The 115,343-nt window shown below is 56.3% G+C and carries 105 protein-coding genes, 2 tRNA genes and 1 riboswitch (1 of these 108 running past the window's edge); of the genes, 68 read left to right on the top strand and 39 right to left on the bottom strand.

The features are described 5' to 3' along the window. Nucleotides 1-1,072, top strand: the 3' portion of a protein-coding gene (locus tag M8010_RS08295; RefSeq protein ID WP_250090341.1) for a hypothetical protein. Its footprint begins 338 nt before the window's first position; 1,072 of the gene's 1,410 nt are visible here — the last part of the coding sequence; its start codon lies beyond the left edge, outside the window; its stop codon occupies nt 1,070-1,072. Beyond that, entirely contained in the window at nt 1,044-1,421 is a 378-nt protein-coding gene (locus M8010_RS08290; RefSeq protein ID WP_250090339.1) for a hypothetical protein, read from the top strand. The genes M8010_RS08295 and M8010_RS08290 overlap by 29 nt, the downstream gene beginning before the upstream one ends. Before the next feature lie 60 nt (nt 1,422-1,481). Here the strand turns inward: M8010_RS08290 and M8010_RS19955 are convergent, their stop codons facing one another. After that, the gene (locus tag M8010_RS19955; protein ID WP_284048039.1) at nt 1,482-2,078 is read right to left on the bottom strand and encodes a cold-shock protein; all 597 of its coding nucleotides are present in this window, start codon (nt 2,076-2,078) and stop codon (nt 1,482-1,484) included. A 184-nt stretch (nt 2,079-2,262) separates the two neighbouring features. Here M8010_RS19955 and M8010_RS08280 point away from each other — a divergent pair, with 184 nt between their 5' ends. Further along, complete coding sequence (locus M8010_RS08280; RefSeq protein WP_250090338.1) at nt 2,263-2,481, top strand: SlyX family protein; 219 nt, start codon at nt 2,263-2,265, stop codon at nt 2,479-2,481. Nucleotides 2,482-2,499: 18 nt separating this feature from the next. Here the strand turns inward: M8010_RS08280 and dapE are convergent, their stop codons facing one another. From dapE to map, 6 genes are read right to left on the bottom strand one after another with little or no spacing between them, the layout of a single operon-like run. Next, entirely contained in the window at nt 2,500-3,648 is a 1,149-nt protein-coding gene (gene dapE, locus M8010_RS08275; protein WP_250090337.1) for a succinyl-diaminopimelate desuccinylase, read from the bottom strand. Beyond that, nucleotides 3,635-4,663, bottom strand: coding sequence for a 2,3,4,5-tetrahydropyridine-2,6-dicarboxylate N-succinyltransferase (dapD, locus tag M8010_RS08270; RefSeq protein ID WP_250090335.1), 1,029 nt, complete (start codon nt 4,661-4,663; stop codon nt 3,635-3,637). Before dapD ends, dapE begins: the two co-directional genes overlap by 14 nt. 24 nt (nt 4,664-4,687) lie before the next feature. Beyond that, a complete protein-coding gene (locus tag M8010_RS08265) occupies nt 4,688-5,032 on the bottom strand; it encodes an ArsC family reductase (protein ID WP_250090334.1) in 345 nt (114 codons plus the stop codon). Further along, complete coding sequence (gene dapC, locus M8010_RS08260; RefSeq protein WP_250090332.1) at nt 5,029-6,231, bottom strand: succinyldiaminopimelate transaminase; 1,203 nt, start codon at nt 6,229-6,231, stop codon at nt 5,029-5,031. Before dapC ends, M8010_RS08265 begins: the two co-directional genes overlap by 4 nt. After that, nucleotides 6,228-8,873, bottom strand: coding sequence for a [protein-PII] uridylyltransferase (locus M8010_RS08255; RefSeq protein WP_250090329.1), 2,646 nt, complete (start codon nt 8,871-8,873; stop codon nt 6,228-6,230). The genes dapC and M8010_RS08255 overlap by 4 nt, the downstream gene beginning before the upstream one ends. Then, a complete protein-coding gene (gene map, locus M8010_RS08250; RefSeq protein WP_250090328.1) occupies nt 8,874-9,644 on the bottom strand; it encodes a type I methionyl aminopeptidase in 771 nt (256 codons plus the stop codon). Nucleotides 9,645-9,929: 285 nt separating this feature from the next. On the opposite strand from map, the gene rpsB reads away from it, so the two are divergent. The 16 genes from rpsB to M8010_RS08170 all read left to right on the top strand — a co-directional run bounded on the left by rpsB (nt 9,930) and on the right by M8010_RS08170 (nt 24,602). Further along, nucleotides 9,930-10,682, top strand: a complete 753-nt coding sequence (rpsB, locus tag M8010_RS08245; protein ID WP_250090327.1) for a 30S ribosomal protein S2 — start codon at nt 9,930-9,932, stop codon at nt 10,680-10,682. A gap of 95 nt (nt 10,683-10,777) precedes the next feature. Continuing rightward, nucleotides 10,778-11,647 carry a translation elongation factor Ts gene (gene tsf, locus M8010_RS08240; RefSeq protein WP_250090325.1) on the top strand — a complete coding sequence of 290 codons (870 nt, stop codon included), beginning with the start codon at nt 10,778-10,780 and terminating at the stop codon, nt 11,645-11,647. Between the two features lie 185 nt (nt 11,648-11,832). Beyond that, nucleotides 11,833-12,561, top strand: a complete 729-nt coding sequence (gene pyrH / locus M8010_RS08235; RefSeq protein WP_250090323.1) for a UMP kinase — start codon at nt 11,833-11,835, stop codon at nt 12,559-12,561. A gap of 30 nt (nt 12,562-12,591) precedes the next feature. Then, a complete protein-coding gene (gene frr, locus M8010_RS08230) occupies nt 12,592-13,149 on the top strand; it encodes a ribosome recycling factor (RefSeq protein ID WP_250090322.1) in 558 nt (185 codons plus the stop codon). A gap of 75 nt (nt 13,150-13,224) precedes the next feature. Continuing rightward, nucleotides 13,225-13,995, top strand: coding sequence for a polyprenyl diphosphate synthase (uppS, locus tag M8010_RS08225; protein WP_250090320.1), 771 nt, complete (start codon nt 13,225-13,227; stop codon nt 13,993-13,995). A gap of 22 nt (nt 13,996-14,017) precedes the next feature. Continuing rightward, entirely contained in the window at nt 14,018-14,875 is an 858-nt protein-coding gene (locus M8010_RS08220; RefSeq protein ID WP_250091135.1) for a phosphatidate cytidylyltransferase, read from the top strand. Then, nucleotides 14,869-16,062: a 1-deoxy-D-xylulose-5-phosphate reductoisomerase gene (ispC, locus tag M8010_RS08215; protein WP_250090318.1), complete on the top strand. Its 1,194-nt coding sequence runs from the start codon at nt 14,869-14,871 to the stop codon at nt 16,060-16,062. Before M8010_RS08220 ends, ispC begins: the two co-directional genes overlap by 7 nt. A 48-nt stretch (nt 16,063-16,110) precedes the next feature. Beyond that, entirely contained in the window at nt 16,111-17,460 is a 1,350-nt protein-coding gene (rseP, locus tag M8010_RS08210) for an RIP metalloprotease RseP (RefSeq protein WP_250090317.1), read from the top strand. A 43-nt stretch (nt 17,461-17,503) separates the two neighbouring features. Beyond that, nucleotides 17,504-19,822, top strand: a complete 2,319-nt coding sequence (bamA, locus tag M8010_RS08205; RefSeq protein WP_250090315.1) for an outer membrane protein assembly factor BamA — start codon at nt 17,504-17,506, stop codon at nt 19,820-19,822. A gap of 22 nt (nt 19,823-19,844) precedes the next feature. Then, complete coding sequence (locus M8010_RS08200; RefSeq protein ID WP_250090313.1) at nt 19,845-20,342, top strand: OmpH/Skp family outer membrane protein; 498 nt, start codon at nt 19,845-19,847, stop codon at nt 20,340-20,342. Between the two features lie 2 nt (nt 20,343-20,344). Beyond that, on the top strand, nt 20,345-21,370 hold the full coding sequence (lpxD, locus tag M8010_RS08195) for a UDP-3-O-(3-hydroxymyristoyl)glucosamine N-acyltransferase (RefSeq protein ID WP_250090312.1): 1,026 nt from the start codon (nt 20,345-20,347) through the stop codon (nt 21,368-21,370). A gap of 10 nt (nt 21,371-21,380) precedes the next feature. Continuing rightward, complete coding sequence (fabZ, locus tag M8010_RS08190) at nt 21,381-21,818, top strand: 3-hydroxyacyl-ACP dehydratase FabZ (protein ID WP_250091133.1); 438 nt, start codon at nt 21,381-21,383, stop codon at nt 21,816-21,818. Further along, entirely contained in the window at nt 21,818-22,609 is a 792-nt protein-coding gene (lpxA, locus tag M8010_RS08185) for an acyl-ACP--UDP-N-acetylglucosamine O-acyltransferase (protein WP_250090310.1), read from the top strand. The genes fabZ and lpxA overlap by 1 nt, the downstream gene beginning before the upstream one ends. Before the next feature lie 19 nt (nt 22,610-22,628). Then, nucleotides 22,629-23,813: a lipid-A-disaccharide synthase gene (lpxB, locus tag M8010_RS08180; protein ID WP_250090308.1), complete on the top strand. Its 1,185-nt coding sequence runs from the start codon at nt 22,629-22,631 to the stop codon at nt 23,811-23,813. Continuing rightward, complete coding sequence (rnhB, locus tag M8010_RS08175) at nt 23,810-24,487, top strand: ribonuclease HII (RefSeq protein WP_250090306.1); 678 nt, start codon at nt 23,810-23,812, stop codon at nt 24,485-24,487. Before lpxB ends, rnhB begins: the two co-directional genes overlap by 4 nt. A 38-nt stretch (nt 24,488-24,525) precedes the next feature. Further along, nucleotides 24,526-24,602: transfer RNA gene (locus M8010_RS08170), tRNA-Met, on the top strand. A gap of 415 nt (nt 24,603-25,017) precedes the next feature. Here M8010_RS08170 and M8010_RS08165 read toward each other — a convergent pair. Next, nucleotides 25,018-25,887: a LysR family transcriptional regulator gene (locus tag M8010_RS08165; RefSeq protein WP_250090304.1), complete on the bottom strand. Its 870-nt coding sequence runs from the start codon at nt 25,885-25,887 to the stop codon at nt 25,018-25,020. A 93-nt stretch (nt 25,888-25,980) separates the two neighbouring features. Between M8010_RS08165 and M8010_RS08160 the strand changes: the two genes are divergently transcribed. The 7 genes from M8010_RS08160 to M8010_RS08130 all read left to right on the top strand — a co-directional run bounded on the left by M8010_RS08160 (nt 25,981) and on the right by M8010_RS08130 (nt 31,296). Beyond that, nucleotides 25,981-26,481: a lactoylglutathione lyase family protein gene (locus M8010_RS08160; RefSeq protein WP_250090302.1), complete on the top strand. Its 501-nt coding sequence runs from the start codon at nt 25,981-25,983 to the stop codon at nt 26,479-26,481. Between the two features lie 478 nt (nt 26,482-26,959). Beyond that, complete coding sequence (locus M8010_RS08155) at nt 26,960-27,424, top strand: hypothetical protein (protein ID WP_250090300.1); 465 nt, start codon at nt 26,960-26,962, stop codon at nt 27,422-27,424. 110 nt (nt 27,425-27,534) lie between these two features. Then, nucleotides 27,535-28,515: a hypothetical protein gene (locus tag M8010_RS08150; protein WP_250090298.1), complete on the top strand. Its 981-nt coding sequence runs from the start codon at nt 27,535-27,537 to the stop codon at nt 28,513-28,515. Next, nucleotides 28,512-29,003 carry a hypothetical protein gene (locus M8010_RS08145; RefSeq protein ID WP_250090296.1) on the top strand — a complete coding sequence of 164 codons (492 nt, stop codon included), beginning with the start codon at nt 28,512-28,514 and terminating at the stop codon, nt 29,001-29,003. Before M8010_RS08150 ends, M8010_RS08145 begins: the two co-directional genes overlap by 4 nt. Before the next feature lie 827 nt (nt 29,004-29,830). Next, nucleotides 29,831-30,394, top strand: a complete 564-nt coding sequence (locus tag M8010_RS08140; protein WP_250090294.1) for a hypothetical protein — start codon at nt 29,831-29,833, stop codon at nt 30,392-30,394. A 38-nt stretch (nt 30,395-30,432) separates the two neighbouring features. Next, the gene (locus M8010_RS08135; protein WP_250090292.1) at nt 30,433-30,891 is read left to right on the top strand and encodes a hypothetical protein; all 459 of its coding nucleotides are present in this window, start codon (nt 30,433-30,435) and stop codon (nt 30,889-30,891) included. Nucleotides 30,892-30,906: 15 nt separating this feature from the next. Further along, complete coding sequence (locus M8010_RS08130) at nt 30,907-31,296, top strand: hypothetical protein (protein WP_250090290.1); 390 nt, start codon at nt 30,907-30,909, stop codon at nt 31,294-31,296. A 315-nt stretch (nt 31,297-31,611) separates the two neighbouring features. On the opposite strand, the gene M8010_RS20115 is transcribed toward M8010_RS08130, so the two are convergent. Beyond that, a complete protein-coding gene (locus tag M8010_RS20115) occupies nt 31,612-31,830 on the bottom strand; it encodes a helix-turn-helix domain-containing protein (RefSeq protein WP_502846206.1) in 219 nt (72 codons plus the stop codon). Beyond that, a complete protein-coding gene (locus tag M8010_RS08120; protein WP_250090289.1) occupies nt 31,820-32,662 on the bottom strand; it encodes a DNA-3-methyladenine glycosylase family protein in 843 nt (280 codons plus the stop codon). The genes M8010_RS20115 and M8010_RS08120 overlap by 11 nt, the downstream gene beginning before the upstream one ends. 94 nt (nt 32,663-32,756) lie before the next feature. Between M8010_RS08120 and M8010_RS08115 the strand changes: the two genes are divergently transcribed. The 11 genes from M8010_RS08115 (at nt 32,757) to M8010_RS08065 (ending at nt 46,121) form a co-directional block, all read left to right on the top strand. Then, complete coding sequence (locus tag M8010_RS08115) at nt 32,757-33,140, top strand: gamma-glutamylcyclotransferase family protein (protein ID WP_250090287.1); 384 nt, start codon at nt 32,757-32,759, stop codon at nt 33,138-33,140. A gap of 312 nt (nt 33,141-33,452) precedes the next feature. Continuing rightward, entirely contained in the window at nt 33,453-34,391 is a 939-nt protein-coding gene (locus M8010_RS08110) for a fatty acid desaturase family protein (protein WP_250090285.1), read from the top strand. Beyond that, nucleotides 34,388-34,702: a non-heme iron oxygenase ferredoxin subunit gene (locus M8010_RS08105; RefSeq protein WP_250090283.1), complete on the top strand. Its 315-nt coding sequence runs from the start codon at nt 34,388-34,390 to the stop codon at nt 34,700-34,702. The genes M8010_RS08110 and M8010_RS08105 overlap by 4 nt, the downstream gene beginning before the upstream one ends. Before the next feature lie 230 nt (nt 34,703-34,932). Next, nucleotides 34,933-35,427 (top strand): universal stress protein, encoded by a 495-nt coding sequence (locus M8010_RS08100; protein ID WP_250090281.1) that lies wholly within the window; start codon nt 34,933-34,935, stop codon nt 35,425-35,427. Between the two features lie 54 nt (nt 35,428-35,481). Beyond that, nucleotides 35,482-37,113: a GMC family oxidoreductase gene (locus M8010_RS08095; protein WP_250090280.1), complete on the top strand. Its 1,632-nt coding sequence runs from the start codon at nt 35,482-35,484 to the stop codon at nt 37,111-37,113. Between the two features lie 407 nt (nt 37,114-37,520). Continuing rightward, on the top strand, nt 37,521-38,738 hold the full coding sequence (locus tag M8010_RS08090; RefSeq protein WP_250090279.1) for a polyhydroxyalkanoate depolymerase: 1,218 nt from the start codon (nt 37,521-37,523) through the stop codon (nt 38,736-38,738). A 103-nt stretch (nt 38,739-38,841) separates the two neighbouring features. Continuing rightward, on the top strand, nt 38,842-40,761 hold the full coding sequence (locus tag M8010_RS08085) for a PHA/PHB synthase family protein (protein WP_250090277.1): 1,920 nt from the start codon (nt 38,842-38,844) through the stop codon (nt 40,759-40,761). An 87-nt stretch (nt 40,762-40,848) separates the two neighbouring features. Then, nucleotides 40,849-41,598 carry a CLCA_X family protein gene (locus tag M8010_RS08080; protein ID WP_250090276.1) on the top strand — a complete coding sequence of 250 codons (750 nt, stop codon included), beginning with the start codon at nt 40,849-40,851 and terminating at the stop codon, nt 41,596-41,598. Nucleotides 41,599-41,636: 38 nt separating this feature from the next. Beyond that, nucleotides 41,637-42,758 (top strand): metallophosphoesterase family protein, encoded by a 1,122-nt coding sequence (locus tag M8010_RS08075; protein ID WP_250090275.1) that lies wholly within the window; start codon nt 41,637-41,639, stop codon nt 42,756-42,758. Then, nucleotides 42,755-45,406, top strand: coding sequence for an AAA family ATPase (locus M8010_RS08070; RefSeq protein WP_250090273.1), 2,652 nt, complete (start codon nt 42,755-42,757; stop codon nt 45,404-45,406). The genes M8010_RS08075 and M8010_RS08070 overlap by 4 nt, the downstream gene beginning before the upstream one ends. A 283-nt stretch (nt 45,407-45,689) precedes the next feature. Next, entirely contained in the window at nt 45,690-46,121 is a 432-nt protein-coding gene (locus M8010_RS08065) for a PAS domain-containing protein (RefSeq protein WP_250090272.1), read from the top strand. Nucleotides 46,122-46,137: 16 nt separating this feature from the next. Here M8010_RS08065 and M8010_RS08060 read toward each other — a convergent pair whose 3' ends face one another. Both M8010_RS08060 and M8010_RS08055 read right to left on the bottom strand, forming a co-directional pair. Beyond that, a complete protein-coding gene (locus M8010_RS08060; RefSeq protein WP_250090270.1) occupies nt 46,138-47,067 on the bottom strand; it encodes a TerB family tellurite resistance protein in 930 nt (309 codons plus the stop codon). Between the two features lie 68 nt (nt 47,068-47,135). Continuing rightward, on the bottom strand, nt 47,136-47,324 hold the full coding sequence (locus tag M8010_RS08055; RefSeq protein WP_250090269.1) for a YgaP family membrane protein: 189 nt from the start codon (nt 47,322-47,324) through the stop codon (nt 47,136-47,138). 126 nt (nt 47,325-47,450) lie between these two features. Between M8010_RS08055 and M8010_RS08050 the strand changes: the two genes are divergently transcribed. Together M8010_RS08050 and M8010_RS08045 are read left to right on the top strand one after the other, a co-directional pair. Continuing rightward, nucleotides 47,451-48,071: a Crp/Fnr family transcriptional regulator gene (locus M8010_RS08050; protein WP_250090268.1), complete on the top strand. Its 621-nt coding sequence runs from the start codon at nt 47,451-47,453 to the stop codon at nt 48,069-48,071. A gap of 210 nt (nt 48,072-48,281) precedes the next feature. Beyond that, nucleotides 48,282-48,692, top strand: coding sequence for a fibronectin type III domain-containing protein (locus M8010_RS08045; RefSeq protein WP_250090266.1), 411 nt, complete (start codon nt 48,282-48,284; stop codon nt 48,690-48,692). On the opposite strand, the gene M8010_RS08040 is transcribed toward M8010_RS08045, so the two are convergent. The 4 genes from M8010_RS08040 to M8010_RS08025 all read right to left on the bottom strand — a co-directional run bounded on the left by M8010_RS08040 (nt 48,676) and on the right by M8010_RS08025 (nt 55,882). Beyond that, nucleotides 48,676-51,252 (bottom strand): CHASE2 domain-containing protein, encoded by a 2,577-nt coding sequence (locus M8010_RS08040; protein ID WP_250090265.1) that lies wholly within the window; start codon nt 51,250-51,252, stop codon nt 48,676-48,678. The two genes, M8010_RS08045 and M8010_RS08040, sit on opposite strands and share 17 nt — an antisense overlap. Before the next feature lie 33 nt (nt 51,253-51,285). Then, nucleotides 51,286-52,923 carry a FecR domain-containing protein gene (locus M8010_RS08035; protein WP_250090264.1) on the bottom strand — a complete coding sequence of 546 codons (1,638 nt, stop codon included), beginning with the start codon at nt 52,921-52,923 and terminating at the stop codon, nt 51,286-51,288. 1 nt (nt 52,924) lies between these two features. Continuing rightward, complete coding sequence (locus tag M8010_RS08030) at nt 52,925-53,650, bottom strand: response regulator transcription factor (protein WP_250090261.1); 726 nt, start codon at nt 53,648-53,650, stop codon at nt 52,925-52,927. Nucleotides 53,651-53,716: 66 nt separating this feature from the next. After that, a complete protein-coding gene (locus tag M8010_RS08025; RefSeq protein WP_250090260.1) occupies nt 53,717-55,882 on the bottom strand; it encodes a DNA topoisomerase III in 2,166 nt (721 codons plus the stop codon). Nucleotides 55,883-56,005: 123 nt separating this feature from the next. On the opposite strand from M8010_RS08025, the gene M8010_RS08020 reads away from it, so the two are divergent. Both M8010_RS08020 and M8010_RS08015 read left to right on the top strand, forming a co-directional pair. After that, complete coding sequence (locus M8010_RS08020; protein WP_250090258.1) at nt 56,006-56,350, top strand: BolA family protein; 345 nt, start codon at nt 56,006-56,008, stop codon at nt 56,348-56,350. Next, the gene (locus M8010_RS08015) at nt 56,347-56,970 is read left to right on the top strand and encodes an L-threonylcarbamoyladenylate synthase (protein WP_250090257.1); all 624 of its coding nucleotides are present in this window, start codon (nt 56,347-56,349) and stop codon (nt 56,968-56,970) included. The genes M8010_RS08020 and M8010_RS08015 overlap by 4 nt, the downstream gene beginning before the upstream one ends. A gap of 5 nt (nt 56,971-56,975) precedes the next feature. Here M8010_RS08015 and M8010_RS08010 read toward each other — a convergent pair whose 3' ends face one another. Further along, nucleotides 56,976-57,629, bottom strand: a complete 654-nt coding sequence (locus M8010_RS08010; protein WP_250090255.1) for a hypothetical protein — start codon at nt 57,627-57,629, stop codon at nt 56,976-56,978. Nucleotides 57,630-57,826: 197 nt separating this feature from the next. Between M8010_RS08010 and M8010_RS08005 the strand changes: the two genes are divergently transcribed. From M8010_RS08005 to M8010_RS07990, 4 genes are all read left to right on the top strand, one after another. Continuing rightward, nucleotides 57,827-59,440, top strand: coding sequence for a methyl-accepting chemotaxis protein (locus tag M8010_RS08005; protein ID WP_250090253.1), 1,614 nt, complete (start codon nt 57,827-57,829; stop codon nt 59,438-59,440). A 57-nt stretch (nt 59,441-59,497) separates the two neighbouring features. After that, nucleotides 59,498-59,800 carry a monooxygenase gene (locus M8010_RS08000; protein WP_250090251.1) on the top strand — a complete coding sequence of 101 codons (303 nt, stop codon included), beginning with the start codon at nt 59,498-59,500 and terminating at the stop codon, nt 59,798-59,800. A 158-nt stretch (nt 59,801-59,958) separates the two neighbouring features. Next, nucleotides 59,959-60,279, top strand: a complete 321-nt coding sequence (locus M8010_RS07995) for a nucleotide pyrophosphohydrolase (protein ID WP_250090249.1) — start codon at nt 59,959-59,961, stop codon at nt 60,277-60,279. After that, a complete protein-coding gene (locus tag M8010_RS07990; RefSeq protein WP_250090248.1) occupies nt 60,276-62,474 on the top strand; it encodes a DNA/RNA helicase domain-containing protein in 2,199 nt (732 codons plus the stop codon). The genes M8010_RS07995 and M8010_RS07990 overlap by 4 nt, the downstream gene beginning before the upstream one ends. Before the next feature lie 134 nt (nt 62,475-62,608). Here M8010_RS07990 and M8010_RS07985 read toward each other — a convergent pair whose 3' ends face one another. Then, nucleotides 62,609-63,487: a patatin-like phospholipase family protein gene (locus M8010_RS07985; protein ID WP_250090246.1), complete on the bottom strand. Its 879-nt coding sequence runs from the start codon at nt 63,485-63,487 to the stop codon at nt 62,609-62,611. 45 nt (nt 63,488-63,532) lie between these two features. On the opposite strand from M8010_RS07985, the gene M8010_RS07980 reads away from it, so the two are divergent. Beyond that, nucleotides 63,533-64,345 (top strand): TonB-dependent receptor, encoded by an 813-nt coding sequence (locus M8010_RS07980; RefSeq protein ID WP_250090244.1) that lies wholly within the window; start codon nt 63,533-63,535, stop codon nt 64,343-64,345. Nucleotides 64,346-64,365: 20 nt separating this feature from the next. On the opposite strand, the gene M8010_RS07975 is transcribed toward M8010_RS07980, so the two are convergent. Beyond that, nucleotides 64,366-64,442 (bottom strand) — tRNA-Arg (locus tag M8010_RS07975). A gap of 87 nt (nt 64,443-64,529) precedes the next feature. Here M8010_RS07975 and M8010_RS07970 point away from each other — a divergent pair. Beyond that, a complete protein-coding gene (locus M8010_RS07970) occupies nt 64,530-65,237 on the top strand; it encodes a TIGR04283 family arsenosugar biosynthesis glycosyltransferase (protein ID WP_250090243.1) in 708 nt (235 codons plus the stop codon). Then, complete coding sequence (locus tag M8010_RS07965) at nt 65,224-65,862, top strand: TIGR04282 family arsenosugar biosynthesis glycosyltransferase (protein WP_250090241.1); 639 nt, start codon at nt 65,224-65,226, stop codon at nt 65,860-65,862. The genes M8010_RS07970 and M8010_RS07965 overlap by 14 nt, the downstream gene beginning before the upstream one ends. Nucleotides 65,863-65,868: 6 nt before the next feature. Here the strand turns inward: M8010_RS07965 and M8010_RS07960 are convergent, their stop codons facing one another. Together M8010_RS07960 and M8010_RS07955 are read right to left on the bottom strand one after the other, a co-directional pair. Next, nucleotides 65,869-68,721 carry an insulinase family protein gene (locus M8010_RS07960; RefSeq protein WP_250090240.1) on the bottom strand — a complete coding sequence of 951 codons (2,853 nt, stop codon included), beginning with the start codon at nt 68,719-68,721 and terminating at the stop codon, nt 65,869-65,871. A 25-nt stretch (nt 68,722-68,746) separates the two neighbouring features. Beyond that, nucleotides 68,747-69,046 (bottom strand): hypothetical protein, encoded by a 300-nt coding sequence (locus M8010_RS07955; protein WP_250090238.1) that lies wholly within the window; start codon nt 69,044-69,046, stop codon nt 68,747-68,749. Between the two features lie 377 nt (nt 69,047-69,423). Between M8010_RS07955 and M8010_RS07950 the strand changes: the two genes are divergently transcribed. Beyond that, nucleotides 69,424-71,409 carry an SDR family oxidoreductase gene (locus M8010_RS07950; RefSeq protein ID WP_250090236.1) on the top strand — a complete coding sequence of 662 codons (1,986 nt, stop codon included), beginning with the start codon at nt 69,424-69,426 and terminating at the stop codon, nt 71,407-71,409. A 55-nt stretch (nt 71,410-71,464) separates the two neighbouring features. Here the strand turns inward: M8010_RS07950 and rnt are convergent, their stop codons facing one another. Both rnt and pyrC read right to left on the bottom strand, forming a co-directional pair. Then, entirely contained in the window at nt 71,465-72,121 is a 657-nt protein-coding gene (gene rnt, locus M8010_RS07945; protein WP_250090234.1) for a ribonuclease T, read from the bottom strand. A 58-nt stretch (nt 72,122-72,179) separates the two neighbouring features. Beyond that, on the bottom strand, nt 72,180-73,217 hold the full coding sequence (gene pyrC / locus M8010_RS07940; protein ID WP_250090232.1) for a dihydroorotase: 1,038 nt from the start codon (nt 73,215-73,217) through the stop codon (nt 72,180-72,182). A gap of 234 nt (nt 73,218-73,451) precedes the next feature. Here pyrC and M8010_RS07935 point away from each other — a divergent pair, with 234 nt between their 5' ends. Beyond that, entirely contained in the window at nt 73,452-74,300 is an 849-nt protein-coding gene (locus M8010_RS07935) for a flagellar protein MotY (protein ID WP_250091131.1), read from the top strand. 13 nt (nt 74,301-74,313) lie between these two features. On the opposite strand, the gene M8010_RS07930 is transcribed toward M8010_RS07935, so the two are convergent. Continuing rightward, nucleotides 74,314-75,240, bottom strand: a complete 927-nt coding sequence (locus M8010_RS07930; protein ID WP_250090230.1) for a histone deacetylase family protein — start codon at nt 75,238-75,240, stop codon at nt 74,314-74,316. A gap of 172 nt (nt 75,241-75,412) precedes the next feature. Between M8010_RS07930 and M8010_RS07925 the strand changes: the two genes are divergently transcribed. Next, nucleotides 75,413-78,157, top strand: coding sequence for a bifunctional acetate--CoA ligase family protein/GNAT family N-acetyltransferase (locus M8010_RS07925; protein ID WP_250090229.1), 2,745 nt, complete (start codon nt 75,413-75,415; stop codon nt 78,155-78,157). Between the two features lie 10 nt (nt 78,158-78,167). Here the strand turns inward: M8010_RS07925 and rdgC are convergent, their stop codons facing one another. From rdgC to M8010_RS07885, 8 genes are all read right to left on the bottom strand, one after another. Further along, complete coding sequence (gene rdgC / locus M8010_RS07920) at nt 78,168-79,097, bottom strand: recombination-associated protein RdgC (RefSeq protein WP_250090226.1); 930 nt, start codon at nt 79,095-79,097, stop codon at nt 78,168-78,170. A gap of 61 nt (nt 79,098-79,158) precedes the next feature. Beyond that, entirely contained in the window at nt 79,159-79,359 is a 201-nt protein-coding gene (locus M8010_RS07915) for a DUF2788 domain-containing protein (protein ID WP_250090224.1), read from the bottom strand. 17 nt (nt 79,360-79,376) lie between these two features. Then, nucleotides 79,377-80,147 (bottom strand): peroxide stress protein YaaA, encoded by a 771-nt coding sequence (gene yaaA, locus M8010_RS07910; RefSeq protein ID WP_250090221.1) that lies wholly within the window; start codon nt 80,145-80,147, stop codon nt 79,377-79,379. A 12-nt stretch (nt 80,148-80,159) separates the two neighbouring features. Then, nucleotides 80,160-80,393, bottom strand: a complete 234-nt coding sequence (locus tag M8010_RS07905; protein ID WP_250090220.1) for a glutaredoxin family protein — start codon at nt 80,391-80,393, stop codon at nt 80,160-80,162. After that, nucleotides 80,394-81,143 carry a YciK family oxidoreductase gene (locus M8010_RS07900; protein WP_250090218.1) on the bottom strand — a complete coding sequence of 250 codons (750 nt, stop codon included), beginning with the start codon at nt 81,141-81,143 and terminating at the stop codon, nt 80,394-80,396. Nucleotides 81,144-81,164: 21 nt separating this feature from the next. Beyond that, nucleotides 81,165-81,824 carry an HAD-IA family hydrolase gene (locus M8010_RS07895; RefSeq protein WP_250090216.1) on the bottom strand — a complete coding sequence of 220 codons (660 nt, stop codon included), beginning with the start codon at nt 81,822-81,824 and terminating at the stop codon, nt 81,165-81,167. Further along, the gene (ubiG, locus tag M8010_RS07890; RefSeq protein WP_250090214.1) at nt 81,821-82,549 is read right to left on the bottom strand and encodes a bifunctional 2-polyprenyl-6-hydroxyphenol methylase/3-demethylubiquinol 3-O-methyltransferase UbiG; all 729 of its coding nucleotides are present in this window, start codon (nt 82,547-82,549) and stop codon (nt 81,821-81,823) included. Before ubiG ends, M8010_RS07895 begins: the two co-directional genes overlap by 4 nt. A 40-nt stretch (nt 82,550-82,589) precedes the next feature. Continuing rightward, nucleotides 82,590-83,930 (bottom strand): TRZ/ATZ family hydrolase, encoded by a 1,341-nt coding sequence (locus tag M8010_RS07885; protein WP_250090212.1) that lies wholly within the window; start codon nt 83,928-83,930, stop codon nt 82,590-82,592. A gap of 159 nt (nt 83,931-84,089) precedes the next feature. Here M8010_RS07885 and mtnA point away from each other — a divergent pair, with 159 nt between their 5' ends. After that, nucleotides 84,090-85,154 (top strand): S-methyl-5-thioribose-1-phosphate isomerase, encoded by a 1,065-nt coding sequence (gene mtnA / locus M8010_RS07880; RefSeq protein ID WP_250090210.1) that lies wholly within the window; start codon nt 84,090-84,092, stop codon nt 85,152-85,154. Here the strand turns inward: mtnA and M8010_RS07875 are convergent. The 5 genes from M8010_RS07875 to M8010_RS07855 all read right to left on the bottom strand — a co-directional run bounded on the left by M8010_RS07875 (nt 85,143) and on the right by M8010_RS07855 (nt 94,304). Continuing rightward, nucleotides 85,143-85,865, bottom strand: a complete 723-nt coding sequence (locus tag M8010_RS07875; RefSeq protein ID WP_250090209.1) for a helix-turn-helix domain-containing protein — start codon at nt 85,863-85,865, stop codon at nt 85,143-85,145. The two genes, mtnA and M8010_RS07875, sit on opposite strands and share 12 nt — an antisense overlap. A gap of 34 nt (nt 85,866-85,899) precedes the next feature. After that, the gene (locus M8010_RS07870; protein WP_250090207.1) at nt 85,900-88,074 is read right to left on the bottom strand and encodes a carboxy terminal-processing peptidase; all 2,175 of its coding nucleotides are present in this window, start codon (nt 88,072-88,074) and stop codon (nt 85,900-85,902) included. Nucleotides 88,075-88,309: 235 nt separating this feature from the next. Beyond that, nucleotides 88,310-90,460 (bottom strand): 3-hydroxyacyl-CoA dehydrogenase NAD-binding domain-containing protein, encoded by a 2,151-nt coding sequence (locus M8010_RS07865; protein ID WP_250090204.1) that lies wholly within the window; start codon nt 90,458-90,460, stop codon nt 88,310-88,312. 32 nt (nt 90,461-90,492) lie between these two features. After that, nucleotides 90,493-91,701: an acetyl-CoA C-acetyltransferase gene (locus M8010_RS07860; RefSeq protein ID WP_250090203.1), complete on the bottom strand. Its 1,209-nt coding sequence runs from the start codon at nt 91,699-91,701 to the stop codon at nt 90,493-90,495. Between the two features lie 131 nt (nt 91,702-91,832). Continuing rightward, a complete protein-coding gene (locus tag M8010_RS07855) occupies nt 91,833-94,304 on the bottom strand; it encodes a DUF349 domain-containing protein (protein ID WP_250090201.1) in 2,472 nt (823 codons plus the stop codon). Between the two features lie 182 nt (nt 94,305-94,486). On the opposite strand from M8010_RS07855, the gene M8010_RS07850 reads away from it, so the two are divergent. Next, nucleotides 94,487-94,954 carry a regulatory protein RecX gene (locus tag M8010_RS07850; protein ID WP_250090200.1) on the top strand — a complete coding sequence of 156 codons (468 nt, stop codon included), beginning with the start codon at nt 94,487-94,489 and terminating at the stop codon, nt 94,952-94,954. Here M8010_RS07850 and mltF read toward each other — a convergent pair. Further along, nucleotides 94,949-96,412, bottom strand: coding sequence for a membrane-bound lytic murein transglycosylase MltF (gene mltF, locus M8010_RS07845; RefSeq protein ID WP_250091129.1), 1,464 nt, complete (start codon nt 96,410-96,412; stop codon nt 94,949-94,951). The genes M8010_RS07850 and mltF overlap by 6 nt on opposite strands. A gap of 302 nt (nt 96,413-96,714) precedes the next feature. Here mltF and purL point away from each other — a divergent pair, with 302 nt between their 5' ends. After that, nucleotides 96,715-100,623: a phosphoribosylformylglycinamidine synthase gene (purL, locus tag M8010_RS07840; RefSeq protein ID WP_250090198.1), complete on the top strand. Its 3,909-nt coding sequence runs from the start codon at nt 96,715-96,717 to the stop codon at nt 100,621-100,623. A 464-nt stretch (nt 100,624-101,087) separates the two neighbouring features. After that, nucleotides 101,088-101,399, top strand: a complete 312-nt coding sequence (locus M8010_RS07835; protein ID WP_250090197.1) for a YqfO family protein — start codon at nt 101,088-101,090, stop codon at nt 101,397-101,399. Nucleotides 101,400-101,402: 3 nt separating this feature from the next. Here M8010_RS07835 and M8010_RS07830 read toward each other — a convergent pair whose 3' ends face one another. Further along, nucleotides 101,403-101,954 (bottom strand): NUDIX hydrolase, encoded by a 552-nt coding sequence (locus M8010_RS07830; RefSeq protein WP_250090195.1) that lies wholly within the window; start codon nt 101,952-101,954, stop codon nt 101,403-101,405. 98 nt (nt 101,955-102,052) lie between these two features. Between M8010_RS07830 and M8010_RS07825 the strand changes: the two genes are divergently transcribed. The 13 genes from M8010_RS07825 (at nt 102,053) to purT (ending at nt 115,178) form a co-directional block, all read left to right on the top strand. Beyond that, nucleotides 102,053-102,640, top strand: a complete 588-nt coding sequence (locus M8010_RS07825) for an NUDIX hydrolase (protein ID WP_250090194.1) — start codon at nt 102,053-102,055, stop codon at nt 102,638-102,640. Between the two features lie 238 nt (nt 102,641-102,878). Beyond that, complete coding sequence (locus M8010_RS07820; RefSeq protein WP_250090192.1) at nt 102,879-103,571, top strand: GntR family transcriptional regulator; 693 nt, start codon at nt 102,879-102,881, stop codon at nt 103,569-103,571. Nucleotides 103,572-103,586: 15 nt separating this feature from the next. Further along, nucleotides 103,587-104,012, top strand: coding sequence for a cobalamin B12-binding domain-containing protein (locus tag M8010_RS07815; protein ID WP_250090191.1), 426 nt, complete (start codon nt 103,587-103,589; stop codon nt 104,010-104,012). A gap of 60 nt (nt 104,013-104,072) precedes the next feature. Continuing rightward, nucleotides 104,073-105,494 carry a phenylacetate--CoA ligase family protein gene (locus tag M8010_RS07810; RefSeq protein ID WP_250090190.1) on the top strand — a complete coding sequence of 474 codons (1,422 nt, stop codon included), beginning with the start codon at nt 104,073-104,075 and terminating at the stop codon, nt 105,492-105,494. Next, nucleotides 105,495-106,475, top strand: coding sequence for a methylmalonyl Co-A mutase-associated GTPase MeaB (gene meaB, locus M8010_RS07805; protein WP_250090189.1), 981 nt, complete (start codon nt 105,495-105,497; stop codon nt 106,473-106,475). Next, nucleotides 106,462-108,159, top strand: coding sequence for a methylmalonyl-CoA mutase family protein (locus M8010_RS07800; protein ID WP_250090187.1), 1,698 nt, complete (start codon nt 106,462-106,464; stop codon nt 108,157-108,159). The genes meaB and M8010_RS07800 overlap by 14 nt, the downstream gene beginning before the upstream one ends. A 41-nt stretch (nt 108,160-108,200) precedes the next feature. Then, nucleotides 108,201-108,761: a cob(I)yrinic acid a,c-diamide adenosyltransferase gene (locus M8010_RS07795; protein WP_250090186.1), complete on the top strand. Its 561-nt coding sequence runs from the start codon at nt 108,201-108,203 to the stop codon at nt 108,759-108,761. A 90-nt stretch (nt 108,762-108,851) separates the two neighbouring features. Then, nucleotides 108,852-109,053: riboswitch (cobalamin riboswitch) on the top strand. Nucleotides 109,054-109,209: 156 nt separating this feature from the next. Beyond that, nucleotides 109,210-111,018, top strand: a complete 1,809-nt coding sequence (locus tag M8010_RS07790; RefSeq protein ID WP_250090184.1) for a TonB-dependent receptor domain-containing protein — start codon at nt 109,210-109,212, stop codon at nt 111,016-111,018. A 92-nt stretch (nt 111,019-111,110) separates the two neighbouring features. Further along, nucleotides 111,111-111,941, top strand: a complete 831-nt coding sequence (locus tag M8010_RS07785) for a cobalamin-binding protein (protein WP_250090182.1) — start codon at nt 111,111-111,113, stop codon at nt 111,939-111,941. A gap of 40 nt (nt 111,942-111,981) precedes the next feature. After that, complete coding sequence (locus M8010_RS07780) at nt 111,982-112,896, top strand: FecCD family ABC transporter permease (protein ID WP_284048051.1); 915 nt, start codon at nt 111,982-111,984, stop codon at nt 112,894-112,896. Continuing rightward, nucleotides 112,896-113,669 (top strand): ABC transporter ATP-binding protein, encoded by a 774-nt coding sequence (locus tag M8010_RS07775; RefSeq protein ID WP_250090179.1) that lies wholly within the window; start codon nt 112,896-112,898, stop codon nt 113,667-113,669. Before M8010_RS07780 ends, M8010_RS07775 begins: the two co-directional genes overlap by 1 nt. Nucleotides 113,670-113,763: 94 nt before the next feature. After that, nucleotides 113,764-113,952 carry a DUF1289 domain-containing protein gene (locus M8010_RS07770; protein WP_250090177.1) on the top strand — a complete coding sequence of 63 codons (189 nt, stop codon included), beginning with the start codon at nt 113,764-113,766 and terminating at the stop codon, nt 113,950-113,952. Between the two features lie 35 nt (nt 113,953-113,987). Continuing rightward, nucleotides 113,988-115,178, top strand: a complete 1,191-nt coding sequence (gene purT / locus M8010_RS07765) for a formate-dependent phosphoribosylglycinamide formyltransferase (RefSeq protein ID WP_250090175.1) — start codon at nt 113,988-113,990, stop codon at nt 115,176-115,178. Nucleotides 115,179-115,343 lie beyond the last annotated feature (165 nt).

Genomic DNA, 115,343 nt, shown 5'->3' with positions numbered 1-115,343 from the left:
CGCAGAGCGTTTGCAGGACAAAGCCTATGTTGCAGTTCTGGAGCTGGTGAGCCGCTGGCCTGCCGATAATGAGAGTCTGCGCGAAGTTGCCGCTACCGCCGTGCCCGGAGATGCGCCGGTGGTCATCACCGATCTCGAATGGCTGGGGTTGGCGGAGGATGTGGCGATTACCCTTGCTTCGGTTTCCGGCGCCCTGGTGTGGATCAGGGGTACAAGAGGCAGCGGTAAGACCAGTTGGTTGCAGGCGTTGCTTCCGTTTCTGGAGTCGGGGTTTGTCAGGCTCGATCTTCGCAACGAGGTGGAAGTGATGGCCAGTGATAGCCCGTCGATGCCCAGCAGTGGTCTAGATCGGAGAGCCTGCCCGGCGCTGATCCTGGACAACATTTCCCCGGCTGACCTGGCTTCGATGATGTCATCCGAGCATAGCCTGGCCAGAAGGCTGGTATCCGGCTACCCGGGCCCCATTATCATGCTGGGGCCGGATTCATCGGCGGTTGGCGAAGCCATTGAGGAACTGAAACGTGCCCTGGGGCGGGATTTTGAAATTTTTGATATGCCTGGCACCAGCCCGGGGCAGAAAACAGCTATTCTCACCGCTCATCAACCTGCCATAGAGCGCCACTGGAACATCGAATTATCCCAGGCGCTTGTACGTTACGCCGCGGCAAGCAGGAGCCGCCTGGTGGGTACTCCTGGCGGTATGCTGCAGTGGGTGGAAAGGGCTGCCGCCAGGCTGAACCTGTTCGCCGAGCGAGGATCCGTCGAGGGATTGGCGCTGGCGGGAACAACGGATACGCTCAGGCGCCAGGCCCTTGTGGCAATGGCCAGACAGCAACCCCTGGAAGATCTGGAGCAGTCCCTTGAAAGCGTTGCCATTGAGCGGGCCGCGGCAGAGGTGGCTTGGCACGAACGCAAGGCCGAGGGAACCCTTCGCACCCTGAAGGTGGAAGACCTCCGTTATGAACTGGAACGCTGGGTTGCAGCGCGCCCCGGCCCGGTTCACTATGTTGTCCATTGTGATCAATCGGTAGGAGAAACAGAGGGTGCGGGATCTCGAAATATATATTCGTGACCTTGAGTCGGCGGCGGTATCAGCCTGGCTGGCCAACCATCTTGATGAAATTCAGTTGGCGGATGATTCACTGGGCGATAAGGCGGTGAAAGGTACGGCCGGATATCGAGGGCACAGAGTGCGGGTCAGCCTGTATCCGGGAGCCGGTGGCAAGCGCTTTACCTCACTGATTCTGGAGGGGGAGGACCTACCCTGGGATTCGGACCTGGATTGTGCCCGCAGCGCGTGGCGTGCCATGGACACCGAGATTCGTTGCAGCCCGGGTGACTGGAAGGAGGGGGAGCCAGTAGAGGATGAGCGCTGGTGGCGGCTGGATCAGCGGGGCGAGCATTTGGCCGTCTGGAACTGACGAAACAAAAAAGGGGCAGCCAATGGCTACCCCTTTTTCGACGTATGGAGCCTTAGCGAATCAGTCGTCGCTCAGTATAGACACGTTGTCTGCCTGAAGGCCCTTGTCCGCTTCCACCACACTGAACCGGACCAACTGGCCCTGGCGCAGCACCCGGCGGCCGCGGCCACGAATGGCACGGAAGTGAACGAAGACCTCATCGCCGCTGTCGCGAACGATAAAACCGAAACCTTTCTTGACGTTGAACCACTTCACAGTACCCTCTTCATTGCCTTCAGGGGTTGTGTCGTCAAAATCATCCTCGTCGTCATAATCCGGCTCGGCCTGCTTGCGTGGTGCTGCCTTGTGCGGTTCTGCCTTGCGTGGTGCAGCGTCGGAGCGAGGGGTTTGCTGCCTGACTTCCGATGGCTTCTTGGCGGCCAGCGCCACGGTTATAAAACCTGCCAGGCCGAAAAGAACAACAGCAATGATGTAAGCCGCAATGCCCTGGGCGCTGCCCAATACGAACGGGGTATTGGTTGCCAGCTCACTGGTGCGGGACTGTGACAGGATCTGGAAGAGCTCCGGGGTGAAAGTCACCAACAGAAAGCCGAGGATAAACGGTGATGGAATGGCGACCAGGAGAGCAAGAACGATCGCTTTTGCTGGGTTTTGCATGGACTGAAGTTTCTCCATTAATCAAACGCTAACGATAAAGAGCCGGATATCGGGTAAAATCGGGTCTCCGGCCGGTGAAAACCGCCAGGGTTCCGAGGGCATAAAACAGCCTTGCGAATCCCCTGGTGGGCAAAAGCGGCATGATACCAGATAACGGGGAGCGCTGACCAAGCGGCAGGAGTATATGAGCGAGAAAGATTTACAAGCGAGGCTGGACGAGCTGGAAACCCGGCTGGCATTCCAAGACGACACCATCAATACCCTGCATGAGCAACTGGCCCGTCAGGAACTGGATATCCGGGAACTCTGGGAAGCGAAGAAACAATTGAACATACAATTGAAGGAAGTGTCGTCGTCAAACATCAGAAAAGAGGAGGACGAAACGCCTCCTCCCCACTACTGACTATTTGTTGCTGATTATCTAAGCCAACAACTCGACAAGAATCTGCTCGTAGATTTCCGACAGCGTATCCAGGTCCGCCGCCTTCACGCATTCATTAACCTTGTGGATGGTTGCGTTGATGGGGCCGAGTTCCAGAACCTGCGCGCCAGTAGGAGCGATGAAGCGCCCGTCCGAAGTGCCGCCGGAAGTGGACAGTTCGGTGTCCCTGCCGGTGACAGATCGGATCGCGCTCTGCGCAGCAGAAACCAGCGCGCCCCGGTCGGTCAGGAAAGGGCGGCCACTCAGGTGCCATTGCAGGTCGTAGTTCAGTTGGTGGCGGTCCAGAATCGCGACAACCCGCTCTTCCAGGCTTTCTGCGGTATTTTCCGTGCAGTAGCGGAAGTTGAAGTGCACGAGGCATTCACCCGGGATGATGTTACTGCCGGTACCGGCTTCAATTTTGGTGATCTGGAAGGTGGTCGGCGGGAAAAAGTCATTACCGTTGTCCCAGAATTCCCTGGCCAAAGCGTCCAGCGCCGGAGCGACAGTATGCACAGGGTTTTGCGCCAGATGCGGATAGGCCACATGGCCCTGGGTACCGTGCACCGTCAGGTAGCCGTGGAGTGAACCGCGGCGGCCATTCTTGATCACGTCGCCCACTTCACTGGTGCTGGAAGGCTCGCCGATCAGACACCAGTCGATCTTTTCCTTCCGGGCTTCCAGGGTTTCCACCACTTTCACGGTGCCGTGCTGGGCCGGGCCTTCCTCGTCACTGGTGATCAGCAGCGCGATGGAGCCCCGGTGGTTCGGGTACTTGTTCACGAAACGCTCACAGGCCGTCACGAAGGCTGCCAGGCTGCCTTTCATGTCCGCAGCGCCCCGCCCATGTAGGTAACCATCGTCAATCACCGCATCGAACGGCGGATGGCGCCAGTTTTTCTCCGGGCCTGTGGGCACAACGTCCGTATGGCCGGCAAACGCCAGCAAAGGGCCGTCCGATCCTCTGCGGGCCCAGAGATTGTCAGTGTCGCCAAACCGCAGGTTCTCGCCCCGGAATCCCAGGGCGGAAAGCCGCGACATCATCAGATCCTGGCAGCCGGCGTCGTCCGGGGTAATGGACGGCCGTTGGATCAGGTCAACGGCCAGGCCCAGGGTCGGGGAAAGGTCGGGAGAATTAGTTGTTGGCATGCAGCTCTTCATTCAGCTCAATAGCGGTCTTGTTGGTTTTGCACTCGACCGCGCCGGTCTGGCTGTTGCGGCGGAACAGAAGGTCCGGTTTGTTGGCCAGGTCCCGGGCCTTGATCACTTCCACCAGCTCGTTATTGTCGTCCAGAAGGGCGACCTTGGTGCCGGCGGTGATGTACAGGCCGGCTTCTACTTTGCAACGGTCGCCAAGGGGAATGCCGATGCCTGCATTGGCGCCGATCAGGCAGTTTTCGCCCACGGAAATAATGATGTTGCCACCACCGGAAAGGGTGCCCATGGTGGAGCAGCCGCCGCCCAGGTCAGAGCCCTTGCCGATCATTACACCTGCGGAAATGCGCCCTTCGATCATGCTGGTGCCTTCGGTACCGGCATTGAAGTTGATAAAGCCTTCATGCATTACTGTGGTGCCTTCACCCACATAGGCGCCCAGGCGAACACGCGCGGTGTCGGCGATGCGCACGCCCTTGGGCACTACGTAGTCGGTCATCTGCGGGAACTTGTCCACGGACTTCACTTCCAGTGTGCGGCCTTCAATGCGTGCCTTGAGCTGGCGCTCTGGCAGTTCATTGAGATCAACGGCACCTTCGCTGGTCCAGGCCAGATTGGGCAGCAATCCGAAGATGCCATCCAGTTTCAGCTCATGGGGTCTGGCCTGGCGGCTGGAGATCAGGTGCAGTTTGAGGTAGACCTCAGGGGTGCTGGAGGCGGTGTCGTCGGTATCCAGCAGGGTAACCACAACCGGGCGTCGGCTTTCAGCGGCTTTGCCCGCCAGTGCTGCCTGCTCCATTTGACCAAGCTGGCGCAGGCCTTCGGACAGCTTTTTGAGCTGGTCCGGTGTGACGGCCATTGCGTGATTGCCGTCCTGGTATTCCAGTACATTGCGAGCCACTTCGATGAGGCCGTTATCGGGGGTGATGACCGGCTGCTGGTAAAAGACTTCCAGCCACTCGCCCTGTTTGTTCTGGGTGCCGATACCAATTCCGAATGCAAAACTCATTGATGTGCTCCTGGTTCTCAGTGTTCAGTGTTTGAATCGTTCAGCCCATTCATCGGCGTTGAATCCAACGCTGACCGTGTCGCCGTGCTCAACCACGGGCCGCTTGATGATGGACGGGTTGTCGAGCATCAGGCCATGGGCGGATTGGGCGCTAATATTATCACGAACCTCGTCCGGAAGTTTGCGCCAGGTGGTGCCACGGCGATTCAGCAGCACTTCCCAGCCTGCTGACCGCTCCCATTGCCCGAGGCGGTCGGCATCCAGGCCGTCCTTTTTGAAGTCGTGGAATTCGTAGTCGATACCGGCGTCGTCCAGCCACTTGCGGGCTTTCTTGACGGTGTCGCAGTTCCTGATGCCGCACAGCTTCATGTCTTGATCGCCTTTACGAAGGTCACGATACGATTTGCCGCTTCCACGCACTCCTCAACGGGCGCGACCAACGCCATCCGCACCCGGTTCTCGCCGGGGTTGTGGCCGTCCACCGTGCGGGAGAGGTAGCGCCCCGGCAGAACATGCACATTCTGCTGGGCCGACAGCTCCCGCGCGAAGGTTTCATCGTCCATGGGGCTTTCCGGCCAGAGGTAGAAGCCGGCATCGGGAAAGTCCACGTTCATTACTTCCCGCAGAATCGGCACCACCGCTTCGAACTTGGCCCGGTAGGCGGCCCGGTTCTCGCGCACATGGTCTTCGTCGCCCCAGGCGGCGATGCTTGCCAGCTGGTTATGGATGGGCATGGCGCAGCCGTGATAGGTGCGGTACTTGAGATAGCCTTTGAGGATATCAGCGTCGCCGGCTACGAAACCGGAGCGCAGCCCCGGCAGATTGCTGCGCTTGGACAGGCTGTGAAAGACAATACAGCGGGCGAAATCGTTGCGGCCGATGGCAGCGCAGGTCTGTAGAAGCCCTTCCGGTGGCCGGCTTTCATCGGGGTAGAGTTCGGAATAGCACTCGTCGGACGCGACGATGAAATCGTGCTGGTCGGCAAGTTCAATGATCTGTGTCAGGGTATCCCGGGGCATCACCGAGCCACTGGGGTTGCCCGGTGAACACAGGAACAGTACCTGGCAGTCTTTCCACACTGAATCGGGCACCCGGTCAAAGTCCGGTATGAAGTTGTTGCTGGCGTCGCATGCCAGGTAATGAGGGATTGCGCCAGCAAGGAATGCTGCCCCTTCGTAGACCTGGTAAAAGGGATTCGGGCTCACCACAGTGGCGGGGCGGCTGGCATCCACCACCGACTGTACCAGTGAGAAGATACCCTCCCGGGTGCCGTTGACCGGAACAATATGGTGCTCCGGTGTCAGCGTGCCTGGTGCCAGCTGAAAACGTCGAGTGGCCCAGTTCGCGATGGCCTGGCGCAGTTCATCCGTGCCTTTGGTGGTGGGGTAGTTGGCGAGCTTGTCCAGGTTGTCTGCAATTACCTGTTTTACGAATTCCGGCGACGGGTGCTTAGGCTCGCCGATTCCAAGGGAAATCGGTGTCAGGTCCTGGGGAACGGTTATACCAGCCTTCAGTTTCGTCAGTTTCTCGAACGGATAGGGGTGGAGTCTGTCCAGGTCCGGGTTCATTGGGTGTCGTCCAACATTTGGCAAAGGTCCTGCTGAAGAGCCAGACAAACAGCCGGGTCACGGATCTGCTCGCCATGCTCGTCGGTTACAAAGAAGACGTCTTCCACGCGTTCGCCCAGAGTGGCTATCTTGGCGTTGGTTAGGCGTACGCGATGTTCCAGCAGCACCTGCCCGACCCGTGCCAGTAACCCCGGGCGGTCAGGCGTAACAACTTCTATTATGGTGCGCTGGTTGACTGTGTCGTTGGAAAACGTCACCTCGGTGGGGAAGGCAAAGTGCTTGAGCTGCCTGGGAGTGCGCCGATGGATGATGTCAGGATAGTCTTCAGGGTCGTCCAGTTCCTCAATCAGGCGGCTACGCACCCGGTCCTTCCTGGCCGGATCAATGCCCAGTGGTTTGCCTTTTTCGTCCAGCACGATATAGGAGCTGATGGAGAAGGGGCCTTCGCTGGAGCTGATGCGGGCATCAACGATGTTGAGGTTGAGCTGCTCCAGGACCGCCGTGGTTGCCGCGAAGAGATCGACACGATCGCTCATGTAAATGATGATCTGGGAATAGCCGTCCGTCGGGCCGCCACGGGTGTCGCGAATCAGCACCAGTGGGTCCGGATCGTCTCCATGGCGGATGATGGCTGCGGTCTGCCAGGCGATATCCACCGTGGAATCCTGCAGGAAGTAGTCTTCGTCCAGGGTGTCCCAGATGCCGTCGATCTGTTCGTCGGTCATGTTCTGGGCGTGGAGGATTTCCCGCGCTTCAGACTGGGTGGCCCGTACCCATTCATGGCGGTCTACCGGCGTTTCCGAGCCCCGCCTGAGTGCCCGCTTGGTCTCAATATAAAGCTGGCGCAGGAGCGATGCCCGCCAGGTATTCCACAATTTTGGGTTGGTGGCGCTGATATCGCATACCGTCAGCACGTAGAGGTAGTCGAGATGAACCTGGCTGGGTACCGAGCGCGCGAACCCGTGGATAATGTCCGGGTCGGAGATATCTTTACGCTGCGCCGTCATGGACATCAGCAGGTGGTTCTCCACCAGCCAGGAAACCAGTTGTGTGTCCCGTTCGCTCAGGTGGTGGCGTCCACAGAACTCCTCGGCATCAATGGCACCGAGTTCCGAATGGTCACCACCGCGACCCTTGGCTACGTCGTGGTAGAGACCGGCTATGTACAGTGTCTCCAGTTTCGGTAAGCGGTGAATCAGCCGTGATGCCAGGGGGTATTCATCACGGGCTTCGGCACTGTCCAGACGCACCATGTTGCGAATCACCCGCATGGTGTGCGCGTCTACCGTGTAAATGTGGAACAGGTCGTGCTGCATCTGGCCGATGATCTGGCCGAACTCGGGCAGGTAGCGGCCCAGCACGTTGTACTTTTTCATCGCAGAGAGGGTCTGGTCCAGAGCGTGCGGAGTCCGCAGCAATTCCATGAACAGGGAGGTAACCGCCAGGTCCGAACGGAAGGCATCGTCAATCAGGTGCCGGTGCGCCCGCAGGGAGCGGATGGTGGTGGCCCTGATGCCCTTGATTTCGGGATGCTGAGCCATCAGCACGAAAATTTCCATGATGGCGTAGGGGGCGTAGGCGAACACCTGGTTGTTGACCGCCTCGATATAGTAGTTGCGAATCTGGAACCGCTTGTTCAGGGGCAGGATGTCATCGTCGTTGCCCGATCCCAGGATGGCCTCGTCATAATACTGCAGAATGACATCGGCCAGCTCGGCCAGGGCCAGTACCGTGCGGTAATAGGATTGCATCATCAGCTCGACACCGAGCCGATTGCCTTCATCCTTGTAACCCAGCATCTCGGCCAGCGAACGTTGATGATCAAACAGCAGGCGGTTTTCGTTGCGGTCAGCAATCAGTTGCAGGCCATATCTCAGCCGCCACAGGAAGGTTTCTCCTTGTAGCAGGATCTGGTGTTCTTCCTCGGTCAGGATGCTGAAGCGGGTCAGGTCGGCAATGTTCTGAAGACCGAAGTGCCGCTTGGTAATCCAGCCAATGGTCTGTATATCCCGCAAGGCGCCCGGAGAGCCTTTTACGTTGGGCTCCAGGTTGTATTCGGTGTCTCCGTATTTCGCATGCCGGCGAATCTGTTCTTCCCGTTTGGCAATGAAATAGTCGCGGTCGGAACTGATAGCGTCGGAATACACCTGATGGCTGAGTTCATCGCGCAATTCATCCGGGCCGGCAATGGTGCGGGTTTCCAGCAGGTTGGTCAGTATGGTGACGTCTTCCCGGGCCGCGCTCAGGCTCTCTTCAATGCTGCGAACGCTATGGCCGATGTCGAGCTTCAGATCCCACAGCAGTGTTATGAACGCACCCAGATCTTCCTGGCAGCCTTCTTCTATTCCATTGCAAGTCAGAATCAGCAAATCGATATCGGAATGGGGATGAAGTTCGCCCCGGCCGTAACCGCCGACAGCAATCAGGGAAATGTCCCGGGAAGTGGCGAAGGCGTAGCGGTTCCAGATCAAAGCCAGAACCGTATCCAGAGTGCTGGACCTGGAGTGCACCAGGGCGCGAACATCGGCGCCCTGGCGGAACGCTTCCGCATCAGCGTTGTAGCGTTCCTTCAGCAACTGCCGGGCTGCCCGGATGGGAGAGGCGTCATTGCTGATGCTGGCTTCAAGTTCGCTGAAGTCCACCTAGAATGACTCTTCCGTACGTTTGGTAAGCACTTCGTGGCCGTCCGCTGTTACCAGGATGGTGTGCTCCCATTGTGCTGAGAGTTTGTGGTCCTTGGTGACAACCGTCCAGCCATCCGGTAAGAGTTTGGTTTGGTACTTGCCCTGATTGATCATCGGTTCGATGGTAAAGGTCATGCCTTCCTTCAGCTCCATACCGGTTCCCGGCTTACCGTAATGCATTACCTGTGGGTCTTCATGGAAGACCTGGCCGATGCCATGACCGCAGTATTCCCGCACCACCGAATATCGATGTTTTTCGGCATGCTGCTGGATAACATGGCCGATATCTCCGAGCCGGGTGCCCGGTTTCACCAGCTCTATGCCCTTATATAGGCATTCCTGGGTGATCTGGATCAGGCGCTCGGAGCCAGGCTTGGGTTTGCCCACGATAAACATCTTGCTGGTGTCGCCGTGCCAGCCATCTTTAATCACGGTGACATCGATATTCAGAATGTCGCCATCCTTTAGAACTTTTTTATCGGAAGGAATGCCGTGACAGACAACATGGTTCACGGAAGTGCAGACCGATTTCGGAAAACCCTTGTAGTTCAGTGGCGCCGGAATGGTCTTCTGCTCGTTCACCATATAGCTGTGGCAGATGTTGTCCAGCTCTTCGGTGGTCACGCCCGGTTTGACATGTTCACCAATCATTTCGAGAACTTCGGACGCCAGGCGGCCGGCGACACGCATCTTCTCGATTTCTTCCGGAGTCTTAATCGATACCTGCATTGGGTTTCCCGTCAATTTGGATCAAACAGGCATTTTAAGGGGGAGTGTGGCCGGGTACAAGGAAGAGGCGGGTGCGGGGCCATTATCCTGGCGACAAATTAATGGAATCCGGCCGCCGATTTATGGTATAAACGCGCCCGCTGGAATCAAATCCGGCAAATTCGCACACACGTCGGCACGTTGTCCCAGGGTGCCTGCTTCTGTTGCCCCTATAGCAAGCAACGGATTCAGGTTGGGTCAATCGGACGTGTGGAGGACTAACCCGAAGCTAAAAAGGTAAATATCATGGCTCAGGTAAATATGCGTGACCTGCTGAAGGCAGGCGCTCACTTCGGTCACCAGACCCGTTACTGGAACCCGAAAATGTCGAAGTTCATCTTCGGCGCCCGTAACAAGATTCATATCATCAACCTTGAGCAGACTGTTCCTGCCATGAACGACGCGTTGAACTTCGTTCATAACCTCGCAGGTAACAGGAACAAGATCCTGTTCGTTGGCACCAAGCGTGCAGCGGCCAAGATCATCAAGGAAGAAGCACTCCGCGCCAACCAGCCTTACGTGAACCATCGCTGGCTCGGCGGCATGCTGACCAACTACAAGACCATCCGCCAGTCGATTCGTCGCTATCGTGACCTTGAAGCACAGAGCCAGGACGGTACCTTCGACAAGCTGACCAAGAAAGAAGCTCTTGACCGCACCCGCGAAATGGACCGTCTTGAGCGTTCCATCGGTGGTATCAAGGACATGGGCGGCCTGCCGGACGCCATGTTCGTGATCGACGTGGACCACGAGCGTATCGCTATCAAGGAAGCCAACAAGCTGGGCATTCCTGTTATTGGTGTTGTTGACACCAACAGTGATCCGGATGGCGTTGATTACGTTATCCCGGGCAACGACGATGCCATCCGCGCGATCCAGATCTACGTGCAGGCCGTTGCTGACACCTGCCTTGAAGCATCCCAGGCTGGTGCTGCCGGCGCTGACGAGTTTGTTGAAGTCAGCGAAGGCGCGGAAGGTGCTGCTCCCGCCGCGGAGTAATACGTTCTTCGCAAACGGGTTGTAGGGTGTGTCCGTGGTTTACTGCCGGGCACACCGGTACAGAATTTGGATTGGAACAGTTAAGAGGAATGAACATGGCTGCAATTACTGCCGCAATGGTCAAGGAGCTGCGTGAGCGCACCGGCCTTGGCATGATGGAGTGCAAGAAGGCACTGGTAGAGGCTGACGGAAGCGTTGACGCTGCGATTGAAGGGCTGCGCAAGTCTTCAGGCTTGAAGGCTGCCAAGAAAGCGGGCCGTACCGCCGCTGAAGGTGTTTCCCTGATCAAGGTGTCCGACGACAACACAGTCGCCTACATCCTGGAAGTGAACTCCGAGACTGACTTCGTTGCCCGTGATGACAACTTCATCAACTTTGCCAATGACGTTCTGAATGTTGCCTTCGAAAATGGCAAGACAGACGTTGCGGATCTGATGGAAGGCGACCTGGAAGCCAAGCGTGAGGCGCTGGTCCAGAAAATCGGTGAAAACATCACCGTTCGTCGCATCGTACGCGTAGAAGGTCCGGTTGTCGGCGCTTACGTTCACAGCACCAACAAGATTGCATCGGTTGTGGCCCTTACCGCTGGTGACCCTGAAGTTGCACGGGACGTTGCCATGCACGTTGCCGCTGTTAACCCGCGGGTAGGCAAGCCGGAAGATATGCCGGCCGATGAGCTCGAGAAAGAAAAAGACGTCATCAAGGCCCAGCCGGATATGGAAGGCAAGCCTGCTGAAATCGTCGAGAAGATGATGGGCGGCCGTATCAAGAAGTTCCTGGCGGAGAACAGCCTGGTTGAGCAACCGTTCGTCAAGAATCCTGACCAGACTGTTGGTCAGCTGATCAAGGACAACGGCGCCGATCTGGCCAGCTTTGTTCGTCTGGAAGTCGGCGAAGGTATCGAGAAGGAAGAAGTGGACTTCGCTGCCGAGGTCGCTGCTGCAGCGGGCACTGGCAAGTCCTGATCCTTCTGACAGGTGCTGAAGCGCAGGCTGACGCACCGTTCTAGTCTGCCACGTTAGCTGGAGTAGTCCGGCTCTCGTGGCGGGCTTGTATCTGAGATACCCCTTTTGTTGAGGAGTATGTCAAATACAAGCCTGAAAAGCTTGTCCTGCCAGACATCAAGCCAGACACAAAGAAGGGGATCCTCATGCCGAAGTCGTCCAATACCCAGCCCAGATACAAACGTGTTCTGCTCAAGCTCAGTGGTGAAGCCCTGGTGGGGGACCATGGATTTGGTATCGACCCCAAAGTGCTTGATCGTATGGCGCTGGATATTGGCTCACTGATTGGTATTGGTGTTCAGGTGGGACTGGTGATCGGCGGTGGTAACCTGTTCCGTGGTGCCGCGCTTAATGCTGCCGGGATGGACAGGGTTACCGGTGATCACATGGGGATGCTGGCAACGGTGATGAACGGGCTGGCCATGCGGGATGCCCTTGAGCGCTCCAACATTCGCACCCGGGTTATGTCTGCCATCCCCATGAGTGGTATTGTTGAGCATTACGACCGTCGCCGCGCCGTTCGTGACCTGAAAGACGGCGACGTGGTGATCTTTTGTGCGGGCACGGGGAATCCGTTTTTCACAACCGATTCAGCGGCTTGTCTTCGTGGTATCGAGATTGAAGCCGACGCCGTATTGAAAGCGACCAAGGTTGATGGTGTTTATTCCGCGGACCCTTATAAAGATCCGACGGCAGAAAAGTACGAATACCTCACTTACGATGAAGTGCTGGACAAGAAACTGGGTGTGATGGACCTGACCGCCATCTGTCTTGCCCGGGATCATGGTATGCCTCTGCGGGTCTTCGATATGAATCGGGCCGGCGCACTGACCCGGATTGTAACCGGGGAATCGGAAGGCACACTGATCGAGTAATTTTTGAACAACGAATCCGAGGATGCTGCAGTGATTGACGATATTAAAGCTGATGCCGAAAAGAAGATGAAGAAAAGTCTTGAGTCCCTGAACTCGGCTTTTAACAAGATCCGTACCGGTCGCGCCCATCCCTCCATTCTGGACAGCGTAACGGTTGACTATTACGGCCAGGAGACACCTCTGAGGCAGGTGGCGAGCGTGAACGTGGAAGACAACCGCACGCTGTCCGTTTCCCCCTGGGAAAAGCCGCTGCTGGGAAAGATTGAAAAAGCCATCATGATGTCAGACTTGGGGCTGAATCCGTCAAACAACGGCGAAGTTATTCGTATTCCCATGCCGATGCTGACCGAGGAAACACGCAAGGAAATGGTCAAGCAGGCCAAGGCCGATGCGGAGCACGGTAAGGTTTCTATTCGTAGCGCCCGCCGGGATGCCAACAGCACACTGAAAGAGTTGTTGAAGGAAAAGGAAATCAACGAAGACGAAGAGCGTTATGGCGAAGAAGAAATCCAGAAACTGACCGACCGCTACATCGCAGAGATCGAGAAGCAGTTAAAGGCCAAGGAAGAGGATCTGATGGCTGTCTGAACAGTTGGTCAATTTCAGCAACGTGATCAGTCAGTGCCGGCGGCTATGCCGGATGTTGCCTGAGCAGGGGATTGCATGACGGAAAGTGTATCCGCAGAGATTCCGGTAACGGCTGGCAGCCAACCCCGGCATGTGGCCATTATCATGGATGGAAACAATCGTTGGGCCAAAGCCCGGCGGTTAAAGGGTGTCGCCGGCCACAAGGCAGGTGTGAAAGCGGTCAGATCGGTGGTGGAAACCTGCGCCCGGGAAGGAGTGGAGGTACTGACGCTTTTCGCGTTCTCCAGTGAAAACTGGCGCCGTCCTGAAGACGAAGTCTCTGCCTTGATGCGCCTGTTCCTGTTCGCTCTGGAGCGGGAAGTAAAGAAGCTTCACCGCAATGATATCTGCCTGCGTATCATTGGTGACCGCACCGCATTCAGCGCCAATCTCCAGGAACACATGCACCGGGCTGAAGAGCTCACCCGCGACAACACCCGCATGACCCTCGTGATAGCCGCAAACTACGGTGGCCACTGGGATATTACCCAGGCCAGCCGTAAAGTGGCTGAGAAAGTACGCACTGGGGAGCTGGCGCCTTCGGATATCACCGACGACCTGATACAGCAAAATCTCTCCATTGGCGACCTGCCCATGCCGGACCTGATGATCAGGACGGCAGGTGAGCAACGCATCAGCAATTTCATGCTTTGGCATCTGGCCTATACCGAGTTGTACTTTTCTCCCGTGTATTGGCCGGATTTCCGTGAACAGGAAATGGGCCAGGCCCTGCAGGCGTATGCTGGCCGGAAACGACGGTTTGGTCAGACTGATGACCAGATCGCCGGCGTTTCGTCGAAACAATAACGACAAGATAGCGAACGATACCGTGCTTAAAACCCGTATTATTACTGCGCTCGTACTGGCACCTTTGGCCATTGGCGGCATTTTCTTCCTGCCGCCCCTGGGCTTTGCCCTGTTCACCGGTGCCATCGTCACCATTGGTGCCTGGGAGTGGGCAAATATGTCCGGCATGGTGGCCCCGGCGGCCCGTGTTGCCTATGCGTTGGTGGTCGCCGGAGTGCTCTACGGTCTTTGGGTACTTGTTGGCCCGTTGAATGTGCCGGCCGTATCGGTACTCTGGCTGGCGGTTTTCTGGTGGGTTTTGTGTTTTTTGCTGGTGCGAAGCTATCCCGACGGTTCCGAACGGTGGGGCAGTGTACCGGCCAGGGCCATCATGGGGCTTCTGGTGCTGGTTCCAGCCTGGGTCGGGCTCAACCATATCCGCACCGGCGGCTTCCAGTTCGGTGACAGCGAGAACAATCTGCTGGTGATTCTCTATGTCTTCTGTGTGGTGTGGGTAGCCGATATTGGCGCCTACTTCGCCGGGCGTGCATTCGGCAAGGCCAAGCTTGCGCCCCGAGTCAGCCCTGGCAAGTCCTGGGCTGGAGTCTGGGGCGGATTGGTAGCGGTTGCTGTGTTCGCGCTCATTATCGCCACGCTGGCCTCCGCAACAGCGTTACAGTCACTTCTGCTGGTAATCGCCAGCCTGGTTACCGGAGCCGTTTCTGTGCTGGGTGATTTGCTGGAAAGCATGCTCAAGCGTTTCCGTGGCATCAAGGACAGCAGCCAACTTTTACCCGGCCATGGTGGCATAATGGACAGAATCGACAGCCTGACTGCTGCAATTCCCGTATTCGCCCTGATTATTACGATGCTTGGTTGGCTTACGGCCGGGCAATGGTGACCTCTATGAAGCGATCGATAACGATATTGGGCGCAACAGGATCCATAGGCCTGAATACGCTGGATGTTATCCGGCGGCACCCGGATCGTTTTTCAGTACATGCGCTCACTGCCAGCACCAGTGTCGAGAGTATGGCTGAGCTGTGCCATGAGTTTCGCCCACGCTACGCTGTTATGGCAGATCAGGAAGCCGCCCAGACATTAACCGAGGCGCTTTCCAGCCTGTCATCGGTGACGGTTCTGAGTGGAACGGAGGCGCTGGGTCAAGTGGCGGCAGATGTCGAAGCAGACACCGTAATGGCCGCCATTGTTGGCGCCGCCGGCCTTCCACCTACTCTGGCTGCCGTGCGGGCTGGCAAGCGAGTGCTGCTGGCCAACAAAGAAGCGCTGGTGATGTCGGGCAAGCTGTTCATGGACGCCGTTGCTGAATCCGGCGCTGAAGTGTTGCCAATCGACAGTGAGCACAATGCGATTTTTCAGTGCATGCCCCCCGACAAGATTCGTGATACGGGCGGCGCAGGCATCACCCGCATTTTGTTGACGGCTTCAGGCGGCCCCTTTCGTACCCATTCTGCCGAGGCCCTTCGCCATGTGCTACCTGTGGAAGCTTGTGCCCATCCTAACTGGTCAATGGGCCAGAAGATCTCAGTGGACTCCGCAACACTGATGAACAAAGGGCTGGAAATGATTGAGGCCTGCTGGTTGTTCAATACCACGCCAGAAATGATCGAAGTGCACGTGCATCCGGAAAGCATCATTCACTCTATGGTGGAATACGCTGATGGCTCCGTGCTTGCCCAGCTTGGCAGTCCTGACATGCGAACTCCGATAGCCAATGGCCTGGCCTGGCCTGAGCGAATCGATGCCGGCGTGGCACCGCTGGACCTTTTCCGTATCGGCCAGTTTAATTTCGAAAAGCCGGATCTTGAGCGCTTTCCCTGCCTCCGGATTGCTGCCGAGGCCTTTCAGCAGGGTGGAACCGCGCCAGCTGTACTCAATGCGGCGAATGAAGAGGCAGTTGCAGCCTTTCTTGCGGGTAAAGTGGGTTTCGCGGATATTCCCTCTATCATTGAGCGAACTCTGGCTGTTATCGAGGTGGTTCCAGCCGACAGCTTTAATACCATCTTTGCCAAGGATGCCGAAGCCCGCTCCTCAGCCCGGGAACAGATTCTCGGGCTGGCTGTCTGATTCAGGCGGGCTCGGCTGGCGGGCTGATCAAACTCAACAGAGAACACTATGCAGATAGTTGAAACCATACTGGCGTTGGTACTGACGCTTGGCATTCTGGTAACCCTTCATGAGTTCGGTCACTTCTGGGTGGCGCGGCGCTGTGGGGTGAAGGTACTGCGTTTTTCGGTGGGTTTTGGCAAGCCGTTGTATTCCTGGTACGACCGCCACGGCACTGAATTTGCGGTTGCCGCTATCCCGCTTGGTGGCTATGTAAAGATGCTGGACGAGCGGGAAGGGCCGGTGCCTGAAGACCAGAAGCATCTGGCTTTCAACTCCAAGCCACCGTCAAAACGTATTGCCATTGCTGCGGCCGGACCGATTGCCAACTTCCTGTTTGCCATTTTTGCGTACTGGCTGTTGAGTGTTGTCGGTTTCACTACGGTTGCGCCCATCGTTGGAGAGGTCAACCAGGGCAGCGTTGCTGACCGCCTGGGGCTCGCCTCCGGCATGGAGATCCATGAGGTCGACGGTCACCGGGTAACGTCCTGGCGTGATGTGAACATGCGCCTGCTGGAGCGCACCGGTGAGTTCGGTGAGATAGCGATTGATGTTTCCCGGGATGGCAGCCGGGGCACGCTGACCGGCTCTCTGGATGGTTGGCGCCTCAACGATGAGAACCCCAATCCCCTGGGTGAGTTCGGCGTCACTCCCTGGCGCCCGGATGTACCGCCGGTACTGGGAGAAATTGTCACCGGCGGAAGGGCTGATGCCGCAGGCCTTCAATCCGGCGACCGGGTGGTTGCTGTTGATGGCGCACCGGTGTCTGACTGGTTCGAGCTGGTTTCGTTTATTCGTGAGGCTCCCGAAACGCCACTGGAACTCACAGTCGAGCGCGACGGCCGCACGCAGCAGATTGTTGTAACACCCGCGGAAAATAAAGCTGATGATGGAACAGTCACCGGGCTTGTAGGGGCCGGCGTCAGTGAGGTTTCCTGGCCCGATGAAGTGCTGCGGGATGTCAGCTTCGGCCCTCTGGCGGCGATTCCCAACGCCATGTCCGAAACCTGGGGCGACACGCGGCTGACTCTGGTCGCCATCAAAAAAATGGTGACCGGGCTGCTATCTCCCACTAACCTTAGCGGCCCGATTACCATTGCAAGGATAGCCGAAGCCAGTGTAAGTTCCGGTTTCGAAGATTTTGTACGCTTTCTTGCTTACCTCAGTGTCAGCCTTGGAGTGCTGAATCTGCTACCAGTACCGGTTCTGGATGGTGGGCATATTGTTTATTACACCATCGAAGCCATTCGCAAAAAGCCGCTTTCCGAACAGGCCCAGGCGTTTGGATTACGTATTGGTATGGCAATGATCCTCACATTAATGGTGTTTGCACTTTACAACGACCTGATGCGGTTGTGAGAATTGCGAACTCCTTACGCGCATCAACAGGCGAAATTATTGAATGAGACGTTCTTTTCTGGGTTTAGCTGTAGGCTTGGCAATCGCCACTTCCGCCATGAAACCGGCTCTGGCTGATGAATTCACCGTATCCGACATTGAGGTAGAGGGCCTTCAGCGGGTGTCTGCAGGAACGGTATTCTCTGCGTTTCCCGTATCCATCGGTGAGCCTGTTGATGAGGTTGAGCTGGCCACCTCCATCAAAGACCTTTTCCGCACCGGGCTGTTTACCGATATTGAAGCCAGCCGGGACGGGAGTGTGCTGATTCTGACCGTCAAAGAGCGGCCATCGATTACCTCCATCGACATTGAAGGTAACAAGAACATAGAAACCAACATGCTGATGGATGCGTTGTCCGGAGCCGGCCTGCAGGAAGGTCAGGTGTTTCGTCGCGCCACCCTTGAGCGACTGGAGCTGGAAATCCTCCGGTCTTACATCAGTCAGGGGCGCTACAATGCACGCGTAAAAGCAACTGCTGAAGATCTTCCTCGCAACCGCGTTGCTATCCGCCTCGATATCAATGAAGGCTCGGTAGCAGCGATCCAGCACCTCAATATCGTAGGCAACGAGGCTTTCGACGACGAAACCCTGCTGGGCCTCTTCGAGCTCGAAACCACCAGCTGGTGGAACTCCATCACCAATTCCGACAAATACGCTCGCGAGCGTCTGAGTGGTGATCTGGAGTCCCTGCGCTCTTACTATCTTGACCGTGGCTATATCGATTTCAACGTTGAATCCAGTCAGGTATCCATCTCACCTGACAAGAAGCAGGTGTTCATCGCCATCTCGCTGAATGAAGGCCCCCAGTACACGGTTTCCGACGTCAATCTTCGGGGCGAGCTTATCGTTGACGAGGAGGAGCTGCGAGAGCTTATCCCCATTGAAGAGGGTGATGTCTTTTCCCGTTCCCGCATGACGGCGATTTCCGAGTCGCTGTCGAGGCGTCTCGGCCGCGAAGGTTATGCCTTTGCGAACGTGAATGCCGTGCCAGAGCCGGGTGAGAATGACACCGCATCGGTCACGTTCTTTGTGGAACCCGGCAAACGCGCGTATGTCAGGCGCATTAATTTCGACGGCAACGTTTCCACCAGAGACGACGTACTGCGCCAGGAAATGACCCAGATGGAAGGCGGTGTGGCTTCCACCGACAGAATCGAGTTCTCGAAAACCCGCCTCGAGCGACTGGGCTTCTTTGAAACGGTAGACGTCGAGACGGTGCCGGTTCCCGGCACCGACGACATGGTCGATGTGAACTATTCGGTGACAGAGCAGGCCACGGGCAGCCTGTCTGCCTCGGTGGGCTTCTCCCAGGCTTCCGGCGTTATTCTCGGCGCCAACGTGTCCGAGAACAACTTCTTCGGCAGCGGTAAGCGGGTATCCTTCGGCGTCAACGTCAGTGACTCCATCAAGAGCGCCAACTTCTCCTATCTGGATCCTTACTACACAGTGGATGGCGTAAGCCGTGGTTTCAGCGTATTCGCTCGTGAAACTGACTTCGAAGAGCAGGACATTTCATCCTACCTGCTTGATGAATATGGCGGTCGGGTTACCTTCGGCTATCCAACCGACAACGTCACCCGGCTGAACTTTGGCCTTGGCTACACGCTTTCCAAGGTCAAGGCGGGGGCATTTACCTCCGAGGAAGTACGAACCTTTATTGAAGAAGAAGGCAATGACTTCAACAATTACTTCCTGTTCGGCTCCTGGCGCCGCAGCACCCTGAACCGGGGTGTTCTGCCAACCGATGGTTACAGCCTGTCCCTGTCTACGGATATTGCTGTGCCCGGCAGTGATCTCACCTTCTATAAAGTGAATCAGAAAACCGAATTCTATCAGCCGATGAACGAGAACCAGACCTGGGTCTTCCGGGCCCGTTCTGAAATCGGCTATGGTGATGGTTACAGTGGACGAACGGTGATGCCGTTTTATGAACACTTCTACGCCGGCGGTTATGGTTCAGTGCGCGGTTATGAGGCAAACTCTCTGGGGCCAAAGGCTACCAATGCGCCAAATGATTTCTCGGACCCGGATCCGTTCGGCGGTAGCCTGCTGACGGAGGGCAGCCTTGAACTGATCTTCCCGACACCGTTTGCCGGCGATACCCGCTCAATGAGAACGGCATTCTTTGTGGATGCGGGGCAGGTCTTTGATGCCGACCGGAATTTTGATCCGGCCCTGGATGAAGTCCGGCTGTCCGCTGGTGTAGGATTTCAGTGGATAACAGCGGTTGGTCCGCTGGCATTCAGCCTTGCGCAGCCTTTGAACGACAAGAGTGGCGACGATACCCAGATATTCCAGTTCTCACTGGGGCAGACATTCTGACCAGAAACACAGGAGAAATAACATGTTCCGATTGTCCTTGGCAGTAATGCTGGCTGCGCTGATGGCGACTACCACGGTTGCAGCCGAAACCCGTATTGGGGTGGTTGATTTGCGTCAGGCATTGTTCTCGTCGCAGGATGCGAAAGCATTCAGCGAGAGGATGCAGCAGGACTTTTCCGGTGAGGAAGCAAAAGTCAGGGAAGCTCAGGAGGCCGCCCGCAAACTGCAGGAACGACTGGAAAAAGACGGCGCCATGATGAATGAGTCCGAGCGCAACAAAATGACCACCGAGTTCCAGGAAAAGGTCAAGGAGTTCAACTTCCTCAAACAGCGCCTGGATTCCACGGTGGCAAACCGCAAGCAACAGTTCCTGGAAAACGCCCGCCCGGAAGTGGATGCCGCCGTCAAAGAATTGCTGGATGAGCATGACCTTGATCTGATTCTGCCCAGTGAGGCCGTGGTGTACGTCAAGCCGGACATGAACCTGACCGACGAACTCCTGGAAAAGCTGGATCGCTGACAATGACAAAGCGTTCATACCGGCTGGGCGATATCGCCTCTGAGCTGGGGGCAGAACTCAGGGGCGATCCCGATACCGAAATCGGTGGGCTGGCCACACTTCAGGCGGCTGCACCGGGGCAGGTTGCCTTCCTGGCCAATCCCTCGTACGCGCGTTTTCTTGTAGATACCAGGGCTTCTGCCGTAATTGCCGCTCCGTCTGTCGCTGATCAGTGCCCTACCAATGTACTGTTACTGAACAATCCCTACCTTGGCTATGCTCGTTTGAGTCATTGGTTTGATCCTGCGCCTGTGCCCCAGCCAGGAGTTCATGCCTCCGCGGTGGTCGACCCTTCTGCCCAGGTATCGGAAAGCGCCAGCATCGGGCCTCAGGCTGTTGTCGAAGCCGAAGCAATCGTTGGCGACAACGTTGTGGTTGGCGCCGGCTGTATCATCGGCGCCCGCTGCACGATCGGTGAACAGACAGTGCTGCGCCCTCGTGTAACCCTGGCCCACGACATCGTGTTGGGTAAGCGTTGCCATATACTGAGCGGCGCGGTTATCGGCTCGGACGGTTTCGGGTTTGCGAATGAAAAGGGTGCCTGGCACCGGATCGCACAGCTTGGCAGAGTGGTACTTGGTGACGATGTAGAAGTGGGTGCGAACACCACCATTGATCGCGGTGCGATTGACGACACGGTAATTGGCAACGGTGTAAAACTCGACAATCTGATTCAGATAGCCCATAACGTCAGTATTGGTGATCACAGTGCTATGGCGGCGATGGTTGGTATCGCTGGCAGTACCCGAATTGGCAGCCACTGCGTGTTTGGCGGCCAGTCGGGAGTGGCGGGCCATCTGACAATCGGTAATCAGGTACACCTGACCGGCATGACCCTGGTTTCAAATGATATACCTGAGCCCGGCGTGTATTCGTCGGGAACCAGCGCCGACACCAACAGGCAGTGGCGCAAGAACGCGGTGCGCTTTCGTCAGCTGGACGCCATGGCGCGCCGGCTCAAAGAACTGGAAAAGAAAATTGAAGGCTGAGGCCCTACTGATGATGTATGTCGACGAGATTATGGAATATCTGCCCCATCGTTACCCTTTCTTGCTGGTTGACAGGGTGACGGAAGTGGAAAAAGGAGAATTCATCAAAGGGTTCAAGAACATTTCCCTTAACGAACCGTTCTTCACAGGCCATTTCCCGAATAATCCGATTATGCCGGGTGTGCTTATTCTTGAGGCCATGGCGCAGTTGTCGGGCATTCTTGGATTTTTCACCGTCGGGCGGAAACCCTCCGACGGCGTAGTACAATATTTGGCTGGCACTAGCAAGGTGCGCTTCAAACGTCCCGTAGTGCCGGGAGATCGACTGTGTATGGAATCACGGGTGATCTCCGGCAAACGTGGCATCTACAAATTCGAATGCCGCGCACTGGTTGACGATGAAGTTGTCTGCGTGGCAGAAATACTGACCGCGGAGAGAGAAGTCTGATGGCGACAAAAGAATGGTCGGGAGTCCATCCTCAGGCGATCGTGGATCCGTCTGCCAAGCTGGCTGACAACGTAACGGTCGGCCCCTGGAGCTATATCGGCCCGGACGTGGAGATCGGTGAGGGCACCGAAATCATGTCCCATGTGGTGATCAAGGGCCCCACCAGGATTGGCCGCAACAACCGCATTTTCCAGTTCTCCAGTGTTGGTGAAGAGTGCCAGGACAAGAAGTACGCCGGCGAACCGACCACACTGGTTATCGGTAACGACAACATCATCCGGGAAAGCTGCACCATTCACCGCGGTACCGTTCAGGACCGGGGCGAAACCAGCATTGGTAGTGGCAACCTGTTGATGGCCTATGTCCACGTTGCCCACGACTGCATCATTGGTGACAATACGATTCTTGCCAACTGCGCCACACTGGCGGGCCACGTGTCGGTTGGCGACTATGCCATCCTGGGTGGTGGCACCATGGTTCACCAGTTCTGCCATATTGGCGTACACAGTATGAGCGCCGGTGGCAGTATCGTTCTGAAAGATATCCCGGCATATATCATGGCCAGCGGCCAGTCTGCCCAGCCGTTCGGCATGAACGTGGAAGGGTTAAGGCGTCGTGGGTTCAGCAAAGAGGTCCTGCTGATTCTTCGCCGCGCCTACAAGGTTATCTATCGTCAGGGCCTGACCACCGAACAGGCGGTTGTGGAGCTGGAAAAAGCCTATCCTGACGTCCCCGAAGTGCAGCCTCTGATTGAATCCCTTCGTGGTGCAGACCGCGGCATTATCCGCTAACCAGGGAGTGATTGCCCCGGTGACGGACCATCTCCAGAGAACCGTTGTCAGCACCCGCAAAGTAACCATCGCTATTGTTGCTGGAGAAGCCTCCGGCGATATCCTTGGTGCAGGGCTGATCCGCTCGCTTCGAATCCGCTATCCGAATGCCCGGTTTGTGGGCATTGGTGGCGAAGAAATGGTTGCCGAAGGCTTTCACTCCCTGGTGCCCATGGAACGGCTCTCTGTTATGGGGCTGGTGGAAGTACTTGGCCGCATCCGCGAGTTGTTCAGTATCCGGGCCCGGCTGATGGACTATCTGTTGGCAACACCGCCGGATGTGGTGATTGGCATCGATTCCCCGGATTTTACCCTGGGCATTGAGCGTCGATGTCGCGACGCCGGCATGCTCACCGCCCATTATGTGAGCCCTTCAGTCTGGGCCTGGCGTCGGAAACGGATCTTCAAGATCGCCAAATCCGTCGATCTCATGCTGACGTTGTTTCCCTTCGAGGCGCGATTTTACGAAGAGCACAACATCCCCGTGGCTTTTGTGGGCCACCCCCTGGCAGACCGGATCCCGATGACTCCGGATACTGCCAGTGCCCGCCAGGCGTTTGGGCTTCGTGAAGATGCACCCGTGCTCGCCATCCTGCCCGGAAGCCGGGGAGGGGAAGTTGAGCGCCTGGGTACCCTGTTTTTAGAGGCCGCGCGCTGGATTCAGGGCAAACGCCCTGATCTTCAGCTGGTGATTCCCTGCGTCAACCGGGAGCGGGAGCAGCAGGTTCGGGCGCTGGTGGAAGCTCTGGACGTGAAGCTTGAGGTAACCATTGTGCGTGGCCGCTCACGGGAAGTGATGGCGTCATCGGATGTGGTTCTGTTGGCATCGGGAACGGCGACCCTGGAAGCCATGTTGCTCAAAAAGCCCATGGTAGTGGGGTATCGGCTGAGTGGCCTCAGTTTTGCGCTGGTATCGCGGCTGGTGAAGGTTCCCCATGTGGCGCTGCCTAACCTGCTGGCCAAAGAGTCCCTGGTACCTGAATTGTTGCAGGACGCCGCCACGCCGGAGACTTTGGGCGAAGCCGTTCTCGAGCGCCTGGAAAACGAAACCGAACGCGCACGCCTTACCGATGCCTTCTCCCGACTCCATGAACAGCTACGACAGAATGCCGACGAGCAGGCAGCATCGGCGCTGTCAACGCTGATTGAAGGTAGGCAGCCATGAAGAAAAGCCCATTGCCACCCTTCAGGTGCCGTTACCAGGGCCGGCTTCTTGCCGGCGTGGACGAAGTAGGGCGCGGGCCACTGGTCGGTGCCGTGGTGACGGCTGCAGTCATACTGGACCCGGAAAAACCGATACCGGGCCTGGCGGATTCCAAAAAGCTGACCGAAAAACGCCGCGAGGCTCTGTACGAGCAGATTGTCAAGCAGGCTGCTTCCTGGAGCCTCGGCCGCTGTGAAGCCGATGAGATAGACCGCCTTAATATCTTCCGCGCCACCATGGTAGCGATGGAGCGGGCGGTAGCCGGGCTTCATATCCGGCCCGAATATATTCTGGTGGACGGCAACCGCTGCCCGAACTGGCACTGGCCATCCGAACCGGTCATCAAGGGCGACAGCCGGGTAGAGGCCATCAGCGCGGCCTCCATACTCGCCAAGGTTACCCGCGACCGGGAAATGGCAACACTTCATGAAACCTATCCCGATTACGGGTTCGCCAGCCACAAAGGCTACCCCACGCCGGTGCACCTGGAAGCACTCGGCCGATTGGGAGCCACCACCCAACATCGGCGTTCATTTCGCCCGGTCCAGGAAGCCATTGAGGCCGTTGGCATGCTCAGCACCAGTGCTGCTGACGAGCTCTCATATCCTTCCGATCTCTTTGAAAATATCGATTGACAGAGTACCGGCAGATCCTTAATATACGCGCACGTTGATGCGGGGTGGAGCAGTCTGGTAGCTCGTCGGGCTCATAACCCGAAGGTCGTAGGTTCGAATCCTGCCCCCGCTACCATATTTAAGAAAGGCAGATCAGTTAGTTACTGGTCTGCCTTTTTTGCGTTTGGGCCGGCAGAAATTCCATGTGACGTATATGTGACAAATATGTGCCAAGGCTTGTGACGGTTCGACTTGGCGCCTGGTAGAAAATGACCGTCAGTCTTTTTTGGTCTTCCGGTGAGAGTAGTCGTCTGCTCTGCAAGTCTGAGTGTGTTCTTGACGTTCCAGTCGAGCGAAAGCTGCCACATTATGGCGACAGACGTCGGGAGTTCTGGCCACGCTTTCATTGGAAAGCGGACCTTCTCCGCGCCGAGATGGGCTAAGGAGAGCCTGGGTGGTACTCCAAAGATCTTATTGCTCGCTTTACGCAAAAGCGCACCGGCGCACTTGCGTGAGTCCAAGTGACGCGACCTGTTAAATTTCAGTCCTGCCTAAAGCCATCGTCTGGCTTCAGCAATTACCGTTTCCATTCTGCTCTGAAGCACCCTATTGCGCAGAGTGCAAAGATAGAGTGTCTCGCTGACCGGGCTGGCAAGTCGATGTGCTTTAATCCGCGCAGGCTTCTGGAAGGCTTCAACCGCATGTTCCGGCAGGATGGTAAACCCCAAACCCATGCTGACCGGCTCCAGAATCAAACCTATCTGATTTGAGAATCCCTTCCTAGGAAACAGGTTGCTGTGCTGGAACTCAGGGTAATTGGCACCAAGAAGCAGGTTGGCATGATGGCTTCCGTCGGGATGGTCGATAAAGCCAAGGGTCATCAACGTATCCCACCCCGGCTCTTCGACCGAAGCAGGTGTTACCAACAGCAGCGACTCTTGCGCGACCGGCGTGCAACTTACGTCGGCCAGGGTGGATTTCGACGTCATGAAGCCAACATCGACGGCAGACTCAGCGATTGCGTTTTCCACATCGGCATTCGGCGCAAACCGGTAATCGATAATGAGCTTCGTGTGCTGGCTCTGCAAAGCCAGCAAATGCGGATAAAGTTTAAGCCCGACACTTCCCGGAGACATCATCCGCACAACCCCTTCATAGGGCGGGTCCTCTCCAACGTTCCGTTCCAGATTCGATAACGCCAGGAGAATGTCCTGCGCATCGGCATAAAGCCTTTCGCCGGCATCCGAGAGCGAGAACTGTTTGCCCTGCCGCACAAGCAACTCGGCACCGAGCTGCTCCTCCAGCTTGCGCACATGCTGACTAACGCCCGACTGCGTCATATGGAGCCGCTCAGCTGTGCGCGTGAAATGGCCAACTTCAACCAGGGTGCAAAAGCTGCGTAACCAGATGGTATTTATCATTACGAAAAGTGATTTATAGAATTACAAACCATAATTTTACGTAATCGATGGCGCAATGTAACCTTTTTTTACTTTATTAGAGGAGGACAAGCAGTGAGCAACGTTTACCCAAGAAATTTTTCACACATTGGCATATCCGTACCGGACCTTGAACGAGCCGTTAAATTCTATACAGAAGTCATGGGTTGGTATCTGATTATGGAACCAACCGAGATTGAAGAGGACGACAGCGCCATCGGGGAGATGTGCACGGATGTATTCGGCGCGGGCTGGGGAAGCTTTCGTATCGCTCACCTATCGACCGGAGACCGAATTGGCGTGGAGCTTTTTCAGTTCAAAAACCAGACCAACCCGGAGGACAATTTCGAGTATTGGAAAACCGGTGTTTTTCACTTCTGCGTGCAAGACCCGAACGTCGAGGAACTTGCAGAACGCATTGTGGCTGCTGGTGGTAAAAAGCGCATGGATAAGCCGCGCTACTATTATCCGGGCGAGAAGCCCTACCGCATGATTTATATGGAAGATCCGTTTGGAAACATCCTAGAGATTTATAGCCACAGCTACGAGTTGGTATACGGCGAGGGCGCCTACTGAAGAATTACCGACAATAGTTCAGGGAGCTTTCTGAGGCCGGAAGCCCCTGAATTTAAAAGCATATTTGTTTGAATTACGACTATACCGCAGTTGCCTTCATTGGAAAGCGGACCTTTTTACCGCGACGAGATGAGCCAGTGAAGGGAGTCTGAATCGAGGTAGGTTCACTCATGGTCTAGGAGTAGCGAGGGCACCAGCATAAGTTCAGGCTTTTTAAACAAAAGCGAACATTCGCGTTAGGGCACTCCTCCAGAGACTCCAAGCTAATCGCAGCCACTTCATCCAGTATGATTGGCGGAGCAAATTGCAGACGCTGTATGATTACGTGGCAGGGATGGCCAAGCTCGGCTAAGCTATTGTTTTATGGATTTATGTGCAGCGCGATTGATGGTTCAAAGTCAGTGGCAATGACGCAGTCAAATTTCCGCAATAATAGAGCGCGCTGCCTGATTTCTGTTAGGCAATTCAAGGAGAGAGCATGCCTGAGAATCTCGACAATTTGACGTTTTGCTTTTTCAAGCTTTTCGCTCAATACGAATATGCTCTGAAAGCCATGCAATACGCACGCAGTGGAGCAGGAGGTCAAGCTGAACCTGAGTGGGATAGATTCTCCAATGAAATCGGTCGTTTGGTTTTGGAAGAGCCGGGCGGAGAATTACTGGATGCCATTAATTATCTCTTTGATCACCCCCCAAAGAGGCAGGTCTTAAATGACGGGGTACTCTCTTGGCAGAACGTGGATACCGCAGAACGTTCGCCTCAGATTCTCTTCTCCCACATTCGACGAGTAAGAAACAATCTATATCATGGGGGTAAATTCAATGGTCACTGGTTTGATCCGGATCGTAGCGAAGAACTGATTAGCAAATCGATGTTGGTTCTTCAGGCTTTGCAGTCGCAACATGATCAACTGGCAGAGGCCATCCATGGTAATCATGCCTAAAAATGCCATTAAGTCTGTTCCGGGCCCATGGCCTTCCCCCAGACGCCCTTGTCAGGGCGCTTATGGCTGGCGTTATACGGTAAAAAAATTCTAACCAGGGAGTTTCTCAAGTGGCAGTAAAAAAGCCAGAATTTAGGAATAAAAAATTTTACTACCGCCGGGCGAAATGGGAGGGACAAGGTAGTCAAACGCTTCAAAAGTTATTGGAAGACGCACACTTAATACTCGATACGGTGGGCAAGAGAACGTTTGAAGTCGGGTCAGGTGGTGAGATCAGAGGCGCGGATTATAAATCCAATAATGGATTTTACTTGCAAGTCGCTTCATATGTGCCGGGGGAAGCAACATCAATAATTGACAAGGACAAAGCCGCAAAATTTTCAAGTGTTACCGCACAAAACGCCCCTCAGGGAAAAGACTACTTGGACGGAGACGTGTTTGCCTATATTGAGGGTAACAATGTAATACTTTGTCCATCAGGAGCGCGAGAGAGTGCTTTGGAGCGTTACATCTGGGAAGTTCTGAGAGCGTGTGACGAAAAGGATATTGCGAAGAGCTTCGAGCTGGACAAAGTTGCAAAAGCAAGCAAACTCAAAATGATTAAAGACGAGGGCGTGAAAGAAGTAGACTTGGACACGTCTCTCTACGATGCCAGTTTGATGCACCTTGATAAATCTAAGCCAAAGGTCTCAGGAATATATAAGGTTGTTGCAGATCAAATAGGTGCGATTTTCAGTAAAGACAAGTCTCTGAGCCAGATACACGAAAAAGAGAACCTAAATATAAAGGTCTCAATAAAGTTTGACGGGCGAGAGGCAAGAAAGCACTTGAAAGAGTCTGATTTCGGTGTTTCGGGAAAAAAGAGATTAGAAAAAACAGCGGAGCAAATAATTTCGGAGTTTGAGAAGGATGGTGAAGATGGTTTTGTTATTGTAACAGGTGCTAATAATAGGATCAGTTCTGATGAAATAAGGGTGTCAGACTCATTCAGAGTAAAGGCACTGGGTAAATCTTTGAGCAAAGACTCGGCTTGGTCAAGGCTTAAGGAGTATCATGATCGCTTAAATTCAGATGGCGTATTTAAGCAATGAGCAGAGAAATTGACAGGGAAAAAGTCAAGTATGGCATCTGCATAATGCTATGGAGTGGTCTTGCTTCCTATTACGGTCAGCCTTTAATACATGGAAATCAAGAGGCTATAAATGTAATTGTAACAGTATTTTCCATATTGGCCGGCTTTCTTGTTGCTGTTATTACTTTAGTGGGCGACCCTAAATCGCTACCTTCGGGTAGCTGGCAAGTGGCAAGGTTGGGCAGTGAGCTGACTTACAATAGGCTAATTCGTCACAAATGGCTGTTTAAGGCATATTTAGTGACGTTGTTTTTGATATTTATATCTATAGTAGTGAAAAACCGATTTCCTTCTGCCCAAGTAGTGATTGAGTATATCTTTATGTTTTTTGCTGCCGTCTCTTCTTTTCTTTCTTTTAAGTTACCGGCTGCTCTTATGGAGTTACAGCAAGAGCGGATCGAACATGAAATTGAAGAACGGCGAAAGAGCGAGGGAATTCAGGAGTAGTTACGTATAACCATCGGCCGCACAGCAACCAAGTTTCTGCCGCTTCGCGGCTTCAAACTGGCGCGTGAGCCCGGCGTTAAATTTCGGAGGTCCCGACCTTGGCGAATCGTGAAGATATGATGGATTGGATCATCGAATGCTTGAGAGCTCGCGGAGGATCCGGCTGGCCCAAAGAAGTCGCTAAGGATTTGTGGGACCGATACGAAAAGGAAATCAGGGCCTCTGGTGGCTTGGTGTATTCATGGCAATATGATGCGAGATGGGCTGCTCAAAAGCTGAGGTACACCGGTGTTTTGAAACCAGTTCACGGCCGACGAGATCTTCCTTGGGAGTTAGCCTGATCACTACCTTGTCTTTTCACCTTGAGCCACTGATGCCTAAGTCCAAAGGAGCCAACCATCGAGTTCTTTTTATATTGATAGTAAAGGCTATATATACGGCCCAAAGGGCTATACCCAGTGCTATGTAGACAGAGGAGAGTTTATTTACAGCCCCTCTGGATATACTCAATACTATATCCATGAGGGTGAGTATATCTACGGCCCCAGCGGGTGCACGCAATGTTGCCTCAGTGATGAATACATCTACGGACCAGTCGAAACACTTCCGTGGCTGAAAATTTAACAATTCGCGCAAGGCGGACGCCCCTGACGGGCCGCCACTTCGCTCCGCGTTAACCCTAAATCTGAATGTCCGCTTTGCGACCTGTGCCTCGTTAATGCACAGGTGCATCAAGCTTAATAATAACGAATCCTGTGAATTGTTCACTTTTATTGCTGTGAGGAGCGAGTTTTAATTGAGTTTCCAACTGATGAAGGTGGTCAGCTTTGTCAATTTTGCAGATGCGTGCTCAATACAGAGGCTTCCTGATCAGGCTGGCCCTGCTCACGCTGCTTGCTGTATCTGTGACTAGCTGCGCTCGATTTTCCAAATATGAATACGCTGAACACGTTTTTGCGCTGGATGAAGAAAACGAGCTGGTCATCTCGACGTTTTCATCCTGGTTCCCGGAAACCCAAACTCACATACCGTTTATTTTCAGAAGCTACAAAGCGCCACAATCCGTTTACTTCCAATTTTACGTGAGAGCGACAGGCACTGTTGCAGGGCCGAATCCGAATATCGAATCCATTCTTGTCAGAAACTTTTCCTATGAATTCCCCGGCCAGGAACCTATGGTGTTGATGAAAGCCTTCACAGAGGGCTTTTGGCAGCAGGGTCAGCAGGCCTATGATTCGGAGCAGCTGGAACCAGTGCTTTGTTACGAAGGATGGTATGTTCTAATCAAGTATGACTTGATTTTGAATGGAGAAGTCTTCCAGGGAGAGCATAAACTGCCTGCGCAGAGAGTCGTCAAAACCTACCCCCTTATTTACGATGCGCTTCGATAAAGCATTCGTTCTGAGACTATTTCTTGGGAGTCCGCACCATGAAATCAAAGCTCATTTGTTTTCTGCTCGCCCTGTCATTGGGCGCAGCCGCACTGGCAGATTTCGTTTACCTTAGGGGTGACAAGGTCTATTCCGATCATGGGGCACTGACTGAGAGCACGACTGTGATCGTGCCGATCAAAGAGTTGGGTGTTCCTCACCGGCTGATTATCAACACCGGTAACTCCGCTCGTGAGAACTACGAGGTTGCCCTGTCTTGGTCGTTAGAAACGCCGGATGAAGTTCAGCTTTATTCCGATAACGAGATGGCACCCTATCGCAACCGCGACTTTGAGTTCGTTCCCGAGCGGACAGGGGACTATGTACTATCCATGTCGCCGAACTACACCACGGCCGGCGTGCGAAACCGGCTCATGCAGGAAGATCGCTTCAGTTTAAGTATTCTGCTCAATGATCGAAGTTTTGTAATCCCGCTGTTGCAAGTGTTGCCGTTCTGACGTTGGGCACTCAATATGACCATGATCAAAGCTCGCCTTCTGCTGGTGGTATTCGGGATCTTCCTACCCTATCTGGCGCGCGTGCCTCGGGGCGCTGAATGGCTTGAGCAGTATACTGATGCCGGTCTGGCTGGCTGGGTTTTATTCAGTGTCTTGAATGCCATTGCCTGGGGCGCCATCCTTGCTATCAGCTTTAGGTATAAACGGCTTGCTTCGCTGATCGCGCCATGCTTACTTGGTTTCGGCTATTTAGCTTGGTCGCATGGAACACTGGATTTGAGTACGAACCCAAATGCTCCGATCGCACTGGTGATTATCCCAGTCTACGCGCTTGTGCCGATCGGGGTGGGCGGGGTAATTGGTTACATCATCGATCGCATGCTTCGGCGCAATGAAGCTGCCTAACCAGTCGTTGCAGTTCGTTCTGGACTACTGCGGCGCTTCGTCCCCGGCGGCCTATCAAAGGCTTTATCCCCAAACCTGAACGTTCGCTTTGCGACCTCAGCGTGCTTTGTTTCCGAATAGCGGATTGGGCAGGCCCCTATCTGAAAAGGTCCGCTTTGTGGTCATAGCAAAGAAGTAGGGTGGTCCGCGACGGGTCAAGCGATGGAGCAAAAACTGCGGCAAAATATGTTGATTCAATGACAGTGGCCCTTTAACCATCTCGTCTGCTCAATGATCTTCTTGCAACTCGAGCAGGTCTCCCACCTCGCATTCAAATTATCTGCAGGGTTTCTCAGTAGCTTCCAGGTCTATCCTTTGCGCTGTTTCTTTGTAGAGCAGGGTGACAGTATTCCTGTTAAGTCCTGTCTCTCTGGCAACGTCCACGATCGTCATTTTTCGCTCGCCCATCAGCCGAACGAGATGGCATCGCGACTGTTTGCCATGGTCAACCTGTCGGCCAGTGACTGCAAGGCCATTGTAATCATCAATCCCCAATCCAGTTCTCCCGATCCACAATCCGCCTCAGCTTATATCCAAGAAACCGATACTCCCCCCAATGCTGGAACGCCTCCTGGGCGTCCTTCGGGTCAAGGCCCCGCTCCCGAAGGTAGGCGCTGACTTCCGAGTCCACAGGGACAGTCGAAAAATCCCTCAAAAGCATCATCACGTGTGCTGCTGAGTAGGGTCCGATGCCCTTCAGGGATACCAGGTAGTCATAGGTCACCCGATGTTCACAGGCGGAACCTTCCGGGTTGATTACATCGTCGTCCAGCAATCGGGCGGTCACGTTGGCAACGGTTCTGGCCCTGAAACCAAGCTTGCACTCTTTCGCCAACCGTTCGGGATCCGTGTCCAGGATTTCGTGGGGCTGGGGGAATAGGCCGCCACCCACCGAAACGAGATGGCCAACCATCGCCTTGGTCTGTTGCCATGTTGTGTTGATGGTGCAGATGGTTTTGATCAGGTCTTCGTAGAAGGTGTCACCCCGGAGAAACCGGCCACCACCGTAATGGATAAATTGGCCGACAGCCGGGTCATTGGCCTCGCAAAGCGCCAGGAAGTTCGTGGGGTCCCAGTCCAGGTGCAGCCAGCGGGAAACCAGGGTTTTTACGCCGGCGGTGTTTGATGACGATGTTTCGATGCTGAGATGATGTGGCGACGCTTGCTGGACGCGAATCCATTCCTTGTTGCCTTCGATTCTTGCTCTGCGTTCCAGGCGCTTTCCGTCCCAGTGCCAGGGCGCAAGCTGGCACCATCCGTGGCTTTCCACGGTCAGTTGCAGACTGAAGGGCTTTTCTAAAGCCAGGAAATCGGTATAGGGTTTCATGTCGGGCGCGGCTCCAATTTGCGAGAGGGTGATTGCGTCGCGGCTGTAAAGATTCTGCAAGAGGTGGCGAACTTATGGAAGAACGGGTGACGTTTTGAACAGTCAGCATCGCGCTTCGTTAACCAGGGTAGGCGTCTACGGCACCCTCAAAAAAGGCCAATCAAACCACCAGGTTTTAGCAGGCTCGCACTTTGTAGGCCGGTGCCAGCTCAGCCAGATCTGTCTCTGCGACCTTGGCCCTTACCCGGGTGCCATGCTGCGTTCCAGCGAGGGCATTGAGGTAGAGGTCTATGATGTGTCCGAGCAGGTGTTTGCGGGCCTGGATGAACTGGAAGACTACAATCCTCAGTCGCCCCATCTCGGCGACTACGATCGCCGTCAGATGGAAACCGATTTCGGGCTGGCCTGGGTCTATCTTTACAACGGCGACGTTACCGGCCTGCCGGAAATACGGTGGGGTGGCTGGCCGATTTCATAAGTGGGCAGATTTATGGAATAGGCCCTGATGGCCATTGTATGCCCTTTAAACTCAGGCCATGATTCGAAAATCGACGAATTAAAAACCATCAGGATGATGTCATGCCCCAATCGCCAAGGCCGCCATGACCGAGGGGCTGGCAGACGATCAGCTGCACGCTACCCACCGGCATGAAACGCTCTATCGCCGCTGTGGGGCCAGAGTTTCCAGTGGCGGTCAAGGCTGTTGGGGCCTATTTGAAGGATGAAATCAGCCAGGCCCGACATGTGAAAAAACCCCTTCGACAGCGCGGAGGCTGATGGAGTATCAACGATGACACAAGGCATTACCACGCCACTGACCCAGGCGCTTGAAGAGGGCAAGCTGACCCGGGACGAACTGAAATCCTTCATGCAACGCTCCGACGGGCCCGCGCTGCGCCGATTGGTACTGTGGGTGTTGTTGCTGGCCGGAACCACCACGCTGATCACGCTTGCGTGGGACAGCTGGCTGATCTGGCCCGCCATGTTCCTGCAGGGTATCGTGCTGGTGCATCATTTCTCGCTGCAACATGAATGCGTGCATTACACCGTGTTCCGCACCCGCAAACTGAACAATATCGTCGGGCAGATCTGCGGGCTGATTATCATGCTGCCGCACCGCTTCTTTCGATATGAGCATTGCGACCATCACACCTACACGCAGCTTGCTGGCCAGGACCCAGAGCTGATCCCGCAGCCAAAAACCTATGGCGAATACTTGCTCTATCTGTCCTCGATGCCCTACTGGAAAGCCAAGTTCACCGAGGTTACGCACCACGCCATGGCGCGGCTTTCAGACGCCGAAAAGCGCTTTATCCCGAAGGAGGAACATGCCTCGGTCTACCGGGATGCGAGGATGATGCTGGGAATATACGCGCTGATTTTTGCAGGCATGGCTGTCACCGGTTGGTGGGGGCTGATCTGGTATTGGATCATTCCGCTATTCCTCGGTGAACCGGTGATGCGTTTCATCAGGATGACGGAACATGTGGGGCGCCCGACCGTGGCGCAGATGAGTGAAAACACCCGCACCAATCTCGTCTCGGCCCCGTGGAGGTTCCTGTGCTGGAACATGAACTACCACGCCGAACATCACTATGTACCCCCGGTTCCCTACCATGCCCTGCCACGCCTTCACGAGAAGCTGCGCGAACAAATTCATGTCGAGCCGCGTGGCTATCTCGGCGCGCATACGGATATCCTGCGTCAGATTCACGAGGCGCGGGCATGACCGACAAGCCATGGTGCGACGTGATCGCGGTGGAAAAGCTGGAGAAGAACTGGGTCACGCGGGTCCAGGTCGGACGGCGGACCATCGCCGTCTATGACACGCCCAGCGGGATCTATGCCTCGCTTCCGCTTTGCACCCATGGTGGGGCCGATCTGTGCGACGGCTATTTCGACGATCATGTCATCGAATGCCCGTTGCATCAGGGGGCCTTTGACGTTCGCGACGGAAGGCCCGCCGTTGCGCCCGCGACACGGGCGATGCGGGTGCTTGAGGTGCGGGTGCGGGACGGGAAGGTTCAGATCCGAATCTGATGCCGATCAGGTCATTGATTGCGCCACGGGGGAAGTTCGCGAGGCTCAGGTCTTTGCACTCAGTGCAAAATTGCGAGATGTCAAAACGGGCACTATCTTCAAAGGGTATTATCCCGTCCTGGTGCACCGATATTGCGTGTTCGGCGCTGATTGCACTGTTTTTGCCGGATTTGCCTTACCACGGAGCGGTACAACCTTACCTTTCCCCGAGGGAATAGAGGAGAAGAATGATGCTTCAAGATATTAGAAAGATTCTGTACGTCTCCGATCTTGATCAGGGTTCGCGTCCGGCATTCCGTGCAGCGGTCAGCCTGTGTCGCCACTATCCTGATGCTCAGGTCACTTACCTGCACGTGATCGAATCCTTGTCGTCTACCACCCGTACTTTGCTCAATAACGTGATGGAGGAAGAGAAGCTCGACGAGTTGCTGCACAGGGGCGTTGAGGCGTTGAACGTCAAGATTCGAGAGCGGATAGAGCGCTTTTGCGAGGAAGAACTGGAAGAGCGAGATGCGTCTAGCCTGAAGAACATTGAGTCGCGTATCGAGGAAGGCGTGCCCTGGCGTAAAATCCTTGAAGTCGGCGATGAGATGAATGCCGATCTGATCGTTATGGGAACCCGCAAGCACAACGCGCTAGGGCAGGCGCTGATCGGTTCTACCGCGACCAAGACGCTGACTCACTCCAAGCGTCCGGTGCTAATCGTGCCTCTGGATGGTTCCTGAGTAAGAGCGTTGGGCCATCCAGAATACGGTGAAATAACCACAAAATAGGACTTTATGATTTTCGACTACGTAATTGTCGGTGGTGGATCGGCGGGCGCCGTTATGGCGGCACGACTAAGTGAGGACCCTGATGTCAGTGTCTGTCTGTTGGAAGCGGGTGGTAAGGGCGATCATGTACTGACACGTGCGCCGGCCGGCGTGGTGGCACTGATGCCGGGCCATGGCAAAATCAATAACTGGGCCTTTAACACCGAAAAACAGCCTGAGCTGAATGATCGCCGTGGATTTCAGCCGAGAGGGCGAGGGTTGGGTGGCTCCAGCCTGATCAATGCCATGCTGTATGTTCGTGGTCACCGGGCGGATTATGATGGCTGGGCCGAACTCGGGTGTCAGGGCTGGGGCTGGAACGATGTGTTGCCATACTTCCGCAAAGCGGAATGTCATGAAAACGGCGGCAATGAAAGTCACGGAGCTGAAGGCCCACTCCATGTCTGTAAGCAGCGATCTCCCAGGCCTATTTCAGAGGCCTTTGTCGAAGCTGCGAAAGAGCGTGGTTATCCAGCAACCGACGATTTCAATACGGGCGATAATGAGGGCGTCGGCCTTTACGAGGTGACTCAATATCATGACAGCGACCGCAACGGTGAACGCTGCTCAACCGCCTCCGCGTATCTGTATCCAGTCATGGAACAGCGAAGCAACCTGAAAGTAGTCACCGATGCACGGGCTACTCGAATTGTTTTTAATGGTAAGCGCGCGGTAGGCGTTGAATATCGTCTCAAAGGACAAACGCTGAATGCTTCGGCGCACCGGGAGATAATTGTTGCCGCTGGCGCTTTTGGGTCACCGCAGCTACTGCAACTTTCCGGCGTGGGCCGCCCGGACGATATCGAGCCACATGGCATTCCCATGGTTCACGAGTTGCCGGGCGTTGGACAGAACCTGCAGGATCATCTCGATTTCATCCTGGCCTACAAATCTGCAGATACAGACAATTTCGGTTTCAGCCTCAAGGGAATGAAGAACATGCTCAGCCATTCCCTGCAATGGCGAAAAGATGGAACCGGTATGGTAGCGTCGCCTTTTGCGGAGGGTGCGGCATTTTTGAAGTCTGATCCCGGGTTGGACAAGCCGGATCTGCAGCTTCATTTCGTGGTGTCTATTGTGGAAGATCATGCCCGTAAGCTGCACTGGGGGCATGGCTTCAGCTGCCACGTATGTAACCTGCGGCCAAAATCCCGTGGGCGCGTTTTCCTCCGCAGCGCGGATCCCATGGCGGAGCCGGCTATCGACCCGAATTACCTGTCTGGCCAGGCCGATCTGGAATTGACCATCAAGGGTGCGAAAATAACGCGCGATATTCTGGAAGCAGCGCCGCTGGCCCCGTATCGGCAGTCAGAAATGTTCGGTATTCATAACGACATGAGTGATGACGAATGGGCCCGGCATATCCGCGCACGGGCCGATACAATCTACCACCCTGTAGGCACCTGCAAAATGGGTGTAGACGACCTGGCCGTGGTTGATCCGGATTTGAAAGTAAGAGGGCTCGAGGGGCTGCGTGTGGTGGACGCATCGGTGATGCCCACGCTGGTTGGCGGAAATACCAACGCCCCGACCATTATGATTGCCGAAAAAATCGCCGACGCCATTCGCGCGGGCCATATAGCGAGCGAACAAAAATAACGCTATAAACAAACAGGGATGTTCGCAATTTGCCGTATTAACGTCCAAACAGCCAGCCTGGCCGTATTTACTGAAAATCAGACCAGTTCAAGAGGTAATCCATGTCACAGCCTCAGCCCACCAAAGAATCGCAGTCCTCCCACCGTCTTCCCTGCCGTGGCTGTGTCCGGGACTGCTCGAATTTCCCTACCTGCAACGGCACGCCCTGGCGGCAGCGCAAGGCATGAGCGAACAGGGGGCAGTTAACAGAAGGTAACGCAGCTCTTTCGCATTGATCAAAAAACAGGCGTAAGATGTAGGTCTTGTCCAGATTGACTGGCTCGGCAATCCCGGAGAGCCAGTATCCAAAGGAGTGGAGTAGCAGCGTAAGTACGGACCAGCAGAATTCACTCAGGATAATCAGCACTATGATGTACCTTGCCCACGAATTGAGTCGCGTCGCCCTGACACCGGCACGTATACTGGCTGGCGCCCAGAGCAACGTGCTCCGCCACCGGCTGAACCCCTGGTCCCGCGTTCCGGGAACCCGCAGTATTGCCTCGGCCCTCAATGTATTCGAGGATTTAACCAAGCGTTATCCCAAGCCCGCTTTTAACCTCGATACAACGGTTTGTGATGGTGAGACGGTTCTGGTCAACGAAACCATCGTCAAGCGCAAGTCTTTCTGCCAGTTGAAGCATTTCCAGCGCAATGTTGACCGCCCGGATGACCCCAAGTTGTTGATCGTGGCGCCGCTTTCTGGCCACTTTGCATCGCTTCTCAGGGGCACCGTTGAAGCGATGTTGCCGGAGCATGACGTTTATATCACCGATTGGCGTGATGCCTGTATGGTGCCGATTTCGGAAGGTAATTTCGGTCTCGACGACTACATCGATTATGTCATTGATTTTATTAACCACATCGGCCCTGATACGCACGTGCTGGCGGTCTGCCAGCCGGTAGTGCCGGTGCTGGCGGCTACTGCCCTGATGGCGCAGGATAATCATCCCTCTGCACCCCGTTCCCTTGCCCTGATGAGCGGCCCGGTGGATGGGCGCGTCGACCCTACCGAACCCTGCGAGCTGGCCAGCAAACACAAGCTGTCCTGGTTCAAACGCAACCTGATCCATACCGTACCGGCGCCTTACCCGGGCACTATGCGCAAGGTTTATCCGGGCTTCCTGCAATTGACGGGGTTCATCAATATGAACTTCGACCGCCACCTGGACGCTTATCGAGGACTGTTCAGGTCGATTCGGGATGATGACTCAGAAGAGGTTACCCGCCATCAGGAGTTTTACGACGAATATCTGGCGGTCATGGACCTTCCTGACGCCTACTACCTGGATACCATTGAACGGGTCTTCAAGGAGTTCCATCTGGCAAGGGGCTGTTTCAAACACCGAGGCAGACTGGTAGACCCCGGCGCTATCGAGAAAACGGCGTTAATGACCATCGAGGGCGAAAAAGACGACATTTCCAGCCCCGGCCAGACCCGCGCGGCCCACAAGCTCTGCACCAATGTTCCCGACGACCGCCGGGTGCACCACTTGCAGCCCGGTGTTGGCCATTACGGCACGTTCAACGGCCGTCGCTGGCGCGAGGAGATTGCTCCCAGGCTGCAGAAATTCATTCGTAACGCCTGAACGCATCCGCGCTCAGGTTTCTTGTTGCCCCGGCTTCCCTCTGCTAAGTTGAAATTAGTCTTTTTAACAATAATGCAGTGGTGTTAAGCCGGGGAAAACATCCATGTCAACCAAGTCTGTAAAGTCACAATCCAGTGGCGATGAAGAATCTCTTGATGTTCGCAAATCTTTAGTCAGTGCAGGGCGCCACGGTACCCATTTGATCACGCGCTCGGTGCTCAGGCGCCTGAAAGGCGGCCGGCCCAACCCGGTTAGCCTCAAAAGCATGGCCAAACCCTTCGTTCGGTTTACCGCAAAATTTGCCACCCAGCCTGACGCTATCATTACATCCCAGATGCGTCTGATACAGAATACCGCCATTCTGGGTGGTGGTGCGGTAATGAGCCTGATCAGCCGGGAGCCTATGCGAGCGGCCGCACCTGAACGAGGCGATGGCCGCTTCAAGGACATTGCCTGGACCGACCGCGCCTATTTCAACTTTCTCCAGCAGGCTTACCTGATGTCGGATCGTTGGATCATGGACACCATTGAAGATGTCCGTGGGCTCAGCGAGCATGACCGCCACAAAGTGCGTTTCTTTACCAGCCAGGTCACCGCAGCTCTGTCACCTAGCAACTTTGTTCTGACCAACCCCGAGGTTCTGAGAACGACAATAGACACCAGGGGGCGTAACCTGGTGCGTGGTTTTGCCAATTTCCTGCGGGATATCGACGACGCCGACGGCCAGATCTTCTTCAGAATGTCGGATCCGGCGGCCTTTGAAGTCGGCAAGAATCTGGCTGATACACCCGGCGATGTCATCTACCAGAATGACCTGATGCAGCTTATCCAGTACCGGCCAACCACCGAGACCGTGCACCGCAGGCCGCTCCTTGTGGTGCCGCCCTGGATCAACAAATATTACATTCTGGACCTGGGTGCGAAAAAATCGTTCATCCGCTACTGGGTCGAAAAAGGCCACACAGTCTTTGTCATTTCCTGGGTTAACCCCGGAAAGGAGCATGCCAACAAGGGATTCGAGGACTACATGCTCGAGGGCCCGGTAGCCGCGCTTGATGCCGTTCAGAGAGCCACCGGTGAAAGCGAGGTCAACGCCGTCGGTTATTGCATTGGCGGAACATTGCTGGGTTGCGCGCTTGCGTGGTTGGCAGCCCGCGGCGACGATCGGGTGAAGAGCGCCACTTTCTTCAACAGTCTGTTGGACTTTTCAGACGTTGGTGATATCGGGGTCTTCATTGATGAAGACATGATCAGCAAGATGGAAAAAGCCATGAAGAAGCAGGGCTATCTTGATGGCCCGTCCATGGGTACGGCATTCAGCATGTTGCGCGCCAACAGCCTGCTCTGGTCCTTCTATATCAACAATTACCTGCTGGGCCGCGAAACACCGCCCTTTGATCTGTTGCACTGGAACACCGACTGCACCCGGCTGCCCGGCGCCATGCACAGTTTTTACCTGCGAAACATGTACCTTGAGAATCGCCTGGGTCAACCCGGGGGCATCACCCTTGCCGGAACGCCGATTGATCTTTCCCGGGTGAAGGTTCCTGCCTATTTTGCCTCCGCCATTGAGGACCACATTGCACTCTGGAAGTCCTGTTACAAAGGATCACGCTATCTGGGTGGGCCGGTTCGCTTTGTGCTGGGTGGCTCCGGGCATATTGCGGGCATCATCAACCCGCCCGAGAAGAAGAAATACGGTTACCGGATCAACGAAAACACCGATCTGCCACCGGATGAGTGGCTGAGCGGAGCCCAAGAATTCGAAGGCTCCTGGTGGCCCGACTGGGTCGAGTGGGCAGAGCAGTACAGTGGCGGTGAAGTGCCTGCGAGAACACCGGGAGAGGGTGAATTGCCAATCATTGAGCCCGCGCCAGGCTCTTATGTTCGCAATGAGCCGGCTCCGAAAGCACCCCAGCCACGCAAACCCAAAGCCACGGCGGCCAAACGAACACCCCGCAAGGTGGCTGCCGGGAAATCTCCGCAAAGCCAGAGAAGCCGAAAACCCGCCAAAACAGGTTGACCCACTGCTTGTTGATCCCCAGAATACTGTACGTTTAAACAGTATTCTGGGGTGGGCGCTTTTACGCGCTCAAGCGGGAGGATGGTCATGATAGGGCAAAGCCCGGTTTCTTTTGTGACGGTGAGGCGTCAGTTCGAGTTTCGCAGTATCGAGGTTGGTCGCTGGGTAACGCCGCAGGAACGGGACAGGGCCGCAGGCAGGTTTCAACGCGCCTTGTGTGACCTGATGGCTATCCTGCGGGGGCCGGAAGTCCTGATATCTCTGCGCGGCACCCTAGGCCTGCAATACGGCATTGGTGGCCAGCCGGGTGTCGCGGCCCACTACATTCCCGCGACCCGACAACTGGCCCTCGCCAAGAACGCCGGCGCCGGCAGCCTCGCCCACGAATGGTTCCACGCTTTTGATCACTACATGGGAAGCAAGGCATTCCGGAAGCTGGAAAAGCACGGCTTTGCCTCCAGTGGTTGGTTACGCAGCGCAAACCAGAAAGAGCACCCCCTCAACCAGCGGCTGAATGCCTGTTTTCAGGCCATCCTGCTGAACGAAGACGGCACCGCCCCCAGCCCACTGTTCCGCGCCTCCCAAAAAGCCGATGCAGCGTTGAAAGTGCTTTACTACGCCCGGCCGGAAGAACTCTGTGCCCGCGCTTTCGAAGCTTTTGTTGAAGATTGTCAGCCCCGGAACAGCTTCCTGGTGCGCGGTACGCTGAACTCCGATGAGGCCGAATCAGGGCTGTATCCGGAGGGCGCCCAACGGCAACGAATTAATGACGCCTTTCACGACTATTTCCAGGCATTGGGCGCCGCGCTGTTTCGGGAACAGACCAAAGCCGGCTAGAATTGCCCTCGGTTTCGCACTAATCCAGGGAAAGTGGTATGCCCAAGTTTTTACACACGGCAGACTGGCAGATGGGGCGGGCGTTCAGCCGCTTCGAAACAGAAGACGGGGCGGCCCTGGTTGAGGCCCGCTTTGAAGCCATTGAAAAGCTCGCACAGCTGGCCAATGAGTACCAGTGCGATGCCGTGCTGGTGGCCGGGGATGTCTTTGATGCGCAGACCGTTTCCGACCGGACCATCCGCCGTGTCTTCAACGCCACCAGGGCATTTACCGGCCCCTGGGTGATTCTGCCTGGGAACCACGACGCGGCACTGGCGGAAAGCGTCTGGACCAGGGCCGAGCGCCTGGGTGCCGTACCTGACAATGTCCATCTCGCGCTTGAGCCGGGAGTGATCAGCCTGGTCACGCAAGGCCTGGCCGTGCTCTGTGCCCCTTTGACGCAACGCAACACCTACGGCGACCTCACCGAAATCTTCAACACCACCGAAACTCCGGAAGGCCTGGCCCGGGTTGGCCTCGCCCATGGCAGCGTACAAGGGCTACTGCCCGAAGAAATCGACTCCACCAATCCCATCCTGGGCAACCGGGCGGAAACCGCACGGCTGGATTACCTTGCCCTCGGGGACTGGCACGGCACCAAGCAGATTGATTCGCGCACCTGGTACAGCGGCACGCCGGAACCGGAGCGGTTCCGCAACAACGGCGCCGGCTTTGCACTGATCGTCAACCTGCCGGAACCCGGGGCTGCGCCGGAGGTAACCCCGGTGGAAACCGCCCGCTACCAATGGCACCAGTGGCGCGAAACCCTGGCTGTGGAATCCGATCTGGACCAGTTGCTGAACAGGTTGCAGGCATTGCCGGAGCCTTCCGTGGTGGATCTTCGCCTGGAAGGCTCCGTTACCCTGGCCGGCGAGGAAAAGCTGGTTGATGCGTTGTCCGTCGCCGAGGCCAGGTTCCGCAGTATCCAGTGTGACCGCAGCGGATTACAGCTTGAGCCCACCGACGACGACATTGCCGCACTCAAAGCCGATGGCTATGTCGGGGAAGTGATCGAGCATCTGCGAACCCGCCAACAGGACGACAACGCGGAGGCCGCGCGGGACGCACTCGCCATTCTGGCCGGCTTGCTGAAAGATCGGAAACAGGAGGCCAGCGAATGAAACTCCGTCGACTCCAGGTGGAGCAGCTTCGCCAGTTCCGGCAGCCGTTTGTGATGGACAACCTGCAGCCCGGCCTGAACCTGATTCACGGCCCCAATGAATCCGGCAAGAGTACGCTGGTAAGGGCAATCCGCGCCGCCTTCTTTGAACGCTATCGCACCAGTTCCGTGGATGACCTTCGTCCCTGGGGCGACTCTGCCGCCGCGCCAACCATCACCCTGGACTTCGAGGCCCAGCAGAAGTCCTGGCATCTGGTCAAAAGCTTTCTCCAGCGCAAGCGTTGTGACCTGCAGATCGACTCGGACAGCTACAGCGAAGACGAGGCCGAAGAAAAACTCGCGGAACTGCTGGGCTTCCAGTTCTCTGCCAAGGGGGTCAGCAAACCCGAGCACTGGGGTGTGCCGGGCCTGCTGTGGGTGGAGCAGGGTACCGGGCAGAACATCGAACAGGCAGTGGAGCACGCCGGTGACCACCTCAAATCCGCGCTCAATTCCCTGGTCGGCGAAGTGGCCAGTACCGGGGGCGACGAACTGATCGAACAGGTCAAAGCCCGTTGGGGTGAACTGTTCACGCCCACCGGTAAACCCCGGGGTGATTACCAGAAACTGGAAAAAGAACGGCAAGAACACCAGCAGGAAATCGACCTACTGCAGGGCCGCGTGCAGAAATACCAGGAGCAGGTAGACCGGCTGGGCAAACTGGCCCAGGACTACGAACGCACCGAGAAGGAACGCCCCTGGGAAGAAGCCGAGCGTCAGCTTGAGCAGGCGAAAGAGCGTTACCGCCAAGTCGAGAAACTGGAGCAGGAACAGGCCCGGGAAAAAGAAACCCTGGATCACCTTCAGCGCAACCAGCAACTGTTGCGGCAGAACCGGGAACAGCTGGAGAACCTGAACAAAAAACTGAAGGCGCGCAAAACCGAACTGGATAAAGCCCGGCGGGAACTGGAGCAGGCCGAGGCACGCAGCCCGTCCATCAGCAGCGCCGTTAAAGAAGCAAAAGCCGCCTACGAAACCGCCACAAAACAGGTCGACCAGGCTCGCCTGCAGCAAGCCCGCGCCAGGCTGGAGCAGGACATTCGCCGGCTTGAGCAACAGAACCAGACGCTGACCCAGAACCTGGAGACCGCAAAGAAGCATCAGCAAGCTCTGGATCAGGCCAGAGAACAGGCGCGGCAGAACCAGATTGATGCCCAGGCCGTGAAAGTCCTGAAGAACACCGAGCAACAACTGAACGAAGCAACCATCCGCTCGCAAACCATCGCCACCCGATTGACCTGGCAACTGGAACCGGGCGCAAAACCGGCGCTGGATGGCGAACCCCTGGAGGGGCAGGGCGAGAAACAACTGCTTGAGGAATCCAGCCTGGTGATCCCGGGCGTGGGCACACTGGGCATCACCCCCGGTGGCGAGGACCTGGCCAGTACCCGGCGCAAACTCTCCACCCTTGAACAGAGCCTGGCTGAGCAGATGAAAACCCTGACTGTGGACTCCACCCAGCAGGCAGAGCAGCGGCTGACCGCTTATGAAGCTGCCGAGCGAGCGCTGCAACAATCCCGCGAATTGCTCAAGTCCGTGGCCCCTGTGGGGACTGAACAGCTTCAGGCGGAGCAGAAAGAAACCGACGCCCAACTGCAGACAGCAAAAACCGAACTGCAGAACAGCCCGCAGCCGGGCCAGCAAGCACCGGTAACCGACGCTGCATCAGCAGAAGCCGCGCGCACCAAAGCCGAAGCCCGGCTGGCCGAGGCCGAGGCGGAGGATCGCAAGCACCAGACCGAACTGCTGACCCGCCACCAGACTCGCGACAACGCCCAGGCCGAATGGCAGCAGTTGCAGGACGAAGTGCACAACCCGGAGCATCAGAAACAACTGCAGAAGCTATCGACGGAACTGGCCGACATTGAACAGAAGCAGGGCCGCCTGGAAGCTTCCTTGCAAGCCCGTGACCAGGAGATAAAAGAAGCCCGCCCTGCCATTCTCAGGCAGGACATCGAACGCTACCAGCGCAGCATCAGCAACCTGCGCCAGACCCAGGAAGAACGCCAGCGGGAACTGCGGGATATACAGATAAGGCTGGAAGCCTGGGGCGCCGAAGGCCTGGAAGAACAACTCAACGAGAAAAGGGCCGAGCTGGAGCAATGCAATCGCCGCTACCAGGAACTGCACCGCCGCGCCCAGGCCCTGGACCTGCTGCTAACCCTGCTGACCGACAAACGACAGGCCCTGACCCGCCGCCTGCAGGCACCTCTGCAAAAACACCTGGACCACTACCTCTCCCTGCTGTTCCCGCAAGCTACCCTGGAAGTGGATGAACAACTGAGGCCTGGCACATTCACCCGGGGAACCGAACTGGGACAGATCGCCGAGTTAAGCTTCGGTGCCCGCGAACAGATGGGCCTGATCAGCCGCCTGGCCTACGCCGACCTGCTCCAGGAAGCCGGAAGGCCCACGCTGGTGATACTCGACGACACCCTGGTACACACCGACACAGACCGCCTGGAAGACATGAAGCGTATCCTCTTCGATGCTGCGAACCGACATCAGATCCTGTTGTTTACCTGCCATCCGGAGAAGTGGAGTGACCTGGGTGTGGTGCCCAGGGATATTCAGGCGATGAAAGAGCAGGGTTCTGCTAACCTGGTGTAGAAAGTAAACATGGGTTTATAGATAGTATTTGCTGAAAGTTGATGGGGCTTTGATTGCGAAATCAACGGAGAATGGCCCCCTCGGAATCCTTCGACCTCCGCAGCGAAGGGTTTTGGCACCACAATATCAGGCCCTGTCAGCAACAAACATATCAACAACTGACAACGGCGACATCGCAGGGCGTTATCGATGCCCACATCGATCATGCGTTTCTAGACGATGAGCTGTTGTGCTTCCTAGTAAGCAACGTGCGACTATTTAAAATTCTCCAATAGGCTGTCAGATGTCGTTCCTGAACAAGAGAAAGCAAGAATTACAGGCTGCCCTGGAAAAGCTCGAGGCGACTGAAAACCGGGTAATGGAGCTGGAGGCGGATTTCCAGGCCATCGAAAGGTCCGTGGCGCTGTTGGTGCTCACGCGGGATGGTCTTGTGGACAAGGTTAACGATGTTTTCCTGGATATGCTCGGGTATCAGAGGGATCAGCTAATCGGCAAGCATCATCGGGTTCTCTGTGACAGCGATTATTCGCGCAGCGAGGAATACATTGTGTTCTGGAGGGAGCTGGTAACCGGCAACGTTAAAGAAGGGCGTTTCTCCAACATTAATGCCGACGGGCAACAGGTGTGGCTAGACGCTCGTTATTTACCGGTGGTTTCTGACCAAGGCATTGTGAAGCGGATTATCGTGCTAGTGAACAATGTTGTAACGCAATAGTTTGGCAGAGCGTGGTTCACTGGTCCTTCGACCGCAGCCGCGACAGCTTCTCACGGGACTGAGCCTTTATTCGCTGCAATCCTTTCCTGGTTGTAGTGAGCCCTGAGCCGATTCCGTTAAGCGTGGATTTACCGTAACGGGAGACCTGCTCCACGCGAGCCCTGGCTGACTCTGAGATGGTCGTGGTGATGGAATTGATCTCTTCGAATATGGCTTCCACCTTCTCGGCCGCCATTTCTTCGCGCTTATCCAGGTAGCCGTCGGCTTCGGCGATGCCATTCAGGAAGGTGATGATCTCTCTCGACATGGAGCGATAATTGCAATCCGGGTTGGCTTTCTTGAAGCGAGCCAATTGTTCGGTGATTTCTTCGATCGAGTGCTGATCTGACTGTTCTTCTATCAGCTTCAGGCCTTGTTGAACGAAGAGCGGGTCATACCCCCACTCGTCGACAAAATAGCTTGTGATGAAGTCGCGCTCTTGCTGGACGAACTCGCCATCAATTTCGGCAAGCTTTACCCCCAGAGTCGCAATCATGTCGAAGAGCCCGGTAGCCAGGACATCCATCGGCGTATTGATGAAGTCGGGGATCTGTTTTACGCGGTCAGAGGAGCCTCTTACAAAGCGCTTGCCGATGATCAGGCTCAGGCCTGCGCCGGCTACCCCTGCGCCTATCGCCCAGCCCACCGGGGTAACGGCGGTTCCGATACCCAGTGCACCGAGAAATCCAGAAGGTGCGAAAAATGTGGATGCGACCAGGGATGATTTTGCGAAGATGAAGCCGGTGGCCGCTCCGTTCGCGGCATCAACGCTATCCAGGAGATGTTTCTTCAGGCGCAGGGAGGAATAGGCCTGGTCACCAATGTCGAGTTTCAGCTTGAACCGCAGAGGGTCTCGAACAACGGCCTGGACATCTTGCATGCCGTCGCTGGATTCGAATTGAGCCATGTTCCCTGTTCCTTAACGCAAAAAAGGCAGATTCGGGGATTATGATCTGCCTTTTTGCGTTTGTATGTCTACTGCTTCTTGCAGGTTCTGACCCCGATCAGCGAATAAGCCGGGCAGTTACCCATCAGTGCCGTTGCCAGCGGGATGATGCCTATCCAGCCCCAGGCTGTCTGTGGCCCTACGAACACCAGCGCCAGCAATACAACGCCAACGATTGCCCGTACGGTGCGGTCTGCAGTTCCCATGTTTTTGGTCATTTCTCAATCTCCTTTGGTGACTTTCGGTGATGACTTGATCTTAGAGCAGCACCACTCTTACCTTCAGTGATAAAGTCACATTCAACCCACAAAACCCACAATTGCTAACAGACAGGATCAGGTTTGATGCCTCGCCACAGCATTCTCGACAGTCTGAATGACACCCTCCGTAAGGAAGCTTTGGAAAAATCCCGTGTGATGCAGTTTCCGCCCGGGCAGATTCTGTTCAGCGCCGGGCAGCATTGCCAGGGGCTGCCGTTGGTATTGGGTGGCAGGGTCAAGGTTCAGATGACGGGTGTCTCCGGGCACAGCATTGTTTTGTACCGTATGGATGCGGACGACATCTGCACGCTGTCTATCGGCTGCCTGATGACTGGCCGGGCCTACCGCGCCGAGGCCGTGGTAGAGGAGGCGGCGGATGCGGTGATGATTCCCCGTGGCGTGTTTGACCGGTTGATGGACCAGTCAGCCGGGTTCCGGCTTGGGATCATGGAGTCATACGGCCGCCGGCTGGATGATCTCATGCTGTTGGTTGAGGAGGTCGCTTTTCGCCGCATGGATAAACGGCTTGAAGAGTGGCTTCTGGGCCGCGCTGCCCGCGGGCCGGTGGTGATTACCCATCAGGAGTTGGCTGTGGAGCTTGGGACTGCCAGGGAAGTGGTAAGCCGCTTGCTGAAGGAGCTGGAAAGGCGCGATATGGTCAAACTGTCCCGGGGGAGGATCGAAGTCACAGGTTTGCTTCTCTAACCCCCTCATACTTTCGTATTAAATTTCCCCACTGGTTTATTCCCTCCCGGGCAAGAAATTGCCCGCTCATCAGTGCTTTCCGTTAATTAATTACTTAACTGTCGAAATATTGACGATTTATTAACTGGCATGATGACGCTATTCACATTGATACTCGCCGTCGTTTTATATAATTTCACAAACTCGACGAATTATTGGTGTAAAAGAATTATGAAACGCGTCATTAAAGTGTCAAAGGCATGGATCGCCGCGTTTTTAATGGGAATCGTGCTTACTGGCTGTGGGGGCGGTTCTTCAGACAGCTCTGGCACGAGTTCTGCCCAGGGGCAGCAGCCTGTTCAAGTTCAGCAGTCTGCCGAGCGTTCGGCATCACTGAGCTGGAATGCGCCGGCAACCCGTGCGAACGGGGAAGGTATCAAGATGGGTGAGCTGTCCGGGTATGTGATCAGCTACGGCAAGAATCCGGATGAGCTTTCAGAAACGGTACGCATTGATGACGCCAATGTGATGGATTACACCATCGACAACCTGGAAAATGGTACCTGGTACTTTACGATCCAGGTGGAAGATATTGATGGTCTGGTAAGTGCGCCTTCGGAGCAGGTCAGTAAAACGATCTGATGGGGTGCGTTACCGGCAGTTTCAGGGTGAAGGCCGAGCCTTCTCCCAGGCGGGAATGGACCTGAATCTGGCCGCGATGTTTCTCCACCACCACGTTGACGAACGAAAGCCCGAGACCGGTGCCATGATTGCCGGAAAGCTCGCTGCTTTTCTGGCGCCGGTACCGATCGAACAGGTGCGGCAGCTCTTCCGGGGCAATGCCTTCGCCTTCGTCACTGACGGTAAGGCATGCCTGATGGCCGGCCTGGAACACCTGGATATTGATGGTGGAATCAGGCGGGCTGTACTGCACTGCATTGGTCAGAAGGTTGATGACCGCACGTTCCAACAACTCCGCATTGCCCTTTAACCACAGGTCTTCTGTTCCCTGCAGTATCAACTGGATGCCTTTCTCTGCCGCCTGCTCGCTGACACTGTCTCTGGCGTTTTCCACAATGGCCAGAAACTCGCATTCGTAGAAGCGGGTTTCCGTCAGCTGTTCGGCCCTGGCCAGTTGCACAAACTCTTCGGCCAGATGGTAACTGCGCCGCGCCAGCCTGCCGAGTTGATCCAGTTGTTCCGGTTCTATCTGGCCCTGGTTTCTTTTCAGTTGTTCAATCAGCGCCAGCTGCGACACAAGGGGTGAGCGTACGTCGTGAGAGATAAAGTCGATGGCCTCCCGGTGCTGGCGTTGTTGCTCACGCAGTTCGGAAATGTCGGAGATGTTGGCAATAATGCCGCTCTGATCGCTGTCCGGCAGAGAGAATGGCGCAAAGTGGATCAGGAAGTCCTTGTTGCGAATGCGCAGGTCCACCGTGCGGCTCTGTGTCAGGGTCAGCGTCTCGGAGACGGTTTCGTGCCAGGGCGGGGTTTCTCTCGGGTCATGCCCCTCGAGAAGCCGGGCCAGGGGCATACCATTCAGGCTGGGCATGGGCTCTTGAAACCATTCCTCGATATGGCCGTTGGCAAACCGGATTACACCCAGCTCGTCGGTAACGATGATGCCGTCGGGCATACGCTCGAAACTGCGGCGTATGAACTTCTGCATCTGGCTCATGCGCTCTGTGGCAAGCCGTACGCGTTCGATGCGGGCCGATATGTTCTCTCTTGGTCGGGGCTGGCCGGTTGGCGTATTGATAGCTGTCAGCGGCAGGCGGCGAAGGTATCGCTGAGTGGCTTCCCGGCTCAGGTCGTTGGAGAGCTTCAGGCCCAGCTTGTAGGTCGAGCCGCCGCGGATCAGGCTGATCCAGCTGTGGCCGCCGATATGAATCCATTCGCCGGGGTTCTCCAGTGGCGGAATGTCGGATTTGGTCAGCCCGTACGCGGTAATCACCTCATCGCCTTCGGCAAGTAGCCAGCCTTCGGGCTGGAACAGCGCCTGAAAGTGGCTGAGCAGTTGAGGTGGATGCCTGCGTGAGGGCTCCTGGAGGGTCATCGTGGGCCCTCTCGCCAGTTCGTCCAGTTGCCGGTTGAGGAAGCGGTTGGTCATGGCCAGCCGGAGCGCACTGGACACTGGCAATGCCAGTAGCGGGATGATGGCGGCATGGGAAATCGGCAGCCACATCCGCGCGTAAAGCAGCAGGAATGCGTGTGTCGCAATTAGTGCCCCCATGCATGCCAGGCACAGGAGAATGGTCCGTGCGGGTCTCATGCGGGGTAGGGCAATGGCCAGGATAATAATGACAAGAATGGCAAGCCCAACGGCCTTGGTGACTGAAACTTTCGAGATCAGGTCACCCTGAACTATTGCCGCGTAGTTGTTGGCATGGAATTCCACGCCCGGCATGGGTTGATGCAGCCCCGAGAAAGGCGTGGGCAGGATGTCGCCAAAGCCTGGCGCCGTGGCGCCAACAAAAACGGTTTTGTCCCGGAAGGCTTCCGGTGCGGGTGGGCGTTCCAGTATCTCGGTGTAGGAATAGGACGGCAGCGTACCGGCGCCACCGGCTAATGGAATGGCCCTGTAATGCTGTCTTACATTGGTGTAGGGCGCTATTTCAGCCGGCTCACTGGCTGGCCATGTTTTTCCGGAAGCGGCCAGCGCCAGGCTTGGCCATAGCTGGTCGCCAAGCCCGTTCAGCAGGTATATTCCCCGCGCCAGGCCGTCTTCATCCAGCTCCACATGGGCATGCCCGAGCGCTGATGCGGCGTCTGCCAGTTCCAATACGGGTAGCTGTTCGCTGATCAGGTAATTGCTGGAGGGCGGCGACAGGTGCAGTGGCAGGATAACGTTGCCGTGTTTGCGCATGGCTGTCGCCAGTTCGGGATCGTCCAGGGACGCTTCGGGGAACAGGATATCGAAAACGATGGTTTTTGCCCCGGCCTGATGAAGCTTTTCGATGAGCCGTGCGTGGGTGGTCCGCGGCCAGGGCCAGCGACCGAGGCGGTCCATACTCTGTTCGTCGATGGCAACGAGAACAACGTCTTCAGAGGCTTCTGCCGGGTTGGCGGTAGTCAGGGTGTCATAGAGCCAGAAATCCAGCCGCTGGGGAATAGAGGTAGTCTGCAGTAAAAGCAGTATGGTCAGAAGTGGCAGGCCGAGTGTCCACGGGGTTATTTTTATTGGAAACCAGTTCCGGGTCATGAGGCCTGCTTTCGGATATCAAGGTGCAATGGATTATTCCAGAAACAATTCCCTCCCTGGTCCCCAACGGCTTTCAAGAGGTCCGTCAGAAAGGGCTTTAAGGCGCACAAAATACCGTCTTCCGGGAATCAGGCGCAAGGCCGCCGTGGTATCTGCGAGGGTAGCCTCTTTGATTATGTTGTTGAAACGGGGCTCTTCAGACAGCTGCAGACGATATTCTGACGCGGTTTCCACCTTCTGCCAGAACACCCTGACCTGGCTGTCCACGTAGTTCACGCTGATAATGCGCACCGGTGGCAAAGTGCCATTAACCACCAATGAGCGGGTTTCACTGGTGGCAACTGAATTGCCGCCGGCTTCAGTTACCACGCGCCAATAATACTGCCCCGGTGAAAGCGGGCGTGAGGGCAGTGCGTTCTGGTCTGGTGCCCATTCACTGGTGGCCACCAGGTTGGCGAAGTCCTTGTCTGCAGCAATTTCTACCCGCGCCACTTCGTTTTCGCCATGAACCTGCCAGCGGAATTCCGGCATGTCGTCGTTCACGTTAGCACCGGCCTCTGGTTGCTCCAGAGTGGCGGTTTGTGCCTGCAGGTCAACTTCTACATTCAGAATGCCGGGCATGCCCGCAATGCCTCGACTGTCGAGCGCTGCCAGGTGAATCTCGTAGTTGCCGTTGTCCAGCAGGTCGATGTTGAAACGGCCACCCTCTACCCGGCGGCTGTCCATCCAGCGGCCGGAGTCGGCATCGAAAATGTCTACCCGATGCGCACTGGCACCACTGGGTTGCCAGCTAAGCGCCGCGGGCAACTGTTTCAGCTGGGGCGGAAACGGATTGATGGCAGGTGCAGGGGGGAGCTGGCGAATGCTCATGTTGCCAACGCCAACCGTGGAAACACTGGCACTGTAACCGGCGGGAATTCGACGGGTTTTGCCGGGTGGGCCAAACGAAACTTCGCCTTCGGTAACCCTGAGGTCGGTTTTGCCAGGCGCGGTTCTCAGGGTAAACATGGTGCCCCTGACTGCGGCAACCGCCGAGGGTGTTTCGATCTCGAAGCGGGAGCCGCCTTCAATCACCGGCTTTACCTGGGTTTCGATTTCGCCGCGATCCAGGCGTAGCCTGGTATCGACCATGCCGGATTTGCCGTATTGGGTCAACCTGTTGAACGCCAGGCGTGAATTCGGAGAAATCCTTACGATCGAGCCGTCCGCCAGTTCCACCGTGGCGGTGCCGGAGTGGGAGATTATTTCATCACCAACCCGCACCAGCATGTCGCTGCCCAGCGGGCGCTTGCTGCTATCGCTCCCGGAAATCAGCTGTACCTGGCCGGCAACAGAGCGGACTCGCGCAGGATCTGGCTGGCGCTGAAGCCAGGCCAGGGGAATTCGCAGGGTATCTCCGCTGCCTACCGTGGCCGGGTTGTCGATGCCATTGTGTTGAAGCAGGCGGTTTGCCGATACGTTGCGCGCAAGCAGTGAGCCGGCAAGTTCGCTGAAGCTTTCGCCCGGGCGAACGGTGTAAACCCATTCTGGAACCGCAGCGGATTCGGTCTGGGTGTTGGCCGGTTGCGAGCCACGGGTAACAGACAGCTCGGCGTGCGCAGGCCACGCAAGCCAAAGACTGCTCAGCAGCAGAATGACATGAGCCAGAGTGCGGGTGGAGCCTCGAATCATTTCAGGCCTGTTCCGTAGCGACTGCGTGTGCATCCGGGCCGATGGCCTTCATGGCTTCGAGGCGATAGCCCCGCTGGTAGATGGTCTTGATCCGGAACCCGTTCTCCGGGTTCAGGCCGAGCCTGCGCCGCAGGCGGCTCATGTGGGTGTCCACGGTACGGGTGTTGATATCCCGCGCCAGGCCCCAGACACGCTCAAGCAGCATTTCCCGGGTCAGTAGTCGGCCCTGGTTCTGGAACAGGAACAGGGTCAGGTCGAAATCTTTGTCGGTTAGGGTCAATACCTCGCCATGAAGCGAAATGGTCCGTGTCTGGGTGTTGATCTCGAACGGGCCGTAGACCAGCACTTCTTTTTCGTTGTCCGGGTTCGTCCGCCGGGCCAGGGCGTTGATACGTGCCACCAGCTCCGCTTCCCGGGCCGGCTTGGAGAGATAGTCGTCGGCACCGGCGTCCAGCGCCCGCACGATATCGGCTTCGCTGTCGCGCTGTGTCAGGAACACCACCGGTATCTGCCAGTTAAGCTGGGCCCGCACGTGTTCCAGTACTTCTATGCCGGTCATGTCGGGGATCTGCCAGTCCATCACCAGCAGGTCGTAACTGCGGTGAAGCACGGCACTCAGAAACGATTGCCCCGAAGGAAAGCTGTCACAGTGATGCCCCCGTTCAGACAGGATCGACTGGATGTGCTGTGCCTGCTCAGTTTCGTCTTCAAGCAAAGCGATACGCATTAAAGATCTCCGGACATTAAAAACCACATAACATTATTACAAATTCGACACTTGGCTTCAGTGTCGTTATGTAGTGTTGCGTAAACGGAGCGCAGGCTTTCCGTCGTCGTCATCGACTGTTTGTCGGCATCCCGGGAAATTACTGCAGCCCCAGAACCAGCCATTCTTGCCTTTCCTGCGCACCAGCGGCGAGAAACAATGGGGACAGGGGACCGGTTTGTTGCTGGTACCGTCTTCAGGCGCATGGTCTTCAATAGGGCGCGTGCCCTTGCAGTCCGGGAAGCGGGTGCAGGCATGGAAGGCACCGAACTTGCCCTCTCGCTTTTGCATGGGAGAGCGGCACTTGGGGCAGCGGGGTTGCCCATCGTGCTGCGGTTTGCTTTCCATCTCCGGGCCCGGGGTGTTGATAAAGCCCTGAATCTGTTCCTTGAGGTCTTCGATAAACTGTTTGGGGTTGCCTTCGCCCCTGCGGATACTCTCCAGGGTGGCTTCCCATATCGCCGTCATATCCGGCTTGCTGATGGACTCCGGCAGGGATTCGATCAGCGCCTTGCCTTTGGGAGTAGAGCGAATATGGCGTTTGTCCCGATACAGGTAGTCGCGACGGAACAGGGTATCGATGATGGCCGCCCGAGTGGCTTCGGTGCCCAGGCCATCGGTTTCCCGCAGGGTTTTGCGCAGCTCCGGGTCGCTGACAAAGCGGGCGATGTTGGTCATCGCCGAAAGCAGGGTGGCGTCGGTGAAATACTGCGGTGGCTGGGTTTTGCGTTCGGCGATTTCTGCCGAATCACATAGTACCGGATCGCCCTTTTTCAGGCGCGGAAGCGGTGGTCTGGCAGCCTCCTGCCGGGCTTCCCGCTGGCGGATTTCCAGGTCTTTCCAGCCCGGCTGCAGTATCGCGGTTTCGGTGGCCCTGAAGGCGTGCTCACCAATTTCGATGGCCAGCTTGCCTTCCCGATGAACGGCGTCGGCGCTGAACTGCATCAGGTAGTAGCGGCTGATCAGTTCGTAGATGTTCTGTTCCGCTTCGCTCAGTCGGCCCGAGGGCGCCTGCCTGGCGGTGGGAATAATGGCGTGGTGGGCGTCTACCTTTTTATCGTTCCAGGCTTCGGTGCGGCGGTTCAGGTCAGCTGTTTCGCAGGCGGGTGCCAAACCGGTGGCAATCTTGCCGATGGCCTGCAGCACTTTCTGGCGCTGGTCGAAATGCCCCTCCGGCAGATAACGGCAGTCGGAGCGGGGATAGGTGATCAGCTGGTGACGTTCATAAAGGTTCTGGGCGGTATCGAGGACGTCTTTGGCGCCCATGCGGAACAGTCGCCCCGCTTCGATCTGCAATGCCGAGAGTGAGAGCGGCAGAGGGGGAGCCTCGTTCCGGTCGCGGAAGCGGGCTTCGGTTACTTTGCCCGGCCGGCCTTCCACGGCATTGGCAATCTGCCTGGCCATGTCGCCATCGAGCAACCTGTCTTCCTCATCCAGGTGTTCCCGGAAGTTTTCCGATGGCTGCCATCGCGCACCAAAACTCTGCTGGTCTGCCTCTTCACCCACCCCGTGACAGTGCGCCGTAATCCGGAAGAAGGGTTTGGGCTGGAAATTTTCGATGGTGTTGTCACGCGCCACCACCAGCCCCAGCACCGGTGTCTGCACCCGCCCGACAGAATAGACGCCCTGTTCGCCCTGCTGTTGATACGAGAGCGTGTAGAAACGGGTGAGGTTGATGCCATACAGCCAGTCGGCACGCTGGCGGGCCAGTGCGGAATGGGACAGGCGGCGGAATTCCCGGTTGTCTCTGGGGGCGTCGATGGCTTTTGCCACCGCGGCCGGAGTCAGGTCGTTGATCAGAATCCGCTGCACGGGGCAGGTGGCGCCGGCGTAGCGAATGACTTCGTCCACCAGCAACTGGCCTTCCCGGTCCGGGTCGCCGGCGTGGATAATGGTGTCTGCCTTGCGGATCAGCGATTGCAGTGCCTTCAGTTGTTGACTGACGCTGTCTTTCGGGTGTACCTCCCAGCGCCCGGGGAACAGGGGCAGGTCTTCCTGGCGCCATTTTTTCCAGCGCGGGTCGTACTGGCCGGGTTCCGCCGGCTCCAGCAGGTGGCCGATGCACCAACTAACCATGCAGGCACTGCTTCCCTCGCCACAGCGAATCCAGCCCGCGCCTTTTTGATGGGGAGCGGGAAGTGCCGCAGCAATAGCCCGGCCCAGGCTTGGTTTTTCAGCAATATAAAGGCGCATAAGTCGGAAGCAATTTTCAGGTGGGGACGGAAGATGGCGCTTTGCCCCGATCCTGTCAAGGTAACACAGCGCTACGTGTAGTAGACTGTTCCATAACATATTCAATCAGGAGCAGGCCTGTTTATGTCTATTCAGCAGTCCATCGAACAAAAGCTCGCCAACGCGTTCGGCGCCCAGCATCTTACGGTTGAAAACGAGAGCCACAAACACAACGTGCCGCCCAATTCGGAAACCCACTTCAAGGTGACTCTGGTAGCCCCGGAATTCGACGGGCAGGGCAAGGTAAAACGGCATCAGGCGATCTACCGCGTATTGTCCGAGGAAATGGCCGGAGGCGTTCATGCGCTGGCGCTTCATGTCTATTCCCCGCAGGAGTGGGAGGCGTCCGGCCAGGCAGCACCGGAATCCCCCAACTGCATGGGTGGCTCAAAAAATGATCCGGCCTTTGCATCCGGGGGTGGCCAATGAGCCAGTTCTTCCAGATTCACCCGGTCACCCCGCAGAAGCGCCTGGTCAATCAGGCCGTCGATATCCTGCGCCGGGGTGGGGTTATTGTGTACCCGACGGATTCGGCTTACGCCATTGGTTGTCACCTGGGTGACAAGCAGGCAGCTGACCGCATTAAGCGCATCCGCAAGCTGGACGACAAGCACAATTTCACCCTGATGTGCCGTGATCTTTCGGATATTGGTGTGTTCGCGAAAGTTGATAACACCCACTTCCGTTTGCTCAAGACGTTTACCCCTGGGCCATATACCTTCATTCTGGATGCCACCAGTGAGGTTCCACGGCGCCTGTTGCATCCCAAGCGCAAGACCATTGGCATGCGGGTTCCGGACAACGCTATCGTCCAGGCTCTTCTGGAAGCGCTGGGTGAGCCCATCATGAGCAGTACGCTGATACTACCGGGGGAAGAGGATCCGATGACCGACCCGGAGGAAATCCGGGATCTTCTGGAGCACGAACTGGATCTGATCATCGACGGTGGCTTCTGTGGCCTCGAGGCAACCACCGTGGTCAATATGACTGGCCCCGCGCCGGAAGTGACCCGAGTTGGCAAAGGTGACCCGGAGCCTTTCCGGGTATAACCGGATCAGGCCCGAGTGTTCAGGCTGAGGGCAAAGTTCTTGCGGTCTGAATAGCCGGTAGCCTGATCGGTATTAACCGTTTGGCGCATGCTGTCATACCGGTGCGCCAGGTCCTGCAGGCCATTGAACTGCTGGTTGTCACTGACCAGGGTATCCAGCAGTGAATTGTTCACGCCATAGGCTTTGTTCAGCTTCAGCGCGTTATCCACGAAATGCAGGGTGGGTTCACTGGCGCTGAGGCGGCTGAAGGCTTCCCTGAACGTCTTGCTGTTGTTCAGATCCTGCTCAATACGGGCCCGGGTCTGTTCCGGCATGCCGGACCCAAGGCTGATCTTGCCTGCGTCATCTTTTGAGACTTCCACGCTGGTTGCCGGGTTAAGCTTGTACTCGGCAAGTTTGTGCCGCAGCGTTTCCCGCATGTAGGCAAGGTCCTGCCCGACGGTTTGCTTGTATTCCGCCATCGAGAGTTTGGCGGATTTCGGGCGTGCGGTATCGAAACCGGCACGCTCTGAAAGCGTGAAACGGTCATCGGTGGCCGACGCCGGAGCTTCCGGCGCCGCAGGCTTTGCCGCGGCATTTCCCGGGGCCGACGGCGGGCGTTTTTCCATGGCCTGCTGGAACTGGGTACTGGCTTTTATCAGCGATGTAAGCAGCGACATGGCTCTTTTTGCCCTCCCATGGTCACTGAGGAAATTTTGACGCTTGGCAGTGCTTAAGCACAAAGCGGGCCATCGATGCGGAAAAATTAGCGAGGGGTCATTGCCTGTCAGCTGATCTGGGTCATGAAAGGTTTTTCCCCGGTGATTTAAAGTCCCCGCCCATTACCGATCCCTGCACTTTCCATAGCTGAGCTGTCATGAGAAAAAATCAGTCCATCCGTTTTGTTCTGTTATTCGCTCTTGCGGGCGCCTTTTCCCTCATCCTTGTTCTCTCTTTGCTGTACGGCAACTATTCACAACGGCAACACCTGGAGGACTATACCGGCCGGTATGTCGAGGGCCTTTCCAAGTCATACTTCGATGCGCTCAATACCATGATGGTCACCGGCACCATCAACAATCGCCAGATGCTCAGGGAAAAGGCTACCGCGCCGGAAGATGTTCTGGATGTGCGGGTTATCCGCAGTGAACAGCTGAACGAGATGTTCGGGGCAGGGGATGATGGTGAGCAGACCCGCAGCACGGTGGAGACGAAGGCCTTACAGGGTGAGCGCATTGAGCAGGTTGCGGACGGGGACGGCGGGCGAATCTACACGCTGATCGAGCCGGTCCGCGCCATGGAGAATTACCAGGGAGTGAACTGCCTGGGCTGTCATCAGGCTCAAGAAGGCGACATTCTGGGCGCCATCCGGGTTGATTACTCACTGGCCGAGGGCGACGCGCGACTGCAGGAGCAGCTGCTGACCAGTGGCGGCATCCAGATTGTGATCTTTGTGCTGGCTTTCTTCATGACCGCAATGGTGCTGGGAAAGCTGGTTATATCCCGTTTGCGCAGGCTTCACGACAGCATGGAGACCATTGCCACCAATTCTGACCTGACCATCCAGCTGGATGTCTCACGTGACGACGAGATCGGTTCCGTTGCCCGTGCTTTTAACCGCATGATGGCCCGGATACGCGAGAGTATGAACACGGTAATGGACAACGCCGGCCAGGTTGAGCAGGCCGCCCGCAGCATTGCCGGCAAAGCCGAAACCACCGAGCGCGAGGTGCTGGCGCAGCGGGACAATACCGACCAGGTAGCCAGTGCCACCACCGAAATGGCCGCGTCCGCGGTTCAGGTTCGCGAGAATGCCGTGAATACCACCCGCAAATCTTCAGATACGGCGGGTTCCGCCAACAAAGGTGAAGCCCTTGCCCGCAATGCCGTTGAGGGTATAGAGGCACTTAACACCGAAGTGCAAAGCGGCGCCCAGCGCATTGAGCAACTCGATGAGCGCACCCGCCAGATGACTGACATGCTGGAGGTGATCTCCAATATTGCCGACCAGACCAACCTGCTGGCGCTGAATGCCGCCATAGAAGCGGCGAGAGCCGGCGAACATGGCCGGGGTTTCTCGGTGGTGGCGGACGAGGTGCGGGCGCTTGCCTCGCGCACTCAGGACTCCACCGAAGAAATCCGTCAAACCATCAATGGCCTCAAGGGTGAAGTGGTGGACTGTGTGGCCACCATGCGCCACGCCTCTGAAATGGCAGAGCAACAGGTGCAGGCGATTCTCAACGTAGAATCGGAACTGCAGACCATCGCCGCGGCAGTGCGAGAAATTACCGATCTCAACCAGGAAATGGAAAGCGCCGCCAACGAACAGAGCGAGGTGTCCGAATCCATCAATCACAACGTGATCGAAATCAGCCGCTCGGCGGAGCAGACCTCCGGGGATGCCCAGGAAACCGCGCGTATCGCCGGGGATCTGCTGGGCATGGCGGAAACCCTGCGAAAAGCCATTGAGCAGTTTCGGCTCAACCAGTGATGATGCGGTTACTGCGCCTATTTGTGGTCGTATAATGAGCTGAAACAGGAGGCTGCTATGAAAACTCTATTACAGGTTGATTTTCCGTTTGCCGGGCCATTTGGCGAAGAAATGGCTAATGCCATGAAGGAACTTGCCGAGTCCATCGCGCAGGAGCCCGGCTTTATCTGGAAGATCTGGACAGAGAACCCGGATACGAAGGAGGCGGGTGGTATTTACCTGTTTGAGGATGAGGCCAGCGCCAGAAACTATCTGGAAAAACACACAGCCAGGCTGAAGGGGTTCGGAACTCCGGAGGTAAACGGGAAGGTATTCCAGGTGAATGAAGCGCTGTCTGCGATTGATAACGGGCCGGTTTGAATATGTGCATGAAGGCCATCTGTCCAATAGGATTTAAAGACGGGCAATGGTCGACACATCAGCTTTCTTGTATGCTGGGATCAAACAATAGTTGTCGGAGGCATGCGCCTGCCATCCCGCCATGCACAAAGCCGAACGAGCCGTTTCTGGAATAAACTATGAATGAAGTCATAAATAGATTGCGTCAGTTTCGTGATGATAGGGATTGGAAGCAATTTCATAATCCGAAGGATCTGGCGCTGGCACTGAGTATCGAGTCCGGGGAACTGCTGGAAGCGTTTTTGTGGAAGTCTCCAGAAGATGCGGATACCGAGAGTGTGAAAGAAGAGCTGGCAGATGTCTTCGCCTTTGCACTTTTGCTGGCAGATGCTTATGACTTCGATGTCGAACAGATCATAATGGAAAAGATCGGTAAAAATGAGAAAAAGTACCCGATCGAAAAGGCCAAAGGCACTGCCAGAAAATACACGGAGTTATGACGGATCCCCACCTTGTTGAAGTCAACCGGTATCCTTTCTCAAATGAATCATTGGTTGATATTCAAAACAATGCTTATGCAGGCAACAGCTGGCCGCTCGTTTATATTCTTAGCGATGGCGGTCAAAAGCGGGCGTATGTTGGCGAAACGACAGACACTCTCAGCCGTTTGAGCACGCACCTAAAGCACAATGAAAAAAGCCTGTTAACCACGGTACATCTCATTAGTAGTGAGCGGTTCAATAAGTCTGCGACGTTGGATATCGAATCCGGCCTCATCAAATACATGGCGGCAGACGGCAAGTTCCATCTGATGAATGGCAATCTGGGACTGGTAGACCATAACTATTATCAGAAGGATGAGTTGTACACCCGTGTCTTCAGAGCAGCCTGGGACAGGCTGCGGGCTGAGGGCGTTGCCAGGCATTCGTTGGAATCCATCGATAACTCGGATGTCTTCAAGTACTCACCCTACAAGTCTCTGTCCCGAGATCAGCGCCAGGGATTACTGGGGATCCTTTACGCTTTGCTCGATGACAATGTGGATAACCTTGTGGTTGAAGGTGGCGCTGGAACCGGCAAGTCGGTCCTGGCAACCTTCCTGTTCAAGTTACTGAATTCTGAATATGGTGAGCTGAATCTACGCTCGTTTTCTGAAGAAGAGGACGAACTGAAGTCACTTCTCGAGAATCTTCGGGAACGCTATCCAAAGCCAAAGATGGCGCTGGTCGTCCCAATGACGTCTTTTCGGAATACTCTGAAAAAAGCGTTCCGAAGTGTTTCAGGTCTGAAGGCGGATATGGTGATCAGCCCGTCCGAGCTGGTAAAGAACAAGTACGATATTGTGCTAGTGGACGAATCTCATCGCCTTAGAAAACGAAGCAATCTTGGGGCGTATTTCGGTTCTTTTGACAAGGCCTGTGAGGCATTGGGTCTTGATAAACATGCCTGCAGTGAACTCGACTGGGTTTGTGAACAGTCCGGTAAAGCCGTTTTCTTCTACGATGAAAACCAGTCGATCAAACCTTCTGATGCCAACCCCATAGACTTCGCCAGGTTGAAGGCCGCTAGCACTACCCAGGTGCAGATACTCTCTTCCCAGTTCCGCGTTCGTGCTGGCCAGCCCTATGTCACATTTATTGACGACCTACTGAATGTTCGTCTGCCGGAAGGCAAAAAGTTCCGGAACAGCAACTACGAGTTTGAGGTTTTCGATTCGATTGAAGAAATGGTTCGAGTTATACGAGATAAAAACGATCAGATAGGATTATCGAGACTGATTGCCGGCTATGCATGGCCCTGGATTTCCAAGGGCGAGCCAGCCGAGTATGACATTGAAATCGATGGTCTTTGTTTGCGCTGGAATCGAACGAATTCCGACTGGATTAACACTGCTGGTGCGGAAGCAGAAGTTGGCTGCATTCATACCACGCAAGGATACGATCTTAATTACACAGGCATAATCTTTGGCCATGAAATTCGGTACGACAAAGCAATCAATAGAATTGTCATTGATAAGGAAAGTTATTTTGATAGAAATGGGAAGCAGGGCATTCACGATCCATACGAGCTGAAGCAGTACATTCTGAACATTTACGAGACCATTATGCTACGAGGCATACGTGGAACATACGTGTACGCCTGTGATGCGTCACTCAGGGAGTATCTGAAACGGCACATCCCCAGTCATACCGAGCCTGACGGGGGCATTGAAAGTGTCAGTTCGACAGTGACGCTGCAGCCCTACGTCAATGCTGTACCGTTTTATGATCTGGAAGCAGCAGCAGGGGATTTCAGTGAGATTCAGTCTCAGTCCGACGAAGACAAGGAATGGATTGCTGTCCCTGATTACGTCAGCGTGACTCGTAACCTGTTTGCTTGCAGAGTTATTGGTGAATCGATGAACCGGATTATCCCGAACGGTTCCAAATGCCTTTTCAGGACAGAACTCGGCGGTAGCCGCAATGGGAAAATTGTTCTGGTGGAATGTTCTGATGGGAGAGATCCTGATACCGACTCGCGTTTTACTGTAAAAGAGTATGAGAGTATAAAAATCGAGGACGAAGGCGGATGGTATCACCAGTTGATTCGCTTGAACCCACGGTCGTACGACAAATCCTTTGAGCCTTTGGAGCTCAGCGAGGATCAGGCACTTAGCTACCGGGTGGTTGGAGAATTGGTGCAGGTGCTTGGTTAGGAGATTTTTGACCAGCAAGTAATGATGCTACCACTGTGGTTTCTTTCCACCGCGATCGGTGTCCCATATCATGATGGCACCGTATCCATGTTTCTGGATGACGAAAGAACGCCTGAGCCCACGTTACTGCTTACTCACGAGTGCCTGTCAAAATAGGTCAGGCCGGCTTGATGGCCTTCCTGATAGCCTTGTTCCAGAAGTTCCGGTTTGCGGGTCAATCGGCCAACCGCAAATTCGGCAGATGGGACAATCACATGGATCGTGCAATCCGGAGGGGGGTTTTCGATAAATGAAAGCCTGGCATTGTAACGCTCGGCGCGGCGAAGCGAGGCCTCAGCAAGGGCCGGGTATTCCCGGAACAGGCGCTTCGGGACAAATGCGAATTTCGGTGATTTTTTACGGTACCCCAGCGGGCGTGACAGCACCACGGTAATATCCCGGGCGCCGTCCTCATAGGCCCTGATTACGGGAATGGCATCAGCCACACCGCCGTCTGTCATGGGTTCACCGTTTATCTTCGGGTAGTCCCGGTAGGCGATGGGGATGGCGCAGGAAGCGGTAAACACATCGTGCATGTTGCGCTCATCAACGCGAAAGTAATGGGCTTCCCCGGTCAGCACGGAGGTTGTCGTTACCCACAGCTCGGTTGAACCAGACAGGTAGTTTTCCAGAGTCAGTGGTATATCGGTGAAAGACTGTTGCCAGAGCCATCGCACGTCACACAGGTGTCCACCCCTTGCAAACCGCTTCCAGTCAATGAAATCCGGCTGACAGGCATGGCCGGTGATGATTTTCCGGTTACGCCCGTGATCCCCCGACAAATAACCGATCAGATTGGTGGAACCCGCCGACACACCATAGGCTCGCCAGAACGGCTGGTAATTGTGTTCAAGGAAGGCATCCAGCACCCCCGCAGCAAAGATGCCGCGCATAGCGCCGCCTTCTACGACGAGAGCTTTGGATTCGTCGGAAAAGGGTGGGGATTGGCTTGGTGCGGTTTCACGGTCGACCATAGCTTGGTATTTTACCAGAGAAAATCAACTCAGGGGTTCTTTACAATGACCCTTGCTACCTGTCTGGACCTGCCTTTGCAGCTTGAGACTGACACCAAGAGCCAGATTTTTATGACCAGACAATCCTTTCGCGCTAACGTTGCAGTTCTTTTAATGGTGACCTCGGGCGCTGCTATAGGTGACTGGACTCTGGATATAGAAACCGGTGCCCTTGGCTTCAACCGCAACGATGTTCAGATCCCCAACGACAGCCATGGTGATCGCTTTGACCTTCTCGACCTGACAGGCAAAGGCCCCGATCCATACCTGCGCCTGAAGCTCGAACGTGACTGGGGCGAGCGACACACAGTGACAGGACTTTATGCACCTGTGCGCACCAGCGGGACCGGAACCTTCGACACTGACGTGAGATTTGCTGGGGAAACCTTCGTCGCGGGCAACCCGGTCCGGGCCAGCTACCAGTTCAATACCTACAGAATTGGCTACCGATACACCTGGCGCGAGACAGATCGCTGGCGCCTGCGGATCGGTGGCTCATTGCTGATTCGTGATGCCAATATCTGTTTGCGACAGGATGGCCGCTCCGCTGACGATCCCGATCTGGGCTTCGTGCCTTTGCTGGCCTTTGAGGCGACCCGCTTCCTGACCCCCCGCTGGTCTGCCGAACTTGATGTGGAAGGCCTGGGAGCGCCTCAGGGACGGGCCATCGACGCCAGCGTGAGCCTCAACTACCACCTGAAGGAGGATCTCAGCCTGAGAGCCGGGTACCGGACGCTTGAGGGTGGGGCAGACAATAGCAGCGTATATACCTTCGCCTGGTTGCACTACGGGCTGGTTGGCGTGAGGTACGGGTTTTGAATACGGGTGGTATCCGAGGATGGTACCCCCGGCAGGACTCGAACCTGCTACCTTCCCCTTAGGAGGGGGACGCTCTATCCAGATGAGCTACGGGGGCATCTCTGCAAGAAGGGCGGTATGATAGCGGCCTGAGGCCTGGGGCTCAAGGTGTGTTGTGGAATCGTCTTTTATTGCGGAGGGTGTTTTGTCGGAACCACTTGCTCTGAGTGTTATTGTTCCTGTGTGGCGTGAGGCGGCTACCGTTCAGCCTTTCCTCAAGTCTTTACAGCCACTGCGTGCGTCCGGGCATGAAGTGATTGTTGTCGACGGAGGCAGTGACGATGGCACGGCGGATCTGGCCGCGCCCTGGTGCGATCAGGTGCTGATTGGCGGTAAGGGTCGTGCCTTGCAGATGAATGCAGGGGCGGACGCAGCGCACGGAAATGTCCTGTTGTTCCTCCACGCCGACACGCTGTTGCCGGGTTCGGCGCTTTCTCACCTCGAACGTTTTTTCAGCAGCCAGAAACAGTGGGGCCGTTTCAATGTGCGCCTCAGTGGCAATCGGCACCTGTTCCGCGTGATCAGTTGGTTTATGAACCAGCGGTCTCGCTTGACGGGGATAGCCACCGGTGACCAGGCGATGTTTGTTCGCACGTCGGTGTTCCGAGGGATTCAGGGATTTGCACCGGTTCCGCTCATGGAAGACGTGGATCTCAGCAAGCGCCTGTGCAGCGTTTCAGCCCCCTGTTGTGTCGAGGATCCGGTGGTAACAGACAGTCGTAGATGGGAGCAGAGGGGTGCCTGGCGCACCATTTTTTTGATGTGGAGGCTGCGTTGGCGGTATTGGCGGGGAGAGTCCCCGGAGTCGCTGGCGGAGGCCTATCGGGCGGATGTTCGACATGCAAAGAGTTGACCCGGGTTCAGTTCTGGTCATGCAGTTTGCCAAATGGCCGGAGGCGGGTCGGGTTAAAACCCGTCTGATGCCGGAGCTTGGCGCGGAAGGGGCGATGAACGCCCATGTGAGACTAAGTCTCGCAGTGCTTGAGAATCTGCTTGCCAGTGGCTTTGAGGTAAGGTTTATGTGGGACAGGCGCCTGGCGACTGTTCCCGAAGCCGCTTCGCCGATTCTGCAGCTACTTGAGGCTCGTACCGTGGGGCAATCCTGGCAGCAGGGTGATGTGCTTGGTGAGCGTATGACCCGGGCACTGGAATCCGGTTTGCAGACCGTTGGCAAGGCCTTGATCGTTGGCAGTGATTGCCCGTCGGTGGATGCAGATTATGTGAGGCTTGCGGTTGCCACGCTGGACGAGGTGGATGTGGTATTGGGCCCGTCGGACGACGGTGGCTATGTATTGATCGGTGCTCGTGCTTCTGCCCCGGATATGCTGGCCAGTGTGGACTGGGGAACCGAAAAGGCACTGGAGCAAACCTGCGATCAGCTTACACAGGCCGGGTTGACGTTCGCGTTGCTTCCGGAAAAGTGGGATGTGGATGAACCTGAAGACTGGCGCCGGTTTATTGGCCAGTCTTCAGGCTGAGCCGTTTCAGGCTTCCGGTACGGATGCCCGTTCCATCAATTGTTCGACGGCGGTGTCCTTATTCGGGGCATCGCCAGTGGTGAATACCCGCAGCGCCTTTTGCCGCTCGATCACCTGGTTGTTCAGGGTCTCAAGCAGGGTTTTACGGGTTACGCCATTGATGGCTTGCGCCAGCCTTTCCCGTGAGTCAAAGCCGGTCTCGCCGCGGTCAATCTCGCGCCAGTAGCGTTCTGATATCTCTCCAAGGCGACGGTCCTGTTCCATCAGCTTGCTGATGACCGCCTGTTTCTCCCGGTTCAGGTCCTGTTCAGACATCTCTGACAAGGTACCGCTGAAGGTTTGCGAGAATTCCCGTACGGCTTTGTCAATTTCATCACTGCTGGCTTCCGGAGCTTGCACCACGAAGCCCAGTGCCGGGGTTTCCAGCATCTCGAAGGGCGTGGCGTAGACTATGTAGCCAAGTTGGCGGTTGGTGCGGAGCTCTTCGTAAAAAGGGCTGCTGATTATCTGGCCCAACAGGCGGTAAGCGGCCCGCTCCTCAAAGCTGGTGTTATCGCCCTGTACGTAGAGTGTGTAGCCGGTATCCGGATGGTCGACTTCCAGTGGCACGGCGGTCTCGTCTTCCGGCAGCGACCGCACCCTGCTGCGCTCGACGGTTACCAGTTCGGTCTCATCCAGCACCATGGCATAAACCCGTTTGGTGAGGTTGAGTGCAGAGGCTTCGCTCATATTGCCGTGAGTCAGCAGCACCGGGTCAACCTGCGCCAGGAAGGCATTGGCGAAGGATTGAAGCTCCTCCAGGGTGACTTCCCGGGCCGCCTTCAATTTTTCCTCGGTACTCCAGGCGCCCTCGATCAGCAGTGTCTGAATGAATTCGGATGTCTGTTGTACCGGGCGTTCCTTCGCCTTGTTCTGCAGCCGGTCGATCATTTTCTGGCGGGCAATGTTGAAGCGTTGTTCCGTCAGTTCCGGCTCCGCCACCTGGGTCAACAGCCGTGCCATTAATGTGTGCAGCTTGTCGCTGTACCCGCCGACCCGGATGGTGATACCGCGAAGGTGCGGGTAAATGCTGTAGTCCAGCCCTGCCAACTGCGCGGGGTAGGCCCAGGCATTCACGTTGGTGTTGATGGCGTCTACAAGAAGCGTGGACAGGACATTGCTACGGGCCGATGCCCGGGTTGCCGGCGTGCGCAGGCTCAGATACACGTTGGCCTTGGGTGTTTCAAAGCGGGTGTCCCGGGCGTACCAAACATCCATGCCGCTGATGGTGCCCATGGAAACCGGCTTGTCCATGGTCGGGCCGGAGATCATGCCCAGTTCCTCGGGTATAAAGGGGTTTTCCAGTGGCAAAGCCAGGCTCGAAAGCAGGAGGGGCTTTTCGGCTGTTCTTAAGGCACCAGTATTGAGCGGTTCTATCTCGAAGGCCGCTTCGTACCACTGGGTCAGACTGGGCGTCTCGATATCTGGCTCAGGTTCCAGTACGGAAACCAGCACGTTGTCTGGTGTAAGGCGCTCCAGGATGGCCCGGTACTGGTCCGGTGCGTATTCTTTCATCATCCAGGGCGCCTGCAGAACATCCTCCGGTGCCACGTGCCGCATTTGCCGTGACAGATGCATGACTTCCTGAACTGGCTGGTTTTTCTCCCGGAATCGGAAATCGATTTGTGCCAGCTGTTTCATTTCTTCGAAACGCTGCCGGGCGATACCCTCATTCCGCACCTTGTCGATGTAGGCAAAAGTAAGCTGAAGGATTTTTTCCTGCTCTTCAAGCCCCTGGGGTGTCAGCGACATGTTGAGCTCCAGCGTGGCGCCTTCACCGGTATCCATGCCGCCGCCCGCAGAGAGGCTTTCCACGAGTCCGGCCCGCTTCAGTACGTCGAACAGGCTGCCGGGCCCCTCGTGGCCCAGAAGGCTGGCTACATAGTTGGCAGGTTTGTCACGATAGTTGTCCTGCTGCGACGGGATCGGAAAGGTGAGCGTCAGCGTGCGGATATCCTTCAGCGCGTCCACTTTCAGCCTGGCCGGCAGCCGGTCCTGGCTGAACAGCGGTTCGTCGTGGACTTTTGCGGTCAGGTTGCGGTTTTCAATCCGGTCAAAGCGTCCACGAACCATCGCTTCCAGGTCATCCAGGGACTGTGGGCCATACACGGCCAGTGTCATCAGGTTGGATGAGTAGTGCTGTTTCCAGAAATCGATCAGGTCGGGGCGCAGGGGGCGCTCATCGGTGTTTTCCAGGGTCGTCAGGTTACCTACCGCAAACTGGTTGAAGGCATGCTCCGGGTTGCTGATGGCCTTCTTTACGGAGTAGAAGCGGCGGCCGTCCTCTTTTTGCATGGCACTGAATTCGGAGTGCACGGCGCGGCGTTCACGGTCAACCAGCTCTGGCGTGAACAGCGGGGCAGAGAACTGCTCTGCAAAGCGGTCGAGGGCGTCCTCAAGGTGCTCGGCCTGCACGTCAAAGAAGTAGTTGGTGTCCTGGAAGGCGGTGAAGGCGTTGTGGCTGCCTCCGTGGCTCTTGATGAACTGCTGGTATTCTCCCGGGTCCGGGTATTTTTCAGTACCCAGGAACAACATGTGCTCCAGGAAGTGCGAGAGCCCTTCCCGGTCGGCAGGGTCATCGCCGCTGCCCACGGCGACATTCATGGAAGCTGCTGCTTTGTCGGATTCCGGTGCGGAAACCAGCAGCACCCTGAGCTGGTTTTCCAGCTGGACATAGCGGTAATCGTTGTCGTCGTTCGGGCTTTTGACCGGGGAGGTATCGGCCAGTGCCACTGAGCTGAAGGCAAGAAAGAGTACCAGAAGAAATCCTTGCTTCAGGCCAGGGAAGCCTTGGGCAAATCCATGAGTGCCTGGGTGCATAGTGTCTCTCATCTGCAGTTAATGATCAGTGAATCAGTTCGTTGCGGGTGCTTTCCGGTTGTTGATCCAGCGTTTTTTTTGCCAGGCTGGCGGCCGCGTCCGCATCAAGCTGGCCGGAGGCGATGCGTTCAAGCACGGTCCCCATCACCGCCACAGACTGGCGATAATCTGCTAGCTCGGCCTGGAAGGCGTGATCGATAGCCTGGTAAACGGCCTGGATTTTCTGCTCTCTGGTGCCGGCGTCCGCAGCTGTGTCGTTAATGGCCTTCAGGCAGGCTCGGGCAATGGCAATGTAACGTTCAGCATTGGGGTCGTCTTGGTTCATAGTCGGGATTCCGAAAACCGGGATGTTAAGACAGAAGCTGTCATGATTGGTTCCGATTATGTCACTGCTCCTGACAGGTTTCATTTCCTGTCTGTAATGGTAGGGATTTGCGGGCAGGCTGCACACCATGTGCTAGTCTCAATTTCAGTATGTCGGGCAAACGAACGGATCAGGGCGTGCCTTTCATGCGGATGTTAGAGTAATAGCTCTAAATAAAACAAAGAGTTACAGAGTAAAAGCTCTAAAAAAATTGAATACATGAGAGTTGCAATTAAGTACAATGCCGGCGTTCCGGGAGAGTATAAGACTTTGGTCTAATGCCTCGCTGGCAACAAAGGGACAGACAACAATTGAGCAACAAGCAGGGTGGACTATCAATGAATTACTTTCTGACGGGTGGCACCGGATTCATCGGCCGTTTTCTCGTTGAAAAACTGTTGGCTCGCGGTGGCACGGTACACGTACTGGTGCGCGAGCAATCACAGGACAAACTGGCCCAGCTCAGGGAGCGATGGGGAGCCGATGAGTCCCGGGTGAAGGCAGTGATCGGCGACCTTACCAGCCCGAATCTGGGCATCGACGCCAAGACGATGAAATCGCTCAAGGGTAACATTGATCATTTCTTCCACCTTGCCGCGGTTTATGACATGGGCGCGGACGAAAAGTCCCAACAGGCAACCAACATCGAGGGCACCCATAGTGCCGTCGACGCAGCCACAGCCATGGAAGCCGGTTGTTTCCATCACGTGTCCTCCATTGCCGCAGCGGGCCTGTTCAAGGGTACTTTCCGCGAGGATATGTTCGAGGAAGCGGAAAAGCTGGACCATCCTTACCTGCTGACCAAGCATGAGTCAGAAAAAGTGGTTCGCGAGAGCTGCAGGATTCCGTTCCGGATCTATCGCCCGGGTATGGTTATCGGCCACTCGAAAACCGGTGAGATGGACAAGGTTGACGGGCCTTACTACTTCTTCAAGATGATTCAGAAAATCCGCCATGCGCTGCCCCAGTGGGTGCCGACCATCGGTGTTGAGGGCGGTCGCCTGAACATTGTTCCGGTGGATTTTGTGGTGAATGCGATGGACCACATTGCGCACCTGGAAGGTGAGGACGGCAACTGTTTCCATCTGGTGGATTCTGACCCTTACAAGGTGGGTGAGATTCTCAATATTTTCTCCGAGGCCGGACACGCGCCCCGGATGGCCATGCGTATAGACTCCCGGATGTTCGGATTTGTCCCGCCGTTTATCCGCCAGAGCCTGAAAAACCTGCCCCCGGTCAAACGCCTGACAACGGCTTTGCTGGACGATATGGGCATCCCGCCATCGGTGCTGTCGTTCATTAACTACCCCACCAGGTTTGATGCCCGTGAAACCGAGCGGGTTCTGAAGGGTACCGGCATCGAAGTGCCGCGCCTGGAGAGCTACTCGGCCGTGATTTGGGATTACTGGGAGCGCAACCTGGACCCGGACCTGTTCAAGGACCGCACACTGCGTGGCACGGTTGAGGGCAAGGTTTGTGTGATCACCGGTGGTACCTCCGGCATTGGTCTGGCAACGGCCCACAAGTTGGCTGAAGCGGGCGCGATTCTGGTCATTGGTGCGCGCAAGAAGGAACGCCTGATGGAAGTGGCAGCGGAGCTGGAGGCCCGTGGCGGCAATGTTCACCCCTACCAGTGTGATTTTGCCGACATGGAAGATGCTGATCGGTTCGTAAAAACCGTTCTTGAAAACCATGGTCATGTGGATGTGTTGGTCAACAACGCCGGCCGCTCCATTCGGCGGTCCCTGGCATTGTCGTTCGACCGTTTCCACGATTTCGAGCGCACCATGCAACTGAACTATTTCGGTTCTGTTCGTCTGATTATGGGCTTTGCACCGGTCATGCTGGAACGCCACCGCGGTCACGTGATCAATATTTCATCCATTGGGGTATTGACCAATGCGCCGCGGTTTTCGGCCTACGTGGCTTCCAAGTCTGCGTTGGATGCCTTCAGCCGATGTGCGGCTGCGGAATGGTCCGATCGTAATGTGACCTTCACCACCATCAATATGCCGCTGGTGAAAACGCCGATGATTGCGCCCACCAAGATCTACGATTCTGTGCCCACACTGACACCGGAAGAAGCCGCCGACATGGTGGTGGATGCCATTGTATACCGGCCCAAGCGCATTGCCACGCGACTGGGCATCTTTGCCCAGGTGTTGCAGGCGCTGGCGCCGAAGATGGGCGAGATTGTCATGAACACCGGCTACCGCATGTTTCCGGATTCGCCATCAGCTGCTGGCAGCCGGTCCCGTGAAAGGCCGAAAGTCTCGTCTGAGCAGGTGGCATTCGCTGCCATTATGCGCGGGATTTACTGGTAATACCGGCATCGGAAACAAAAAACCCGCTTCAATAGGAGCGGGTTTTTTGTGACTGTTATTCCGGGTTGTCCGGGACAGGAGGCGGCGGAAAACCCCCAATTTCTCGCCAGCGATTCACAATGCCGCAGAACAGATCGGCGGTCTTCTCGGCATCGTACGCCGCAGAGTGCGCTTCCTTGTTGCTGAACGGAATGCCGGCCAGTTTGCACGCCTGGGCCAGTACGGTGTGGCCGTAAGCGAGCCCGGCCAGGGTTGCCGTATCAAATGTGGAGAAGGGATGAAACGGATTGCGCCCGATATCCGCACGCATGGCAGCGGCGAATACGAAATTGTGGTCAAAGGTGGCGTTATGACCCACCAGTACTGCCCGCTTGCAGTCGTGAGCCTTGACCGCCTTACGGATCGGCCGGAATATTTCGCTCAGGCCTTCCCGCTCCGGGACGGCCTCCCGGTCAGGGCTCCAGGGGTCAATGCCGGTAAAATCCAGGGCTGACTGTTCCAGGTTGGCGCCTTCAAACGGATCAATCTGCTGAAGGTGGGTTTCTCCGCGTACCAGCCAGCCGTCTTCGTCCATGGTGAGTATCACCGCGGCTATTTCCAGCAGGGCATCCCGTTCAGGGTTGAATCCGCCCGTTTCCACATCCACCACAACAGGTAGGAATCCGCGAAAGCGGCGGGACATGGGATGCGGTTCTTTGTTTTCGTCAGTCACTTAAACTCCCGGAGTTTCTGGCCAGATCAACTGGCCTGGTAAAGGAATAGGTGTTGAATCAGTCCTGGGCGAGCTGCCATCTCAGGCTTTCGCCGGCTTTCAGGGGAACAATGGTGCCGTCTGCCAGGGGTAACTCGGCCGGCATTTCCCAGCTTTCACGCACCAGGGTAATGGTGTCTTTGTTGCGTGGCAGCCCGTAAAAGTCGGCCCCATTGAAACTGGCAAAGGCTTCCAGTTTGTCCAGAATGCCCAGGTCCTCGAAGATCTCCGCGTACAGTGACATGGCGCTGTAGGCCGAGTAACAACCGGCACAACCACAGGCGGTTTCTTTCCGATCTTTCGAGTGCGGTGCCGAGTCGGTACCCAGGAAAAATCGCCGGTCACCGCTGACGACTGCGTCCCGCAATGCCTGTTGATGCCGGTTGCGCTTCAGAATCGGCAGGCAATACAGGTGAGGGCGAATACCACCTACCAGCATATGATTGCGGTTATACATCAGATGCTGTGGTGTGATGGTTGCTCCCAGGTTGTCACCCTGATGATTGCGGACAAACTCTGCCGAATCCGCCGTGGTGATATGCTCAAGCACAACCCGTAGTGCCGGAAAAGCTTCCAGTGTTGGCGCTAATACCCGCTTCAGGAATACCTTTTCCCGGTCAAAGATATCGATTTCCTGATCAGTCACTTCACCGTGCACCAGCAGCAACATGCCACAATCGCTCATGGCTTCCAGTACCGGGTAGATATTGCGGATATCAGTCACACCGGATGCGGAGTTGGTGGTGGCACCGGCAGGGTAGAGCTTGGCGGCAACCACGCCTGCTGATTTGGCCTCGCGGATTTGATCCGGTGTGGTGGACTCCGTCAGGTACAGGGTCATCAGCGGGTCAAAGTCATGGCCTTTGGCAGAACCCAGAATTCTGTCGCGGTATGCCATGGCCTGTTCGGCATCGGTTACCGGTGGAGCCAGGTTTGGCATGATGATGGCGCGGTGGAAGCAGCGGGCCGTGGCTGGTACCACGTCCTTGAGGATGTCACCGTCCCGAACGTGAAGATGCCAGTCATCGGGGCGGGTAATCGTGATCTGATGGGTCATTGACGGTTTCCGGCTTGCCGGGGGCTGTGGTATCGGTGCCCCTGAAAAATTCTGGCGCAATTATATCAGAAGCCGTCGCCGATTGTTTTGGGCCAAATCCCTAAAGAATGCTTTTGCCCGGCCGTTAAGAAGTCAGTGAATTTTCTTTGACGGACTGACGGTATGGCACCAATTCCAGCCTTCCTGCGTGGCGCAATTATCTCCGGTGGGTGCTCTTTGCTGGTTGCAGCTAGTATGGCCCATGCCGCTACCTATGGAGCCGGTATCGAGAACAGCCAGTGGTACCTGTCGGAGTCCGTCTTCGAGTGCACTCTGGTGCACCAGGTGCCGGGTTACGGTCGGGCGGTGTTCCGCCATCGGGCAGGCGAATCTCTGTCGTTCTTCCTGGAGTCGGAAACGCCGGTGATGCGCCCGGGCCGGGGCATGCTGGTTGTTGAAGCGCCATCCTGGCGCCCGGGTGCGGCACCCCGTTCCCTGGGCCGGGTCAATGTAGATGATGGTCGCCGCCCGGTATCACTGGATTCACGCTTGGCCATGAATATGGTTCAGGGCCTGCTGGAAGGAATGGACCCAACGGTCACCCGTGAGTCCTGGTATGACGGCAGCCCGGTTCGTGTGAAAGTCTCCAACATCAATTTTGCCGGCGAGTTCTCCGGCTACCGCTCCTGTACATCCGGTTTGTTGCCGGTGAACTATGACCAGATCAAGCGTTCACGTATTCCGTTCGCAGCCGGAAGTATCAGCCTTTCAGGCGCTGACAGGCAGCTTCTGGATAATATCGTGGCTTATATTCAGGCCGATTCAACCGTGGAACGGGTTTTCGTGGATGGTCACACCGACAGCAGCGGCAGCCGTATCGACAACCGGGCACTGTCCGAAGAGCGTGCCAATGTGGTGGCGGAGTATCTGATCGGTGAGGGAATTGATACGAACATCGTAACGGTCAGGGCACATGCGGACCAGTACCCGGTGTCTCGCCGCCCGGCGGATAACCGGCGCACGACTATCCGCCTGCAGCGGGAGGGAGAGCGGCCTGATCTGCAACAGGCCAATGGCTACGATGCCGCCACTCCGAGCAGTTGACGACCCTGCAGCGTCAGCGAACGGCGTTAAGTACGTCGAGGTGTGCATTCACGCTTTCTGCCAGGGCTCTCAGGTGATACCCCCCTTCAAGGGTTGAGATGATCCGGTCATTGGCCGAGTCGGCAGCCACGCTGGAGATCATGTCTGTCAGCCAGCGATAATCTTCCACTTCCAGGTTCAGTTCCGCCATCGGGTCCAGCCGGTGGCCGTCGAAACCGGCTGAAATCAGTACCAGTTGCGGGCGGAAATCCTGTAGCGGTTTGAGCCAGGCCGCTTCCACCGTTTTTCGATACTCGCTGGCAGAGGCGCCGGCCTGTATGGGCGTGTTGATGATATTTTCAGCCTGGCGATGCACGTGGGAGTGGGGGTAAAACGGATGCTGGAAGCTGGAACACATCAGAATGCGCTCATCACCGCCCACAATATCGACGGTACCGTTACCCTGGTGTACGTCAAAATCAATGATGGCAACCCGCTCCAGGTGGTGAAAAGTCAGGCCACGCATGGCCGCAAGGGCGATGTTGTTGTAGAAGCAGAATCCCATGGACTTGCTGCGCTCGGCGTGGTGCCCCGGTGGCCGGGCACACACGAACGCATTAGTAAGCTGGCTGCTAAGCACCATGTCGACCGCTTCAATACTGGCGCCGGCGGCAAGGCGGGCGGCCCTTAACGTATCCGGCATCATCGCGGTGTCCGGGTCGGTATACACCCGCCCCCGGGTCGGCTGCATCAGGTCCAGCTGGTGCAGGTAGCGCTCGGGGTGAACGGTCAGCAATTGGTCCCGCGTGGCTTCATCCGGTCTTACCCAGTCCAGCTCCTGCTCCAGGCCGGTATCGGCGAGGTAACTTACAATCGCTGCAAGCCGTTCTGGGGATTCCGGGTGTTCCGCCCCCATGTTGTGTTTCATGCAGTCGTCGTGAGAGAAAAATCCCGTAGTCATGCTGATTCCGAACGTCCTGGTTGTGCTTGTATTTTGTTCAATATTATCAGGGATACGTCACTTCTGCCGTGTTTCTTTGGTCTTATGGTGTTGATAGGCATTTTACATCATCAGACAAGCGCCTAAGATAGGGTGTACATTCGCCCGGTCCATCCGAAGCAAGGAGTTAAGCTTGAGCACCCGATACCTGGAAAGCCTTTTCAACCCCTCTTCCATAGTGGTTATCGGCGCCTCGGAACGGTCAGATAATCTCGGCGGTATGGTGCTGCGTAATCTGATGGGCGGTGGTTACCCCGGCCAGTTGCTGGTGGTCAATCAGAACGATTATGACAATGTGCACGGTGTGCCCTGCGTCAAAAACGTATCCCGCATGGAGTTCAGTCCTGATCTGGCGATTATCTGTACGCCCCCGGACACCGTGCCGAAGGTGATTAAACGGCTGGGCGAGGCGGGTGTTCGTACTGCTATCGTGATGACCGGTGGCATGTCCCGCAGCCACAGTAAAACCGGCCAGCCACTGATGTATTCGGTTCGCGATGCGGCCCGGGAAACCGGCATCCGGGTGCTTGGGCCCAATACCATAGGCCTGATGGTGCCGGCGCGAAGCCTGAACGCAACCTATGCCCACATGGGGGCGATACCCGGTAAAGTGGCCTTCGTTGGTCAGTCTGGCACTATCGCCAGTTCGGTGATTGACTGGGCCTTTGCCCGGGGGGTGGGGTTTTCCTACTTTCTGACCCTGGGTGATGGCATGGATATCGACCATGATGACCTGATCGATTACCTGGCCCAGGACAGCCAGACCCGCGCCATACTGCTGCATATCGAGAATGTTCCCAATCCGCGCCGTTTCATGTCCGCCGTTCGTGTGGCTTCCCGCACCAAACCAGTAATTGCGCTGAAAAGCGGCCGGGTGCCGGAGTCGGAGTGGTTTCACCATGAGTTGCCCGCCGGCCTGACCCGCAGCGATCCCATCTATGATGCCATGCTGCAGCGCGCCGGTGTTCTGCGCGTAGATGGCTTGGGGCAGATGTTCGATGCCCTGGAAACCCTTACCAGGATGCGCCCGTTGCGGCGGGAAACCCTGGCAATCATGGCAAACGGTGTCGGCCCGGGTGTGCTGGCGGTGGACCGGCTAGCCCATCTTGGGGGCGAACTGGCAGAACTGTCTGGCAAGTCTATTGATGCCCTGGCGGAGACATTGCCTCCATACTGGACCCGTAAGAATCCCATCGACCTGGGCTATGACGCCTCGCCGGAGCTCTACGCCAAAGCCGTCAAGATTCTCGCGAAGGACCCGGAAGTGGCCAACGTGCTGATTATGTACGCACCCAGCCTGACTCAGGACAGCCTGCAGATCGCAGATGCGGTGGTACAGGCATCCAAAGGCACGCGTATGAACGTGTTCACCTGCTGGCTGGGACAGAGCACGGTGCTGGATGCCCGTGAAGAGTTCTACCGTGCCGGACTGCCGTCATTCTTCAATCCGGAGAAGGCCGTTACGGCCTTCATGCAGCATGTGCGGCACCAGCGTGTGCAGCGCCTGCTGACGGAAACCCCGGAGTCCTTTACCGACCACTTGGCTGACCACGCGCAAACACGTCGGGTCGTGGTCAATGCCATACGCTCGGGGCGCAGCCACCTTTCCAACCGGGAAGCCCGGGATGTGATTCGTGACTACGGCATCAACGCGGTGGACACCATCTATTGCGACGATATGGAAGAGGTCCTGGAAGCCTTTGCCGTGGAGCGTCGTCCGGTAGATATCACTCTGATTCATGAGCAGTCCTGTCACCCTTTGATTGAACTCAGCCCTGGCCAGCGACGTTACAAGGGTACTGTTCAGAAGCTCAACAGCGAGGGTGCCATCATGGACTCCTGTCGCTTTCTGATGGAGGAGTACCAGAAGCATTACCCCAGCAGTGGGTTTCTGGGCTTTGCGGTCCAGCGTTCCTATCAGCACGTTGGAGGCATCGAATTTAGCGTCGGTATCACCAGAGACAAACTGTTCGGCCCGCTGGTGGTATGCGGTGCCGCTGGTGCCCAGATCAACATAATGACAGATCGGCAGATTGCCCTGCCGCCACTGAATATGGTGCTGGCTCGGGAGTTGTTGAGGCGCACGTATATGTACAAGCTTTTGAAAGAGCACAGCCTGAAGCCGGAAGAGGATATCCGCGCGGTATCAGAAACCCTTGTGACTCTGTCCCAGATAGTTATTGATATTCCGGAGATCCGGGGGCTCGAAATTTCACCCTTGCTGTTTAACGAGCAGGGTACTGTCGCCGTCAACGTCGCGATTGATCTGGCGGATAAGCCGGGACGGCCCATCATTCAACCGTATCCCAGGGAGCTGGAAGAGTGGATCCTGCTGCCCAGGTCTGGTCGCCGTGTGATTATCCGCCCGGTACTGGCGGAAGACGAGCCGGCCCACCGGGCCTTCCATGAGCTGCAGTCTCCTGAATCCATCCGTTATCGCTTCTTCCAGTACCGTAAGCATTTCTCACGGGAAGACGTGGCCCAGATGGTCCAGATCGACTATGACCGGGAAATGGTCTTTATTGCCAATGCGCCAAAGGAGGACGGCGAAGGCGAAGAAACCCTGGGTACTGTGCGCACCTGGACCGATGCCGACAACCTGCGGGCCGAGTTTGCGGTGATGGTGCACGACAAGATGAAGGGCGAAGGCCTGGGCGTGGCCCTGATGCAGAAAATGATCGATTACTGCCGCGCCAAGGGTACGATGGAAATGGTGGGTAATGTGCTGGCGGACAATCGACCGATGTTGCGGCTGGCAGAGCATCTGGGTTTCGAGATCCGTTATAACCCGGAGGAGGAAGTCATGGACCTTACCCTGATGCTGAATGAACCAGAGAAGGACTGGCAGCGGGAGCGTCTCGAGCAGACCTCCCACTGATTACCGGTTGTCAGTCTTCTTCAACAATGGCGGAACGGTCTTCTCCGCCGAGCGCTTCCAGCAGGCCGGGGATGAGCCTGGCCAGCTCCAGCGTCATTAGTGAAAACGCCGCGTCGAAGCGGGCCGCAGCATCGTCTGCGTCCACGTCGTCCAGTTTTTCCTGCAGGGTGTCACCGAATTTCAGCCGACGAATTCCCAGTTCCTCATCCAGCACGAAGGCAAGGTTGTCGTCCCAGGTGACCGACAGCTTGGTGACCTGCATGCCGGCATCCAGATGGCTGCGGATTTCATCGCCTTGAAGGTCCAGGCCCTTGCAGCGCACCACGCCGCCGTCTTCCGAGGTATCTTTCAGCTCACATTCGGTGCCCAGCTCAATACTCGCAGGCAAGTCGATGGTCTCGTTGAGCCAACCTGTAAAGGTGAATGCGGGTGCCTGTTCAACCGCGGGTGGGCGAACCGGCAGTGAGCCCAGACTTTTGCGCAGGGTAGATGCCAGGTCCTCTGCCTGTTTGGCGGAGCCGGCATCCACTACCAGCACACCGTCGGCAGGGGCCAGGTAAGCATAACAGCGCCGATTCTTGGAAAAGGCCCGGGGCAGCATTTCCAGCATCACCTCTTCTTTGAGTTCGTCCTTTTCCTTGCGTCGTACCTTGCGGTGCTGTTCGGCCTCGATCATTTCAGCTTTTTCGTCCACCAGTTCCTTGATAACAGAGGCGGGCAGCAGTTTTTCTTCTTTGCGCAGGGCGATCAGGTGATAACCGCCGGCACTGTGAACCAGCAGGTCGCTGTGTTTACCCATGGGCGATACCCAGCCCTGCCGCGAGGTTTCCTGTGGACCACAGGGCTTGAAGGCGTCCGCCTGAAGCTTTTCTTCCAGGGCTTCTGCGGTTATCTCGAATGGCTTGGTAAAACGGAATACGCGGGCATTACGAAACCACATGGTCCGGGTCCTTGTTGGTTATTGGCTGATGTCGGTATTGAAGAAGGGGAGGGATGATACCCTAGATCTGCATGATCTCAACCAGTACTGTCTTTACTATGAATCCCACCACGCCGGCGCCCAAAATGGTGAACAGGGCAATGGTGCCGAACCGCCCTGCCTGCGACTTCTTGGCAAGGTCCCAGACAATAAAGCCCATCCAGACAATAAGCCCGGTGAGCAAGATCAGCATGGCTAGCTCGGAAAATACTGCTTCGCTCATTGATTACTCCAGATCGTTTATTGCTCGTCCCGCAGGAACACCCAGTTGTCTGCGCTGGACTGCTCCTCGCTGAAACGGTAACCCTCAAGATCAAAGCCCTTGAGGTCGTTCGCCTGGATAATGTTGTTCTGGATCGCGTAGCGGCACATCAGACCCCGGGCTTTCTTGGCGTAGAAGCTGATCATCTTGTACTGGCCGTTTTTCCAGTCCTTGAACTGCGGGGTGATCTGGCGGGCGTCCAGCTCTTTCTTGCGCACAGCCTTGAAGTATTCGTTGGAGGCGAGGTTCACCAGAACGCCGTCATCTGCTTTCAGCAGGCGGTTGAGTTCGTCCGTAATCTTGCTGCCCCAGAAGGTGTAAAGGTCTTTGCCCCGCCGGTTTTCGAATTTTGTGCCCATTTCCAGGCGGTAGGGCTGCATCAGGTCCAGAGGTTTGAGCACACCATAGAGTCCGGACAGAATCCGCAGGTGCTTCTGGGCGATGTCGAATTCCTTGTCGCTGAAGCTTTCGGCGTCCAGCCCGGTGTAGACGTCTCCTTTGAATGCCAGCACTGCCTGCCTCGCATTTTCAGGTGTAAACGGGGTGTGCCAGGTACGGAAACGTTCGGCGTTGAGCTGTCCCAGCTTGTCGCTGACCCCCATCAGATTGCTGACGTCGTGCGGTTCCAGCTCCTTGAGCTGGTCGATCAGCTCGCAGGCGTCGTCGAGGAAATCCGGCTGGGTAGACTTGTCAGTAGCCAGCGGACTTTCGTAGTCCAGGGTTTTTGCAGGGGAAATAACCATCAACATGTCGGGCAATCCTCATCGGAGAAAGTTCAGTAACTGGTCCCTGGTAAACGGCCAGTCCAGCTCCTGGCCGGTGTCGTTGCGGCGCAGGACGGGAATCCGGGTTCCATAACGCTCTACCAGCTGTTCGGACTGGGCAATGTCCACGGCGTCCACGGGGATGGGCGCAGGCATGGGTGTGTTCACCAGCAGCGCTTCCGCCAGCTCGCACAATTGGCACTGGGACGTGGTGTAAAATGTCAGTTCCATTTACTTGGGCTGTGCGTCTATCTGCTGGCCATTGACGTCTTCGCTTTCTGGCCCCATCAAGTACAAGTAAACCGGCATCAGGTCTTCCGGCGCAGGGTTCTGCTGTGGGTTTTCAGCCGGATACGCCATTGCTCTCATATTGGTACGAGTCGCGCCCGGATTAAGACTGTTCACTCGCACATTGTGGCGATCATCGTCCAGCTCTTCAGCCAACATCTGGCTCAGTCCTTCAATGGCGAACTTGGAAACCGCATAGGCGCCCCAGTAGGGTTTGGCGCGGCGGCCAACACCGGAGGAAGTGAAGATCACCGAGGCATCTTCGGATTTGCGGAGCAATGGGATCATCGCCCGGCTCAACAGGAACGGGGCGGTGGCGTTAACATGCATCACCCTGTTCCAGATTTCCGGGTCGTAAAGCTCGATCGGGCTGCGGGCGCCAAGGATGGCGGCGTTGTGAAGCAGGCCATCGAGATGATCAAAGTTGTCCTCGATCGTCATCGCCAGCTCTTCATACTCTTTTACCGCTGCGCCTTCAAAATTCAGCGGCACGATAGCGGGTTTCGGGTGGCCGGCGGCTTCGATCTCGTCATAAACGGATTCCAGTTTAGCTACGGTGCGGCCTACCAGAATCACAGTGGCTCCGTGGGCGGCGTAGGCTTTTGCCGCTGCCCGTCCGATGCCGCTGCCGGCACCGGTTACCATGATAATGCGATCTTTCAGCAAGTCAGCCGGTGCTTGATAGTCCTGCATTATGCGTCTCCGTTTGGAACTCTATTGTAACAGTTTTGCCAGGTCGCTGACGGTGTCAGCCACGATATCAGCTTGCCATAGGTCAACCGCCTCTGGCTGTTCGATATAACCGTAACGCACCGCGATGGTTTTCATGCCCGCGTTGCGCCCGGCTTCGATGTCCCGTTCGTGGTCGCCCACATAAACCCCGCTGGCGGGGTCGGCGTCCACTTCCCGGCAGGCCAGGAATAAAGCTTCCGGATGCGGTTTCCGGTTGGTGACATGGTCGGGGCAGATCAGGGTAGAGCAGCGCTCCGCCAGGCCCAGGGCTTTAATCAACGGCACTGCAAAGCGAACCGGTTTGTTGGTGACAATACCCCAGGGAATCTTGCGGGATTCCAAGTCCATCAGGATGGTGTCCACGCCCTCGAACAATGCAGTTTCCACAGCAACGCCGGCTTCATACAGGTCGAGAAACGCGGTGTGTTTTTCCAGGTAGTCCGGGTGATCCGGCTCAAGGCCAAAGCCCACACGAATCATCGCCCTGGCGCCGTCAGACACAGACCTGCGGATATGGGGCGCCGGCAGTGCCGGCAGCCCGTGGGTCAGCCGGAGTTCATTCAGGCAGCGAATAAAGTCCGGCGCGGTATCAATCAGTGTTCCGTCCAGATCGAACAGGACGGTGGAAGGTGATGACCTCACGACGGTTGGGCTTCCTCGCGCGTATCCATGGCATGCATCATGTAATTCACGTCCACATCCCGCCCCAGGCGATAGACCTTGGTGATCGGGTTGTAAGTCATGCCTGTCAGTTCGCGTACTTCCAGCCCGGCGTGGCGCAGGTGATCAGACATCTCCGACGGGCGGATGAATTTTCGCCATTCGTGCGTGCCTTTGGGCAGCAGCCTGAGTACATACTCAGCGCCTACTATGGCAAACAGGAATGATTTCGGGTTGCGGTTGATGGTGGATACGAAAAGATGTCCGCCGGGTTTGAGCATGGCGGCACAGGCCTTGATAACCGAGGCCGGGTCCGGCACATGCTCCAGCATTTCCAGGCAGGTGACCAGGTCGTATTGGCCGGCGTGTTCTGGATCATTTGCCAGCTCCTCAATGGTGATCTGGCGGTAGTAGACATTGATGCCACTCTCCATGCCATGAAGCCTTGCCACAGCCAAAGGTGCCTCGCCCATATCTATACCGGTTACATGGGCACCCCGTTGTGCCATCGCTTCGGACAGCAGACCACCGCCACACCCGACATCCAGGGCCCGCTTTCCCGCCAGGGGTGCGCGCTGGTCAATGTAGTTGAGTCGCAGGGGGTTAATGTCGTGCAGGGGGCGGAACTCGCTGGTGGGGTCCCACCAGCGACTGGCCAGCGCCTCGAATTTGGCGATTTCGTTGTGGTCTACGTTCTGATTGCTCATATAGGATATCCGCCTGATAACTGAACTGAAATAGGGGGCGTCAGCTAATTTGCTGCTCGCGAATACGGTCTGCCCAGCTCCGGACGCGAAGCATCAGGTCCGGTACGTCAATACGGGTCAGCGTGCCTTCCTGTACCTGAGGTACGCCGTTTATCCAGCTATGGCTTACCTGGCGTCCATGGTTGCTGTATACAAGGTGAGAGGCCGGGTCGTAAACCGGCTGCAGGAAAGGGTCGCCCAGGTCCACGGCAATGATGTCGGCCAGTTTTCCGGCTTCCAGTGAGCCCAGTTCATGCGACCGCCCCAGTGCTTTTGCGCCCTGGATCGTGGCCATGGCCAGCGCATCATGGGCGGAAAGCGCGGTGGCGTCGTCCGCCACCACCTTGGCCAGCATGGACGCGGTGTTGAGCTCGCCAAACAGGTCCAGATCATTATTACTGGCTGCTCCGTCAGTGCCAATGGCGACATTGATGCCGGCGTCGCGGAATTTCTGCACCGGGCTGAGGCCGCTGGCCAGTTTAAGATTGGATTCCGGGCAATGAATCACCTGAGCGCCGGTACTTTTCAGTAGCTGTATATCAGAGTCATCGATCTGGGTCATATGGACACACTGGGTGTTGGGCCCCAGCACGCCCAGTCCCGCCATTCGCTCTATGGGCCGCTTGCCGGTTTTCTCCAGTGCGTCTGCAACCTCAAAAGCGGTTTCATGCAGATGCATCTGAATGGGCGTTCCGGTGCTGCGTGACAGTGCCACTGCTTTTGTTAGCGGCTCGTTTGATACCGTGTAAGGAGCATGGGGGCCTATGGCGGGCATAATGAACGGGTCGTCCTGCCACTGGAGGATGAAGTCTTCACCCTTGGACAGGTATTCGTCCGGTCCTGCTCCCCAGGGTGTCGGGAAATCCAGCAGGGGAAAGCATACCTGGGCACGCATGCCGGCATCTTTGGCCAACTGGGCGACAATCTCGGGGAAGAAGTACATGTCTGAAAACGTGGTGGTGCCGGTACGAAGCATTTCAGCCATCGCCAGCTGAGTACCGTCGGCAATGAATGTCTCGCTGACAAACGCGCCTTCGGCCGGCCAGATATGGTCATTCAGCCAGGTCATCAGTGGCAGGTCGTCCGCCATGCCACGGAACAGCGACATGGCGGCGTGACCGTGCATATTGATCAGGCCGGGGAGAACGACATGATTCGGCAAATCAATGGTTTCCTTGGCACGATAGCGCGCGTCGGCTTCGTCCTGGGAGACTACCGCGGCAATCCGCTCGCCCTGGACAAGCACCGCCTGGTGGTCCAGCACTGCGTTGGCGGGCTCCATGGGAATCAGCCAGCGTGCGTTGATGCGAATATCTGCTGCGGTAATGGTGTCTGCCGTCATTTATCCTGCCTTGGCCGGGCTGTCCGGGAAACATCCGGTCAGCCGAAGAATGTAACCCGAAAGTATAGCGACCACCCGGGCCGAGAACTACCCTGGGGGCTGAGTTCGGAGCGTTATCACGGTTATACTGTTTTTTTGTAATCTGTCTGGAGTGACTGCATGAGCAAAACCCCTGGTTCATCCGGTAAGCGTTCCATTGGAACCGTAGCCATGCGTTGGCATGGTGCCAGTCTTGAGCTGCTGGATCAGCGGCTACTGCCGGATCAGGAGCACTGGATTACGCTCGAGGGTGCTTCTGGTGTGGCCCAGTGTATCCGCGACATGGTGGTGCGGGGAGCCCCAGCCATTGGTATAAGTGCGGCCTATGGGGTTGCGCTGGCAGCTCGCCACGCCGGCGGCGGTGACTGGAAAGCCGAGATCAAACAGGCCATTCGCGAGTTGGCCGCCTCACGTCCGACAGCGGTCAACCTGTTCTGGGCACTTCAGGAAATGGAGCGGGAATTTGCCAGTTGCCACTCCCTGGACGAAGCCGTTAAACGGCTTGCCAAAACAGCTGTTCGCATTCATGAGGATGACCTGGCCGCTAATCTGGCCATGGCTGATAACGCCCTGGACCACATGGCTGCCGACAAGCCGTTTTCCGTGCTGACACACTGCAACACCGGCGCCCTGGCCACCGGTGGCTACGGTACTGCGCTGGGCGTAATCCGCCGGCTCCATGAGGCGAAACTGCTCAATGATGTGTTTGCAGACGAGACCCGCCCCTGGCTTCAGGGCAGCAGACTGACTGCCTGGGAGCTGTCACGGGATGGTATTCCGGTTACCCTGAATGCAGACGGTGCGGCCGCCGCGATCATGGCGGCGGGAAAAGTTCGCTGGGTGATTGTTGGCGCAGACCGGATTACCGCCAATGGCGACGTGGCCAACAAGATTGGTACTTACAGCCTCGCTGTGCTGGCCCGCCACCATAAGGTCGGTTTCATGGTGGTGGCTCCGTCCAGTACCGTGGATATGTCGCTGGAATCCGGTGCGGATATTCCTATTGAAGAAAGGGAGGGATCGGAGTTGAAGCAGATCAGGGGAGTGGCCATTGCCCCGGCCGGGGTAAAAGTATTCAATCCGGTGTTCGATGTAACGCCGGCAAGCCTGATCGATGCAATCGTGACCGAGAAGGGGGTTGTCAGCACGCCCAACGTGACCGGCATGAGGTCGCTATTCCGCTGAGTCATCCTTTTTCGCACGCAATTCAGCCATTTCCTTTTCCTGCTCTTCGATGAAGTGCAGCGACATCTCGAAACTCTGACGAGTGAACTCCAGCACCTTCTGGAATCCCTCGTCGGAGAGTGTGCGGGCGTCGTCATGGCTGCGGAAGATATTGATGAACTGGCGCTCCCGCTCGAATTGAAGCGGCAGGCGACCGACACCCCAGTCACTAAGGACGCGCCAGACCTCCGGATTGTAATTGCGGGTGGTGCGAAGAATGAACGGAATGGGGTCGTTACGGGCTATCAGTGCTGCCAGGCGGAGTATCAGCTCAAACGACAGGGTGGTGGTGCCGTTCTCAATCGCTTCCAGAACCGATTTGTCCTTCAGGTTAAGGGCTTCGCTCATTTCCGACAGCGTCAGCCCGGCCACTTCGCGTATGTCTTTCAGGGAGTTGCCTGCCACCAGCATCATGCGTAGCTGATCCTGGGAGTTCATCAGTGCACGGCCAACTCTCAGTGAGGTATCGGTGGACCTTGCGGCAAAACGCAGAGCCGAGCCGGTGAAACCAGCAATGCGATCAACGAGAGATTCTGATTCCTTGTTTTCACCGGCGGCTGTTGAGCCCTGAACCTGCTCAACCTCTTCCATGGACCTCATGGCATGCATGGCGTCCATCAGCATGCCTTCCAGCAGTCGTGCCTTTTTTCGGTCTTCTTCCTTGTCAGCCATGGCTAACGCCTGTCCACCGGGGAGTTGGTGCCGCTCAGCGCGATTGGGCCTGGGCAGTGATCTGTTTCAGGTCCAGGATAGACGCCATGCGCTGATCCAGTTCCAGCATGTCGGCCATGATGTTGCCGCCCTCATGAACAATGAAGTCCATTTCTTCATCGGTGCTGTCCAGATCAGCTGCTTGCTGGTCCTGCCATTCGTCGAGCTCTTCCAGGCTATCGAAGGTTTCGCCCCCATGTATCTCGCGGCGGGCATTGGCAATGCTGAGTCTCGTACGTTCTATCTGTGACTGGTGCTCCTTGCGCTCCGCAAGATTGAGGCTGACAGTCGTGCGCTCCCGCTGTTGCTTGAGAAATTCGATCTCTTTCTGCAGCAGCTGGAACTCGGGATGATCATCAAACCGGTTGTCATGGCGAGTACGCAGTTCATCAATCACGCCGCTGAAATCAAAGTAACGGGTGTGGGGCACCGCCTCAATTTGGTCCCAAGGCAGGGCGTGATCCAGCGCATCTTCACCAATGCGGGTCTTGTCGACCCGGGAAGGGATCTCGATATCGGGAATCACGCCTTTGTGTTGCGTGGACCCACCGGAAACCCGATAGAACTTGCTCTGGGTGATCTTCAGCTGACCGTGATTCAACGGGCGCACTGCCTGTACAGTGCCTTTGCCGAACGTTTGTGAGCCCACCACCAGGCCCCGGCCATAATCCTGAATGGCACCGGCAAAGATTTCCGAAGCTGACGCGCTCATGCGGTTGACCAGAACCACCAGCGGGCCGTCATAGGAGACCGATGGGTCTTCGTCGTTCAGTACCTGCACATCGTTGTTGGAATTGCGGATCTGTACGGTGGGGCCTTTCTCGATAAACAGGCCAACCAGGTCGTTGGCTTCGTGAAGTGCACCTCCGCCATTATTGCGAAGGTCCATCACGACACCGTCAACACCCTCTTCCTTGAGCTCATCAATTAACTCACGGACATCGCGGGTAGTGCTCTTGTAGTTCGGGTCACCGTCCTGCATTGCCTTGAAATCAGCATAGAAGGTGGGAATGTGGATCACCCCGACGCGGAACGTGTTATTGCCCCGCTCAAACTCGATCACTTCCTTGCTGGCGCTCTGTTCTTCCAGCTTTACCTTGTCGCGCTTGATGGCGATGGTTTCGGTCACGGTTTCGTCGGTGGAGTCCGCCGGAATCACTTCCAGGGTAACGGTGGAGTCACGCGGCCCGCGAATAAGGTCTACCACTTCATCGAGGCGCCAGCCGATCACGTTCACAACTTTGTCTTCATCTTCCTGGCGGACAGACACAATACGGTCCGCTGGTTCCAGTTGCCCCTGTTTGGAAGCCGGCCCGCCCGGAACCAGGCGTACCACCTTGGTGTACTCATTGTCCGACTGCAACACGGCACCAATGCCCTCAAGCGAAAGGCTCATGTTGATGTTGAAGTTCTCGGAGGTGCGAGGCGAGAAGTAGGATGTGTGCGGGTCCCACATGCCCGCAAATGCGTTCATGTAGGCCTGGAACGCATCTTCACTGCGGGCCTGGTAGGCGCGCTTCAGCTGGCCTTCGTACCGGCGACGCAGGGCTTCCTCAATGCTTTCATCTTCAGTGCCGTTGAGGCGTTGGGCGAGCACGGCGTTCTTGATTCGCTTTATCCATAATGCGTCAAGCGCTTCGGTATCGGCTTCCCAATCCGCTTCGGACCGGTCCAGCAGGATGCTTTCCTGTTCTTCAAAATTGAGCTCACCGATACCCTCATCGATGATTCCCAGAGCAAACTCCAGGCGCTGAATAATGCGTTGTTGCACGAGGTTGTAGATATCAAACCCCGGCTGGAGCTGGCCGGTTTTCAAGGCCGAGCCGAGCCCCATGCGTACAGCGTTGAAATTCTCGATGTCTTTTTTCGACAGGTAGATCCGCTGACCATCAAGGTACTCGAGATAAGCATCAAACACGTCTCCGGACAGGGCGTCGTTAATGCTCATTTCGCGGAAGTGGGTAAACTGCAGTTGCCGCGCAATCAGGATGTTTGCCCTGGCTTGTTCCACGGTCGGGGATACAGGCTGGTAGACTTTGTCGGTATCCACCTTGGCCGACACTGGCAGGGTCAGTGCCAGCATCAGTGTCAGGGCAGCGGCCTGTTTAAAGGCTTTGCCGCTCTTGCCGGAATTGCTGCAACGGTTGATAAATCGTTCCGCGATGCTCATAAGCTTGTATACCTGACGGTGGGTGGCGATACGGGTGACGAAAAAGGGTCAGCGAATATCGCCGGAATGACTCATGATTTTATTGTAGGCAAGCGTAGGTACGGTTGCCATAGCGTTGAAGTATCGGTTCGTGACAATCTGTCCATGAAATAGTCAGGTTGGTAAGCGTGGAAGCTCAGGGGCTGGGCAGGTGTTCTTGCCGGAGCGCATGGGCTCCGGCAAGAAAGGGCAGGGGTCAGCTGAAGTTCGTGTTGGTCTCTGCCTTCTGTAACAGGATGGCCGGCGGAGTGAAACGCTCGCCAAAGCTTTCCGCGAGATATTTTGCCCTTTCTGCAAAGTCCCTCACGCCGTACTGGTTAATGAACTGGATGGCGCCGCCAGTCCAGGGCGCAAAGCCGATGCCGAAGATGCTGCCGATATTGGCGTCCTCAACGGTTCGGAGCACGCCTTCCTCGAGGCAGCGAACGGTTTCGATGGCCTGGATGAACAGAATGCGGTCTTTCAGGTCCTGTAGCTCGGTGGCCCGGGCTTTTCCCTGGTCCACGAACAGATTTTCCAGTTCCGGCCACAGATATTTCTTGCCCGATTCCGGGTATTCGTAGAAGCCGGCGCCCGCAGCCTTGCCTTTGCGGTTGTGGCTGCCCACCATCTGGTCGATCACCGCCTCGGCCGGGTGTGCGTTCCAGGTGTTGCCTGCCGCTTCCGTATCTTTTTTGCTCTGGTCACGGATGTGCTGCATCAACGTCATGCTGACTTCGTCGGAGATGGCCAGAGGGCCTACCGGCATACCGGCCAGAACACCGGCATTTTCGATGCTGGATGGATGGACTCCTTCGCCCAGCATGGCGATACCCTCGTTCACAAACGTTCCGAACACGCGGGAGGTGAAGAAGCCTCGGCTGTCGTTCACCACAATGGGGATCTTGCCAATCTGCTGCACGTAATCAAAGGCGCGGGCCAGGGTGTCATCAGAGGTTTTTGCCCCCACGATGATTTCCACCAGTTGCATCTTGTCCACGGGCGAGAAGAAGTGCAGGCCGATAAAGTTTTCCGGCTTTCCAGAGGCTTTGGCCAGCTGGGTAATGGGTATCGTGGAGGTGTTGGACGCAAAGATGCCAGTCTCAATCAGTCTGGCCTCTGCCTCTTTGGTGACCTTTGCTTTAAGATCGCTGTCTTCGAACACGGCTTCAATTACCAGGTCACAGCCTTCAAGGTCGTCGGCGGAGCCAGTGGCTTTGATGCGGTTCAGCACCTCGGTTTTCTGCGCCTCGGTCATGCGTCCGCGGCTGACTTTCTTGGCCAGCAGTTTCTCGGAATAGGCTTTGCCTTTCTCGGCGTTTTCGGTGGAAACGTCCTTGAGCACCACTTCAACACCGCGAGTAGCGGTAGAATAGGCGATACCTGCACCCATCATACCCGCGCCCAGAATGCCGACCTTGTGGAAGGTTTCCTTTTCAACGCCTGAAGGGCGGCTTTCTCCCGCATTGACAGCGTTTAGCTGGAACCAGAAGGTGCCGGTCATGTTCTTGGCGACCTGACCGGTGACCAGTTCGGCGAAATAACGGGTTTCGATCAGGCTGCCGTTATCGAAGTCCACCTGCGCACCTTCCACGGCTGCAGACAGGATGCGCTCCGGGGCGGGGTAGCAGCCTTTCGTCTTCTGCTTGAGCATAGCCGGGGCGATGGCCAGTTTCTGTGCCATGGCGGGGTGATGGGGCGCGCCGCCGGGGAACCTGAAGCCTTTCTGGTCCCAGGGTTGCTGGCTTTTCGGGTTGGCTTCGATGAAGGTCCGGGCTTTCGCCATCATGTCATCGGTGGAAGACGCCAGTTCGTCAACAATGCCTGCCTTCAGCGCAGCTTCCGGGTTTACCTTCTTGCCTTCCATCAGATACGGGAAGGCGGCTTCCAGGCCAATCATCCGGGGCAGTCGCTGGGTGCCGCCACCGCCGGGGAGAAGGCCCAGTGTTACTTCCGGCAGGCCAAGCTGGATCTTGTCGTCGTCCATCACCACGCGGTGATGGCAGGCCAGACAGATTTCCAGGCCGCCGCCGAGGGCCGAGCCGTTGATGGCCGCCACGATGGGCTTCCCGCTGGTCTCGAGAACGCGCATCTCGGCCTTCATGCTGTTGACCATGGCCTCAAAGGTGCCGGCGTCTTCCCGGGTCACTTTGTGAAGTTCTTTCAGGTCGCCGCCTGCAAAGAAGGTTTTCTTGGCAGACGTGACAATAATGCCGCGAATGTTGTCGAGGTCATTTTTCACCTTTCCCACGGTATCAGTCAGTGCGGAGCGAAAGTCTGCATTCATGGTGTTTGCAGATTGGCCCGGCATATCGATGGTCAGGGTCAGTATCTGGTCTGAACCCAGGTTGTAGTGAATGGCGCTCATAATCGGTTCTCCTCTCAGAATCAGTAGTCGGCTCAGACGCGCTCAATGATGGTGGCAATACCCATTCCGCCACCCACACACAGGGTGGCCAGGCCGTAGCGCAGTTCTCTCCGCTCCAGTTCGTCGAGCAGGGTGCCCAGAATCATGGCACCAGTGGCACCCAGGGGGTGGCCCATGGCAATGGCGCCACCGTTTACATTCACTTTCTCATCGGGAACCGACAGTTCCTTCTGGAAGCGCATCACCACTGAGGCAAAGGCTTCGTTCACCTCGAACAGATCAATCTGGTCCGCTGTCATGCCGGCTTTTTCCAGTGCCTTGCGGGCCGCCGGGGCAGGGCCGGTAAGCATGATGGTGGGGTCTGTGCTGGTCACGGCAGTGGCCAGGATGCGGGCACGGGGCTTGAGGCCCATGGCTTTGCCCTTGGCCTCGCTGCCAATCAGCATGGCGGTTGCACCATCAACAATGCCGGAGGAGTTGCCGGCATGGTGCACGTGGTTGATCCTCTCCACGTAGTGGTATTTTTCCCGGGCCACGCCGTCGAAGCCCATTTCACCCATCAACTGGAACGAGGGCTTGAGGCCGGACAGGGATTCTACGGTGGTATTGCCCCGCACATGCTCATCGCGGTCCAGAATCATCACGCCGTTCTGATCGGTGACGGGGATGATGGATTTGGAAAAATAACCCTTTTCCCAGGCGTTAGCGGCTTTTTGCTGGGACTTTACCGCAAATCCGTCCACATCCTCGCGGCTGAAGCCCTCCAGTGTGGCGATCAGGTCCGCGCCGATGCCCTGAGGCATGAAGCCGGTATGCAGGTTGGTGGCCGGATCGGTTGCCCAGGCTCCACCATCGGAACCCATGGGAACGCGGGACATGGCTTCAACACCCCCGGCAACCACCAGATCTTCCCAGCCGGATCGGACTTTCATGGCCGCCAGATTGACGGCTTCCAGGCCAGAGGCGCAGAACCGGTTAAGGGTGACGCCGGCAACGACTTCGTGCCAGTCCGCTGCCAGGGCAGCGGTTTTGGCAATATCCGCACCCTGGTCGCCAACGGCGGTAACGCAGCCCATAACGATATCGTCAACCTGGGCGGTGTCCAGGCTGTTTCTTTCCTGCAGCGCTTTGAGCACGGTGGTCAGTAGTGTGATGGGTTTGACGCTGTGCAGGGAACCGTCTTTCTTGCCGCGTCCACGTGGCGTGCGAACGGCATCGAAGATATAGGCTTCGGTGGTCATTTCCTGTCCTCTGTTGGTCTTTGACTAGGGGATAGCATTCCAAAGCCCAACCATAGCGGTTTACGGCCTCCATGCGTAATGACGTGCGCTGCCAATCCCATTGGCGAAAGTGCTCACGCCGGTCATGACGATTAGCTCCTGCGCCCCAGCACAGCCTCCATTGCTCGCCCAAGGCGCTGTGCCAGGGGCTCGCTTAGCACATCCACCGGCTGCACCACGCACCAGTTTGCGATCAGCATTTCCAGTTGCTCTGATTTGTCGTTGTCGGACGCCGAGTTACCCATCCCTTCGGCAAGGCGCTGAACCTGGATCTCCATGCGGCGGCCCTGGTCTTCCTCCGGGGAGGGGACCTCCGCCAGTATTTCGGCGCGGATAACCAGTTCTACCGGGTCCGGTTGCCCCACACTCGCGGCTAGCTCGGCCCAGTGGCCAGGCAGTGCATTGCTGTCGAGGGTGCTGGTGCTTCTGGCCGCTATCCAATGCTTCCAGGTTTCAATCTGTTCCTGCAATTGGCGGTTGGAGGCGAGCGCGGAAAGTCGGCTGCGTTCGTTGCTGACCTGTTCCCTGGCGCCAGCTGATAGAGGCTCGCTCTTGAGGGAATTCAGCTCTGTCAGGGTAGCCTGCAAGGTATCCTTACTGGCATCGGCGCCCACCGATTTGCTGGCGGAAAGCACCGGTTGCGCTTTTTCATCCGCCTCGCGGGAACGTTGTTCCTGCTCATTCTTATGGGCATCCCGGCGCGCAAAAATCTGGTCACATGCCTTGCGAAATGCCTGCCACAGCTTCCTGTCTTCGCGATGGCGGGTGATGCCGATGTTGGTCCACTCACTTTGCAGAGATTTGGCCTGATTCATGGCTTCACCAAGGGGCTCGTGATCGATCAGGGCTTCAGCCCGTTCCACAACGCCCTGTTTGAGTGCTTCGTTTTTCTTGCGCTCTTCATTCAAAGGCTCTTCAAGCTGTTTGAGAAGTTCATCGAATTGTTTCTGTACCGACCGGTTGTCACGGAATTCTACCGGCCAGGCTGCTTTCCACTCTTCCCGCGCGGTCTGATGAATGCGCTCGGCAGCTTTCCATTCAATGGTTTGCCAGTCTGCGTTCTCAAGGAAGGTGCGGAGTTGCTCACAGATTGTTTTCCGGGTCTCAAGGTTTGCTTTTTTCAGGCCGGATTTCGCGGAAAAATAAGCCTTGCAGGGCTCATAGGCCAGATCCGAAGCCTGCTTGAACCGTGACCACAAGTCCCGGTCCGATGAGCCGCCAAGGTCGCGCCACTCATTTTGTAGTTCCTTGATTCGTTCGGCTTTGGCCTCCGGCTCCATGGGCTGGTCTGCCAGATATTCCATCTGCTCACACAGGGAAATCTGTTTCGGGCGGGTGGCAAAGCCCTGCCAGTCGGTGAGCTCCCGCAGTTGCCCGCCCAGCAGGTGAATTCTGGGCTGTAGGGATTTGCTGTGGTGGTGATCCAGGTTCTTGAGCTGATTCTGTGCCGTCTTGAAAAGTTGGCGGGACTCCTTCAGCTGCTTGGCTTCCAGGGTAGCTTCCAGCTTATCGAGGGTCTGCCGCAGCGAGTCGGTCAGGTGTGCCTGTTCTTCGGCGTCCGGCTTTCCTGTTTTCGCGGGGCGAGGCTTGCCCGCGGTCCGGTGCAGGGAATCCAGCAGCGAGGGGCGCTGGAAGTCCTTCGGCCACTCAATGTTATCGAGTATGTCTTTAGCTTTGTTGGCTCCTGTTTCGTCTTCGGGGTCACCCTCTGCAGGGTTCTGCAGTGAGGTAATCTCTTCCCGGTGCTGGCCCAGGCGTCTAACGGCGGCTATGTAGGCCCGCAGTGTCTGCATCAGGTTTTCGTAAGCTTTCTGTTCCTGCTTGTCGACCTGGGTGTCCCGGGTCGCTTCCAGCCAGCGATTTTCCTGGGTTTTCTGTAGCGCGTCCAGCGAGGCCAGAGACGGTTCCAGGTCAGGGTCCTGCCGTTTCAGTTCATCAAGGGTGTTTTCCAGTAGCGACAGGGTTTCCGCGCGCTGGTTCCGCTGCTCCTGCTGATGCCGGTGCTGCTCTTTCTCTGCCTGCATCTCGCGGAGGCGGTCACGGCACTGATGGACAGCCTGTAAAAAGTCGGTGGTCTGCTGCTGCGAAGCCCGGGACTCAACTTCTGCCCATTTTTGCAGCAGGGCTTCCAGGCGGGCTTCAAACAGTTTGGTGTCATCACTGCGTGCCTGCTCAGTGGCATTGCGTACCAGTGTCTGTATGGCCTCGGCCAGCTTTCGTTGCTGCTCTTCTTCATCGCGAATGTGCTGGAGCTTCTGGCGTACTGTCTGATAAACCCCTTTGTCCTTTCCCTTGGCAAGCTTCTGGACGCGCTGAAGAGCCGCTTTATCTGCTAACGCTTCAGCGGCTTCAATACGGATGCCAGCTGTCATGCCGCTGGTTGCCAGTTCCTCAAGTTGTCCATCGGTGGGTGCGGACTTCAGAAGTCCGGCTTGCTGCTCGCGCTTGTCATCCTGCCTGTTTACCTTTTCCAGATTTTCAGGCGTTTGTTCCCGTCGAACCGGGGCAGGGGGCGCTGGGTTTGCCTTACGATTCCTGAACAGTTTCTGGATGAATGCAGCCATGGGGTTATCCTTTGATATTGAATCCAGTTCCCGGTGCCGGCAAAGTAAGCCTGCACCGAACATCGGCGTTATCCGGTACTCCGGATGCCGGATACGTCAGCTGGTTGTCCCGGTTTCATCGGGCAGCTTAAATTAGTGGGGGCTAGTCTAGCGTTTTGTCGGCATTTGCGGGAAGAGTCAGAATGGGAAAAGCATCAAATCAGGATGATCAGGATTACAGGGCCCGTTCCGCAGCGTTGCGCCTGTTGGCTCGCAGGGAACATAGCCGCCTTGAGTTATCCCTCAAACTCAGACAGAGAAAGATCGACTCCGATGTGATCGAGCGGGTCCTCGACGACTATGAAATGGAAGGCTGGCTGGACGATGAGCGGTTTTCCGATGTCTACGCGCGCCAGAGGATGGACCTGGGTTATGGCCCGCTTAAGATTCTGGCAGAGCTTCAACAACTTTGCATTCACACATCCCCCGCTTGCCTCCGTGAGCTGACCGATGCCGAATGGGTAGAGCGCGCGGTGCTGCTGCGGGAGAAGCGGTTTGGACTGAGTGATATCACTGACGATTGGGACGAAAAGGTCCGCCAGGCAAGGTTTCTTGCAAGAAGGGGGTTTGCGTCCGATCAGGTGGAGTCAGCGCTGGAGCGACGACTATAGTGTTGGCGGAACGAACCCCAGTTCACTTGGCAGGCTGGCCCGGGTTTTCTGGTCAGGTACTGTGTCGCCGGGCCGGATAATCTTTTCCATGCCCTCAAGGTCTTTGAACCAGGGTTTTTGAGGCGCTTCAGCGACTTCCATGGGTTCTGTCATCCAGGCCAGAACGTCGTAGTAGCGCCGGATGTTCTGCACATAGATTACCGGTTCATGGCCACGGGCATAGCCAAAACGGGTTTTGGTATACCATTCTTTCTGGGCCAGTAGCGGCAGGAACTCCTTTACATCCATCCAGCGGTCGGGGTCCTTGCCTGCGCCCTCGGTGAGTCTGCGGGCGTCTTCCACATGGCCCCAGCCGACGTTGTATGATGCCAGCGCGAACCAGGTGCGATCCGGTTCCTGAATGCGCTCAGGAACCTTTCTGTGGACCATGGTGAAATACTTGGCACCGCCCTGGATGCTTTGCTCTACGTCAAGCCGGTTTTTTATGCCGATATGTTTGGCGGTTGTGCGGGTCAACATCATCAGGCCACGCACGCCGGTTGGAGACACAGCGTTGGGCCGCCAGTGGGACTCCTGATAGCCGATGGCGGCCAGCAGGCGCCAGTCCAGCTCGTAGTTGGACGCATAGTCACGAAACAGGCTTTCATACTTCGGTAGCCGATTTTCCACATGATGGACAAAAGTTCGAGCGCCCACGTAGTTGAGGCGGTCCAGATGGCCGTAAAAGCGCTCTGAAATCTGGGCCAGTGCGCCACTTTCCCTCAGCTCGCTGATGAAATCCCTGGCAGCATTGGCCAGGGTCTGATCCTGCTCGCCGGGAAACAGCCAGAGAAGGTTTTCCGGTTCGCCCAGGCTGAACGCGCTTTTGACCATCGGGAAAAAGACGTGATTGAGATCAAGTTCATTGGAGGAAACGATGGCCATGGAAAATTCTCCTGACTCAACCCGCGCCAGTATGCCAGCCGCATCCAGCCCGGGATGAACCTCCCATTGCAGCCCTTTGTTTTCCGTCTGCAATTGCTTCAGTTGGTGCTCGTGATTGCTGTCTGCGACCAGGTGCAGGGTCTGACCTTCCAGGTCGTCGAGTGAGTCTGGACGATCGGTCTCGCGGTGGTATACCACCACGGACTCTGCCTCAACTCCGTTGGAGATTGTGTGATATCGGCCTGGAAAATTCGGGCGGTAGGACAATCCGGCGAGCCCGATATGGGCATAGTCCTGGTCAATCACAGAAAGCACGCCCGTGTTGTCGTCTGCTACCCGCACCTTCAATTCTACGCCCAGGTCGTTGGCAAATAGCCGAGCGAGTTCAAAGTCATAGCCGGTGGGGCCATCACGGCCTTCGTAGTAAACGGAGGGGGTGTTTCGGGTAATAACGTGCAGCACACCCTCCGAGCGTATCTCCTGGAGTGTGCTCGGCCTGGAGCAGCCGGCAATGACGAAGGCAATCGCAAGCAGGCAAGTGTGCCTTGCCAGGTCGAGAACCAATGGTTGGCGATCTGTTTTTTGCAAACTCTGAACTCCCTGTCCCGTTCCTAATAATCCCCGGTCGGAGGGGAGCGGTCAATGGAGGTGATTATTTAATGTGCAAAACAATGTCAAATGCCTGTGGCAGGTTATGACCTTTTGCTGCTGTATCCCGAACCCCGTTTCAAGTATCATTGCGGGCTTCCAAATGGCCAGCATTCTCCTGTCACCGGACGCTCCGGCGAACAGGAGGCGTGCCCCGGCTCCCAGTTCCGTGCGTACAGGTTTTGATCATGCTTGAACTTCGTGGCGCTCCTGCGCTTTCGCCCTTTCGCTCCCGCAAGCTTCATGCCCGCATTCAGGACATTGTTCCTGAAGTGGGGCATGTATATGCCGAGTTCATGCACTTCACGGATCTTGAGTCCCCTCTCTCCGAATCCGATCAGGTGGTGCTTGACCGGCTGCTGACGTACGGGCCGAGTGTGCCCGCTGAAGAACCCGACGGTGTATTGTTCCTGGTGGTTCCGCGGCCCGGCACTCTGTCGCCCTGGTCGAGCAAGGCGACAGATATCGCCCGCAACTGTGGATTAAGGCAAATCCGTCGGATTGAGCGCGGCACGGCCTATTATATCAAGGCAAATCGTAAGCTGGGGCTGGCACAGCGGGAAAAAATTGCAGCACTGCTCCATGACCGCATGACCCAGAAGGTCTTCCACGAGATGGGCGGGGCAGAGTTGCTGTTCCATACCGAGGAGCCCCGCACTCTCAATCGTATCCCGGTGTTGTCCGGTGGCACCCAGGCCCTGGTGGAAGCCAACCGTTCACTCGGCCTGGCACTGGCGGACGACGAGATTGATTACCTGGTTGAGTCCTTTTCAGATCTTGAACGGGATCCCACCGACGTTGAACTGATGATGTTTGCTCAGGCCAACTCGGAGCACTGTCGCCACAAGATTTTTAATGCCTCCTGGGACATTGACGGAGAGGGCCAGGAAAAATCCCTGTTTGCCATGATCCGTAATACCTTCGAGATGAACAGCGAAGGCGTGCTGTCTGCCTACAAGGACAACGCGTCGGTAATTGCCGGCAATCGTGGTGGCCGTTTCTTCCCGGATCCGGCGTCCGGCGTGTATCGGTACCACGAAGAGGATATCCACATCCTCATGAAGGTGGAGACTCATAACCATCCCACGGCCATTGCTCCTGCTGCCGGCGCAGCAACCGGTTCCGGCGGGGAGATCCGTGATGAGGGAGCAACCGGCCGTGGCTCCAAACCCAAGGCTGGGCTGGCCGGTTTTACGGTTTCCAACCTCAATCTGCCGGATGACCCGCAGCCCTGGGAACTCGGATACGGCAAGCCGGACAGAATTGCCTCACCACTGGATATCATGATTGAAGGCCCCATTGGTGGTGCGGCGTTCAATAACGAATTCGGGCGCCCGAACCTGGCCGGTTATTTCCGCACATTCGAGGAACTGGTGCCAGGCGCTGCCGGTGAGGAAGTTCGTGGATATCACAAGCCCATTATGATTGCCGGTGGCTTGGGTAATATTCGTGCCAGTCATGTCGAAAAGGGCAATATCCCGATCGGTGCCAAGCTGATTGTTCTGGGTGGGCCGTCCATGCTGATCGGTCTCGGTGGTGGTGCAGCCTCATCCATGGATTCCGGTTCCAGTAACGAGAATCTTGATTTCGCGTCGGTCCAGCGGGACAACCCGGAAATGGAACGGCGTTGCCAGGAAGTTATTGACCGGTGTTGGCAAATGGGTGACGACAATCCCATCTGCTTTATTCACGACGTTGGTGCAGGTGGGCTTTCCAACGCCATGCCGGAGCTGGTGAAAGACGGTGGCCGGGGCGGTCGCTTCGAGCTCAGGGACATTCCAAGTGACGAGCCCGGCATGTCGCCCCTGGAAATCTGGTGCAATGAATCCCAGGAACGCTATGTGATGGCTGTTGCGCCCGAGAACCTGGAACAGTTCGATGCGCTCTGCCGCCGTGAGCGTTGCCCCTACGCGGTCATCGGTGAGGCGACAGAGACCCATCATCTTGAACTCGGCGATTCCTATTTTGACGATCGCCCGGTTGATCTTCCGATGGAGGTCCTTTTTGGCAAGCCGCCGCGGATGCATCGGAGTGTTTCCCGCTCGTCGTTTACCAAGCCTATTTTCGATTCCACCAAGATTGATCTCGAGGATGCCATTGGACGTGTTCTGCGCCTGCCATCCGTCGGTTCAAAGAGCTTTCTGATAACCATTGGGGACCGCACCATCACCGGTCTTGTGGCACGGGATCAGATGTCCGGCCCGTGGCAGGTACCGGTCAGTGATGTGGCGGTGACCTCAACCTCCTTTGATGTGAAAACCGGCGAAGCCATGGCCATGGGCGAGCGCACTCCGGTTGCCGTCATTGACGCGCCGGCGTCCGGGCGCATGGCGGTTGGTGAAGTGATTACCAACATGGCCGCAGCTCCCATTGCCAGGCTGCAGGACATCCGTCTGTCCGCTAACTGGATGGCAGCAGCCGGTCACCCTGGAGAAGATGAAAATCTCTATGAAACGGTTCGTGCTGTCGGTATGGAGCTGTGTCCCGCACTGGGTATCACCATTCCGGTGGGCAAGGATTCCATGTCGATGAAGACCGTTTGGGAAGAAGAGGACAGTGGTGAACAAAAGAGTGTGACGTCACCCCTGTCGTTGATTATCAGCGGTTTTGCGCCGGTGACTGACGTCGACAGAACGCTGACTCCGCAATTGATTACGGATGCCGGCGAGACAGACCTGATTTTGATCGATTTGGCAGCGGGCCAGAACCGGCTTGGTGGTTCTGCTCTGGCTCAGGTATACCGGCATGTAGGCGCCGTGGCACCTGACCTGGATGACCCGGAAGATATCAAGGCATTTTTCGCAGTGATTCAGGGCCTGAACGCAGACGGCAAGTTGCTGGCGTATCATGACCGTTCCGATGGCGGCCTTTTTGTTACACTAGCCGAGATGAGTTTTGCGGCGCATTCGGGCATTGATATCAAACTGGACGGGCTGGCCGAGGATTCATCACAGTTCCCCCGCGAGCTTTTCAATGAGGAGCTGGGGGCGGTTATTCAGGTTCGCCGTGAAGACACCGATTTTGTGCTGCAGCAGTTCTCGGGGGCTGGCCTTGGCGACCATACGTCCGTGGTCGGTTCGCTCAACCAGGATGACTGTATACGCTACACCTTCGAGGGCAATGAGATAATTGTCCGGCCGCGCGCCGAACTTCAGCGCCTGTGGGCGGAAACCAGTTACCGGGTGCAGTCGCTTCGTGATAACGCTGACTGTGCCCAGGAAGAATTCGATAACCTTCTGGACGCCGACGATCCGGGCCTCCATGCCGAACTGACTTTTGACGTCAGCGAAGACGTCGCCGCTCCCTATATCAACAAGGGCGCCCGGCCGAAGATTGCAGTTCTGCGGGAGCAGGGGGTGAATGGCCAGGTTGAAATGGCAGCGGCCTTTGACCGCGCCGGATTTGAGTCAGCGGATGTTCATATGAGCGATCTGTTGTCCGGCCGGGTCTCTCTAGAGGGCTTCAACAGCCTTGTGGCCTGTGGAGGTTTCTCCTATGGCGACGTGCTGGGCGCCGGCGAGGGTTGGGCCAAGTCCATTCTGTTCAGTGACCGGGTTCGTGACCAGTTCGCCGCATTCTTCAATCGCCAGGACACCCTGGCGCTGGGCGTCTGTAACGGCTGTCAGATGTTATCCAACCTTCACGAGTTGATTCCCGGTAGCGAGGGCTGGCCACGTTTTGTTCGCAATCAGTCGGAACAGTTTGAGGCGAGGCTGGTGATGGCGGAGGTGACTTCTTCTCCTTCCGCGTTCATGGATGGGATGGCAGGTTCCAGAATGCCGATAGCGGTTGCGCACGGTGAAGGAAGAGCAGAATTTGCACCTGGCACATCGGCGGATGAGCTCAGCGACAGTGAGCTTGTAGCCCTTCGCTACGTGGATAACCGTGGCGATGTCACCACGCGCTACCCATACAACCCTAATGGCTCTGAAGCAGGTATTACTGGAGTTACCACAAGGGATGGTCGGGTTACCATCATGATGCCCCACCCTGAACGGGTCTTTCGTACGTCCCAGCACTCCTGGCATCCGAAAGATTGGGCAGAAGATGCTCCATGGATTCGTATGTTCCGCAACGCCAGGCGTTGGTTCGAGTAAGCCCTGACAGGTAACCAAAAAGCCGGCCCGGACGCACCAGAAAGGTGACTGATCCAGGGCCGGCTTTTTTGTTTCCGGAACTTGAAATGTCAACGGTTTTCAAGAGAAATAACTGTTTATAAGTGCGAAAATTCCCTTGACTAAAATGGTTTATGCACATTCCGGGTGCGTGGGTGTGCGTTCTGTGAACAAAGCATTGGTTTCAGGTTCATTTTTTGAACAAGACGCATAAGATGTTGATTATTATAAAATTAATGAAGTAGGTGAATTTGTCGCCAATTTAACGGGAGTGTAGGAATTCCGGGGGGTGAGGGCATGTTCCCAAAAACTTTCCCCAGAGTTATCCACAGATTCTGTGGGTAAGTAGCTAACTGCTTAATCTGTACAAAAAATATGCGTATTGGCATCGCTGAATACCGGGGTTGTGAAGACTTTGAAGGTTTTAAAAGGGGAGCCGAGTGATCATGTACAAGATGTGTTATTTCGTTCCGGAGAGTCATCTTGAAGCCACCAAGGCCGCGCTGTTTGAGTGCGGGGCGGGCCGTATCGGAGATTACGACTGTTGCGCGTGGCAGTGTAAGGGACAAGGGCAATTTCGCCCGCTTGAGGGGAGCAACCCGTTTCTCGGGCAAGCGGGCGAAGTCGAGCAGGTTGAGGAGTTTCGCGTTGAGCTGGTCTGCAAAGACGAGCTGATCCGGGCTGCGGTTCAGGCTCTGAAGGCGTCACATCCGTATGAGGAACCGGCTTACGAAGTTTTCCGTATGGAACAGCTCTAGAGCTTATTGTCCCTGAGGCTTCATGCGATAGCGTATGTCGTCCACATGCACCGGGAAATGCTCTTTTCGCACGTCTTCCAGATATAATTCCAGGGTTCGACGAACGGTCGGGAATGACAGTTCGTCCCACGGAATGTCTTCCAGGGCAAACAGTCTGGTTTCCAGGGACTCTTCGCCGGCGCCAAAGTTTTCGCTGGTCAGGGTCGCACGGTAGAACATGTGAACCTGATCGATGTGGGGAACATGGATAATCGTGTAGAGGTTATCCACGGTGACTTCAGCCAGTGCTTCTTCCCAGGTTTCCCGGGTAGCAGCCTCAAGCGTGGTTTCCGAGTTCTCCATGAATCCTGCTGGCAGTGTCCAGTAACCATAGCGGGGTTCAATGGCCCTGCGGCACAGCAGAACCTGGCCCTGCCAGATCGGAACTGTTCCCGCTACTATGCGGGGGTTCTGGTAGTGTATGGTTTCGCAACTGATGCACACATAACGGTGACGGTTGTCGCCTTCGGGGACGCGCTGTTCGACAGGATGGCCGCAGGTACTGCAGTATTTCATTCGTTTCACCGTATACTGGTCAGATGTGTGGTAGCAGTGTAACTATCGATGCTGCCGGCGTCTCATTCAATAGCCAGATGTAAAAACGGAGCCGTGTTTTGCGTGAACTTCTTACCGAACGCCTTTCAGGGTATGTTCCCCGCTTGCTGACGCTGGATTACCCCGAGGCTGGCGTGCTGGTCCCCGTGACCGATGACCACGGAAATCCTGAAATTGTGTTTACCCTGAGGTCTGAAAACCTGAGCACTCACCGCGGCCAGGTGTCTTTCCCCGGAGGTCGACGTGACCCTGAGGACAAATCCATCGCCGCTACCGCTTTGCGGGAAACCCATGAGGAGATCGGGCTGCCGCCGGAGCAGGTTCAGCTGATTGCGCCACTCAGCCAGGTAATGTCGCTGCATCAGATCCTCGTTACTCCATACGTTGGTGTTATACCCGGCGATCACCCGCTGACTGCAAACCCCGCGGAAATCGAAAGTATATTCAGGGTGCCTGTTGAGTTTTTCCTGGAAGACAAACGCCACCGCACTGACCCGTTGAATTTTCTGAATAATACTTTTTACGTGCCTTGCTACCGCTGGGAGCGGTACCAGATCTGGGGCCTTTCCGCTGTGGTATTGGTCGATTTCCTGAACGCAGTTTACGACGCGGGCATCGACCTGCTCGAGCCTCCCCAACGAGGCTGATCTCTTCTCCGGACTCCCTATCTTCAGGCCTGCTAGCTTTTGCCCAGGCTTGCTCTCTGATTTCCATGCTTTATTCCTGCTGCTGCCGTCCCTGAAGGGGCGACCTGGGGGCAGGTTTTGTGCAAAAAATATCCAAAGATTAGACGAAAGTCTAATGTAATAACCGTTAAAACAGGTATTACATGGTGAATACTGTATGCAAACGACATTAAGGGAGCTGGGTCGTGGGGTTTGAGCAATGAAGAAAATACAAGCTGAAAAGAATTTGCCGGAGCTGATTTATGACTCCGTGGTCAATGCCATCGTGGAAGGCTTACTGAAGCCAGGCGAACGGGTCACGCAGGAGACTCTTGCCGAAAGGCTGGATGTCTCGCGGTTGCCGGTAAGTCAGGCCATGCAGCGTCTGCGCGATGACGGTTTTCTCTCAGCTGTAGGGCGGCGGGGCCTGATGGTTTCGGTGCTCGATGAGAGCTTTGTGGCGCAGTTGTACGAATACCGCTGCGGGATTGACATGGTCAGTGCCGGGCTCGCTGCCCAGCGGGCGGATTCCAGAGCGCGAGAGCGTGGCGAAGACATCATTGCCGAAGGGCGCGCAGCAGGGAAGGCACACGACCTCCCCGCTCTGATCGACGCGGATATGCGCTTTCATGGCTTTATCTACGAGCTGGCGGGAAACACCTTCATCCTTGATTCAATGGAGGCTCACTGGAACCACGTAAGACGCGTTATGAGTGACATTCTCATCGTCGAAAAGAATCAGGAACAGATCTGGGAAGAACACGAGGCAATACTGAATGCGGTATTGGCCGGTGACGCACGGACTGCTGAAACGCTTGCCAGGCTGCATGTGGAAACCGCATCGAAATGGCTTCAGCAAGAAATTCAAAGCTGCCGTGAACCTTTGAAGAAAAACGGTAGTTCAATAAGTTAATCCAAGGAGAATGCGATGCAAAACAATGACAAAAACGCAGCTGTGATTCGGGTAATGTTGGCAAAGATCGGTCTGGATGGTCACGACCGGGGCATCAAGGTTGTCGCTCGTGCGCTACGAGACGCTGGCATGGACGTGGTCTATACCGGACTGCATCGTACGCCGGAGGAAGTAGTGGACGCCGCCATTCAGGAGGACGTGGATATCCTGGGTATCAGCCTGTTGTCCGGCGCCCACATGCACATTTTCCCCAAGGTACTGGAGCTTCTCAAAGCCAAAGAGGCCGAGGACATGATCGTCGCCGGTGGCGGTGTCATTCCCGACGATGATGTCAAGGAACTCTACCAGATGGGCGTCCACAAGATTCTTCTCCAGGACACTCCTCCCCAGGAAATCATTGATTCGTTCCGGCAATTGGTCGCAGACCGTGGTGCCCGATAGTCAGGGTCCCGGACGCAGATTTCCTCAGATGACAACCAATAACAATATCAGGAGTCTCCGATGGAAGAGTGGAATTTTCCCCCCAACTACAACAATGATTATTTTCCGGCTCCGAACAGCCCGTACTGGTTTCGGGAGCGTGAAACGATGGATCCGGAAAAACGTGATGAGTTGATCGTTGCGCGCCTTCGCGACGTGATGGCCTATGCTTACGAGCACTCGCCGTTCTACCAGCGCAAATGGGACGAGGCCGGTGTAAAAGCCAAAGACATTCGTTCCCTCGCAGACTTCGAAGAAGTGCCAGTTGTCACCAAACAGGAACTGCGTGATTCTCAGACGCAAAATCCGCCTTTTGGGGATTATCTTTGCTGCCCGGAAAGCGACATTCATCATATTCACGGCACCTCCGGTACAACCGGCCGGCCCACCGCTTTTGGTATTTCCCGCCGTGACTGGGAAACCATTGCCAATAATCATGCCCGGATCATGTGGGGTATGGGCTTGCGGCCGGGAGATACTGTTTTTGTTGCCGCCATTCTCAGTCTCTATATGGGGTCATGGGGGGCGCTGATTGGTGCGGAAAGGTTGGGCTGCAAGGCCTTTCCCTTTGGCGCCGGGGCGCCCGGGATGACCGCACGAGCAGTGACCTGGCTTCAGATGATGAAACCTGCCGGATTTTACTCAACGCCGTCCTACGCATTGAGGCTGGCGGAAGTGGCCCGCGAGGAGGGGGTAGATCCCAGGGAATTCGGTATCAAGGTGCTGTTCTTTTCCGGTGAACCTGGGGGCTCGATTCCGTCCATCCGGGACAAGATCCAGGATATGTACGGCGCTAAAGTGGTTGACTGCGGAACCATGGCGGAACTGACGCCCTGGATGCACGCCTCCGGTAGCGCAGACACCGAGGGCATGCTGCTGTGGCAGGACATTGTCTACACCGAAGTAGCAGACCCCAATACCAACCGCCGTGTGCCTTACGGTGAACAGGGTACGCCCATCTACACCCACCTGGAGAGAACATCCCAGCCGATGATTCGCATGGTTTCCGGCGACCTGACCCATTGGGTTATGGAAGACAATCCCTGTGGTCGCACCTATCCGAGACTGCCAAAGGGCATTTACGGCCGGATCGACGATATGTTCCAGATTCGTGGTGAAAACGTGTATCCCAGTGCCATTGCGGAAGTTTTGGAAGGCCTCGACGGATATGGAGGCGAACACCGGATCATCATTTCACGCGGTGGCTCCATGGATGAGCTGGCTGTAAAAGCCGAGTTTAACCAGCAGGTCGCAGATAAGGGCCCGAATGCAGTCAGGGCCCTGGGCGAGAAAGCCGAGGCTGAACTCAGCCGGGTGCTTGGTGTGCGGGCACGGGTTGCCATGGTTGAGCCCGACACCTTTCCGCGAACTGACTTCAAGGCGCAGCGGGTTGTTGACGACAGGGACCTTTACCAGAGCCTCAACCAGAAGCAAGGGGGTTAAATGATTAATCGCATACCCTCAATGGAGCTTGCCAAGCGGGTCCGGGAAGGGCATCTCCGCGCCATTGCACGGCTGATTACCCGAGTTGAAAGCGGTGGTGATCCCGAGGTGCGCGAAGCCCTGGCGGAACTCTACAAAAGCACCGGCAACGCTCATGTGGTGGGAATCACCGGTGTGCCGGGGGCGGGTAAATCGACCCTGGTCACACAGCTGGTCCATGAATACCGGGCAAGCGGCCGCACGGTCGGTGTCGTTGCCATCGATCCTTCCAGTCCCTATTCCGGCGGCGCCATCCTCGGTGACCGCATTCGCATGGGAGATCTGGTTTCCGACCCCGGCGTTTTTATACGCAGCATGGCCACCCGCGGAACCCTGGGCGGCCTTGCAAGGTCAGCTCTGGATGCCGTTGATCTGCTGGATGCAGGCGGCTTCGATGTTGTTCTGATCGAGACGGTCGGGGTGGGCCAGGACGAGGTCGATATCGTTCGCGCCGCCCACACCACCGTCGTTGTCAACGCGCCCGGTCTGGGCGACGACATCCAGGCCATCAAGGCGGGTGTTCTGGAAATCGCCGATGTCCATGTGGTGAGCAAGGCAGACCGGCCGGATTCCAATAAAACCATCCAGGAACTGAAGGCCATGCTGATGATGAGCCTGGAGCCGGGCGAAGGAATCTGGCGAGTGCCGGTGGTCCCCACCAGTTCCGAAAAACACACCGGATTCGGTGAACTGATGGCTGCAATTGATCGCCATGCAGAGCATCTGGAGCGTAGTGGCGAAATCACCCAGCGGCGACACCAGATCGCATTAACCCGGGTGGTGAAAGTTGCTGAAGAGATTGTCCGGGATAATTTTGCACGTGACAGCAGGTCGCAAACCGAAGAGCTGCTCAAAAAGGTTACCCAGCGCGAACTGGATCCCCATGGAGCCGCGGTGACCCTGTTAAAAGCCATGAAGGAGACCATTCATGAAGCGCACTGACCAGTATGACCCAGCTGCACTCAAGCACATTGAAAAAGAGTTTGGCGAGTGGGAAAAGAATGAAGTTTCGTCCTTTATCAAGCGGGCGCCGGAGAGCAAGTCTGAATACGTGACTGCATCAGGGATGCAGACGAAACGCACCTATACGCCACTGGATATCAAGGATACCTCATTCGAGGACATTGGTTTCCCCGGGCAATATCCGTTCACTCGTGGACCATATCCCACCATGTACCGGGGCCGGAACTGGACGATGCGCCAGATTGCCGGCTTTGGCACGGCAAGGGAGACCAACGGGCGTTTCAAGTACCTGATTGCCCAGGGCCAGACGGGCCTGTCAACTGATTTCGATATGCCCACGCTGATGGGCTACGACTCCAGCCATCCGATGAGCCAGGGGGAGGTAGGCCGTGAGGGCGTCGCCATTGATACGCTGGCGGATATGGAGGAGTTGTTCGATGATATTGACCTGACCAAAATATCAGTCTCCATGACGATCAATCCGTCGGCATGGATCCTTTACGCCATGTACATTGCCGTGGCTCAGAAGCGAGGCTATGACCTCAACGATCTTTCGGGCACGATCCAGAACGATATCCTCAAAGAGTACATCGCCCAGAAAGAGTGGATATTTCCGGTGCGGCCGTCGGTTCGCCTGGTCCGTGACTGTATCCAGTACGGCGCCGAGCACATGAAACGTTACAACCCCATCAATATATCCGGCTACCATATCTCGGAAGCCGGCTCGACAGCGGTTCAGGAAGTGGCCTACACCATGGCTACCACCATGGAGTACGTGAAGACGGCAATAGACGCCGGGGTAGACGTTAATGAATTCGGGCCCCGTCTCTCATTCTTCTTTGTAAGCCAGGCGGATTTTTTCGAGGAGATTGCCAAGTTCCGTGCGGCCCGTCGGGTTTACGCCAAGATCATGCGCGAGAAATTTGGTGCTACTAAACCTGAGGCATGCCGCCTGCGATTCCATGCCCAGACTGCGGCCGCAACCCTGACCAAACCCCAGTACACCATCAACCCGATCCGTACCGCCCTTCAGGCGCTGTCTGCCGTGCTCGGTGGTGCCCAGTCGCTCCATACCAACGGTATGGACGAGGCCTTCGCTATCCCCACCGAGGAAGCAATGCGGATTGCACTGCGTACTCAACAGATCATCGCCTACGAGACCAATATCACCCAGGTGGTGGATCCATTGGGAGGTTCCTACTACGTCGAAAACCTGACTGACGAGATTGAGCGGGAAGTCTGGAAAATTCTCGATGAGGTTGAAGAACTCGGCGGTACTCTCCAATGTATTGACGACGGCTACTTCCAACGGGGCATATCCGATTCGGCCTACGATTTCGCGCTGCGCAAGGCCAGTGGGGAAAGGCCGGTTATCGGCGTCAATATGTTCGTTCAGGAAGAAGAGGATGTTGAAATTGAGACCCATCCTCACGATCCGGAAACCGAACGCCGGCAGATTGAACGCCTGAACAGGGTCAAAGATAATCGCGATGAGGAAAAAGTCCAGAGCATGCTCAGGCAACTGAAAGAGCAGGCCGAAGACGAATCTGTAAACCTGATGCCTCTTACCATTGAGTTGGTCAAAGAAGGTGCTTCGATGGGTGATATTGTTGAAACCCTGAGAGGCATTTGGGGAACCTATCGCGAAAAACCTGTAATCTGACCGGCTTCGGCTATCAATGAACTGCCTACCAGGAGAACTGAATGGTCAGGCTCACAAAGATCTATACCAAAACCGGAGATAAAGGCGACACCGGCCTCGGCGATGGCAGCCGGGTCGCCAAGTACGACTTGCGCGTGGAAGCCTACGGCACGGTGGATGAGGCTAACGCCGTCATCGGCCTGGTACGGCTCCACGTGGATGAGGAACTGGACGGAATTCTGGCACGCATCCAGAATGATCTGTTCGATGTCGGGGCCGACCTCTGCACGCCTTTTGAGGAGGATCCAAAATACCCGCCACTGAGGCTGGCCGATTCCAAGACCCTTGAGCTCGAGCAGGAAATTGACAGGTTCAATGCGGATATTCCATCACTGCGCTCCTTCATTCTCCCGGCGGGCAATGCCGCGGCAACGCATCTCCATCATGCCAGGACGGTGACTCGCCGGGCTGAGAGGATCATTGTCCAGCTCAAAGAGGAACAGGAGATCAGCCAGTCGGTGCTGGAGTACATGAATCGGCTTTCGGATTTATTGTTCGTGCTGGCGAGGCATGCCAATGGCAAAGGAAAAGACGATGTGCTCTGGGTGCCCGGGGAGCGATAGTGGCCCGGGCAATAGGGCCATAGATCCTAGTCACTTGAATTGATTTAGCCCCGAGGGGCTGATAGGTTAATTACCGAAAAAATGTATACCGTATTCAGGTAACGCTTTTCTTGCGGTCGTTCCGCAAAAAAGCTTAAAACGGGAAGTCGGTTGAAGTCCGACGCTGCCCCCGCAACGGTAAGCGAGCTAAAGGCAATCAATGAAGCCACTGTGCGTAGAGCATGGGAAGGTGATTGCCCCGGGTGGGCCAAATGGCTTATCCACTCGCAAGCCCGGAGACCGGCCTGATTACACACCGGAAGTTGCGGAGGGCGACATTGGTGGGTGAGTTGTGTCGGCTTCACGCCCGTACTATGACTCGTATCCTGCCTGTTCAAGACTCACTCTCAAACTCCGCAACACAATAAACACCATGCGGGTGCGCGTGGTATAAAAGCGAGTGTTGATTATGAGTTATTTGAAGACTATGCCGGTCCTGCTGTCCGGCCTCCCGCTTATCTTCCTGCCAGTTTCCGATGTGGCAGCCAATGAAGAAGATACTGCTTCGGCGCTTGATCCGATTGTGGTGACGGCAACACTGGGACCCAAAACGGTTGGTGAAAGCCTGTCCTCGGTGACTGTGGTCGATGAAGAAGACATTCGTCGCCAGCAACCCAAGGAATTCCGGGAGCTGATTGAGTCCCAGCCGGGGGTGACAGTGTCCGGGAACGGCTCTTTTGGCAAGCAGACCGGTGTTCTGATGCGCGGGCACGCTTCGGATGCCACGGTACTGCTGGTGGATGGCGTTCGCATTCGTTCAGCCACCGTGGGCGGGCCCGCATGGCAGTTTCTCCCTCCGCAATTGTTGAACCGGGTAGAAATCGTGCGCGGTAGCCGCAGCAGTCTGTACGGGGCTGACGCCGTGGGTGGCGTGGTGCAGGCGTTCACTTTGCCGCAGGAAAAAGGCAACCACGGCTGGGTGGAAGCCGGTGCAGGTAATTATGACAGTCAGCAGTACGGCGCGGGATTCACCTCCGTGACCGAGCAAACCAGTGTGAATATTGGTGGCAATCACTTCCGCACGGACGGTGCGCCGGTCATAGCGGGCGGTTCAGACAAGGGCTACGATAACACCTCTGGTGTTGCCAGTGCCCGACACGAATTTGATAACGGTGTACGTGCCGGGTTCAGTTTCCTCAATGCTGAAGGCAATACCGAGTACGATGGCGGCGAGCAGGATTTCCGGTTTCAGACGGCCGGTGTCAATGTTGATGTACCTGTTACCAGCAACTGGCGCACCTCATTACATCTGGCAGATTCCCGCGACGAACTGGAAGACTTTAGCGATTTTCCGGGGGTATTCGATACCCGCACCCGCAGTTCCCGGCTTGAAAACTGGCTGACCTCAGGTACCCACGAGTTTGTGCTGGGTGCCGAGTACCTGGTGGACAAAGTCGAGAGCACCACAACTTATGATGAAAGCAGCCGTTCCAATGAAGCCTACTTTGGCCAGGCCCTGCTGAACTTCGGCCGCACCGATGTGCACTTGAGCCTGCGTAGTGACGACAACGAGGCCTATGGCACAGAAGAGACCTGGGGTGCCGGCGTGGGATATAAACTGGACAGTAACCATCGCGTTCGTGCCAGTGCCGGTACCTCTTTCAAGGCCCCATCATTCAATGACCTGTATTTTCCGGGCTTTGGTAATCCGGATCTGGAGCCGGAGGAGGCCATCAGTTATGAGACCGGCATTGAAGGCCGTTACACGAAATGGTTCTGGGATCTGGCGGTGTACCAAAGTGATGTTGAGGATCTTTCTCTGCCAACTCAGAATCAGGCGGGCAGCGTACCGGAGGCCAGATTGCGCGGTGTCGAGCTGAGCAGTGGCTGGCAGCATGACGGCTGGCGGCTGAAAGCAGTGGCTTCAGTGGGCGATTTTGAGGACAAAGAAACCGAACGCCAGCTTGCCCGCCGAGCGGAGCAAACGGTGCGGGTGGATCTGGACAAGCAGGTGGGCGCCTGGGGGTTCGGTACCACGGTTCGTGCTGAGAGCCATCGCTACGAAGACTTGTTTGGAATCGGCCGTGAGCGAATCGCGGGTTATGGTGTCTGGGACCTGAGGGCTAGCAGGACTTTGGCGCCTGGCTGGCGAGCATCTCTGAGCGTCGATAATGTGCTGGATAACGAATACGCTACGGCAAAGCGCTTTGACAATGTCGACTTTATCTCCGCTGGCCGCACAGCTTTTTTATCGGTTCGCTATGATTTCGCTCGTTAACTCATGAAGGTGCCGGTTTGATTCCTGGTTTTTTCCTTTCAAAGACCTTTTGCAGATGGGTAGTTCTGCCCGTCCTCGGATTATTGCTTGCAGTGCCGGCGGTGGCCGGTTGTGCACTGGATGATCGTGGTGAAACAATTTGTCTGGATCAACCGGCCGAGCGGATTATATCTCTGTCCCCAGGCGCGACTGAACTGCTGTTCTCCGCCGGTGCCGGAGACCAGGTGGTCGGCGTCAGCGCCTGGAGCGATTATCCGCCAGAAGCCACCGAACTGCCGCAAGTAGGCAACAGTGACCGGCTGGATCTGGAGGCTATCGTAGCGCTGGAACCGGACTTGGTGGTGGCCTGGGTAGACGGCAATTCTGGGTCGCAACTGACGAAAATTGAAGCGCTGGGAGTTCCGGTTTTCTGGCTTGAACCACGCACCTTTGAGGACATCGCCAGTGCCGTTGAGCGGCTGGCCGTGCTCAGTGGAAATGAAACTGCAGGTGCGAACCGGGCTGCTGATTTCCTTGAAGGTATTGGGCAGTTGCGTGATCGCTATCAGGAAGCCCGTCCAGTGCGGGTGTTCTACCAGGTCTGGCACGAGCCACTGATGACAATCAATGATGAGGAGCTGATCGGACGGGCCATCGACCTGTGCGGTGGTAGCAATGTGTTCGGACACTTGCCACGTCTTGTTCCCCGCGTCAGCGAGGAAGCGGTTCTGGAAGCCAATCCGGACGCCGTGCTCAGCGGTGGTGAAGACAGTGACGACCGCCGCTGGCTGGAACAATGGCGGCAGTACCCGGATTTGGCTGCGGTGTCGAGGGGCAACCTGTACCTGATTCCACCGTCGCTGATCCAGCGCCCCACCTTGCGCATGCTCGAAGGAACCAAACAGTTATGTCTGACCCTGGAGCAGGCCCGTGCAAGGTTATAGTCGCCCGCTGGCCAGCCTGGCCCTGATAAGTCTGCTTTGCATGGTTCTCTCCGTCAGTATTGGTAGCGCTGCTTTGACGCTTGCTGACACATGGGCCGTGCTGACAGGGGCTGGCACCCCCCTGCAACAGACGCTTGTTCTGGAGTTACGCCTGCCGCGCACCCTGAGCGCTTTTGCGACCGGTGGATTGTTGGCGGTGGCCGGTGCTTTGATGCAGGTGCTTCTTCGCAACCCGCTAGCGGATCCCTACATTCTTGGACTGTCTGGCGGCGCGGCCGTCGGTGCCTTATTTGCCATGCTGGCGGGATTGGCCGGGGTTCTGGTGTCTGGCTCAGCGTTTGCAGGCGCACTGCTGGCGACCTTTCTGGTATTTGGCCTGGCCCATGGAACCGGAAGCTGGACACCGTCCCGACTGTTACTGACGGGCGTGGTGGTTGCGGCGGGGTGGGGCGCGATCATTACGCTGATTCTTGCAATAAGCCCCGCTCGACAACTGCCCGGCATGCTTTACTGGCTGATGGGGGATCTTTCCCATGCAGGCAGTCCTGTGCCCGCGCTGGTCTTGCTGACGATGGTCTGCGGCCTGGTGTTTCCCCTCGGGCGTAGCCTGAACGTGCTTGCCCGCGGGGCGCTACAGGCCGCCGCGCTTGGAGTTTCAGTAAGGCGCCTGGAATGGCTGATCTATGTGCTCGCCAGTTTACTGACCGCAACCGCAGTCTCCATGGCGGGCAGCATAGGTTTTGTTGGTCTTGTAGTGCCCCACATGCTGCGGCTGGTGTTTGGTAATGACCAGCGCCTGATTCTACCTGCCTGCGCCCTGGCTGGCGGCTCACTGTTGGTGCTGGCCGATACTCTGGCGCGAGTCGTCATCGCGCCAGAACAGTTGCCGGTAGGGGTCATTACTGCCCTGCTGGGTGTGCCCACTTTTCTTTATTTGCTGTACCGGAGCCGCTGATGAACCCGTTGCAGGCACGAGATCTGGTCATTGATATTCCCGGGCGAGCCGATGGCAAGGCGCTGAATTTCGTCATTCAGCCCGGGCAGATTTGGGGTGTGCTGGGCCCGAATGGTGCTGGCAAGACGACCTTGCTTCATACACTGGCAGGATTGAGAGCGCCCCGTGCCGGGGAGATCTCTCTGGGTAATCATCCCTTGGCGCACCTGAAACGTAAAAAGGTATCACAACAACTGGGCCTGGTGTTCCAGGAGAGGCAGGATGGTTTTCCCGCTACGGTGCTGGAAACTGCGCTGATTGGCCGCCACCCCTGGTTGTCACCCTGGCATATGGAAACGGGTGATGACGAGGGTATCGCCCGTCGTTCGCTGGAACAGCTGGATCTGGCCGATTTGAGCGGTCGACTGGTGAACACTTTATCCGGTGGTGAACGCCAGCGCGTGGCTATTGCCACGGTGCTGACCCAGGCGCCTGATACCTGGCTGCTGGATGAGCCCACCAATCATCTGGACTTGCACCACCAAGTATCGGTATTGCAGTTACTGACCGAACAGGCCCATGCTGGAAATGCCATTTTTATGTGCCTGCACGATCTGAATCTGGCAGCACGTTGGTGTGACCATCTGCTGTTGCTCTATCCCAATGGCGATGTCTGCTGGGGCCCGGCAGAACAAATGCTGGTTCCGGCGGCGCTCGAGCGACTGTATGGCCAGGAGTTGCTGACAGTAGAGGTAGATGGTGCGCCGGTATTCGTTCCCAGAAAAACCGGTTAAAAATCAAAGGTGTTAGAAGCAGAGACCACGACAGGTTAAAGTGACGGCCTTCAAGCTGTTCTGTAACAGTCTACGCAAACAGGTGAGGTAGCAGATGAGAGTCGCTGACAAGGTACGCTCGCCCTGTGTGAGCATTTGTGCGCTGGACGACAACGATACGTGCATTGGCTGTCATCGCACCGGAGATGAGATCACGCGGTGGTCTCAAATGAGCAATGAAGAGCGCCGCGAAGTGCTGGAAAAAGTTGCTGAGCGTGAGAGCAGGGTTCTGATTCACAGATAGGGCATTTATTGTTACCACACAGGACACGCAACATCATGACTGAAACCGTTCGAATAGGGACTCCACTGAAAGAAAACGCCTTCAGGGTGTTGTTTTGTGGCTCCGGAGAACTCGGTAAGGAAGTGGTCATAGAGCTTCAGCGGTTTGGCGTTGAGGTTATCGCGGTTGATCGCTACGCCAATGCGCCGGCTATGCAGGTTGCGCATCGCAGCCACGTTATCGACATGCTGGATGGCGAGGCCCTTCGTCGAATCATTGAGGCGGAAAAGCCGAACCTGATCGTACCGGAGATAGAGGCGATTGCCACAGCGGAGCTGGTGAAACTGGAGCAGGAAGGCTATCAGGTGATTCCCACGGCACGGGCCGTTAACCTGACCATGAACCGGGAAGGTATTCGCCGTATGGCGGCGGAGGAGCTTGGGCTCGCTACTTCTCCTTACCGGTTCGCTGAGTCGAAAGAGGAGTATCTCGCAGCAGTCGACGCTATCGGGTTACCTCTGGTGGTGAAGCCGGTGATGAGTTCGTCCGGTAAGGGGCAGAGCACGGTAAAATCCCGAGCGGATATCGAGCCCGCCTGGGATTATGGTCAGACAGGTGGTCGTGCTGGCAAGGGCAGGGTGATCGTTGAAGGTTTTGTGGATTTTGATTACGAGATTACCCTGCTAACTGTAAAGCATCGTGATGGCATTTCATTCTGTGACCCCATCGGTCACCGTCAGGAGGACGGGGATTACCGGGAATCCTGGCAACCCCAGCCAATGAGTAAGAAAGCACTGTCCCGTTCGCGGGAAATGGCCGAGGCTGTCGCGGCCAATCTGGGTGGTTATGGCGTCTACGGGGTCGAGCTGTTTGTGAAAGGCGATCAGGTATGGTTTTCCGAAGTGTCCCCGCGCCCCCATGACACTGGGCTGGTGACACTGGTTTCCCAGGACCTGTCGGAGTTTGCATTGCATGCGCGTGCAATTCTGGGGCTGCCGATACCGGCAATACGTCAGCAGGGCCCATCGGCTTCTGCAGTGATACTGCCAGAAGGAAATTCAGACGCCGTAGTTTACACGGGGCTTGAAAAGGCCCTCGCTGAGCCTGACATCTATCTTAGGCTATTCGGGAAACCGGAACTGAAAGGGCGCCGCCGGATGGGTGTGGCTCTCGCGACTGGCAGCTCGATTGCTGAGGCGAGAGAAAAAGCGACCAAAGCGGCGGCGGCCATAGAAACCGAGCTTTGACGGTAATGTGTCGGTTCTCCGAAAAAGTTAAAACGAACCGTTGACACCTCGAGTGAGCTCTGTAGAATACGCATCTCTTTCGAGGGACACGCCGCTGAGGCGGGTCAGAAATTGAAAGGCAACTGTTTGAATTAACTGAAGATTTCAAGTTTTTAAATTCTTCAG

It is taken from the genome of Marinobacter sp. ATCH36, from assembly GCF_023555055.1.
In the GTDB taxonomy this organism is placed as follows: domain Bacteria; phylum Pseudomonadota; class Gammaproteobacteria; order Pseudomonadales; family Oleiphilaceae; genus Marinobacter.
Note: the sequence above shows the minus strand (reverse complement) of the source record. Positions and strands in the feature narration are given on the sequence as shown.

Coding starts and splice junctions, on each gene's coding strand:
- lpxA (WP_250090310.1), top strand. CDS start 21,818: ATGGCGACAAAAGAATGGTCGGGAGTCCATCCTCAGGCGATCGTGGAT.
- M8010_RS07870 (WP_250090207.1), bottom strand. CDS start 88,074: ATGAGCATCGCGGAACGATTTATCAACCGTTGCAGCAATTCCGGCAAG.
- M8010_RS07815 (WP_250090191.1), top strand. CDS start 103,587: ATGCAAAACAATGACAAAAACGCAGCTGTGATTCGGGTAATGTTGGCA.
- M8010_RS08010 (WP_250090255.1), bottom strand. CDS start 57,629: ATGTCGCTGCTTACATCGCTGATAAAAGCCAGTACCCAGTTCCAGCAG.
- dapE (WP_250090337.1), bottom strand. CDS start 3,648: ATGCCAACAACTAATTCTCCCGACCTTTCCCCGACCCTGGGCCTGGCC.
- M8010_RS08050 (WP_250090268.1), top strand. CDS start 47,451: ATGCCTCGCCACAGCATTCTCGACAGTCTGAATGACACCCTCCGTAAG.
- M8010_RS08070 (WP_250090273.1), top strand. CDS start 42,755: ATGAAACTCCGTCGACTCCAGGTGGAGCAGCTTCGCCAGTTCCGGCAG.
- purL (WP_250090198.1), top strand. CDS start 96,715: ATGCTTGAACTTCGTGGCGCTCCTGCGCTTTCGCCCTTTCGCTCCCGC.
- M8010_RS07950 (WP_250090236.1), top strand. CDS start 69,424: ATGAATTACTTTCTGACGGGTGGCACCGGATTCATCGGCCGTTTTCTC.
- M8010_RS08015 (WP_250090257.1), top strand. CDS start 56,347: ATGAGCCAGTTCTTCCAGATTCACCCGGTCACCCCGCAGAAGCGCCTG.
- M8010_RS07900 (WP_250090218.1), bottom strand. CDS start 81,143: ATGCAGGACTATCAAGCACCGGCTGACTTGCTGAAAGATCGCATTATC.
- M8010_RS07830 (WP_250090195.1), bottom strand. CDS start 101,954: ATGAAATACTGCAGTACCTGCGGCCATCCTGTCGAACAGCGCGTCCCC.
- M8010_RS07995 (WP_250090249.1), top strand. CDS start 59,959: ATGAATGAAGTCATAAATAGATTGCGTCAGTTTCGTGATGATAGGGAT.
- M8010_RS08000 (WP_250090251.1), top strand. CDS start 59,498: ATGAAAACTCTATTACAGGTTGATTTTCCGTTTGCCGGGCCATTTGGC.
- M8010_RS07930 (WP_250090230.1), bottom strand. CDS start 75,240: ATGACTACGGGATTTTTCTCTCACGACGACTGCATGAAACACAACATG.
- map (WP_250090328.1), bottom strand. CDS start 9,644: ATGCAGGTATCGATTAAGACTCCGGAAGAAATCGAGAAGATGCGTGTC.
- M8010_RS07775 (WP_250090179.1), top strand. CDS start 112,896: ATGAACCCGTTGCAGGCACGAGATCTGGTCATTGATATTCCCGGGCGA.
- M8010_RS08035 (WP_250090264.1), bottom strand. CDS start 52,923: ATGATTCGAGGCTCCACCCGCACTCTGGCTCATGTCATTCTGCTGCTG.
- M8010_RS08130 (WP_250090290.1), top strand. CDS start 30,907: ATGACCATGATCAAAGCTCGCCTTCTGCTGGTGGTATTCGGGATCTTC.
- M8010_RS08075 (WP_250090275.1), top strand. CDS start 41,637: ATGCCCAAGTTTTTACACACGGCAGACTGGCAGATGGGGCGGGCGTTC.
- M8010_RS07865 (WP_250090204.1), bottom strand. CDS start 90,460: ATGAGCGCCATTCACTACAACCTGGGTTCAGACCAGATACTGACCCTG.
- M8010_RS08045 (WP_250090266.1), top strand. CDS start 48,282: ATGAAACGCGTCATTAAAGTGTCAAAGGCATGGATCGCCGCGTTTTTA.
- pyrC (WP_250090232.1), bottom strand. CDS start 73,217: ATGACCCATCAGATCACGATTACCCGCCCCGATGACTGGCATCTTCAC.
- M8010_RS07770 (WP_250090177.1), top strand. CDS start 113,764: ATGAGAGTCGCTGACAAGGTACGCTCGCCCTGTGTGAGCATTTGTGCG.
- M8010_RS08060 (WP_250090270.1), bottom strand. CDS start 47,067: ATGGCTCAATTCGAATCCAGCGACGGCATGCAAGATGTCCAGGCCGTT.
- M8010_RS08120 (WP_250090289.1), bottom strand. CDS start 32,662: ATGAAACCCTATACCGATTTCCTGGCTTTAGAAAAGCCCTTCAGTCTG.
- rnhB (WP_250090306.1), top strand. CDS start 23,810: ATGAAGAAAAGCCCATTGCCACCCTTCAGGTGCCGTTACCAGGGCCGG.
- yaaA (WP_250090221.1), bottom strand. CDS start 80,147: ATGTTGATGGTTATTTCCCCTGCAAAAACCCTGGACTACGAAAGTCCG.
- M8010_RS07980 (WP_250090244.1), top strand. CDS start 63,533: ATGACCCTTGCTACCTGTCTGGACCTGCCTTTGCAGCTTGAGACTGAC.
- M8010_RS07780 (WP_284048051.1), top strand. CDS start 111,982: ATGGTTCTCTCCGTCAGTATTGGTAGCGCTGCTTTGACGCTTGCTGAC.
- M8010_RS07955 (WP_250090238.1), bottom strand. CDS start 69,046: ATGAACCAAGACGACCCCAATGCTGAACGTTACATTGCCATTGCCCGA.
- M8010_RS07800 (WP_250090187.1), top strand. CDS start 106,462: ATGAAGCGCACTGACCAGTATGACCCAGCTGCACTCAAGCACATTGAA.
- M8010_RS08265 (WP_250090334.1), bottom strand. CDS start 5,032: ATGAAGCTGTGCGGCATCAGGAACTGCGACACCGTCAAGAAAGCCCGC.
- M8010_RS07810 (WP_250090190.1), top strand. CDS start 104,073: ATGGAAGAGTGGAATTTTCCCCCCAACTACAACAATGATTATTTTCCG.
- M8010_RS07860 (WP_250090203.1), bottom strand. CDS start 91,701: ATGACCACCGAAGCCTATATCTTCGATGCCGTTCGCACGCCACGTGGA.
- uppS (WP_250090320.1), top strand. CDS start 13,225: ATGACGGAAAGTGTATCCGCAGAGATTCCGGTAACGGCTGGCAGCCAA.
- M8010_RS07885 (WP_250090212.1), bottom strand. CDS start 83,930: ATGACGGCAGACACCATTACCGCAGCAGATATTCGCATCAACGCACGC.
- ubiG (WP_250090214.1), bottom strand. CDS start 82,549: ATGAGCAATCAGAACGTAGACCACAACGAAATCGCCAAATTCGAGGCG.
- M8010_RS07965 (WP_250090241.1), top strand. CDS start 65,224: ATGCAAAGAGTTGACCCGGGTTCAGTTCTGGTCATGCAGTTTGCCAAA.
- M8010_RS07850 (WP_250090200.1), top strand. CDS start 94,487: ATGGGAAAAGCATCAAATCAGGATGATCAGGATTACAGGGCCCGTTCC.
- M8010_RS07990 (WP_250090248.1), top strand. CDS start 60,276: ATGACGGATCCCCACCTTGTTGAAGTCAACCGGTATCCTTTCTCAAAT.
- rdgC (WP_250090226.1), bottom strand. CDS start 79,097: ATGTGGTTTCGTAATGCCCGCGTATTCCGTTTTACCAAGCCATTCGAG.
- M8010_RS08110 (WP_250090285.1), top strand. CDS start 33,453: ATGACACAAGGCATTACCACGCCACTGACCCAGGCGCTTGAAGAGGGC.
- M8010_RS08165 (WP_250090304.1), bottom strand. CDS start 25,887: ATGATAAATACCATCTGGTTACGCAGCTTTTGCACCCTGGTTGAAGTT.
- dapC (WP_250090332.1), bottom strand. CDS start 6,231: ATGAACCCGGACCTGGACAGACTCCACCCCTATCCGTTCGAGAAACTG.
- M8010_RS07875 (WP_250090209.1), bottom strand. CDS start 85,865: ATGGCTGACAAGGAAGAAGACCGAAAAAAGGCACGACTGCTGGAAGGC.
- M8010_RS08055 (WP_250090269.1), bottom strand. CDS start 47,324: ATGACCAAAAACATGGGAACTGCAGACCGCACCGTACGGGCAATCGTT.
- dapD (WP_250090335.1), bottom strand. CDS start 4,663: ATGAGTTTTGCATTCGGAATTGGTATCGGCACCCAGAACAAACAGGGC.
- meaB (WP_250090189.1), top strand. CDS start 105,495: ATGATTAATCGCATACCCTCAATGGAGCTTGCCAAGCGGGTCCGGGAA.
- M8010_RS08100 (WP_250090281.1), top strand. CDS start 34,933: ATGCTTCAAGATATTAGAAAGATTCTGTACGTCTCCGATCTTGATCAG.
- M8010_RS19955 (WP_284048039.1), bottom strand. CDS start 2,078: ATGCAAAACCCAGCAAAAGCGATCGTTCTTGCTCTCCTGGTCGCCATT.
- M8010_RS08155 (WP_250090300.1), top strand. CDS start 26,960: ATGCCTGAGAATCTCGACAATTTGACGTTTTGCTTTTTCAAGCTTTTC.
- M8010_RS08040 (WP_250090265.1), bottom strand. CDS start 51,252: ATGACCCGGAACTGGTTTCCAATAAAAATAACCCCGTGGACACTCGGC.
- M8010_RS07915 (WP_250090224.1), bottom strand. CDS start 79,359: ATGAGCGAAGCAGTATTTTCCGAGCTAGCCATGCTGATCTTGCTCACC.
- M8010_RS07795 (WP_250090186.1), top strand. CDS start 108,201: ATGGTCAGGCTCACAAAGATCTATACCAAAACCGGAGATAAAGGCGAC.
- purT (WP_250090175.1), top strand. CDS start 113,988: ATGACTGAAACCGTTCGAATAGGGACTCCACTGAAAGAAAACGCCTTC.
- bamA (WP_250090315.1), top strand. CDS start 17,504: ATGAGACGTTCTTTTCTGGGTTTAGCTGTAGGCTTGGCAATCGCCACT.
- M8010_RS07855 (WP_250090201.1), bottom strand. CDS start 94,304: ATGGCTGCATTCATCCAGAAACTGTTCAGGAATCGTAAGGCAAACCCA.
- M8010_RS08085 (WP_250090277.1), top strand. CDS start 38,842: ATGTCAACCAAGTCTGTAAAGTCACAATCCAGTGGCGATGAAGAATCT.
- M8010_RS07905 (WP_250090220.1), bottom strand. CDS start 80,393: ATGGAACTGACATTTTACACCACGTCCCAGTGCCAATTGTGCGAGCTG.
- M8010_RS08005 (WP_250090253.1), top strand. CDS start 57,827: ATGAGAAAAAATCAGTCCATCCGTTTTGTTCTGTTATTCGCTCTTGCG.
- mtnA (WP_250090210.1), top strand. CDS start 84,090: ATGAGCAAAACCCCTGGTTCATCCGGTAAGCGTTCCATTGGAACCGTA.
- pyrH (WP_250090323.1), top strand. CDS start 11,833: ATGCCGAAGTCGTCCAATACCCAGCCCAGATACAAACGTGTTCTGCTC.
- fabZ (WP_250091133.1), top strand. CDS start 21,381: ATGATGTATGTCGACGAGATTATGGAATATCTGCCCCATCGTTACCCT.
- M8010_RS08065 (WP_250090272.1), top strand. CDS start 45,690: ATGTCGTTCCTGAACAAGAGAAAGCAAGAATTACAGGCTGCCCTGGAA.
- ispC (WP_250090318.1), top strand. CDS start 14,869: ATGGTGACCTCTATGAAGCGATCGATAACGATATTGGGCGCAACAGGA.
- M8010_RS08020 (WP_250090258.1), top strand. CDS start 56,006: ATGTCTATTCAGCAGTCCATCGAACAAAAGCTCGCCAACGCGTTCGGC.
- M8010_RS07820 (WP_250090192.1), top strand. CDS start 102,879: ATGAAGAAAATACAAGCTGAAAAGAATTTGCCGGAGCTGATTTATGAC.
- M8010_RS08090 (WP_250090279.1), top strand. CDS start 37,521: ATGATGTACCTTGCCCACGAATTGAGTCGCGTCGCCCTGACACCGGCA.
- rseP (WP_250090317.1), top strand. CDS start 16,111: ATGCAGATAGTTGAAACCATACTGGCGTTGGTACTGACGCTTGGCATT.
- M8010_RS08200 (WP_250090313.1), top strand. CDS start 19,845: ATGTTCCGATTGTCCTTGGCAGTAATGCTGGCTGCGCTGATGGCGACT.
- M8010_RS08145 (WP_250090296.1), top strand. CDS start 28,512: ATGAGCAGAGAAATTGACAGGGAAAAAGTCAAGTATGGCATCTGCATA.
- rpsB (WP_250090327.1), top strand. CDS start 9,930: ATGGCTCAGGTAAATATGCGTGACCTGCTGAAGGCAGGCGCTCACTTC.
- M8010_RS08135 (WP_250090292.1), top strand. CDS start 30,433: ATGAAATCAAAGCTCATTTGTTTTCTGCTCGCCCTGTCATTGGGCGCA.
- lpxD (WP_250090312.1), top strand. CDS start 20,345: ATGACAAAGCGTTCATACCGGCTGGGCGATATCGCCTCTGAGCTGGGG.
- M8010_RS07960 (WP_250090240.1), bottom strand. CDS start 68,721: ATGCACCCAGGCACTCATGGATTTGCCCAAGGCTTCCCTGGCCTGAAG.
- M8010_RS08080 (WP_250090276.1), top strand. CDS start 40,849: ATGATAGGGCAAAGCCCGGTTTCTTTTGTGACGGTGAGGCGTCAGTTC.
- M8010_RS07985 (WP_250090246.1), bottom strand. CDS start 63,487: ATGGTCGACCGTGAAACCGCACCAAGCCAATCCCCACCCTTTTCCGAC.
- M8010_RS08030 (WP_250090261.1), bottom strand. CDS start 53,650: ATGCGTATCGCTTTGCTTGAAGACGAAACTGAGCAGGCACAGCACATC.
- M8010_RS08105 (WP_250090283.1), top strand. CDS start 34,388: ATGACCGACAAGCCATGGTGCGACGTGATCGCGGTGGAAAAGCTGGAG.
- M8010_RS07790 (WP_250090184.1), top strand. CDS start 109,210: ATGAGTTATTTGAAGACTATGCCGGTCCTGCTGTCCGGCCTCCCGCTT.
- M8010_RS08095 (WP_250090280.1), top strand. CDS start 35,482: ATGATTTTCGACTACGTAATTGTCGGTGGTGGATCGGCGGGCGCCGTT.
- tsf (WP_250090325.1), top strand. CDS start 10,778: ATGGCTGCAATTACTGCCGCAATGGTCAAGGAGCTGCGTGAGCGCACC.
- M8010_RS08280 (WP_250090338.1), top strand. CDS start 2,263: ATGAGCGAGAAAGATTTACAAGCGAGGCTGGACGAGCTGGAAACCCGG.
- M8010_RS07835 (WP_250090197.1), top strand. CDS start 101,088: ATGTACAAGATGTGTTATTTCGTTCCGGAGAGTCATCTTGAAGCCACC.
- M8010_RS08025 (WP_250090260.1), bottom strand. CDS start 55,882: ATGCGCCTTTATATTGCTGAAAAACCAAGCCTGGGCCGGGCTATTGCT.
- M8010_RS07935 (WP_250091131.1), top strand. CDS start 73,452: ATGGCCCATGCCGCTACCTATGGAGCCGGTATCGAGAACAGCCAGTGG.